This window comes from Streptomyces sp. NPDC046831, from assembly GCF_040645305.1.
GTDB lineage: Bacteria > Actinomycetota > Actinomycetes > Streptomycetales > Streptomycetaceae > Streptomyces.
This window is the reverse complement of the sequence record NZ_JBEYXZ010000002.1, coordinates 226,663-339,337: the sequence shown is the minus strand read 5'-3', so window position 1 is coordinate 339,337 and position 112,675 is coordinate 226,663. Positions and strand designations below refer to the sequence as shown.

Here is a 112,675-nt window from a genome sequence, read left to right as displayed (position 1 = left end):
GCCGGCGCCCGCGCCGTGGTCACCCTGGGCCCGGAGTCCGTCGAGGGCGCGCACGCCCTGCTCATGGACCACCGGGCCGTCGGCCACTGCGCCGGCGCCCACCTGTACGACCGCGGCCGCCGCCGCATCGGCGTGGTCGTGCCCGAGGAGCGCGGCCTGGAGGCGTTCTCCGCTCCGCGCCTCGACGGCGTCCGCCGCGCCCTGCGGGACACCGACGCCACCGTGACCCCGCTGCCCCTGGCCTACTCGGAGCAGGACGCCGCCCGGCTCGCCGCGCGCTGGCGCGGCCTCGCGCTGGACGCGGTGTTCGCCTACAACGACGAGTACGCGATGCTGCTGATGCGCGCCCTGCAGGACGAGGGGATCGGGGTGCCCGGGGAGACGGCCGTGATCGGCGCCGACGACCTCATGCTGGGCCGGCTGCTGCGGCCCCGGCTGAGCACGGTGCGCATCGAGCTGCCGTCCGGCCGCGACCTCGCCGAGCTGGTCGACCGCGCCGTACGCGACCCCGGCGCCCCGCCCGGGACCCACCCGGTGCTGGGCGCCACCGTCATCCACCGCGAGTCCAGCTGACGCGGCGGACACAGAAGAACGGTGGGCTCCCTCCTCCTCCGGAGGGAGCCCACCGTTCGTCCCGGCGGCCGCTGTGGGACGGCGTCGTCCAGGCCCTCACTGTCCGTCCTGCTCCACCTGCGACTGCTGCTCGGCGACGGCCTTGCGGACCTCGTCCATGTCGAGATCGCGCGCCTGCCCGATGACGTCCGTCAGCGCGGACTCCGGCAGCGCCCCGGGCTGCGCGAACACGGCCACCTGGTCCCGGACGATCATCAGCGTCGGGATCGACTGGATGCCGAAGGCCGCGGCCAGCTCCGGCTGCGCCTCGGTGTCCACCTTGCCGAACACCAGGTCGGGGTTGTCCTGAGCGGCCTTCTCGTAGACGGGGGCGAACTGACGGCACGGCCCGCACCAGTCCGCCCAGAAGTCGATGAGGACGAAGTCGTTCTCCGTGACCGTCTGGTCGAAGTTGTCCTTGGTGAGCTCCACGGTGCTGCTCATGGCGATTCCCTCTTCCTGGTAGGGCTTCCCGGTGCGGGACGAAACCGTCGGCACAACGCGGCCGACCTGCGGCGTATTCCGCGCACGTACCCGTGTGGCCGACACGCACACCACCCACCAGACTGACCCCATGACGGAAACGGAAACCATCGCGTACGACGTCGTGGTGCTCGGGGCCGGGCCCGTGGGGGAGAACGTCGCCGACCGCACCCGCGCGGCCGGACTGGCCACCGCGGTCGTGGAGAGCGAGCTGGTCGGCGGCGAGTGCTCCTACTGGGCCTGCATGCCCAGCAAGGCCCTGCTGCGCCCGGTCATCGCCCGCGCCGACGCCCGCCGCCTGCCGGGCCTGAGCCAGGCCGTGCGGGGCCCCCTCGACACGGGCGCGGTCCTCGCCCGCCGGGACGAGTTCACCTCCCACTGGCACGACGACGGCCAGGTCGGCTGGCTCGACGGCATCGGCGCCGACCTCCATCGCGGGCACGGCCGCCTCGCCGGCCCGCGCACGGTGACGGTCACCGGCGCCGACGGCACGCGGAAGGTGCTGACCGCGCGGCACGCGGTCGCCGTGTGCACGGGCAGCCGCGCCCAGCTGCCCGACCTGCCCGGCCTCGCCGGCGTCGAACCGTGGACCAGCCGCGAGGCGACCAGCGCCAAGGAGGCGCCGGGCCGGCTGATCGTGGTCGGCGGAGGTGTGGTCGCCACCGAGATGGCCACCGCCTGGCAGGCGCTCGGCTCGCAGGTCACCGTCCTGGTGCGCGGCAAGGGGCTGCTGCCCCGGATGGAGCCCTTCGCCGGCGAGCTGGTCGCCGAGGCGCTCGCCGAGGCCGGCGCGGACCTCCGCCTCGGCACGTCGGTGGAGTCGGTGACCCGTGAGAACGGCACCGTGGTGGCTGTCACCGGCGCCGGCGACCGCCTCGAGGCCGACGAGATCCTCTTCGCCACCGGACGCGCCCCGCGCACCGACGACATCGGCCTCGACACCGTCGGCCTCGAACCGGGTTCCTGGCTGCCGGTCGACGACACCCTGCGGGTCACCGGCACCGACTGGCTCTACGCGGTCGGCGACGTCAACCACCGCGCCCTGCTCACCCACCAGGGCAAGTACCAGGCCCGCATCGCGGGGGACACCATCGGCGCCCGCGCCGCCGGCGTGCCGCTCCTGGAGACCGACCCGTGGAGCGCCCACGCCGCCACCGCCGACCACCACGCCGTACCGCAGGTCGTCTTCACCGACCCGGAGGCCGGCTCCGTGGGCCTGTCCCTGGCGGAGGCCGAACAGGCCGGGTACCGCGTCCGGGCCGTCGACGTGGACCTCTCCTCGGTCGCCGGCGCGGGCCTGTACGCCGAGGGCTATCGGGGCCGCGCCCGCATGGTCGTGGACCTGGACGAGGGCTTCCTGCGCGGCGTCACCTTCGTCGGCCCCGGCGTCGGCGAGCTGGTCCACTCGGCGAGCATCGCCGTCGCCGGCCGGGTCCCGGTCGACCGGCTGTGGCACGCGGTGCCCTCGTACCCCACCATCAGCGAGGTGTGGCTGCGGCTGCTGGAGGCGTACCGGGGCTGACCGGCCCTGCGGCGCGGCGCCGGGCCCGACCGCGCCGGTCGCCGGCGCAGGCGTCCGGCTCGTGCGGCGGGCACCGGATCCCAGTCGGCGCCGGTCCCGGCCACGTCGGGGACGGCGAGCGGCGGGCGTGGGTCCGCCGCCGGGGGAGTCGCCCGGTTCATGCGGAGGGACGCCGGGCCGCACTCGGCGCCGGTCTCGACGAGGTCGAGGACGGCGAGTGGCGAGCGCCGGTCCGCCGCCGGGGGAGTGGTTCGGTCGCACGGCGGGGCGGCATGCCCCGCTGCGCACCGGTTGCCGGGAGGAGTGGTCCGGCGTGCCGCGCGGCCCCGGACTCGACCGGGCGCCGGTCGCCGAGGGCGGTGGCGGGCCGGTCCGTGCGGAGGCCCGCTTCCGGTGCGGTGGCGCCCGCACGGACCGGCGCGACGTCCGGCCCCGGCGTCACGGCAGGGTGAAGCCCAGGGCCTGCGCGGCCTTCGCCGGCGTCGGCTGCGCCCAGCGCTGCGCCGCCGCCTCGTTCGAGGACAGGGAGCGCAGCTCGGCCCGGTCCAGGTAGAGGGTGCCGTCGAGGTGGTCCGTCTCGTGCTGCACGATCCGCGCGGGCCAGCCGGAGACCGGCTCGTCCACCGCGTGCCCGTGCTCGTCCGACGCCCGCAGGCGCACGCCGGCGTGCCGTGCCACCACCGCCTGCCAGCCCGGCACGCTCAGGCAGCCCTCGAAGAACGCCGCACGGGCGGTGCCGACCGGCTCGTACGACGGATTGACCAGCACCCGGAACGGCAGCGGCACCCGCCCGCGCGCCAGCCGCACCTCGTCCGGCACCGTCGCCGGGTCCTCGACGACCGCGATCCGCAGCGGCACGCCGACCTGCGGTGCCGCGAGGCCCACGCCCGGCGCCGCGCGCATGGTGACGCGCAGTGCCTCGACGAACCGGGCCAGCAGCGCGGGGTCCAACTGCCCGTCGAACGGCTCGGCGGCGTTCCGCAGCACGGGGTCACCGGCCGCGACGATGGGCAACGGGCCACCAGGGGCAAGGAGTTGCTCGACGCGCTCGGCAAGGGGCATGCGCTCAAGGGGGGATGCCATCGCGCCAGCATGCCACGACCCACTCTCATCCTCGGCACACTCGACGGCGCCCGCTCGCCGGGGACGACGTACACGGCGATGTGGGCGCCGACCTGGCGCTGTCGCGCGGCGCCGAGGCCCGGGACGTCTTCGCGGCCATCCACAAGCCCCCGGGGATGGTCGTTGCCGTCAAACGCCGCAAGGGCTTGTTCGAGCAGCGCGGCCTCCGCCGTACGCACGGCGAAGTGGAGATCGCCCAGCGGCTGGGCACCAACCCTCACATCATGCGGTCGACAGGCGGACCGGAAGGTGGAAGGAGCGACTGCGGTGAGCCGAGCGAAGCACCGCGCCTGGAGCGACATGGAGCGCCCGCAGACTGAGGAGCTGTTCGGCGGTTGCGTCGTCCGGCGGCGGCACTGAGCACACGACTTCCCCCCTCCGCGGCCGTGGCACGCAGCCTCTCTCAGGGCATGACCGGCAGTTCCAGCCGATGAAGCACGAGGCGGAGGGGAGAGGTGACGGTCAGCCGACCTTGAGAAGGCCGGTTTCGACGACGGCGCGGCCGAAGGGGCTCGCGAGATCGGCGAGCCGCTCACAGTCGGCTTCACCCAGTGCGGCGTAGGCGGGAAGGGCCAGGCGGTCGGTGCGGTCCTCGATGTGTCGGCGCAGGGTCGCGCCTTCCGGGCTGAGGGAGTCGCCGTCCAGGAGACCCCGCTCGCGCAGGCGCTCCTCGGCGGCGGTCCACTCCTCCTCGGGCCATGCGCGGCTGGCTTTGAGGAACTCGACGGGTACGTCACCGGTGGCGGCGTGCAGGATCAGGGCTTCCAAGCCGCCGACGCCCTCGCTCAGCAGGCAGGCCACGTGGCCGTCTCCGCGGAACTCCCGGAGCAGTGTCTGGGCGTGCCACAGCTGCAGCACCGGCTCCTGCGGCCAAGGCAGTGCGGCATGCGCGGCGAACAGCGGGCGGCCCTGCGCGTGTTCGCGGGCCGCCTCGGCCGCCCGGCGGGTCAGCGCCAGGACCTCGCTCAGGTAGGGCAGTTCGTGGACTTTCGCCCGCCGCAGAGCCTCGCCCGCCGCGGCGTACCGCGCGTCCAGCACCTGCTGCGGCGTCGCCGTCTCCCAGACCCCGTCGACCGCCTGCCGTACGGCCTCGGGGTTGAAGTTGTAGAAGGTGGAGATGACCAGTTCGGCGGAGGCCCGGCCGAAGGCGGCGCTGCGGAAGGCGAAGTAGCCGGCGCGTCCGCTCAGGCCGAGCTCCGCGTACCGTCGCCTTGCCTCAGGGGCGAAGTAGATCATGGCGTGTACGGGCTCGAGGCGGCGCCAGGCTGCACGCGCAGTCTCCATGGGGGTCACCCTTTCTGAGGGACGACGACAGCGTTTTCGCTGCGGTTCGAGTACTCGCCGTGCGCTCGGAGATGGTCGAGCAGCAGGTGGCTCAGCGGCTCGGGCGCTTCCTCGGGGATCCAGTGGCTGACGCCTTGGAGGATCTCGAATCGGTACGGCCCGCTGACCCATCGCTCGGTCTCCTGCGCGGCTGCCGGGCCGAACGCGCTGTCGTCCGTGCTCCAGACGTACAGCGTGGGAACGTCGATGACGCCGATCGCGCCGTCGGGGCGGCCGGCGCGGTACCAGTTCAGCGCAGCGGTGAGAGCGCCAGGCTGGGACAGGCGACGCACATAGGCGTCCGCACTGTCTTGCGGGACCTTTCCGGCGTAGAAAGCGCGAAGCTCCTGGGCGTCGTGGGCCAGCATGCGCTCTTCGGTCGTGGGCGTTTCGCGCCAGTAGATCATGTAGTGCGAGCGACTGCGCTGGTCCTCATCCGTGCGCAGGGTGGTGGCCAGGGCGCCGGGGTGCGGGGTCGAGACGACCGTGAGAGTGCGCACGCGGCCGGGGTGGGCGTCAGCCGTCCACCAGGCCACCGCGCCGCCCCAGTCGTGGCCGACCAGGTCGAACGTCGCCCAGCCCAGTTCCTCCGTGATCGCCACGACGTCGTCGACGAGATGGCTGATCCGATAGTCCTCGGGCCGCTGGGGGCGGGCCCCCGGGGAGTACCCACGCTGGTCGGGTGCCACCACCCGGTAGCCCTGCGCGGCCAACGCCTCGATCTGCCGCCGCCACGCCACCCCCGTCTGCGGGAATCCGTGCAGCAAGAGCACCGGGCGGCCCCCGGCGGGACCGGCCGCGATCGTGTCGAACACGCCCGCAGGCGTGGAGATGCTCAGCCGAGTCACGATCCACCCCTTCGTACCGACTGGTCGGTACCCTTGCGGTAAGGGGAGGGGCTGTCAAGAGCGCGGGGCGGTTGAACCTGACGTCGAATTCAAATATAACCGGTCGGAAGGCCGATACCCGTCACCCCTGCGGCCATGACATGTCCTCGGATCACCCGAGGAGACGGTCACGAGCCATACCGGCACGGCAGTCGGCGTACGGCACCGTCTATCGGCAACCGAGCCCGGCTCACGGAGGTCGGAGTTTCGACCCCGGAGTCCCCGGACGAACCGGACCGACAGGAAACAGCGAGGCGACATGAGGGAAGCAGTCATCGTTTCGACGGCACGGACGCCGATCGGAAAGGCCTACCGCGGCGCGTTCAACGACACCCAGGCGCAGGAACTCGCCGCCCACGCCCTTTCGCACGCGGTGCGGCGCGCCGGTCTCGAGGGAGGCGAGGTCGAGGACGTCATCTTCGGCTGCGCCGTACAGCAAGGGTCCTCCGGTTTCAACGTGGCGCGTCAGGCCGCTCTGCGGGCCGGACTTCCGGACACCGTGTCGGGGATGTCGATCGACCGGCAGTGCTCGTCGGGTCTGATGGCCATGGCGACGGCCGCCAAGCAGATCGTCACGGACGGCATGCAGGTCGCCGTCGGCGGCGGTGTCGAGTCGATCTCCCTGGTCCAGAACGACCACATGAACACCCACCGCATGACGGATCCCTGGCTGGTCGAGCACAAGCCGGCCATCTACCTGCCGATGCTGCAGACGGCGGAGATCGTCGCCGAGCGCTACGGCGTGAGCCGGGAGCGCCAGGACGAGTTCGCGCTGCTGTCACAGCAGCGCACCGCGGCGGCGCAGGACGCCGGCCGGTTCGACCAGGAGATCGTCGCGCTCAGCAGCGTCAAGAAGGTCCTCGACCAGCAATCCGGGGAAGTACGGGACGAGGAGGTCACCCTGGCCCGGGACGAGGGCAACCGCGCGTCGACCACCCTGGCCGGCCTGGCCGGCCTGGCGCCGGTGCTGCCCGACGGTCAGGTGAGCGCGCACTCCAGCGTGACGGCGGGCAACTCCTCGCAGCTGTCGGACGGGGCGTCGGCCTCGGTGCTGATGGAGGCGAAGGAGGCCGAGCGCCGCGGCCTGGAACCGCTGGGCGTCTACCGGGGTATGACCGTCGCCGGGTGCGCGCCGGACGAGATGGGCATCGGCCCGGTCTTCGCCATCCCGAAGCTGCTGAAGCAGCACAACCTCACCATCGACGACATCGGCCTGTGGGAACTCAACGAGGCCTTCGCCTCCCAGGCGCTGTACTGCCGCGACGAACTGCGCATCGACCCGGAGCGGTTCAACGTCAACGGCGGCGCGATCTCGGTCGGCCACCCGTACGGCATGACCGGCGCCCGACTGGTGGGGCATGCCCTCATCGAGGGCAAGCGCCGCGGCGTTCGGTATGTGGTGATCTCCATGTGCGTCGGCGGCGGAATGGGCGCAGCCGGACTGTTCGAGGTCGCCTGAGCATGGACACGTTGTCGAACGCGGTGGAAAAGACCCGAAACGCGGTCCTGGTGGACTTCGGCGGTGTCATCACCTCCAGTGTGCTGCGGGCCTTCACCGAATTCGGCGCCTCGCTCGGCGGCGACCCGCGCCTTCCGCTGGACCTCCTGAGCCGGGACCAGCCCTCACGCACCCTGCTGGCCGACCACGAGTGCGGCCGTGTCGACGCCGCAGCCTTCGAGCGGGGATTCGCCGAACGCCTCCGTGCCCATGGCGCGGAGGTGTCGGCCGAGGGGCTCACGGCCCGGATGCAAGCGGGAATGTCGATCGACCGGGACATGCTCGCGCTGCTCGGTGAGGTGCGAGCCGCCGGTCATCCTGTTGCGCTGGTGTCCAATTCGTTCGGCACCGGGACCTACGACGGCGTCGACCTCGCGGCTGTCGCCGATGTGGTCGTCATTTCGTCCGAGGTCGGCATCCGCAAGCCTTCCCGGCGGATCTACGCGATCGCGTGTGAACGCCTCGGCATCGACCCCGAGGAGGCGGTCATGATCGACGATCTGCAGCAGAACCTCGACGGAGCGGCACGGCTCGGAATCGGAGGCGTACTGCACACCAGCGCCGCCGACACCCGCCGCCAACTCGCCGAACGCTTCGGGATCACTGCCTGACCGATGCCCATCGACTGGCCGGCTGGACGCACTGAGGTCGGTCATCCGGCCACACCGCCCGAGGACTTGATGTCGAAGCCGGGCAGAGTCACCTCGTCGGCGAGGGTGCCACCCGCACCATCACCTGCTCACATCCCGGAAGGCACCGCTCCATGACCAGCGTTTTCGATCCTGTGTGCCACGTTGCCGCCCGCCGCCCCTGAACCCCCGGCAAACCAGGACATCAGCCTGCTCCGTCTGCCCTGTGGGATTTATGACTATGGCGTCGGATTCAAGTAAAGTCGCGAGGATGGACACCACTGCGCCCGAGGAGACCGACAGCGAGCAGGCGCCACCCGTGGCGCCCTTCTCGCAGCTTCGCGAGCCGCCCACGACCCAGCGCGGAGCGCGGACCCGGGCCGCTCTGGTGAAGGCCGCGCGCAAGGTGTTCGAACGGGACGGTTACCTCGACACCCGCCTGACCGACATCACCAAAGAGGCCCGGTGCGCGGCGGGATCCTTCTACACCTACTTCGCCAACAAGGAAGAGGTGCTTGCCGCCGTCCTCCTGGAGGCGCAGGAGGACATGATGCACCCCGGCATGGGCCGGGTGCAGGGCACCGACGATCCCTATGCGGTACTCGAGGCGAGCAACCGCGCCTATCTCGCGGCGTACAAGCGGAACGCGAAGCTGATGGCACTGCTCGAGCAGGTCGCCCAAGTGGAGCCGGAGTTCCGTGAGTTCCGAAGGCGGCGCGGGGACGCGTTCATCCGCCGCAACGCCCGCGGTGTCGCCGACCTGCAGGCGCGGGGTGTCGCAGACCGTGAGGTCGATCCGATGATGGCGTCCCGTGCGCTGTCCGGCATGGTCAGTGTCATGGCTTACAACGCCTTCGTGCGCAGTGAAGAGCAAGAGGAAGACACGCCGGTGGACTTCGAGGAACTCGTGTCCACGGTCACCCGCCTGTGGGCGAACGCCCTGCGGTTCCCCGGCCACCGCTGATCCGCCCGCCTCGCAGCCGCTCATACCCCTGGGGTTGGGCGGCTTTCTTCATTGGTTCCGCGCGGACAGCTATTGAACTTGACGTCGGATTCAATTATACAGGTCGGACGCATCGCACGCCCCGTCGACGGAGAGGGTTGCCGTGAACCTTGCAGAAAGAGTCGCCATCGTCACCGGTGGGGGCGGCGGCATCGGCAGCGCGCTGGTCGCACGGCTCGCTCGCGAGGGCGCCCGGGTCGTCGTCGCGGACCTCGACGCGGAGGCCGCGCGGGCGGTGTCGGAGACAGTCAACGCCGGCCATCGGGGCACCACCGTCAGCGCCGGCGCGGACGTGTCGGACACCGCGCAGATCCAGCAGTTGATCGACCTGGCGGAGAGCGCCTTCGGCCCGGTCGACTTCTACTTCGCGAACGCGGGCATCGGCGGCGCGCTCGGTCTGGACGTGAGCGAGCAGGACTGGGATCGCTCGATCGACGTCAACCTGCGAGCCCACATCCGTGCGGCAGGGCTGCTGGTACCCCGGTGGCTCGAGCGCGGTGAGGGCTACTTCGTCAGCACGGCCTCGGCGGCCGGACTGCTCACCCAGATCGGCTCCGCCACGTACGCCGTCACCAAGCACGCGGCCGTCGCCTTCGCCGAGTGGCTGAGTGTCACCTACGGCGACCGCGGGGTTCGGGTCAGCTGTCTGTGCCCGATGGGCGTGAACACCAGGATGCTGACCGCCGGGGAGGACTCCGGGGACGCGCTGGGAAGAGCCGCGACGCGGGCCGTCACCTCCGCTGGTGACGTCCTGGAGCCGGCCGAAGTCGCCGACGCCGTCCTGGCCGCCATCGAGGACGAGCGCTTCCTCGTCCTGCCGCACGAAGACGTTCTCGAGATGTACCGGCAGAAGGGCTCGGACTACGACCGCTGGGTGCGCGGGATGCGCCGCTACCAGAGCTCCCTGCTGGCGCAGGCATGACCGGCGCGCCGGGCGAGCTCGTCCTCGCCGAACGCCGAGGGCAGGTGCTGCTGGTCACGTTCAACCGGCCCGCCAAGCTGAACGCCTGGACCGACGAACTCGAGGACCGCTATGTCGCGCTGCTCGACGCCGCCGAGGACGATCCGGACGTACGTGCCGTCGTGGTCACCGGCGCGGGACGCGGATTCTGCGCCGGAGCCGACCTGCAACGGCTGCGGGCGGTCGGCGAGGTCTCCGAGGCGGGCCGGGCCCGGCGCCGTCCCCGGGACCTTCCGCGGACCCTGCGCAAGCCGCTGATCGGAGCGGTCAACGGAGTGGCCGCCGGCCTCGGCATGGTGGAGGCGCTCTACTGCGACCTTCGCTTCGGCTCGTCCGCGGCCCGGTTCACCACGGCGTTCGCGCACCGCGGGCTGATCGCCGAGTACGGGATCTCCTGGCTGTTGCCCCGGCTGGTCGGGCACAGCCGAGCAGCGGATCTGCTGCTGTCGAGTCGCATGGTGGATGCCGAGGAGGCCTTCCGTATCGGACTCCTCGACCACCTGGTCCCCACCGGCAGCGTGGTCGATGCCGCTGTCGCGTACGCCGCCGATCTGGCGGAGCGCTGCTCTCCGGCATCCATGGCCACCATCAAGAGCCAGCTGAGCAACGACGCGGACGGCACCTACGCCGAATCCGTGACCCGGGCGGAGGGCCTGATGCTCCAGGCCTTCGGCGGGTCCGACGTCGTCGAAGGCGTGGCCAGTCACCTGGACAAGCGCTTGCCCGACTTTCCCTCCCTACCCGTAAGGAGTTCGGATGTCCCTGTTTGAGATGTCGGACCGTGCCAAGAAGTACCGGGCGGATCTGCTCGCGTTCATGGATGAGCACATCTACCCCGCCGAGGCGGTGTACGACGAGCAGATGCGCGCGTCGGGCGACCCGCACTTCCACCCGCCGATCCTCGAGGAGCTCAAGGCGGAGGCGCGCAGGCGCGGACTGTGGAACCTGTTCCACCCGCACCCGGAGTGGGGCCCCGGCCTGACGAACCTCGAGTACGCGCCGCTGGCGGAGATCATGGGCCGCAGTCACATCGCCTCCGAGGCGTGCAACTGCAACGCGCCCGACACCGGCAACATGGAGGTGCTCACCCTCTTCGGCACCGACGAGCACAAGGAGAAGTACCTCAAGCCGCTGCTCGACGGGACGATGGCCTCGGCCTTCGCGATGACCGAGCCGCGTGTCGCCAGCTCCGATGCCACCAACATCGAGCTCCGGATGGAGCGCGACGGCGACGAGTACGTGCTCAACGGCCGCAAGTGGTTCGCCTCGAACGCGATGCACAAGAACTGCAAGGTGCTCATCGTGATGGGCAAGACCGACCCCACGGCGGCCCCGCATCGCCAGCAGTCGATGATGGTCGTACCCGTGGACGCCCCCGGCGTCACCGTGGTCCGCAACCTCCCGGTGTTCGGGTACGCGGACCGCGAGGGCCATGCGGAGATCATCTTCGAGAACGTCCGGGTGCCGGCCAAGGACCTCCTCAAGGGCGAGGGCGAGGGTTTCGCCATCAGCCAGGCCCGGCTCGGGCCCGGCCGCATACACCACTGCATGCGGGCCATCGGCGCGGCCGAGCGGGCACTGGAACTGATGTGCCAGCGCGCACAGTCACGGGTGACCTTCGGCAGCCCGGTCGCCGAACGGTCGAACATCCAGGACTGGATCGCGGAAGCGCGGATCGACATCGAGATGATCCGCCTGCTCACGCTCAAGGCCGCGTATCTGATGGACACGGTCGGGAACAAGGAAGCGCGCACCGAGATCGCCGCCATCAAGGTGGCCGCCCCGAACATCGCGTTGAAGATCATCGACCGCGCGATCCAGGTGCACGGGGGAGCCGGAGTGACCGACGACTTCCCCTTGGCGATGATGTACGCCCATCTGCGGACGCTGCGGCTGGCGGACGGTCCCGACGAGGTTCACAAGCGGGCCATCGCCAAGCAGGAACTGCGGCAGTACCGCGACGCGGCGGCGGTGAACTGAGATGGCAGGACTCGACCTCACCGGTCGTACAGCCGTCGTCACCGGGGCCTCGCGCGGTATCGGGCTGGCGATAGCCCGATCCATCGCCGAGGCCGGCGGAAACGTCGTCCTCACCTCCCGGACGCAAGAGGCGGCGGAGGCCGCCGCGGCCCAGGTCAAGGGCACAGCGGTCGGCGTGGGAGCGCATGCGGTCGACGAAGCGGCGGCCCAGCGCTGTGTGGATCTGACGCTCGAGCGCTTCGGCAGTCTGGACATCCTCGTCAACAACGCGGGGACCAACCCGGCCTTCGGGCCGGTCATCGACCAGGACCACGGCCGGTTCGCGAAGACCTTCGACGTGAACCTGTGGGCGCCCGTCCTGTGGACGGGTCTGGCCACGCGGGCCTGGATGGGGGAGCACGGCGGGGCGGTCGTCAACACCGCGTCGGTGGGCGGCATGACCTCCGAGGCGAACATCGGGCTTTACAACGCCTCGAAGGCCGCGCTGATCCATCTCACCAGGCAACTGGCCCTGGAACTCTCGCCGAAGGTCCGCGTCAACGCCGTGGCACCGGGGGTGGTGCGCACAAAGCTGGCCGAGGCTCTGTGGAAGGAGCACGAGGAGGAGGTGTCCGCCTCGGTGGCGCTGGGCCGCATCGGGGAGCCTGCCGACATCGCGTCCGCGGTCGCCTTCCTCGTCTCGGACGCCGCGAGTTGGATCACCGGCGAGACGATGGTGATCGACGGCGGCCAACTGCTCGGTGAGGCGTCCCCGTTCAGGCAAGGAGCCGGAATCGGTGTCTAGCGCGGACATCGTCGGAATCGACGCCGGGGCGGTGGGCCGCTGGTTCGCCTCCCTCGGCGTCGACTGCGCCGGACCCTTGGCCTTCGAGCGGATCGGGCTGGGCCAGTCGAACCTGACGTATCTCGTAAAGGATCAGGACGGCCACAGATGGGTGCTGAGGCGCCCACCGCTGGGTCACCTGCTGGCGTCGGCGCACGACGTGGCCCGCGAGGCGCGGATTCTGACCGCCCTGGAGAGCACCGTCGTCCCGACTCCGCGGGTGCTCGGGCTGACCGACGATCCCGCCGTGACCGACGTCCCGCTGCTGCTCATGGAGTTCGTGGACGGCCAGGTCGTCGACACGATGACCATCGCGCGGTCGTTGACGCCCGAGCGTCGCCGGGCGATCGGGATGTCGTTGCCGCGGACTCTGGCGAAGATCCACGCGGTGGATCTCCAGGTGACCGGGCTGACCGGTCTCGCCAGCCACAAGCCGTATGCGCAGCGTCAGCTCAAGCGGTGGTCGGCCCAGTGGGAGAGGTCCAGGACCCGCGAGCTGCCCGCCCTGGAGGACCTCACCCGGCGCCTCGTCGCGGCCGTCCCCGAGCAGCGCGGACTGACCCTCGTGCACGGCGACTTCCATCTGCGCAACGTCATCACCTCCTACGACACCGGGGAGGTGACCGCGGTGCTCGACTGGGAACTGTCGACGCTGGGGGATCCGCTCGCGGACCTGGGCAGCATGCTGGCCTACTGGCCGGCCAAGGGCGAGAACACCTCGGGCGACTTCGCCGCGACCGCTCTCGACGGCTTCCCGAGCCGTGAGGAACTCGTGGCGGCCTACTCGGCGGCGTCGGGACGCGACCTGACGGCGCTGGGCTACTGGCATGCGTTGGGACTGTGGAAGGTCGCGATCATCGGGGAGGGCGTCCTGCGCCGCGCGATGGACGAACCGCGGAACAAGGCCGCCTCCGGGACCCCGACCGCGGAGCGCATCGACGCACTGGTGGCGAAGGCCCACGAAGTCGCGGACACGGCAGGTGTATGAACCGATCGCCTGCACACGGGACTTTGCAAGATCCTGCGCCGCGAACTGCGCGGGAAGACGTCCGCGTGACGAGTGAGAGGAGCCGAAGCATGGCCGGCCTGCCAGAGGTCCTGGCCCTCGACGAGACCGGGCCGGACCGGTTCCGGTCAGGCCCGATCCCCAGCGAGTGGGCGCGGACGTTCGGGGGCCAGATCGCCGCCCAGTCGCTGATGGCAGCGGCGCGCACCCTCGACCGGTCGTACTCGGCCCACTCGCTGCACGGGTACTTCCTGCGGCCCGGCCGCCCGCACGAGCCGACCGGCCATCTGGTCGAGCGGCTCCGCGACGGCGGCAGCTTCTGCACCCGCCGGGTGACCGCGGTCCAGGAGGGGGAGGCGATCTTCACGGTGACGGCGTCGTTCCATCGCGGGGACGAAGGATTCTCCCACCAGGTGGACATGCCGGCGGTGCCGGCGCCGGACGACATCCCGGAGTCCGACCGCATCAACGGCTGGGGCATGCCACGGCCCGCGGAGTGGAGCCACTGGGAGATGCGATGGGTGCCGGGGGGCGAGAGGGGCCACGTCCCGGGGGTGCCGGCCTGCCAGCGGGTGTGGATCCGGTACGGACACCCGCTGCCGGACGACGGTGCCGTCCACGCCTGCGCACTGACCTATCTCAGCGACATGGCGCTGCTGGGCTCCGCGCGGCTGCCGCATCCCCCAACCGCCGTACAGGGTGCGTCGTTGGACCATTCGCTGTGGTTCCTGCGTCCCTTCCGCGCGGACGAGTGGCTGCTGTACGACCAGGTCTCCCCTTCGGCCGAGTACGGCCGGGCGCTCACCCGCGGAAGGCTGTTCGATACGGGCGGGCGTCTGGTGGCCGCCGTCGCGCAGGAGGGACTCATGCGCTTCGACCGGCCGCGCCCGACGGAGGGCGGTGACCGGGAAACCTCCCTGTCACCCCCCGCTTCAGCTGTCCCCGACCCGCGTTGACCACCGATTCGTCAAGCAAGTGGTGTCACCCATGTCCACCCGATCCAGCGTCATCGGACGCACAGCGATCCTCCGCCTCGACAACCGCCGGTCAACGGGCTCGGCCACGCGACACGGCAGGGCATCGTGCAAGGTCTGCACCGTGCCCTTGACTCACGCGGTTCAGCAGGGAGGTGCCGACAGATGGATCAGGATGCCGCACACCTCGTCGACGATCTCCTGGGCCTCCGTCTCGTCGCCGCAGTCGCCCAGCTCGCGTGCCGCCCCGCCGATCACGGTGGTGAGCACTCTCACCCGCACCCGGCCGGCGCGTCGCTTCTCGTCCACCTCCAGCAGCCGGGCGTTGCGCCGTACCCACGCGCGGTCCCACTGGCGGCGCAGCGCGTCGAAGCCCGTGGGGCCGTCATCCTCCACGAGGAGTCTGCCGAACCGCCGGTTGTCCCAGGCGCCCTCCAGGTACGCCCTGGCTCCCGCCACGAAAAGGGCGATGGGGTCGTCCACGCCACGGCCCCGCTCGGCGGTCAGCGTGGCCGCGGTCCGACGCTCCTGTGCCTCCCGGAATTCCTCCCAGAGAGCGAGGTAGAGCCCTCGCTTTCCGCCGTAGTGCTGGAAGAGGCTGCCCACCGGGATGCCGGAGCGCGCCGCGATCTCGGCGAGACCGGCGTCGGCGTAACCGCGCTCGGTGAACACCTCCAGCGCGGCGTCCAGAAGCGCACTTCGGACCGTTCGGTTCTGCCCGGTGGATACCTCCTCGATCCCCGCGGACTCCACGATGCCGCTCACTGGTGATCCCCACCTTCCCCGGCCCCGTCGCGGATGGCGAGGGCGACCAGCAGTTCCAGGAGGTCGGCGATCCGGCGCGGATTGCGCCCAGTGCGTTCCTCGATCCGGCGCAACCGGTAGTGCGCCGTGTTGTGGTGTATCCGCAGCCGGTCGGCGGCCAGCCGCAGGTTGAGGTCGGCCTCCGCGAAGGCCCGTACGGTGGCCGCCAGCGTGTCGCCACGTCTGCGGTCGTCCTCCAGCAGCGCACGCACGCGGGGATCGACCAGCTGGCGGGCGAGGTCGTCGGCGCGCAGGGCCAGGTAGTCGAAGGGGGACAGGCGCGGCAGTGCCGCCACCCCGCCCCCGCTCGGTACGAGGTCGAGGGCGGCGCGTGCCTCCTCGTAGGCGCGTGGCAGTTCGCCGGCGCCCTCGGCGACCGTGCTGATGCCCATGGAGAGCATGGTTCCCTCGCGCGCGAGCCGCCGCTGCACCGCCTCGAAGTGGCTGCAGATGTCCTCCGCGTCCATGCCGGTGCGGACCACCGGCACGGCCACCACCTGGCCGTGGCGCACGACCACCAGGGTCCGGCCGGCCCAGGGCCCGGCGATGCCGATGGACGCGCTGGTCGCGTAGCCGTGCTCGGCCGAGGTGAGGTCGCCGGTGCGGGTGTCGTCGACGCACACCGCCACGACCGCCATCATCGGCGAGTGCGGCCCTATGCCGTACGCCTGCGCCGCGGCGAGCAGCGGACCGCGCGCCGGTGCCGCGCCGGCCAGGAGCTGGTCCAGCAGGTCCCGGCGCTCCCGGTCCGCGTCGGCGACCACGTGCTGCTGGTACTCGACATAGGCCTGCGCGGCGTGCGTGCTGGCGAAGTCGACGTACCGCATCAGCGGTGTGACGAGGGACAGCGCGGCCTGCTGTGCCTCGGCGGACGTGCCCGCGCAGTCCAGCAGCACGTCCCACAACACCTGCCGGCCGACCCGGAAGGCACTGATCCAGTCCTCGAGGGCGAACCCCGCGCGTGCTCTGCGCATGGCCGCCGCGCGGCTGAAGACCAGGTCTTCGGGGGCGATGTCCCGGCCGCCGGCCAGTGCCGCCAGCTGCATCCGGTAGTGCGTGAGGACCTGGTCCCGTACGTCGTCGAAGAACCGCTCGTCCTGCAGCGCGTACGACGGGATCTCCGTGCGCATGACCGCGACAGCGGTCCTCGCCACGTCCTCGAGCCGGTCCTGGACGGCGTGCAGGATCCGGTGCCGCTCCCGGCTGAGCGGGTCGGAGAGTGCGGGGGCGCCCAGGGCGGGTCCGCGAGACATGGCGCCGATCGTCGCTGCCCTCCTCGTGTCCCGTCAACAGGCCCGGCGGACGACGTACCGGGGGAGCTGGGCGCGGCGCACAAGTCGGCGGCCACGAACTTGGGTGCTCGCACCCAATGTGTGCTCGGAAGGCCCTCACCTACTGTGACGCTCGCCCACCCCCCAGCACCTCGGAAGGGGCGTCACTCATGCTCGCGGTCGACGGTATCAGCGTGCGCTTCGGCGGGATCACGGCACTGGACGGTGTCGCGTTCACCGTCGAGCCGGGCACCGCCGTGGGGCTCATCGGACCGAACGGAGCCGGCAAGACCACCTTGTTCAACTGCCTCACCAGGCGCTGCACTCCTGATGCGGGGACGGTGCGGTTCGAGGACGAGGACCTGCTCGCCCTCCCGCCGCACTCCGTGGCCGGGCGCGGCATCGCCCGCACCTTCCAGAACCTGGGTCTGTTCCCGCTGCTCACGGTCCGGGAGAACGTCATGGTCGGCGCCCACGGCCGGGGGCGCACGGGACACCTCGCCGCGGCGCTCCGGCTGCCCCGCGTCCGGCGGGAGGAGAGGGAACTACGTGACCAGGCGGACGACTTGCTACGGCGTCTCGGCCTGGCGGAGGTCGCCGACCACCCCGCCTCCGGGCTGCCGTTCGGCACGCTCAAACGCGTCGAACTCGCCCGGGCGCTCGCGGTACGGCCCCGGCTGCTGTTGCTCGACGAACCCGTCAACGGGCTCAGCCACGGCGAGGTGGACCAGTTCGCGGATCTGGTCCGCTCGGTGCGCGAGGACTTCGACCTGACGCTCCTGGTGGTCGAGCACCACATGGGGTTCGTGATGGGCCTGTGCGACAAGGTGGTCTGCCTCGACTTCGGGCGCAAGATCGCCGAGGGCTCACCGGAGGAGATCCAGCGCGACCCGGCGGTCATCGAGGCGTACCTGGGGGTGGCGGCATGACGGAACCCACCACCGACAGCACCGAAGCCGGACAGGTGAACGCGGAGCCGGACTTCCTGAAGGTCGCCGGGCTGCATGCCGGATACGGTCAGGCCCGCGTGCTCCAGGGGCTCGACTTCTCCGTCGCACGCGGCGAGGTGTGCGCGATCCTCGGGCCCAACGGCGCGGGCAAGACAACGACACTGCGGGCCCTGTGCGGCATGGTCCGCGGACGCGGCTCGGTGACGTTGAAGGGCACGGAGCTGCTGGGCCGCTCGCCCGAGCAGACCGCCCGTCTCGGCGTGGCGCACGTGCCCGAGGGCCGGGGCACCTTCAACGACCTGACCGTCGAGGAGAACCTGCGCATCGGCGCCCACGTGCGCACCGGGCGGTGGCGGCGGGGCAGCGCCGAACGCGTGGCCGTGGCGGCCGACCTGGAACGGATCTACGACTACTTCCCCAAGCTGCGCCAGCGGTCCCGCCAGTCCGCCGGCAGCCTCAGCGGCGGCGAACAGCAGATGCTCGCCATCGGCAGGGCGCTGATGCTGCGGCCCGCCCTGCTGCTCCTGGACGAGCCGTCGCTGGGGCTCGCGCCGCTGGTCACGCGCGAGCTGTTCGAGATCGTCCGTGCCGTCAACGAGGAGGAACGCACCACCGTGGTCGTCGTCGAACAGAACGCCCAGCTCGCGCTGGATGTCGCGCACCGGGCGCACGTCCTGGAGGCCGGCCGCCTGGTGCTGTCCGGGCCGTCCCGGGAGATCCGCGAGGACGGGCAGGTCGCCGAGGTCTACCTCGGTGTCTCCGTCCGCTCCGCAAAGGACGGGGGAGCGCCGTGACCGAACTGCTCCAGCAAGTGGTGGAAGGGGTCGGCTCCGGCGCTGTCTATGCCAGCCTGGCGCTGGCCCTGGTGCTGATCCACCGGTTCACCGGCATCGTGAACTTCGCCCAGGGCGAGCTCGCCATGATCTCCACGTACGTGGCGTGGCAGCTCGTGGCGTCCGGGATGTCCTTCTGGCTCGCGCTGCCGGTCACCCTGGCGGTGTCGTTCGCCGGCGGCATGCTGGTCGAGCGGATCGTCATCCGTCCCGTGCAGAAAGCGCCCGAGCTGACGACGGTCATCGTCACCGTGGGCCTGTTCATCTTCGTCAACGCGATGGCCGGTCTCATCTGGTCGTTCACCGTGAAGGACTTCCCGCAGCCGTTCCCCGACGGCGGGATCGACCTGGCCGGGGTAAGCGTGGACTGGTCGACACTCGGGATCATCGCGGTGGTGGCCATCGTGATGGGGCTGCTGTACCTGCTGTTCCAGCACACCTCCAGCGGCCTGGTGATGCGGGCGGTCGCCTGCAACCCCGCCTCCGCCCGGCTGTCGGGCATCAGGGTGGGCCGGGTGCTGATGCTCGGCTGGGGGCTGGCCGCGACAGTCGGCGCCGTGTCGGGCGTGCTCGTCGCCCCGCTGCTCTTCCTCGAGCCCAACATGATGGGCGGGGTGCTGATCTACGCGTTCGCCGCGGCCACCCTCGGAGGCTTCGACAGCCCGGTCGGCGCGGTCGTCGGCGGCCTGTGCGTGGGCGTCGCCGAGACGCTGGCCGGGGCGTACGTGGACGTCGTCGGCGCCGATCTGAAGGTGGGCGTACCCCTGGTGATCATCCTGGCGGTGCTGTTGGTGCGGCCCCAGGGCCTGTTCGGACGGGCGGCGGTGGAACGCGCATGAGCACGAGCGTCGCAACACTCGGCACCGACCGCGCCCGGCGTCTGCGGGCCGCGCTCACCGCGCTGCTCGTGGCGGCCGTCGCCGTCAGCGCACCGTTCTACTTCGCCCCCTTCCAGGTCTTCCAGCTGACCATGGTGCTGCTGTACGCGGTGGCGCTGGCCGGACTGAACCTGCTGGTCGGATTCGGCGGGCAGATCTCGCTCGGGCACGGCGCGTTCTTCGCGGCAGGGGCCTACACGGCGGCGGTCATGCTCGACCGGTACGACACCGGTCACCTGGCCACGCTGCCGGTCGCGGCCGCCGGATGCTTCCTGCTGGGCCTCGGTTTCGGCGTGCCCGCCCTGCGACTGCGCGGACTGTACCTGGCCCTCGTCACCCTCGCGTTCGCGGTGTTCCTGCCGCCGCTGCTCAAACGGCTCGAACCGGTGACGGGCGGCTCCATGGGCCTGACCGTGGACAAGCTGCGACCGCCCGCGTGGAGCGGGATGGCCGAGGACCAGTGGACGTACTTCGTCGTCCTCGCGGTCACCGCGGTGTCCCTGCTGCTCGCACGCAACCTGCTGCGGTCCCGGGTCGGCCGGGCACTGCTCGCCGTGCGGGACAACGAGAGCGCCGCGGAGGTCATGGGTGTACGGCTGTCGCTGCACAAGACCCTCGCCTTCGCATGGAGCGCGCTGTTCGCGGGTGTCTCCGGGTGCGTCTACACCTGGGTGATCGGCTTCGTCTCACCCGACTCGTTCAGCTTCGTCCTGTCCATCACCCTGCTGGCCGGCCTGGTGGTCGGAGGGCTCGCCTCGTTGTACGGACCGCTGCTGGGAGCGGCCTTCGTGATGTACGTGCCGAGCGTCGCCCAGGACATCAGCGAGGCGGCGCCCGGTGTGGTGTTCGGCCTGCTGATCATCGCGGTGATGTTCGTGGCGCCGACGGGACTGGCCGGTCTGGCGGGCCGTGTCCGGGGCACCGCCGCCCGTCGACTCATCCGCACCACCACCCCCGCCGCCGCCGACGACGACCGGACGTCCGGCTCTGCACCCTCCGCGCCCCCCACCTCGGCGGATTCCGCCCCTGTCGATGCCGAACCCGTGGGCGCACCGCCCCGCCCGGAAAAGGAATGAATCACATGCGCAAGAAGACCACTCTGCGGGCGGCCGCGGCCGCTTCCGCCGCCCTGCTCCTCACCACCGCCTGCAACAGCCAGCGCGGGCAGGACGACAAGGACGCGGCCGCCGACGGCGCGTGCCAGGGCCAGCAGACCACCGGCATCACCGACAAGACCATCAAGCTGGGCGGCATCTACCCGCTCTCGGGACCGGCCTCCGCGTACGGCACGATCAGCAAGGGCGTGAGCGCCTACTTCAAGCACGTCAACGACGAGGGCGGCATCGACGGCCGCACGGTCGAGTTCGTCGTCCGCGACGACGGCTACCAGCCTCCCAAGGCGGTCGAGGAGGCCCGCAGACTCGTCGAGCAGGAGAAGGTCTTCGCCGTCTTCCAGACCCTGGGCACGCCCTCCACGGCCGCCGTGTGGGACTACCTGGACAAGAGGAAGGTGCCGCAGCCTTTCGTCGCCACCGGCGCCTCCGTGTGGGGTACGGACGACAACCACCCGTGGACCACCGGCTGGCAGCCCAACTACGTCGCCGAGGCACGCGTGTACGCCAAATACCTCAAGGAGGAGAAGCCGAAGGCCAAGGTCGCCGTCCTCTACCAGAACGACGACTTCGGCAAGGATCTGCTCGGCGGGTTCGAGGCGGCCGTGGGCGGCAGCGGCATCAAGGTGGTCGCCGAGGAGAGCTACGAGGTCACCGACCCCTCGGTCTCGGCGCAGATGACGAGCCTCGCCCGGTCCAAGGCGGATGTGCTGCTCAACATCACCACCCCGAAGTTCGGCAGCCAGGCCCTCGCCGCCGATGCCAAGAACACCAAGTGGAACCCACTGCACATCGTGAACAACGTGTCCTCGTCCGCCACCGTGCTGAAGCCCGTCGGGTTCAGGAACGTCCAGGGCGTGGTCTCGGCGACCTACTTCAAGGACCCCGCCGACCCGAAGTGGGCGGACGACGCGGAGATGAAGACGTACCGGGAAGCGCTGAGCAAGTACATTCCCGGCTCCGACCCGGCCAACCAGTTCAACGCCTACGGCTGGGCCGCCGCCTCCAGCCTGCACAAGGCCCTGGACGCCATGAAGTGCCCGACCAGGGAGGGGCTGCGGGACGCGGTGCGCAACCTCAAGGACGTCAAGGTGGACATGCTGCTCCCCGGTGTCACCCTCTCCACCGGGCCCGATGACGCCTTCCCGATCGAGACGATGCAGCTGATGCGGTTCAAGGGCGAGCGGTGGCAGCTGTTCGGCGAGCCGGTGGACACCCGCAAGGAGTTCGGCCCGCCGGCGAAGTGAGCCTGTGGGGCCGGTCCCCAGGGGTCGGTGCCCCAGACCCCTGGGGACCGGCCCCGCTCAGTCCGTCGTCACCCTCCTGCCCGCCGTGTCGCGCGCCGGACAGGGCCGCGGCCTCTGCCGGGTTTCAATAGGCTTACCGGGTCAGCAGGAGACATCGGCGACCGAGTACGCGGTGGTGTCCAGCGGTGGAGAAGCCGATGACGGAGCTCAGCGAAAGCCACGACGATCCGTTCGCCGCGCACCTCGCTGCCTTGGTGGTGCTCGACGACCGGGGAGTGGTGGTCGGATGGAACCGGCGGGCTCAGGAGCTGCTCGGCCATTCGGACACAGCCGTGATCGGTCGTCCGGCGTTGGAGGTGCTGGTCGATCCTCCTGATCTGCCGGCTGTCACCGAGGCCGCGGCGAAGTGCAGGAGAGCCGGTGGCTGGTTCGGCGTGGTCACCCTGCGCCACCGCGACGGGCAGCTCGTGGAGCTGGGGCTCAGGGCCCATGAGCTGTCACGCGGTGACCGGGGACGAGAGTGGTTTCTCGCGGGGGCACCCGCGGGTGACGTACTCGAATGGCAGAGGGACCGGGCGGTCCTCGACGGGTTGTACCGCCAGTGCCCGATCGGCTTGGTCGTCCACGGCCCCGACCAGAGGATCCTCCGGGTCAACCGGGCCATCGAACGGTTCAGCGGCGTCCCGGCAGCGGACTTCCGGGGGCTGTCCACCGGCCGGATGCTCCTCGCCGACGACGCGCGCAAGGCTGTGGACCGTGTGCGCCAGGTGATGCAGACCGGAAGACCCCTGGTCTACTCCGAGCAGTTCGTCCGCCTGGAGCAGGATCCGACACGAGAGCGGGTCGCGTTGGTCTCGTCCTTCCGGATGGAGGATCCCTCCGGCCGTGTCCTGGGTGTGGCCGAGATGATCGAGGACATCACCGAACGCCATCGGGCCCAGCGTCGGCTCGCGCTCCTCGACCAGGTGGGCAGCCGTATCGGAACCACGCTCGACGTGGCCGAGACCGCCCGGGAACTGGCCGAAGTGATGGTGCCCCACCTCGCCGACCATGCGTCGGTGGACCTGCTTCAGGCGGTGACGCGCGGTGAGGAACCGACGCGCGCCGCGGCAGGGCCTGTGGTCCGACTGGGGACCTGCAGCGTTGGTGCACAGCAACCCGGCCCGCCCCACCCCGAGGGCCACCCCGTGGAGTTCGGGCCGGATACACCACAGGCCGGATGTCTGGCCGAGGGACGGCCCGTGCTGGAGCCGGTTCTGCCGCCCGACCGGGTTTCGGCGGCAGGCCGTCAGGGGGCCGAGGCTCCGGACCTGGGCGCCCACTCCCTGATTGTGGTACCTCTTGCCGCGCGCGGCCTGGTGCTCGGTGTGATGACCCTGTGGCGCTCGCGCCGCCCCGATGCCTTCGAGACGGACGATCTCACCCTCGCTCAGGAACTCGCCTCGCGCGCCGCCGTCGCCATCGACAACGCCCGGCGCTTCACCCAGCAGCAGCAGACCGCGTTCACCCTGCAGAGCAGCCTTCTGCCCCGGACGGTTCCGGACCAGTCGGCCGTCGAGGTGGCCCTGCGGTACCTGCCGGCCAGCGCAGGCCCGGGCCTGGGCGGCGACTGGTTCGACGTCATTCCCCTGTCCGGGGCCCGGGTCGCCCTCGTCGTCGGCGACGTGGTGGGACGCGGCATTCATGCTGCCGCCACCATGGGCCGGCTCCGCACCGCCGTCCATACGCTCGCCAGCCTCGACCTGGAACCGGACGAGGTCCTCTCCCGCCTCGACGACCTGGTCGACCTGCTGGCGGCCGAACACGAAGCAGTCGGCGAGCGGCCCGTGGGTGAGCAGGTCGTCGGCGCCACGTGCCTGTACGCCGTCTACGACCCGGTCTCCGGACGCTGCTCCGTGGCCCGTGCCGGTCATCCGCCGCCGGTGGTGACCGCTCCGGATGGACAGGTGGCGCTCCTCGACCTGCCGGCCGGCCCACCGCTCGGCCTGGGCGGTCTGCCGTTCGAGACCCGGGACATCGAACTGGCCGAGGGAAGCCTGCTGTCTCTGTACACCAACGGGATCATCGGCGAGCGCCACGTCGATGCCGATGCCGGCCTGACGAAGCTGTGCGCAGCGCTCGCCCGCCCTGCGGGCGCGCTGGAACGCACCTGCCAAGCGGTGATCGACGCGCTTGTGCCCTCGCGCCCCCGCGACGACGTCGTACTGCTGATCGCCCGCACCCGCATGCTGCCACGGGCCGACGTCGCCTCCTGGCGTCTGCCGCCAGAGCCTGCCAGCGCCGGCCGGGCCAGGGCGTTGACCTCGGCCAAGCTGACCGAGTGGGGTCTGGAGCACTTGGCGTTCACCACGGAGCTGATCGCCAGCGAACTGGTCACCAACGTCTATCGCTACGCCGGCGGCCCTGCGACCCTGCGGCTGATCCGTGAGCAGTGTCTGGTGTGCGAGGTCAGCGACACCAGCCACACCTCACCGCACCTGCGCCACGCCCGTGCGACCGACGAGGGCGGGCGCGGCCTGTTCCTGGTGGCCCAGATGACCGAACGCTGGGGTACCCGCTACACCCGCGAGGGCAAGACCGTGTGGACCGAACAACCGCTGACCGGCACGCCCGTCTGACCGTCTCGGGCCGCGGCGCGGGAGGCCGCCTGAAGTCGGCCCGCCCGCGCCGCGGTGGTCATTCGGCTGCGGCGAGAAGCCGTGCCTCGCTCTCCTCGTAGAGGCGCCGCTGCTCACGGCTGTCGGCGGCACGGCGACGGTGGTCCAGACGGCTGCCCAGCCAGCCCGCGAGGTAGCCGAACGGGATGGAGACCAGCCCGGTGGACTGCATGGGGAACAGGTCGAAGTCGGCATGCGGGAAGACGGCGGACGGCGTGCCCGAAACGGCCTTGGAGAAGACCATGAGCAGCAACGCGCAAGTCCCGCCCCCGTAGAGGGCGGCGAGCAGGCCGGTGCGCGTGAACCCGCGCCAGAACAGGGAGTAGGTGAGCGCGGGTGCCACCGCTGATGCCCCTATGCACATGGCCAGAGTGGTCAGCACGCCGACGTCCCAGTTCTGCACCATGGTGGCGAGCCCGATGGCGATGATCCCGACGGCCACGCTCGTCCACGCCGCCACCGTCATCTCGGTACGGGGCTCGGCCTGTCCCCGCCGCACCGCGTGGGCGAACAGGTCGTGGGCGAGTGACGAAGCCGCGGCCAGGGTCATCCCCGCGACCGACGACAGCAGGGTGATGAACACCATGCCCGCCACGGCCGAGTACAGGATCGCCGCGCCCGCGGAGCCGGGGGCGCCGCCGAGCACCTGGGACAGCATGAGCACCGACGTCCTGCCGTGCGGGTCTGCCGCGGTGATGTGCTGCGATCCCACCAGGGCCGCCGCGCCCGTACCCATGATGATCACGAGCAGGCAGAACGTGGTGACTGTGCCGACCGCCCATGACATGGAGCGACGCACGGCCGGTACGTCCTGCGCGGAGTACAGGCGCATCGTGATGTGCGGCAGGCAGGCCGCGCCGAGGATGACGGTGATCTGGAAACTGACGAAGTCCAGCCGGCCACCGGTGGACGTGCCGAGCTGCAGGCCCTGCTGAAGGTAGGCGGGGCCCGCGCCGCTGCCGTGCTGGGCTGCCCTGAGGATGTCGCCGGGGCTCCAGTCGAAGCGGTTGAGGACGAGAGCGGTGACGACGATGCTGGTGCCGAGCAGGAGCACGATCTTGATCATCTGCATGAGCGCGGTGCCCCGCATACCGCCGATCGCCGCGTAGATGATCATCAGAGCGCCGACGACGACGATGCACGCCGTCCTGGCGCCCGCAGCGTACGGAATGTCCAGGATGAAGGTGAGCAGCGACCCGGCTCCGGAGAGCTGGACGACCAGGAAGGGCAGGGTCGCCGAGAGTGTCACCACGCAGGCGGCGATCCGCACGGCCCGTCCGGACATGTTGCGGGCCAGGACGTCGCCCATGGTGAACCTGCCGGCGTTGCGCAGGGGTTCGGCCAGCAGGAACATCAGCAGCACCAGGGACAGGGCGGTGCTGACCGCAAGGACGTAGCCGTCGTATCCGGTGAGCGCGATGATGCCGGTGGTGCTCAGCACCGTGGCGGCGGAGATGTAGTCGCCCGCGATCGCCAGGCCGTTCTTGAGCGGGGTGAGCGACAGGTAGCCGGTGTAGAAGTTCGCCAGGTCGTCGCGGTCCGGTCCCGCCATGACGCACATCAGCAGCGTGACGGTGACCAGCGTGGTGAACAGAACCAGGATGATGGCCTGCGTCCCGGAGCTGAAGTCGTTCATCTCGCCATCCCCGCGTTCCGGCCGGTCGGGACCGCCCGCTCCCGGACGGCGCGGGCCAACGGATCCACGGAGCGTTGTGCGCTGCGCCCGTACCAGAAGACCGCCGCGAAGGTGACGACGAGTTGGAGGATGCCCAAGGCCATGCCCAGGCTCAGCTCTCCGGTGACCTTGGATCCCATCAGACCGGGGGCGTAGCAGGACAGCACCACATACACCACGAAGGAGCCGAGCGCGGTGAGCGTGGAGATCCGGCGGAGCAGGCGGTAGGCCGAGCGGAGGGCGGTGAGGTCGGCGCCGTCTCCGTGGGTCTCCTGCGCGTAGGGGGCGTCCCAGGGGGCTTGCCGACCGTACGAGTCGTATCGCGCGGCGTCGTGCCCGTACGACTCCGGCCACGGGTTCTGTCCGTACGTCTCGTGTCGAGGGGGGATCCTGTAGGACTGTGCTGAGGGCGGGTACCGGTTCTCGTCGGCGTATGTCATCGCCTGGCCTTCCACTGCGGCTCGGATCCGTGCGGTAAACGGGAGAGAGTGCTTCAGGCGGCGCACCATACCGACTGGTTGGAATGCCTGTAAGTCCGCCGTAGGTCACGTTTCGATGTTGATGTGGTCCCCTGGACGCGGAAGCATGGGATACCTCACAGTCAGTTATGTTGTGCACAATTTAATTGCTGGCTAGCGTCTGAGGTCAGGAGCACCAACACATGGAGGCAGCACCATGGATCCCGTCCGCTACGAGCACTACCGTCCCGTCGAACGTCCGACCTATCAGGAAGAGTTGGACGCCGTGGTCGCGCAGGTGGCGCAGCGCACCGGCGCCTCGGTCGAGCGTGAGGCCGTCGGCCGCGCCGTCCGCACCGCCCACGGAAAGACCTACGGCCTGCTGAAGGCCACCGTCACGGTCGGTGACAACCGCGGCTTCCACGGGCAGGGCATCTTCGCCCGGCCCACCGAGTACGACGCCGTCGTCCGCTACTCCAACGGTCTGGGCCACCAGCGTCCCGACCATCAGCTGGGCGCGGCGTGCGGGATGGGCATCAAGCTGTTCGGGGTCCCCGGACCCTCACTGCTGGCCGACGAACCCGACACCGGTACCTTCGACCTCAACCTGATCAACAACGACGTCTTCTTCGCGAACACGGCCTACGACTACATGGTCATCGAGGATCTGTTCGCGGAGCTGCCCGAGGCCCTGGTGAACCCCGCCCGCCGCAAGACCTGGATGGCGGAGTTCCTGACCCGCCGGGGCACGCTCACCGACCCGGACGGCTGGCTGTGGGACGAACTGTTCGCCATGCTCTCGTTCACCACCGTCCCGCGCAGAAACCTGCTGTCGTACACCTACAACAGCATGGGTGCCTTCCGGTACGGCGATCACATCGCCAAGATCCGCACCGTGCCGACGGCCGAGTCCCTGGCCGCTCTCACGCACCAGATCGTGGACGTGCGCGCGGACAACGAGGCGTTTCGCCGCACCCTGGTTGCCGAGGCCGCGGAACGGGACCACTCCTTCGAGCTCCAAGTGCAGCTGAACACCGATCTGACTCGTATGCCGGTGGACAACACCTCCGTGAAGTGGTCCGACGAGTTGTCCCCCTGGGTGACCGTCGCCCGTGTGGACCTCCCGCGTCAGGACATCGGCGGGGACGACAACGTGACGGCGGCCGACGCCACGTCGATCACACCGTGGCGCTCACGAGAGGAGCACCGGCCCATCGGCGAGATCCAGCGGGTGCGGCACGAGGTCTACCGGCGCTCGTCCATCGAGCGGCACCGCATCAATGGACAGCAGCGGCGCGAACCGGTCAGCAGCGCGCAGGTGCTCGGCTGAGCCGACCGAGCCGCGTCCCGTCACCCGCGCCGACCGTGCTCGGAGACCGTCCTGCCTCTGCTCGTGAACGGCCATCTCGCCCAGGAGCGACCAGTCGTCCTGCGGAACGTTCGCGTTCACGCTGCAGGGGTCTCGATCAGATGGGGCGGCAGGGCCTTGCTGCGCGGCTCTGAAGTGCGCCGACCGCACGTGAGCAGCGCCTGCTTTGTCATCGCGGAAGGCCTCGACCAGGACGTACGCCGTGGGGTCCGTCAGGCTTCGCGACCAGTCGAACCAGAGGCAGCCGGGCTCTCGGCGCGTGGCTTCAATGAAGTCGGCGGCGGTCCGGACACCGGTCGGCAGGCTCGGGACGCGCGCGCGGTGGTCTTCGCAGGCTCGGTGGCGGCCGGATGACACTAGGTCGTCCGCAGCATGAGGGCGTGTCGAGTGTTGTCCCCGTAGACGCCGGTCTCGTCTCCATGGATGCCGTATGCGTTCTGGAATCGGGCCACTGCCTGCCGGACCCCCGCGTCGAAACGGCCGTTGACGGCGCCACCGTCATACACGTGAGGGATCTGGAGCAGACGGACCTGCAACTCGTAAACACCGTGGCCGGTGTCGCCTTGGCGCAGTAGCCCGGTGCCCGGGATCTCGGGAAGCGGGGCGTCGCCGGGAGCCGGCCGGTTCGGTTGCCCGGTCGGTGGGGACGGGACTGCGGGTGCCGGATCTTCAGGAAACGGCCGGTCCGGTTGCTCCAAGGACGCAGGCGGAGTCGCCGGTGCGGAGTCGCCGTTGCCGAGCAGCGAGGAGGCAAGGAACAATCCGCTCACGGCGCCCAGGCCGAAGACTCCGGCGAGCCGGCTGTGCCGCCGCTCGGTGAAGCGCCGATGTCCTCGGCTTCCCCTGGGCTCAGGCGGGCGGACCGGTTCCGGCCGCAGTGGCGCCCGGGAGGGCGGGGCGACGAAGCGGTTCGGCTGCGCGGCCTGCGATCGGCAGGGGGAGTCCTCAGCCGAGTCGGTCCTTCGGCGCGCACGGTCCTGCAGAGCGCCCGGGGGCGGCGGGAAAGCTGCCGGCGGTTCGGCCTGCGCCGGGTCCCCGCCGCTCGCAGTGGGTGGCTGTCCCGCCTCCCGCGGTGCGACCGCCCCGGGGGGCGGGACCGCCTCCTGCCGCACACCGCGCGACCACAGCGGCTCGACCACGGCGCTCCCGGCGGCCGGCCGGTCCCGAACGGGTTGAGGCGGGTCGGCAGACGACAGGAGGCCTTCCGGACGGACCGGAACCAGTTCGGGCCGGGATCCCCCGTCCTGTGTCCCTGGGTACGGTGGCGACGGGGACGGGTCGGGACGGGTGGAGCTGCCGTATCCGGCTGTTGCGCTGGGGTGGTCCAAGGACGGTGACGGGCTTCCGGACCGTTGCTGCTCCTCCATCGCGTAAAGATCGGCGCGAGCGGCATCCAGGGCGTCCAGGACTGCCTGAAACGAATCGTGGATCTCTTGCGCGGGCTCGCGCCCCCGGTCGAGGGCCCGGAGCGGTTCGGCCTCGTCACATCCCAACGGTAGTCCTCCTCGACGAACCAGGTCCGGCGCGCGGCGCCACCACGGCCCGCACAGCGCTCCGTGCAATCCGTGCCGGTCACACCAGTGATCTGCTGAACTGGCCCGTCAACGCGGGAGATCGGGCCGATATCGTCTGCTGGTGAGCCGGACAGCAGAGGTGTGCCTCCGGTCTCCTTGCCAAGCGATACGCACTCGGCGTGGCGTTGTCTCAATCCTTCGGCAGGCGATAGCCGTATCTCTCGGTCCGAGGCGTCCGAGCCGCCAGGACCTGGGTTGGGTTGGCCCGTGGGGGAGAAGGAGCGGTCCGGACAGGTGGCTGCGTCCGGCCGCCCACCGCGACCAGGGCTTGCTGTGGCTCTCGGAGATCAAAGACCGCGGATCAAGTCTGCGCCCTTCTCCGCGATCATGATCGTCGGGGCGTTGGTGTTGCCCCGTACCACGGTGGGCATCACCGAGGCGTCCACCACCCGCAGGCCGCTCACGCCGTGCACCCTGAGCCGGGAATCCACGACGGGGCCGATGGAGCAGGTGCTCGTCGGATGGTAAAGAGTCTGCAACTGGCGCCGGGCGAAGGCGAGCAGGCCGGTGTCGTCCGCGGAGCGCGGTACGCGGAAGTCGGCACGCCGGTGTTCGGCCAGACTGGGCTGAGCGGCGATGCCGAGCAACATCCGCAGTGCCCGGATCATCGTGGCGCGATCCTCCTCGGTGGTCAGGTAGTTGTGCAGAACGCGCGGTTTGGCGCTGGGCAGGGCCGACCGCAGGGAGACCTTGCCCCGGCTCGTGGGGGCGAGGACGACCGCGCCGAGCATGAAGGCGTGGTCGGTCACGGGGCTGATGCCCTCCTCGTGGAACATCACCGGGGCGGCGTGCACCTGGATGTCGGGGGCGTCCAGACCCTCACGGGTGCGGTGGAACCCGCCGGCCTCGCCGACGTTCGAGGTGAGGGGCCCGCGCCCCTCGGTCTCCAGCAGGCGGACGTTCTCCGGTGTCTCGGCGGTGAACAACGACTCGGTCCCGGTGAGACAGCACAGACCGACATGCGGATGGTCCTGCAGGTTTTCCCCCACGGGGAGGTCGACGCGGGGCGCGATGCCGTGGGAAGCGAGTTCGCTGCCCGGGCCGATGCCGGAGAGCAGGAGCAGCTGCGGCGAGTTGTAGGCGCCGGCCGACAGCACGACCTCCCGTTCGGCGCGCAGGCACAGCAGTTCGCCGTCCCGTTCCACCTCGACACCGGTCGCACGGTCGCCGTCCAGGAGTACGCGGGTGCACAGGACGCCGGTCAGCACCTCGAGATTGGGCCGGGACAGGGCCGGCCGCAGATAGGCGTCGGCCGCGCTCCAGCGCAGACCGTCGCGCTGGGTGAGGTGGTAATAGCCGACGCCGTCCTGCTCGGGGCCGTTGAAGTCGCTCGTGTAGCGGTAGCCCGCCTCCTGCGCTGCCGTGACATAGGCGTCCGCCAACGGATGCCGGGAACGGCCCTCGCTGACCGTGAGAGGCCCGCCGGTGGAGTGCCAGGGCGACGGGGCGCCCCTGAAGTCCTCGGCGCGAAGGAAGTAGGGCAGGACATCCTGCCAGCTCCACCCGTCGGCGCCGCCGGCCGCCCAGGCGTCGTAGTCACGGCGATTGCCACGTATGTAGATCATCGCGTTCATGGACGAGCAGCCGCCGAGCATCCGGCCGCGGGGCAGATAGCGACGGCGGCCGTCCAGTCCCGGTTCGCACTCGGTGAGGTAACTCCAGTCGTACTTGGTCTGGAAGAGCTTGCTGAACGCCGCCGGAATGTGGATCTCAGGGGCGTCGTCCACGGGCCCCGCCTCGATGAGCAGAACGCGTGTGCTCTCGTCCTCGCTGAGCCGGTGCGCCAGCACGCACCCCGCCGACCCGGCACCCACGATGATGTAGTCGTACACCTGTCCCCCTCGCCCGACACGGCTACTCGACCCCTTCACCTAAGCCGCATCGGAGGGCGGAACACACCGTGCTACCGGCCAATTGCCCGAGCAGGTCGGCCTCTTGCCGAGAACCGACCCCGCACCTCCCGTCACAACGGCGCATGGTGGCGCGGAGGCCGCTTCGCCCCCAGGGGGTCAACGAGCCTCGTGCAGGGAGCTGACGGCCTGGACCAGGGCGTCGGGGTCCTCCCAGTTCACCATGTGTCCGGCGTCCGGCACGGTGATCAGTCGTGCGCCCGGTATGCCGGCGGCGAGGCGTCGGGCGTGGCTGGGCGGTGTGCTGCGATCGGCCGAGCCGACCATGACGACGGTGGGGACCGCGATCTCGGCCAGGCGTGGATAACGGTCTTCGCGGGCGAACGCCCGCACGATCGGCACAAGGGGGGCATGGGCCTGCTGGAGGAAGACCTCGAGGAAAACTTCGATCATCGCGGGAGAGGGGCGTTTGCCGCACTGGGCGGCTCCGAAGAGGATTCCGCCCGTGCGGGTGCGGGCCAGCCGCTGGAGGATGCCCGTCTCCAGCAACGGGATCTGCAGCCGATTGTGCGGCGCTCCGTCGTAGATGCGGCCCGCCCAGGTCGCGAACAGCACCAGACCGCGCAGCCGCCGGGCGACGCCGGGATGGTCGAGCACGGCACGAAGCGCGAGGAAGCCGCCCATGGAATGGCCGACGAGCACTGCGTCGTGTACGTCGAAGTGCTCCAGGACCGCCAGGTAGTCCTGCGCCATGGGGCCGGAGCCGATGCCGTCCGCACCCGGCGTCGACCCTCCGTGGCCGCGCTGGTCGAAGACGATGACACGGTGCCCGCTTGCCACCAGGGTGGCCTGCACCAGATTCCACTCCAGGAGCGAGGCACCGTACCCGTGGGCCAGTACCACCGGTGGGCCTTCACCCGCGACGATGGTGCGCAGCACCGTCCCGTCGGGGCGGGGGAGGAACGCTTCCTCGCCCTCTGGTTCGCGGCGGAGCCGTTCGGAGGGGACGGGATCGGGCTGGCGTTCGATCCAGCTGGCCGCTGCCCGCGCCGCGATGGCGGCGACGGCCGCCGCAGCGGCACCCCAGAGCAGCGGCACCTTCATCGAGAGCCTCCGAAATCCGCCCCTGTGTGGTGTCAGACCGGGTCGAAGCGAGCTGACAGCGCTCATTATGCATCTCAACGGACCGCGGTCCGCCAAGGATGGGGCGGATTGGCTCAGATGCAGATGCAGATGCCGATGCCGCTGTCCGCAGTCGGCGGGGAAGCTCCCGAGGTACGGCAGCGCTCCACTTCGGCCTTTTCTCTGTCGGTGCGTAGACACGGACGGCGCTGAATGGAACGCTCCCTACAGAGACGCGGACCTGTTCTCCCGCTCCGCCGGTTCTTCTTCGCTCGTCGGTCGGCGTCGCCGCTCCAGCGCGACCACGCGCCGTTGTCCGTATGAGCCGCGCATCTCCGCCAGCGCCCAGTTCCCGCAGTCACCGATTCCTCGTACGCCCAGATTCCTCGCCGGGAGGAGTTCGCCGCATGAGAGTCCGAGTCACCCCTGCGACACTTGCCGTCACCGTCCTCGCCATCACGGCGCCACTCGCCGCCACCGCCGCAGCGGCCCCGGCCGCCGACCCCGCGGAGTTCGTCGTGGACACCACCTCCGACGCGGTGGACGCCGACCCGTCGGACGGCCGGTGCCGCACCGCGTCGGGCGCGTGCAGCCTGCGTGCCGCCGTGATGGCCGCCAACGCCCGGCCGGGCAGTACGGTCACACTGCCCCCCGGCCATTACCGGCTCACGATCCCGCCCGACCCCCGGCTGATCATCGGCGACCATCCCGACCCGACCACGGGGGACCTGAACGTCGACGCACCCACCACGATCCAGGGCGCCGGCGCGCGGAGCACCGTCATCGACGCCGACCACCTGGACCGGGTCTTCCGCCTGCGGGCGGACACCCGCATGTCCGATGTGACCATCACCGGGGGAAGGGCCAAGCAGCGCGAACTGCCTTTCACCGACACCGGTGGCGGTGGCATCGCCAACGCAGGGCACCTGACGCTGCGCCGGGTCGCCGTGACCGGTAACTCCGCCGGCTACGGCGGCGGCGTCTTCAACATCCCGGACTCCCACCTGGATCTCGTCGACAGCACGGTCAGCCAGAACGCCGCCGGAGAGGCAGGCGGCATCAGATTCGACGACAGCGGCTCCGTGACGAACTCGACGATCGCCGACAACCGTGTGACGAACCCCGGCGACCGCCCCGGCAGCCTCGGTGGCTACGGCGGGGGCATCGACATCCGCGGCCTGGGAGCCGTACAGATCCTCAACTCGACCATCACGGGGAACAGTTCCAGCGATGGCGGAGGCGGAATCAACATCGCGCCGGCCTACCTGGACAGCCTGCCCGCGCCTCTCCCCGACATCGTCGATCTGCCACTGGGGCGCATGACCCTGCGCAACTCCGTCATCGCGGGCAACACCGTCGACGGCGGGGCCGCCGACTGCGAGAAGGCCTTCGCCACCATCACGTCGCTGGGCCACAACATCGACGGCGACGGCAACTGCCGGCTCTCGGCCGCGGGCGATCTGCCCAGTCGTGAGCCGCTGGTCGGACCGCTGGCGAACCACGGCGGCCCCACGGACACCGTGGCGCTGCTGCCGGGCAGTCCCGCCCTGGACGCGGCCGAGGGCTGCCCGGCCACCGATCAGCGCGGCGTCGCTCGCCCGCAGGGCGCCGCCTGTGACATCGGCGCGTACGAGCACACGCCGTGACCCCCCAACCCCGACACCGGCATTGGAGCGAGGGATGAGAGCCCCGAGCCTGTTCCCCACTTTGGCCCGCGCCACAGCCGCCGTCGCGGCCCTGCTCCTGTCACTGACCGTTCCTCCGCCCACTGCCCGCGCCGCTTCCGGCCCCGACCCCCTGGTCGTGCGCACCGACCGGGGCTGGGTGCGGGGTGAGGCCGTCCACGACGGCGGGCGGGTCTTCCAGGGGATCCCGTTCGCCGCCCCGCCGACCGGTGAGCTGCGCTGGCGTCCGCCGCGCCCTGCGCCGCGATGGTCAGGCGTACGGAACGCCGCCGCACCCGCCCACCCCTGCCCCCAGTCACCGCTGACGCTGCTCCCCGACGGCGGCCCCGTCCTGCCCGGCGAGTCCAACCGCACGGGCAGCACCGTGGAGGACTGCCTGTACCTCAATGTCCGGACACCCGCCCGCACCGGCAACCGCCCCCTCCCGGTCCTGGTGTGGCTGCACGGCGGAGGCAACGTCTACGGCGCGGGCAGCGACTACGACGGCTCCGCCCTGGCCGCGCGGGGTGTGGTCGTGGTGACCGTCAACTACCGCCTCGGGGCACTGGGGTTCCTGGCCCATCCCGCCCTGTCGGCCGAGAGCCCGGACCACGCCTCGGGCGACTACGGCCTGATGGACCAGCAGGCCGCCCTGCGCTGGGTGCGGCGCAACATCGGTGCCTTCGGTGGCGACCGGAACCGGGTGACGCTCGGCGGCCAGTCCGCCGGATCGGCGGACACCTGCCTCCACATCGCCTCGCCGACCGCGAAAGGCCTGTTCCACCGGGCGATCCAGCAGAGCGGAGCCTGCGCCGCGGACGGCGGTCTGACACCCCTCCCGCTCGACGCGGCCGAGCGAAAGGGAAGCGGCTTCGCGGCCTCGGTCGGCTGCACCGACCCGACGACCGCGGCGGGCTGCCTGCGTGCCGTGCCCACCACTGAGCTCATCCGCGCCACCGGGACGGGGGCCGCCTCCCTGTGGGCCCCGAACATCGGCCCCCGTGTCCTCCCCCGCCTTCCGCACACGGCGTGGGCCGAGGGACAAGTGAACGCGGTCCCGACGCTGAGCGGCACCACCCATGACGAACACCGCTACTTCACCGCGCTGTACGTGGACCTGCTCGGCGGCGGCCCTCTGACCCCCGAGTCGTACGCCGGCCTCGTCCGGCTCCAGCACGGCAACCGCGCGGCCGCGGTCCTGGACACCTACCCGGTCTCGGCCCATCCGTCCGCCAACCTGGCCTACTCCGCCATCGGCACCGACCAGCGGTTCGCCTGCCCGGCACGGGCCGACAACCGGCTGTACGGCAGCCGGGCACCCGTCTACGCCTACGAGTTCCACGACCCCCAGGCACCGCCGTTCCTCCCGGCACCGCACACGCCGCAGGGTGCCTTCCACGCCTCCGAACTGGCCTATCTGTTCCCCATGGACTCGGTAGCGCCCCTGACGCCCGCCCAGCGGCGGCTGTCCGCCACGATGACCGCCTACTGGGCCCGCTTCGCGGCCACCGGCGACCCCAACGCGCCGGGGACCGAGCCCTGGCCGCGCTACACGGCCGGCGGGGACCACGTCCAGGTGCTGGCCCCGGACCGGGTCGGACCCACCACCGGGTTCGCGGCCGACCACCACTGCGCCTTCTGGCAGCCCGCTCCCGTTCCCGGAGGGGCCGTGCGATGACGTCGACGCTCGCCCTGATCCGAGACGGGCGCCGGACGCTGCGGCAGGGCCCGGACGCCCTGGCGCGCCGGCAGCGCGAACGGCTGGCCTCGATGATCGACTTCGCCCGCACCCACTCCCCGTACTACCGCGAGCTGTACCGGGCGCTTCCCGAACGCGTCGAGGATCCCGCCCTGCTGCCGGTCACGCGCAAGCAGGACCTGATGGCGCGTTTCGACGACTGGGTCACCGATCCCGAGGTGACCATCGACCGCGTACGGGCCTTCGTCGCGGATCCCCGGCGGGCCGGCGAGCGCTTCCTGGGCCGATACCTGGTCACCACCACCTCCGGAACCACCGGCCACCGGGGCCTGTTCCTGCTCGACGACCGCGCGGCGGCGGTGGTCAGGGCCCTGTCGCTGCGGGCCGCCCGGCGTACCCTCCCGCCCGTGGTGACGGCCCGGTTGCTCGTCCGCCGCATGCGGTCGGCGCACATCGTGGCCACCGGCGGTCATCTGGCGGCGTACACCGTCATCGTTCGCTCCCGCGCGGCCGGTCGGCTGCCCGCCCGGGGCAGCCGGGTGCTGTCGGTGCACAGCCCGCTGCCCGAGCTGGTGGACCAGCTCAACCAGTACCGCCCGGTGTTCCTGGCCGGCTACGCCACTGTGATCGCGCTGCTCGCCGGCGAGCAGCTGGCCGGTCGGCTGCGCATCGCCCCGGCCGTGGTGTCCCTGCTGGCCGAGGGCGTCAGTGACCACGACCACCGCAGGATCCGCGCTGCATTCGGGTCGCACCTGGTCGACACCTACGGCTGCAACGAGAGCCTCGCCCTGGCCTACGGCTGCCCGTCGGGGTGGCTCCACGTCCACAGCGACTGGCTGATCCTGGAGCCCGTCGGCCCCGACCTCCGCCCCACCCCGCCGGGCCAGGAGTCCTTCACCGTGCTCCTGACCAGCTTGTGCCGATGGGCACAGCCGATCCTGCGCTACGACCTCGGCGACAGCGTTCTGCTGCGTCCTGACGCGTGCCCGTGCGGAGATCCGCTCCCCGCGATCAGAGTACGCGGCCGCGCGGCCGACCTGCTGACTTTCCCGCGCCGGGACGGCGGCACCGCGCACATCGTGCCCATGGCCTTCGAGACCCTCCTGGAAAGCATCCCGGGCATCGACCTGTTCCAGATCGTCCAGACGGCGCCCACCCGCGTCCGCGTGCGGATCCTGTCCGCCGCCGCAGTCGATCGGGAGCGGCTGTGGACGGCGGTGCGAAAGGAGATGGTCGCCCTGCTCACCGCCCACGGCGCGGGCCAGGTGAGCGTCGAACGCGCCCACGAGCCACCCGAGCAGTCTGCGGGCGGCAAGTACCGGGTCGTCATTCCCTGGCCGTGACGCCGGGCGACGGGGCGTCCCCGCCAGGGACGCCCCGCACCGGAACGCCGTGGTGGGCCGCCAGCGCCAGCAACGCCACGCGCAGTGGTCCGGTCTCCAGGACGGTATCCGGCTCGAACCAGCGGGCCACGGCGGTTCCGCTCGCCATCCTCAGTGTGAAGCGCGCCAATTCGTCCGCCGCCTCGGGGCGGTCACGCAGCGCGAAGACGGAGCTCACCGCATCCCGGGCCCAGGCCACCAGCGCGTCGCGGTAGTGACGCACCTCGGCCGCGGCCGCCGCACTGGCGTCCTGCCGCACCATGCTCAGCCCCAACAGCAGCTTCACACCTCGCGGGTGGCGCTGGAAGGCGTCCCCGACCTCCGTGAGGAAGGTGTCCAGACGCTGCGCGACGTCGGCGCCCGGCACCTCGGCCGGGGGCAGAGCCGCCAGCAGCGCGGTCCTGGCGCGCTCCAGCACCGCGACGTAGATCCCCTCCTTGCTGCCGAAGTGCCAGTAGATCGAGCTGACCGGCAGACCGCATGCGGCGGAGATCATCGAGATGGACGTGGCGGCGTAGCCGTGGCGCGACATCAGGTCGGTGGCGGTGTCGAGTATCGCGTCACGGGACCGCGCGCCGCGGTCCGGGGCCGGTGCCTCCGTCATACGGCGACTCTAGTGCCCCGGCAGGCAACGTTCGCCCCGTCGCGACGCCCGGCACGCGCCCCCGTCCCTCGAACCGGCTTCGCGCGGCTCGGACGGGGGGACCCCCTCGCCGCACCGCCCGAAAGCCCAAGTACGTCCAGTACGAGGGCGTCCGGCCGACACGCCGAGAGTACGCACCGGACGCCGCGCGGCCGCCCTTCGGGCGACGACGCGCATTGTCGGACAGGGCCCCTGGAGGAAGCACAGGCGGTACCGGTCGATCCGGCGTGCGCCGCTGGACGCCGCGCCGGAGGTGTCCACCGAGCGTGGTCGCACGACGCCGGCGTCGTGTGCCAGGGCGCTGTGGCGAGGCCGAGGGCGGCCGCCGCTCGCCTCCGCAGACTGCTCACCCCGACCGACGTGTACCCCGAAAACCACCCCGTCCGGGCACTGCCCGGCAGGACCTTCGGGAGTCACACAGCCCTTTGACCTGCGCCGGCGTGGCTGATCCGGACGGACGCGCGGCCGGCCGCGCCGTCCGCCCCGGTGGGCTCCGGTCGTCGGGCCCCTCCGGCGCGCGGAGCCGCCGGGGGGAGGGTGTACTGGGACCGGGCGGGCCGACGGTCCGTGGCGGGTGAGGGTTCGAGCAGGAGGGGCGTGGTGCGGGCGACGTTCGTTCTGGGCCGGATCGCCGGCGTCCGGGTCGGCGTGCACTGGAGCGTGCTGTTCATCTTCGGCATCATCGCGTTCGGCCTGGCCCGGGGCCGCCTCCCGCAGACGTATCCGGGGCGTGCCTGGGCGGTGTACTGGGCGGCGGGCGTGTGCACCGCTGTGGTCTTCTTCGCCTCCCTGCTCGCCCATGAGCTGGCGCACGCCGTCGTGGCCCGGCGCAACGGGGTCGAGGTGGACGACATCGTGCTGTGGCTGCTGGGCGGAGCGGCCCGGCTCAAGTCCGAGGCGTCCAGCCCCGGCAGGGAGCTGAGGATCGCCGGTGTCGGCCCCCTCGTCAGCCTCCTGCTGGGCGGACTGTTCACACTCGCCACCTGGCTGCTCGAACTGGCATCCGTCTCCGTGATCGTGCGGGAGATGGCCGCCTGGCTCGCGGGGATCAACGTGCTGCTCGCCGTCTTCAACGCGCTGCCCGCCGCCCCGCTCGACGGCGGCAGGCTGCTGCGCGCGTTCCTGTGGTGGCGCACGGGAGACCGGCTGCGGGCGACCGCCGGCGCCACCGCGGCGGGACGGGTCCTCGGCTGGCTGCTGGTGGTCGTCGGGCTGGTCGCGTTCGTGAGGACCAACTCGTTCGGCGGTCTGTGGCTCGCGCTGATCGGCTGGTTCCTCATCACGGCCGCCACCGCCGAGGGACGGCAGGCCCAGCTGCGCAGCGCGCTCGCCGGCGTCCCCGTGCGGGACGCCATGACGCCCGGACCCCTCACGGTTCCCGCGGACACCACGGTCGCGGGCTTCCTCACCGATGTGCGGTACCGCTACCGCCACTCGGCCTTCCCGGTGACCGAGGACGGGGCCACGGTCGGGCTGGTGACGCTCGACAGCGCCCGCAAGGTACCGGAGGCCGGGGCCCGTTCCACGACCGTGGCGGACGTCATGGTGCCGCTGTCGCGGACCACCGTGGTCGAGCCGGACAGCCCGCTGGCGGATCTGCTGCCGCGTATGGAGCCGGGGGCCGAGCACCGGGTCCTGGTCGTGGACCACGGCAGGCTCGTCGGGATCGTCTCGCTCTCGGACGTCAGCCGCAGGGTGACCTGGCTGATGAACGCCCCCGGGCGGCGCGGTGGCCCGTGACCGCGGCCCGGCGTCCCTGGGCGATGGCCCGTGACCGCGGCCCGGCGTCCCCGGGCGCGCCTTGGCCGCCCCGTTCCCTGAAGTCGTCCACCCGGCCGATCGCCCGGCGTGGTCCGGGCGATGAATTGCCGTCACCCCCCGACTCATGACAACTACGCGCGTGGACTCTAGGCTGCCGCCATTCGCATGTTGGTTGATCAGGTCACGTCAGAGGGGAACCATGTCACCGACGCAGTCACGCCGCCCGGCTCCGCGAAGAGCCGCCGTCGCGGCCCTCGCCGGCGCCGCCGCGCTCGCGACCCTGGGGGCTCTCGCCACGGCCGGCCCCGCCGAGGCCCGGCCCGGCGCCGGCCACCCGGGCCACACCACCGACCTCCAGCTCCTCGCGGTCAACGACTTCCACGGCAACCTGGAGCCGCCGGCCGGCTCCTCCGGCCGGGTCGCCGAGCTGCAGCCCGACGGCACGACGAAGAACGTGGACGCCGGCGGCGCCGAGTACCTGGCGAGCAGCCTGCGCACCGCGCGTCAGGGGCACGCCCGCTCGCTGACGGTCGCGGCCGGTGACATCGTCGGCGCCAGCCCGCTGCTGTCCGGCCTCTTCCACGACGAGCCCACCGTCGAGGCCATGAACCGGCTCGGCCTGGACGTCACCGGGGTCGGCAACCACGAGTTCGACGAGGGCAAGGACGAGCTGCTGCGCCTGCAGAACGGCGGCTGCCACCCCGTCGACGGCTGCTACGAGACCGGGCGCACCTTCGAGGGGGCGGACTACCCGATCCTGTCGGCCAACGTGGTCGACGACAAGACCGGCAAGCCGCTCCTCCAGCCCTACGTCGTGAAGAACGTCAAGGGCGCGAAGGTCGGGTTCATCGGCGTCACCCTCGAGGGCACGCCCGACATCGTCTCGGCCGAGGGCGTCAAGGGCCTGAAGTTCCTCGACGAGGCCGAGACGATCAACCGGTACTCGAAGGTCCTGGAACGCCGGGGCGTGCACGCGATCGTCGCGCTGATCCACGAGGGCGGCTTCCCGAGCTCCTCCGCCTACAACTACGACTGCGACGCGGGCGGCAGCGGTGCCGGCCTGAGCGGCCCGATCGTCGACATCGCCAAGAAGGTGTCCCCGGCCGTCGACACGCTCGTCACCGCCCACACCCACAACGCGTACGTCTGCACGATCCCCGACCCCGCGGGCCGTCCGCGCCTGGTGACCAGCGCCGCCTCCTACGGCCGGCTGTTCACCGAACTGGACATGAAGTACGACTGGCGCACCCGCGACATCGTCCGCGCCACGGTCAAGGGCTCGAACCACGTCGTCGACCGCACCCAGAGCAAGGCGGCGGACCTGACGCGGCTCATCGGCCACTGGCAGACGCTCGCAGCCCCGGTCGCCGACAAGCCGATCGGCTTCATCGCCGGGGACGTCACGCGCACCTCCGCCAACAACGCCGAGTCGCCGCTCGGCGACCTCATCGCCGACGCGCAGCTGGAGTACGGCAAGGGCCTCGACAGCGGCACCGACCTCGCGCTCATGAACCCCGGCGGCATCCGCGCGGACCTGGTCCACGCGGCCTCCGGCAGCGAGGGCGACGGTGTGGTGACCTACGGCGAGGGCTTCGCCGTGCAGCCGTTCAGCAACACGGTCAACCTCAAGGACCTGACCGGCGCCCAGCTGATCACCGTGCTGAAGCAGCAGGTCAGCGGCAGCAACGCCGCCGCTCCGAAGATCCTGCAGATCTCCGCGGGCCTCACCTACACCCTGGACCTGACCCGGACCGGCGCCGACCGCGTCGTCACGGACTCCATCAGGCTCAACGGCTCGCCGATCGACCCGGCCGCCACCTACCGCGTCGCCATGAACTCCTTCCTGGCGGGCGGCGGCGACGGCTTCACCGAGCTGGCGAACGGCACCAACCAGCGGGTCGGCGACGACGACCTGGCGGCCCTGGTGGACTACCTCACGGCCCACTCGTCCGCCTCCGCGCCCTACCGGCCGACGGCCGCGGACCGGATCACGGTCGTGCGGTAACCACGGCGGAGCACATCCGGCGAGACGGACGAGGGCGGCCCACCGGGGCCGCCCTCGTCCCGCTTCGGCCGCCCGTGTGCCGGACCGTGTGTCGCCCGGCCCCGGCGAGGGGAGTCGGCCCGGTGTCCCGGCGCGGGCCGCGGGCGTGAACCGAAGCGCGTCCGCCCGTTGACTCCGGAGGTGCGTACGGTGGTGCGAACACGACACCTGCGAACGATGAGCGGGCCGCCTTGAGGACGCTCCCGTTGCCGAGCCGCGGCCGGGGCTGCCGAGAGACCGCACCCGGCGCGCGGCCGACGACTGTGTGCGGCCGTCGCCCGTGCCCGTCCTCCCCGGCCGGCCGTCACCCGGACGGGGCGGGCGGGCCTGCGCACGGCTACGGTTTGCGCCGCCGGCCCGATCCCCGGGGCAGGACCTCGGCTCCGCCGCGGCAACCGCCGGTCGGCACCTCCGGCGCTTCCGGCTCCTCGGAGACCGCCGGGACCGCCGGTACCTCTCCCGGTTCGAGGACGTCGTCGCCGTACAGGTCCTGCAGCCAGGTCGTCTGGTAGATGGTGTCGAGGTAGCGCTCGCCGAGGTCGGGCGCGACGGCCACCGCCGTCAGGTCGCGCGTGCCGTGCCGGGCCAGCCAGTCCATCGCGCCGCTGACCACCGTGCCGGTGGAGCCGCCGAACAGGAACCCGCGCCGGGCCAGCCGGTGGCAGGCGCGGATGGTGTCCGCCTCCTCGACCTGCACCACCTCGTCTACCAAGGACTCGTCCAGCAGCGGCGGGCGCATGCTCATGCCCAGGCCGGGGATCATCCGGCGGGCCGGCTTGCCGCCGAAGGACACCGATCCCACGGTGTCCACGGCGACGATCCGCACCGGCCGGTGCCATTCGCGGAAGTAGCGCGCGCAGCCCATCAGGGTGCCGGTGGTGCCCGCCCCGACGAACAGCACGTCCAGGCGGGGGAACTGGCCGGCGATCTCCGGCGCGGTCTTCCGGTGGTGGGCGCGCCAGTTGCCCGCGTTGGTGTACTGGCTGAGCCACACGTACCGCTCGTCGGAGGCGCACAGCGCGCGTACGTAGTCGATCCGCGCGCCGAGGAACCCGCCGTTGGCGTCCAGGTCGGAGATGACGTGCACCTGGCTGCCCAGTGCCTCCATCAGCAGCCGGGCCGACAGGTTGCAGCGGCTGTCCGTCACGCACAGGAAGCGGTACCCCTTGCTCGCGGCGATCATGCTGAGCGCCACGCCCATGTTCCCGGAGGAGGACTCGACCAGTACGGAGCCCGGGGTCAGGATCCCGTCCCGTTCGGCGGTCTCCACCATCTCTATCGCGGCCTTCAGCTTGATCGATCCGGCGAAGTTGAACCCTTCGCACTTCAGGTACAGCGAGCGACCGAAGATCGGCTGGAGGTCGATGTAGAGCTGGCTCTCGTTGAAGGCGTGGGGAGCGGAGATGACGGGCACGCTGGCCTCCTGGTGCCAGGGCTGGGCGGACGCCGAATCAGCCGTACCTGCGCAGCTCGTGGAAGAAGTCGTCGATGAGGTGGAGGTCGTCGGTGCGGGCCACTTCCTCGTAGACGTAGGCGCCGACGGCGAGGTCGAGGACGCCGAGCCCGAACGGCGAGAAGACCACCGTCCGGTCGGCGGGCGGGGTCACCCGCCCGGTCATGACGTCGTCGAGGGTGCCGTCGAGGAAGTCGCGGCCGCCGGTGAGCTGCTCGGTCAGGTGGGGGGAGGTGTCGGCCTTCAGGCAGTGCTCGACGTCGTCGACGTAGTTGGCCGAGGCGAGCAGGACCGCGGGGTCCAGGTCCCGCAGGGACACGTGCAGGACCACGGGGTGGTGGGAGAACCACGCCGGGTCGGTGACGTGCGGCCGGCCGGCGACGGTGGCGAACACCACCAGGTCGCTGGAGCGGATCAGCTCCTCGGCGCTGTCGTGGACGACGACCCGCGCCGCGGTGTCCGTCTGCCGCAGGTAGCCGCGGAAGCCGGCGGCGCTCTCGGCGGACACGTCGTGCACGCCGACGGTGTCGAACGACCAGCCGGTGCCGGCCAGGAAGCCGTGGATGTACCGGGCGATCAGGCCGGTGCCGAGGAACCCGGCCCGGGTGGGACGCGACCGGGTGCGGGTGAGCCAGTCCGCGGCCAGCGCGGCCGACGCGGCGGTCCTGGTGGCGCTGATGATGGAACTCTCCAGGCAGGCGAACGGGTAACCGGTGCGCCGGTCGTTGAGGATGAGCACCGCCGAGGCCCGTGGCAGGCCGGCCGGTACGTTGTCGGGGAAGCTGGAGATCCACTTCAGCCCGTCGACGCCGACCGATCCGCCGACGGAGGCGGGCAGCGCGATGATCCGGGCGGTGGGACGGTCGGGGAAGCGCAGGAAGTACGACGGGGGATTGACCGTGTCGCCGGCGCCGTGCAGCCGGTAGGTCGCCTCGACCAGCTCCACGATCTCCTTCTCGCGCCCGGCGAGCGCCCGCTGCACCTGGGCGCCGGGGATCACCGCGAAGGCCGGTGCGGTGGACGGGCGGGACGCGGCGTGCCGGCCGGCGGGGGAGGACGTCGGGCTCATCACCGGCTCACCCCCGCGGCGGCCGCGGCGGAGCCGGCCGGGCGCTGCGGCTCGGCGAGGGCCACCAGCACCTCCCGCTCACCGGAGAAGGCCTCCCGGCTGTGCGCGGTGCGGATGTTGTCGACCAGCATCATGTCCCCGGACTGCCACGGCTCGCGCAGCGTGTGCTCCTCGTAGGTGGAGTTGAGCAGCCGGACGACGTCCTCGCCGATCGGGGAGCCGTCCCCGAAGCGGGTGTTGAAGGGCAGGCCGTCCTCCCCGTAGACGTCCACCAGGTACTCCCGCACCTCCGGGGACAGCGTCCACTGGTTGAGGAAGGCGATCTGGTTGAACCAGCAGCGCCGGCCGGTGAGCGGGTGGCGCACCACGGCGCTGCGGCGCTGGCGGGTCCTGAGGGACCCGTCGGGCTGCCAGGCGAAGTCGATGGCCTGGGCGCGGCAGTAGCGTTCGATCGCCGCCGGGTCGTCGGTGCCGAAGGACTCCTCCAGGGAAGCGCCGATCTCGTCGTTGTAACTGCGGGTCAGCAGCCAGCCCTCACGTTCGAACCGTTCGGTCAGCGCGGCGGGCAGGGCCCGCAGCACGGCCTCCGCGTCGGCCACCGCGGTGGCCCCGCCCTGCGCGGGCGCGGTCAGGCACGCGAAGAGCAGCAGACCCGGCACGTCGAGCGCGTAGCTCAGTTCGTGGTGCATGCACATCGGCTGGTTGGCGGGCCAGGCGGCGGAGGAGTACAGGCCCCGGCCGCGGACCTGCCGGGGCGCGAAAGCCTCCCGCTCCGTCATCAGGTCGCCGGCCAGGGCTGCGAAGACGGCACCGACCTGGTCGGCGCCGCGCAGCCCCAGACCGCGGACGAGGACCGCACCGTGCTCGGCGATCTGCGTGCGCAGGGCGTCGCGGTGCTCGGCCGCCCAGCTCGCCGGGTCACCGGCGGCCTCGGCCCGCACGATCGGTGGTCTGCCCGGCTGCGACTCCGCTGCAAGCGCTGACGCCAGGGATGAGGACGACATCTCGGGTTCCTTTCGGTTGCTCGGCGAGCGGCTTCACACGGCCCGGGACGGGACCGGTGCGACGGCGTCCAGGACGGCCCGGGCCGCCCCGGCCGGCCGGGTCCGCAGGAAGTAGTGGCCTCCGTCGGGCAGTTCGTGCAGCTCGACGTGGCCGGCGAGGCGCTCCCAGTCGCGGTACCGCGCGGCGGACCCGGCCGTGACCGGGTCGTCGGCGGCGACGACCACGGTGACCGGCGCGGACAGCCGCACCGCCGGCGGGGCTTCCAGGGCGGCGGCGAAGTAGCGGTGCGCGCTGACGCAGTCGTGCCGGTAGGCGGCGGCCACCCGCTCGGCGTGCCGTGCGTTCAGCTCACCGAGCTCGGTGTGGCCGCCGTCCGCGCTCAGCCGCGCGGCGATCTCGGCGTCGCCGAGTTCCGCCAGTTCGGCCGCCGCGGCGCGCCGGGCGCCGGCCGTGCCGGGCAGCTGCGCGGCGACGAAGACCCGCTCCACCTCCACCCCGCGCTCCTGGAGGACCCGTGCCGTCTCCACGGCGAACGCGGCGCCCGAGGAGTGGCCCCACAGCATGACCCTGCCCAGGCCGCGCCGGGTGATTTCGCCGGCGACCCGCCGCACCACCCGCGGCAGCGGCGCGAAGGGCTCCGCGCGGGCGGCAGGGTCGTGACCGGGCAGGTCGACGGCGTACACGGCGATGCCGCCGCCCGCCAGAGCGGCGGCCATCGGCCGGAAGGTGACGGCGTTGCCGCCCGCGTAGGGGAAGCACACCAGGGCGGACGCCGGCGCCCCGTCCTCCTCCGACAGCGGCTGGAGCAGCTCGCCGGGCGGCAGGGCCGCGCCGTCGAGGAGCGCGGCCAGGTCGGCGAGGACCGGATGGCGGGTGATGTCCTTCAGGGACACCGCGCGGTCCAGGGCGATGGTCAGCTTCACCGCCGTGAGCGAGGTGCCGCCCGAGTCGAAGAAGTGGTCGCGGCGCCCCACCTGGTGCGCGGGGACGCCCAGCAACTCGGCCCAGGCGGCGGCCAGCCGCCGCTCGGCCGCGGTGCGCGGGGCGCGGTCGTCCTGCCCGGCGGTGCCCGCCCGCGGGGCCGGCGCGCCGGGCTCGGCGCGGGCGGCCTGTGCGGCCAGGGCGGTGAGCGCCTTGCGGTCGGTCTTGCCGTTGGCCGTCAGCGGCAGGCCGTCCCGCCAGTGGAACGCCGTCGGCACCATGTAGGCGGGCAGCACCGCCCCCAGCGCCTCGCGCAGGACCCCGTCCGCGAGGCGCCGTCCGGTGTAGAAGGCGATCAGGTGCGTGCTGTGCCCGGCGAGCTCGGCGGTGACCACGGCCCCGTCCCGCACTCCGTCCACGCGCAGCAGGGTGTTCTCGATCTCGCCGATCTCGATGCGGAAACCGCGGATCTTCACCTGGTTGTCGCGGCGGCCGAGGAACTCCAGCTTGCCGTCGGGGTGCCAGCGGCCCCAGTCACCGCCCAGGTAGAGCCGCTCGCCCGGCCGGTACGGATCCTCCAGGTAGCACTCCCTGGTGCGTTCGGGATCGTTGACGTACCCGCGGCCCACGCACACCCCGGAGAACGCGATCAGCCCGGGCGCGCCCAGCGGGACCAGCGACAGGTGCTCGTCGACGACGTGGACGCGCACGTTGTTGACCGCCCGTCCCAGCAGCACCCGCTCGGGGACCGCGCTCAGCAGTTCGTGGTTGGTGTCGTCGGACGTCTCGGTCAGGCCGTAGGCGTTCAGCAGGCGGATCCCCGGCTGGATCGCGAACCAGCGCTGGACCAGCTCCCGCTTCAGCGCCTCGCCGGTCACCGACACGCACGTCAGGTCCGGCAGGGCCCGGGGGTGGCGCTCCAGGTAGGACACGACCACCTCCAGGTACGACGGCACGACCTGGACCACGCCGACCCGTCCACGGACGAGCGTGTCGACGAACCGCTCCACGTCGACGACGGCCTCCTGCTCGACGAGCAGGGTCCGCCCGCCCACCAGCAGGCCCGCCAGCAGCTGCCACAGCGAGATGTCGAAGCACTGCGGAGCGGTCTGCGCCACCACGCGCCCCTCGCCGATGCCCAGATCGTCGATCTTGGCGAAGAGATGGTTGAGCATGCCCGCGTGCTCGCACATGGCCCCCTTCGGCTCCCCGGTCGAGCCGGAGGTGAAGTAGATGTAGGCGAGCTGGCCGGGCGCGACCTCCACGCCGAGGTCGCCGTCGGCGTGGTCCTCCGCGTACGCCGTCTCCACCAGCAGGCGGTCCACTCCCGGGACCGCCGCCAGCGCCTCGTCGAGGGTGTCCGTACTGCCGGACTCGGTCAGCGCCAGCCGGCAGCCGGAGCGCGCCAGCGTCGCCCGGATGCGGCCGGCCGGGAAGTGCGGCTCGATCGGCAGGTACACGCACCCGGCCTTGAACACCGCGAGCACCGCGGCCAGCCAGTCGAGGTCGCGCTCGGTGACCACCGCCACCACGTCCTCGCGGCCCAGGCCCCGGCTCAGCAGGGCCCGCGCCAGCCGGTTCGCGCGCGCGTCGAGCTCGCCGTACGTCCACGCCTGCGTGCCCCGCACCACGGCGACCGCGTCGGGATGCGCCCGCGCCCGCTGCTCGAACAGCTCGTGGGCCCGCGCCTCGGGCAGGGGCCGGTGCGGACCGGCCAGGCCCTCCAGCTGGTGGCGCACCTCCTGGGACGACAGCAGGCTCTGCCGTGCGTGTTCGGCGTCCGCGTCGGCCGCCGTCAGCGCCAGCGCGGCCAGGTGGTAGCCGGCGACGCGGTGCGCGCTCTCGGCGTCCAGCGCGTCCGTGCGGTAGCGCAGCCGCACCGTCAGGCGACCGCCGCCGTCGCGGCAGCCCACGGCCAGCACCACGTCCCCGGCCGGCCCGCCCGCCTCGCCCTCGTGGTCCTCAGGGCCCTCGTCGCTCTCGAAGGCGAACACCACCTCGTACGACGGCCCCGCCACCCCCAGCTCCCGCCGCAGCTCGTCCACCGGGAAGTCGCGGTGCGCCATCAGTTCCGCCTCGGCGCGGTGCGCCTCCGACGCCAGCAGGCGCCAGGACGCGGGGGCCACGGACAGCCGGCACGGCAGCTCAGCGCGCCCCGCCCCGGCGACGTAGCCCGTCACCACCTCCCGCTCACCCGACAGGTCGGCCAGCACCCTGGCGTGGGCGGCCAGCAGGACCGCGCTCAGCGGCACCCCCCACTCCGCCGCCCGCTTGCGCAGCGCCCGGGCCACGTCGTCGGGCACCTCCGCCTCGAACACGGCGGCGCCCGCCGCCGGCTGCCGGGTCCACCGGGGAACCGCGGTGGCGCCGCCGGCGGTCAGCACACCGCTCCAGTACTCCCGGTCTGCCTGCACCTGGGCCTCCATCGCATGGCCTTCCTCAACTCGACGTCGCCGCGGCGCCGTTCGCCGAGGCCGGATCAGTCCCCGTCGCCGCGCCGGCGCCACGGGGCACCCCGGCGGCGTCCGGCATCTCCGCGGCGGGGTTGCCTCCCCACCGCGCGTGCGGGGGCACCTCCTCGCCCTTCATGAGGAAGGAGTCGGGTGCCAGCACGGCCCCGTCGCCCATCGTCACGCCGTAGTGCACGTGGGCGGCGACCCCGAGGGTGCAGCCCGCGCCGAGCCTGCTGTGGTCGGACTTGAAGGTGCCGTCCTCCTGCGAGTGGCACTGGATCTTGGACCCGACGTTCAGCGTGCAGCCGTCGCCGATCGTGGTGAGCGTCCGCTCCGTCACGTAGCAGCCGTCGTCGAAGACCCCGCGCCCGATGCGCACGCCGAGCAGACGCCACACCAGGGACTTGAAGGGGGTCCCGTTGAACACGCTGAGGTGCTCGTCCGGCACCTTCCACAGCCGCTCGTGCCGCCAGAAGTCGGGGTCGTAGATGGAGCACAGCCGGGGGGTGAGCGGACGGAACGACGTCAGGACGCGTTCGACGACGACGTAGTAGACCGTGGTGAAGGCGAGGGTGAGCGCGACGTACCCGGCGATCACCACATGCCCGAGCGCGCCGTACAGGCCGGCGGAGAAGAGGGCGAGCGCCGTGAGCGCGAAGGTCAGCAGCCACCGCAGGGACAGGTGGAGAGCCATCGAGCGGAGGTTGTAGCGGTTCTTCGCGGCGAGGTTGCGGCGCAGTGCTTCTCCCTCGCGCAGATGATCGAACCGCAGGTCGCGCTCCACCGACCGGGGGATCTCGAAGCACGGCGAGCCGAGCAGCCCCACGCCCTCGCGGACCGCGCCGTCGAGGGGAACCATCACCTTGGTGGCGAGCAGGCAGTTGTCCCCCGTCCTGGCGCCGGCGGGGTAGGCGATGTTGTTGCCGAGGAAGTTGCGCGCCCCGATGGCCGCCCGGGACACCTTGAACGACGTGCTCGAGTAGTCCGCGTTGATGATGGACAGCCCGTCGGCCACCATCGTGCCGGAGCCGACGGCCGCCAGGAACGGGGTGTCCTGCCGGACCTCCGTACCGAAGTTGGACCCGGTCTGCTCGACCCGGGACAGGTCGTAGCCGAGGCCCGTCAGGTAGGGGACGATGTAGGAGCTGTCACCGAAGAGCCAGGCGAAGAACTTGATGTTGGTGATGGCGGCGATCGCCCGGTGCACCGCGTAGTGGAATCCGTAGAGCGGGTACACCCGGTCCGGCCGGATCGCCAGGTTCAGCAGCCGCGGCACGGTGAACAGGGCGGCCAGGCCCACGACGACGAAGCCGAGGAACAGCACCAGGGACACGGCCAGGGCCTCGAGGAGGAGTTCCGGCGCCGTCGTCGACGCCGTCTTCGGACCGAGCCGCTCGCCGAGCGCCGGGACCTCGGCCAACACCATGTACACGCCGCCGACGGCCACAGGGATGTGGAGGAGGAACAGCTGCAGCACGGTGCCGACGCCGAACAGGGCCCGGCGGGCCGTGCCGCACCGGGCCGGCGCCACCCGCACGTAGTCGGTGCGGGTGGGCTGGGCCGGGGAACCGTGCCGGCGCTCGCCGTCCGGCACGCGCTGGCCCCGGTACAGGGCGGAGGAGTGGCCCAGTTGCGCCCCGTCGCCCATCGACGTGTCGATGTCGAGCACCGTCCTGGAACCGACGTACACGTCCCGGCCCAGGGTGATCCGGCCGGTCTGGATGTGCCCGTCGTGGGCCCGGTAGCCCAGGAAGAACGCGTCCGCGCGGATCACCGTCCCGTCCCCGACCGTCAGCAGGTCGGTGCAGACCGGAACGGAACGGGAGAGGATCGTGACCCCTTTGCCGATCCGCGCGCCGAGGGCCCGCAGATACAGCACGTACAGCGGGTTGCCGACGAAAAGAATGACGGGATTGGCGTGCAGCAGCGCCTTCACCGTCCAAAAACGCAGGTACGTCAGACTCCACACCGGGAATTCGGTGGGTTTCCAGCGGCCGACCAGAATCCATTTGGCCGCGACGGGAAACGCGCACACGGCGGTGAAGGCGGTGCCGCCGAACAACAGGGACCGCACATACACCTCGGCGATGGACGAACCGGCGGCCACCCATTCGTACCCTTTCGCGGCGGACCACCCCGCGGCGAGCGAATACCCGAGGAAAATCAGCGCCTGTAACGTGCCGCACAGGACGTGACCCGGTGTGCGGGCCGGCTTCCGCACCGCCGGGGCCGGCACGGGAGCGGGGGCCGGTGCGGCGGCGGGCATGGGGGCGGCGTCGGCCAGTGCCGCCGCCAGGCCCCGCACGGTGGGGTTGCGGTAGACGTCCCTCATGGACACGGACGGCAGATCCGGCCGCTTGCGCACCCGCGCGCAGAACTGTGCCATGACCAGGGAGTTGGCGCCCAGGTCGGCGAAGAAGTCGCTGTCGGCCGCGACGTGGTCGACGCGCACGACGTCCGCCAGCACCTCGGCGAGCTTGCTCTCGACGCCGGCCGTCGCCGGACCGGCACCGCCGGCCGCGGCGGTGCCGGATCCGTCCGGCCCGGACATCAGGACGTCGGCGGGCTTCTCCACCATTCAGGCTCCTTGAGGAAATGTCGTGAACCGCCGGCCACCGGCCGGCGCCCTCGTGCCCGGCGCTTTCCTGACCGGGCCCTCGGGAGGCGAGCGTCCATGCGCTGCCTGATCACGACGGCATGTGCCTCAGTTTCGTGCGGAGATCGCCGGGTTGCCACTCGGGACTGTCCGCCGACGGCGCGACAGCAGGGCGCGAAATGCCCTCGATTCGTTGTCACCGCACCCCCGGAGCGAACCCGGCATCACCCGTTCGGAGGTTCCCCCCGGAGGAAGCGTCAGGGGCCCGGAAGGAGAGGAGCACGGAAGGAGAGGAGCACGGAAAGGCGGCGGGCGGAACCGGCGCCCGCAAGCCGCGGCGGGGAGGTGCTCGGCGGCCCCCACGAGCGCACTGGCGGTGGCGGTTCGTCACGATGAGCGAGTCGCCCGGGTACGCGTCATACTCAGTCATGTGCCTCGACCGGAGGCACAGATGGGAGCGGACGTTCGACACGCGGCACACCGCCGACCCGGCGGGTGCCCGGTGCTGCAGGTACAGCAGTACCAGGTGGCCGGTGTCCGTGAGCCGTCCCCGCCTCGCCCGGCCGTCGCGGTGAAGCGGAGGTCATCACATTCGGATACTCAGGCCCGGACGGGTGGCTTCGGGCCGCCCCGGTGCGCGGACGGACCGGCGCACGGGGCCGTCCGAGGGAGGGACGGCCGACGGCCGAGCCCGCCATCCGCCGGACCGTTCGTTGAGGGGGCCGACATGGCCGTGCAAATCCCGCCCCTCGTCAAACCCTCCCGGCTCAGGCGCCGCGGGGGCCTGTGGGGTGAATGTCTCGCAGAGTTCCTGGGGACCTTCGTCCTCATCTCGTTCGGCTGCGGCGTGGGCGCCATGGCGGTCGCGGCGCTGCCCGGCTCGGGCCGCACGGAGGGCCCCACGACGATCTTCCTCGGCGTCGGCGACTGGCTGCTCATCGGCTGGGGCTGGGCGCTGGCCGTGACCTTCGGCGTCTATGTGGCCGGAGGCGTCAGCGGAGCGCACATCAACCCGGCGGTGACCCTGGCGTTCGCCGTGCGGCGCGGGTTCCCCTGGGTCAAGGTGGTCCCGTACTGGATCTCCCAGCTGCTGGGCGCGTTCACCGGCGCGGCGCTGGTGTACGCCGTGTACCACGACGCCATCAGGGTCTTCGACGCCGCCATGCAGGGGCCGAAGACCAACGGGCACACGCTCGCCTCCTTCTCGATCTTCGGCACCTTCCCCGCCCCGTACTTCGGCGGGAGCGACTGGGGGCCGCTCCTGGACCAGATCGTCGGCACGGCGTTCCTGGTCATGTTCGTCATGGCGCTCGTCGACCTGCGCAACACGGCCCCGAAGGCGAACATGGGCCCCCTGCTGATCGGCCTCGCCGTCGCCGCCATCGGCATCTCGTACGGGGCGAACGCCGGATACGCCATCAACCCCGCCCGCGACTTCGGCCCGCGCCTGTTCACCTGGGTCGCCGGCTGGGGCGAGCTGGCGTTCCCGGGCTCCCTGGCCGGAGCGTTCAGCGACTACTGGTGGATCCCGATCGTCGGGCCCCTGGTCGGCGGGGTGATCGGGGTGCTGGTGTACGACCTGTTCATCGGGGACGTGCTGCACCTGCGGGCCCAGGGCCCGGAGATCGGACGCACACGCCCGACCACCGGGGACGAGGAATGACCACCGGGGGCGAGAAACGGGGAGCCGGCCGTCGCGCCCGCGGCGGCCGGCTCCCCGCGGCCGCGTCCACCGGCCCGGGACGCCGCACGGGGGTGGCGTGCGCACCGCCGGCGATCCGCGCCGCGGGGGTGCCCCGCCGGGGTGACCGCGCCGCGGGTAGTACTCCGCCGGAGTGACCGCGGCGGCCTACTGGCCCGGGCGGCCGGTCTCGCCGGCCGGGGACGCGGGGCGGTCAGAACCTGGGCATCGGGGCCTGGCTCTCCACCAGCCGGGCGGCCTCCTCCGGCGTCGCCACGGACGGCGGGGAGCCCGCCAGCGGACGGCGCGCCGTCTCCTTCATGCACGCCACCGCGACCACGCCGACGAGGGCCGCCGCCATGGCGTAGTAGGCGGGCATCAGCTTGCTGCCGGTGACGGAGATCAGCGCGGTGATCACCAGGGGGGTCGTCCCGCCGAAGAGGGAGGCGGAGACGTTGTAGCCGATGGACAGGGAGCCGTAGCGCACCGGGGTCGGGAAGAGCGCGGGCAGCGCCGCCGACATCGTTCCGAGCAGGCAGACCAGGGACAGCCCGAGCATCAGCATGCCCGCGGCCACCGCCGCGAGGCTGCCCTGCTGGACCAGCAGGAACGAGGGGAGCGACAGCACGAGGAAACCGAGCATGCCGCCCATCAGGAGCGGCTTGCGGCCCACTCGGTCCGAGAGCCTGCCCACGGTGTTGACCAGCAGCATCAGGACGACCATGGTGACGATCAGGATCAGCAGGCCGTGCGTCTCGGAGTACCCCATCTCGTCCGAGAGGTAGGTCGGCATGTACGACAGCAGCATGTAGTCGGTGATGTTGTAGGCGCCGACCAGGCAGACGCACAGGACGAGGGTCGGCCAGTAGTCGCGGAAGATCCTCGCCACGTCGCCCTTGGCGGTCGTCTCCACGCCGGACGCCGCCTCGGACGCCCGGTGGGTGGACCCCTCCTCCAGCTTCCTGAACGCGGGCGTCTCGTCCAGCCGCAGCCGCAGGTACAGGCCGACCAGCCCGATGGGCCCGGCCACCAGGAACGGGACCCGCCACCCCCAGGACTCCATCCCGTCGTCGCCGAGCGCGGCGGTCAGGAGGGTCACCAGGCCCGCCGCTCCGACATAGCCGGCCAGGGTGCCGAGCTCCAGGAAGCTGCCGTAGAAACCGCGCCGCCGGTCGGGCGCGTACTCGGCGATGAAGGTGGACGCGCCGCCGTACTCGCCGCCCGTGGAGAAGCCCTGCACCAGCCGGAACAGGATCAGCAGCGCCGGGGCCCAGAACCCGATCGTGGCGTACGACGGGATCAGGCCGATGGCGAACGTGCCGATCGCCATCATGATCATGGTCAGGGCGAGGACCTTCTTGCGGCCGATCTTGTCCCCCATGGGGCCGAAGACCAGGCCGCCCAGCGGACGCACGAGGAACGACACCGCGAAGGTCGCGAAGGACGACAGCAGCTGCACGGTGTCGTCGCCGGACGGGAAGAACACCTGCCCGATGGTGACCGCCAGGTAGCTGTAGATGCCGAAGTCGAACCACTCCATGGCGTTGCCGAGCGAGGCCGCCTTCACCGCCCGCTTGACCGCCGCCTCGTCGGTGACGGTGATGTCGGTCCGCCGCAACGGGGGGTTGCGCCGCCGTCTGACCGCCCGGAACAGGGTGGGGTGCCGTTTGAGTGCTTCGGGATCCGCGTCGATCTCCACAGGACCGGCCTCGCTGCCCGCCATCGAAAGCTCCTCTCTGCCGGCGCACGAACGTCCGGGGGCCGCGTGCTCACTCGTGGCTCCAGCAAACGTCCTGCTCGCCGGGAGGGAATCTTCGTCACCCTCCGTCCGCCGGGTGCGCGGGGCCGGGCGCGCCTGTCACACGCCGGCGCGGCGTACCGCGCCGGTGGGCCGCGCCCGGGGGCGGGCGCCGGTGCCCATGCCGCCGTGGCGAGGCCCGACGCTGCCCGCTCCGCCCGGGCGCGACGGCCGAGGGAGCCGCCGGCGGTCCGGCGGCCCGGTCGGCCCGGTTGCTCGGTGCCCGCGCCGGGTACCCGGCGGAACCGGTCGCAGGCGGACCGGTTCATGGCGGCTCGGCTCGCGCGGAATCGTCGCGGAGGCAAAGCGGAGCTATCGCTTCCTGATGGTGGGCGCGTCCGGCGCACCCGGGTGACGAACCGTCCAGAGGTAAGGACTTGCGCACCTCTTGCGGCCTGCGGCCGTCCGGGGCAGCTCGACCACCTCCGTCACACCGGCAGCAGCCGGGAGACCAGGGCGCCGAGCTGGCGGGCGTTGCGGCATTCGTGCATCTCGACCAGATCGGCGTAGGCGGGCGCGGCGGAGTCGCCCGTGCCCCACTGGGCCCGCGGCTCCGGGTTGAGCCAGTACACGCGGCGGGCCCGCCGGGCGATCTCCCGGACGGCCGGGAGGTTCGGGTCGCTCATGTTGGTGCGGGCGTCCCCGAGGACGAACACGGTCGAACGCGGGCCGAGCGCGTCCCCGTAGGCTTCCGCGAACTCGCCGAGCGCGACGCCGTAGTCGCTGCTGCCGTGCCATCCGGTGAGGCGGGCCTCCGCCTGGATCCGCGTCCCCAGGCCCTCCGGGTCGGCCGCGCCGTGCCGCAGCAGCCCGGTCACCTCGTCGACCCGGTTGACGAAGGCGAACACCCGCACCCGCGTGAACTGGTCGTGCAGCGCCTGCACCAGGAGCATCGTGAAGTCGGAGAAGCCCGCCACCGAGCCGGACACGTCGCACAGCAGCACCAGTTCGGGGCGCGCCGGACGGCGCCGGCGCAGGACCGGCCGCACCGGCACACCGCCCGTCGACAGCGAGCCGCGCAGGGTGCGGCGCAGGTCGACCGTGCCACGGGCGGCACGGCGGCGGCGGGCGGCCAGCCGGGTGGCGAGCTTGCGGGCCAGCGGCTGCACGGTCCGGCGCAGCTCCGCGAGCCGGTCGCGGCCCGCGTAGAGGAAGTCGACCCGGTCCGCGCTCGGCGCCACCGCCCGCCGGGCGGTCTCCTCCCGGCCGCGCCGCTCGGCCACCCGCCGTCGCGCCTCCGCGGCCACCTGCCGGCGGAAGACGTCGATCCGCTGCCGGATCTCGTCGTCGAGGAGCCGGTCGGCGAACCCGTCCCCGCCGCCGCCCGCCCCGGCGCCGGCCCGGATGCTCGCGCGCACCCGGGCCAGCAGCGTCTGCGGACGCAGCCGCTGAAGCGTCTGGTACGCCGACCAGCCGTCCGACACCCCCGACGCCCCGTATCCGCCTAGGCCGTCGACCGCCTCGGCCGCCAGCCGCTCCATCAGGGCGGTGTCACCCGCGGCGAGGGCGTCCGCGAGCCGGTCCCGCAGGTCCTCCCGATCCGCCGGCCGGCTCCCGGGCGCGCCGACCGCGCGCGGGAAGTACAGGTCGAAGACCGGGTCGAACACGGCGCGCTGGCCGCTGCCGTGCAGCAGCGTGGCGGCCAGGCCCTCGCGCAGCAGCTCGCGGTCCGCCAGCCCGAGCGCCTCGACCGCGCGGGCCGCGTCCACGGTCTCGCCGGTGCCGATCCGGACGCCGTGCGCGCGCAGCGCCGCGACGAGCCCGGTGAGCCGGTCCGCCACCCCGGCCGGCGCGGTGCCGCTCACACCGCGTCCAGGTCGAGCTTGGCGGACGCCTTCAGCACGTCCTCCTGGTGCTTGAGGAGGACACCGAGGCTGTCGCGCACGACCCGCTCGTCCAGGCCCGGCGCCGAGCGCGAGCAGCGTGCGCGCCCAGTCGATCGTCTCGGCGACCGACGGCACCTTGCGCAGGTCCATGGCCCGCAGCGCGCCGACGACCCGCACCACCGAGGCGGCCAGGGCCTCGTCGAGCCCCGGCACCTTCAGCCGCACGATCCGGCGCTCCAGCTCCTCGTCCGGGAACCCGATGTGCAGGAACAGGCAGCGGCGGCGCAGCGCCTCCGACAGTTCCCGGGTCGCGTTGGAGGTGAGCACGACGAAGGGGCGGCGCGTCGCGGTGATGGTGCCCAGCTCGGGCACGGTGACCTGGAAGTCGCCGAGCAGTTCCAGGAGCAGTCCCTCCACCTCGACGTCGGCCTTGTCGGTCTCGTCGATCAGCAGGACCTTGGGGTCGTCGCCGCGGATCGCCGTCAGCAGCGGGCGCGCCAGCAGGAACTCCTCGCTGAAGATGTCCGTGCGCGCCTCGTCCCACGTCTCGCCGCGCCCGGCGCTGATCCGCAGGAGCTGCTTGGCGTGGTTCCACTCGTACAGCGCCCGGGCCTCGTCGACGCCCTCGTAGCACTGCAGCCGGACCAGGCGGGCCCCGGCGACCTCGGCCACGGCCTTGGCGAGCTCGGTCTTGCCGACCCCGGCGGGGCCCTCGACCAGCAGCGGCTTGCCGAGGCGGTCGGCGAGGAAGACGGTCGTGGCGACGGCGGGCGAGGCCAGGTAGCCGGTCTCGGCCAGGCGGGCGGAGACATCGTCGACGGACGTGAACAACAGGGCCTCCAGCGGCGCGGGCGAACGGCGTTCAGGGAAGATATCTAAGCGCTTGTTCACGCTGTCTGTCATCAGGTGTACGCGACGGGACCGGCCGTACACCGATCGGTTTCCCCGTGCGCTCCGGCGCGGTGGCCTCGGGCCTCTGTCCACTCCCCGCGCGGCGTCCACCACCGGCAAGGCATCCCCGCGGGACCGGCTGCTCGACGCGGGGGCCCACCTCTTCTACCGTGACGGCGTCTCCATCGGCGTGGAAGCGCTGTGCCGGGCGGCCGGCGTCTCCAAGCGGTCGATGTACCAGCTCTTCGGCAGCAAGGACGAGGTCCTGGCGGCGAGCCTGGAGCGCCGCCTGCCCGGATACGAGGCCCGGCTCGTCGTGCCGGACCCGCGGGACGCCGCCGCGCCCCGCGAGCGGATCCTGCACGTCTTCGAGCGCCTGGCACAGGCCGCGGCGGAACCCGGCTACCGGGGCTGCCCCTACCTCGCCGCGCTGGTCGAGCTGAAGGACCCCGGGCACGAGGCGAGCAGGGTGGCCCAGGGCGCCAAGGAACGGCTGGGGGAGTGGTTCCGCGCGCAGGCGGAGCACGGCGGCGCGGCCGACCCCGTCAGGCTCGCCCGGCAGCTGATGCCGGTCTTCGACGGGGCCGCCGCCCGCAGCGGGGCGCGGCTCGACACACTCTCCGACGGTCTCGCCGCGGCGACGGCGGCGACACTGCTGGACGCGGCGGGCGTGCGGTGACGTAGCCGCCGGGGGACGGCGCGGGAGGCGCGGAGCGATCGCGCCCCGGGACGCGGGCGCCCCTGCGGCGCCCGTGCCGCCGACGCCGTCCCCGCCCACCACACGCCGGCGGCGCCGGGGGTCACTCGCTCATCAGCACCACTTCCAGCGTGCGCGGCCCGTGCACCCCCTCCACCCGGTCCAGCTCGATGTCACTGGTCGCCGACGGGCCGGAGATCCAGGTCAGCGGGCGCGCCGGGTCCAGCCGCTCCAGAGCCTCGGGCACGGAGGCGACGACCTGGCCGGGCACGCGGACGACGCAGACATGGTGGTCCGGTACGAGCGTGATGCGGCGACGGCCCTGGTCCGGCGAGCCGTCCAGGACGATCGTGCCGGTCTCGGCGACGGCCACCGCGCACCCGGTGACCACGGCGGCGACCCGGTCCAGCTCGTGCGGCGTGCTCCGGGCGTCGTCGGCGACGCGGGCCGCCTCCGTCGCCGTCAGCCAGCCCTCGTCCAGCCCGGCCGGGACGAGAACGGACGCCGCGCCCCGGTCGGCCAGCAGCCGGGCGATCAGGGCGGGCAGCCCGGCGGCGTCGGTGCGGTGCACGACGGCCCGGTAGTCCGCGAGGTTCTCCGCCAGCAGCTCCACCGTCTCCTCGACGGTGCGCTCGCCGTGCCGGCGCAGGTAGGCGCGGGAGACGGCCTGCTCGTACGGCGTGTCGTCGCGGGGTACGTCGGCCAGTGCGCGCCGTACGCGGCCCAGGATCCGGTCCCTGCTGCTCACTGCGCCCGCCCCTTCCGGCCGGTGCCGCCGTTCTCGTCCTTCTCGTTCCGCGCGCCGTACGCGCCCTTCGCACCGTTCCCGGGGCCTGCGCCGTGCGTGCGCCGCCACCAGTCGCGGAACGGCTCCGCGGGTACCGGCGGCAGGTCCCGGGTGCCGCTCCAGGCCCGGCCGGGACCCGGCAGGGTGCGCGGGTGGAGGCGGCGGGTGCGGGAGGCCAGCCGCTGGCCGGTGCGCAGGACGCCGGGGTGGCTGAGCGCCCAGCGGGCGCCGCGCATGGCCGCCCGCTCGGCGGCGTGGCCCTTCGCCGGCCTGAGCACCACCTTGTTGCCCTGCCGGGTCACCGGGCCGCCCTCGGCGACCCGCTCCCGCAGGTGCACCAGCACCTCGGGGATGTCGATGGCGACCGGGCACACGTCGTAACACGCGCCGCACAGCGACGATGCGTAGGGCAGCGAGGCGTCGATCTCGCTGCCGGTGCCGCGCAGTTGGGGGCTGAGGATGGCGCCGATGGGGCCGGGGTACACCGAGCCGTAGGCGTGACCGCCCGCCCGCTCGTACACCGGGCACACGTTGAGGCAGGCCGAGCAGCGGATGCAACGCAGGGCCTGGCGGCCCACCTCGTCGGCCAGCGTGTCGGTGCGGCCGTTGTCCAGCAGCACCAGGTGGAACTCCCGCGGCCCGTCGGCCGTGTCGGCGTCCGACGTCCCCGTCCACATGGACGTGTACGGGTTCATGCGCTCGGCCGTGGAGGAGCGGGGGAGGGTCTGCAGGAACACCTCCAGGTCCCGCCAGGTCGGCACGACCTTCTCGATGCCGACGACCGAGATCAGCGTCTCGGGCAGGGTCAGGCACATCCGGCCGTTGCCCTCGGACTCCACGACGACCAGCGTGCCGGTCTCGGCGACCATGAAGTTGGCACCGGAGATGCCGACCCTGGCGCGCAGGAACTTCTCCCGCAGGTGCAGGCGGGCCGCCTCGGCGAGTTCGGCGGGGGAGTCCGACAGGTTCTCGGGGGCCGGGCGCCCCCACCGCGCCATCTCGGAGCGGAAGATGTCCCGGATCTCGCCGCGGTTGCGGTGGATCGCCGGGACCAGGATGTGCGACGGCCGGTCACCGCCGAGCTGCACGATCAGCTCGGCGAGGTCGGTCTCGTAGGCCCGGATGCCCTCCGCCTCCAGCGCCTCGTTGAGCCCGGTCTCCTGGGTGGCCATCGACTTGACCTTGACGACCTCCGACTCACCGGTCGCCTTCACCAGGCCGGCCACGATCCGGTTGGCCTCCTCGGCGTCGGCCGCCCAGTGCACCGTGCCGCCCGCCGCCGTGACCGCCTGCTCCAACTGCTCCAGATGGCGGTCGAGATGGCGCAGGGTGTGGTCCTTGATCTGCCGGCCCGCCTCGCGCAGCGCCGCCCAGTCGGACACCTCCGCCACCGCCCTGGCCCGCTTGGCGCGGATCGTGTGGGTGGCGTGGCGCAGATTGCCGCGCAGCGTGGTGTCGCGCACGGCCTCGCGGGCGGCCTCGGGGAAGGACGGGGGGAGCGCGGGCATCCCCAGGTACGTTCCGCTCATGCCGCCGGGTCCTCCTCCGTGCTCGCCAGGATCTCCGCGATGTGCACCGGCCGCAGGTCCGTCCGCAGCCGGGCCATGGTGCCGCCGATGTGCATCAGGCAGGAATTGTCGGCCGCGCACAGCACCTCGGCGCCCGTCGACTCGGCGTTCCGCACCTTGTCGGCGCCCATCGCGGCGGACACGTCGGCGTTCTTCACGGCGAAGGTGCCGCCGAATCCGCAGCACTCGTCCGCTCCGGGCAGCTCGGCCAGTTCGAGTCCCTTCACGGCCCGCAGCAGCCGGAGGGGGCGGTCGCCGAGCCGCAGGGCGCGCAGTCCGTGGCAGGTCGGGTGGTACGTCACGCGATGCGGGTAGAAGGCGCCGACGTCCGTCACTCCCAGCACGTCCACCAGGAACTCCGTCAGCTCGTACGTCTTCGGGACCACGGGCGCCAGGGTCGCGGCGAGCGCGCCCCCGCGTCCCTCGGCACGGGCGCGCTCGCCCATGCGCGGATACAGCTCACGCACCATCGCGCCGCACGACCCGGACGGCGTCACGATCGCGTCGTAGTCCCGGAAGACGCCGGCGAAACGGCGGGCGAGCGGCTCGGCGTCGTGCCGGTACCCGGTGTTGTAGTGGGCCTGCCCGCAGCAGGTCTGGTCCTCCGGGAAGTCGACGTCGACCCCCAGCCTGGTCAGCAGCTTCACCACCGCGCGGCCGGTGCCGGGATAGAGCGCGTCGTTGACACAGGTCAGGAACAGAGCGACACGCATCGCGGCTCCCTTGATCGCTCATCGGGTGACTGCAGGGTAGTCAGGCGGGCGGCACGGGCGGAACCCCGGCTTCACCCGGCGGCGGACCGCGTCGCGGCCGCCTGCCGGAGCGCCTGCCGGAGCATCGCCCGCGCGGGGGCTTTGCCTACCGGAGCGCCGACGGCCGGAGCGCTGCCCGTCGGAGCGCTGTGGGCCGGAGTGCTGCGGGCCGGAGCGGCGCCGGGGCGCCGGAGCTGACCTGCCGGCGCCTGTCGGCCGCCGCAGGACCGGTGCGCCCGCTGACCCGCCCGACACCTGCCGGCCGCCGTACGGCCGCCGGTGCGCCCGCTGACTCGTCCGGCACCTGCCGGCCGGCGTGCCCGCTGCCCCCGGCACCTGTCGGCCGCCGTACGGCCGGTGCGCCCGCTGACTCGTCCGCCGCCTGCCGGCCGGCGTGCCCGCTGCCCCCCGGCACCTGTCGGCCGCCGTACGGCCGGTGCGCCCGCTGACTCGTCCGCCGCCTGCCGGCCGGCGTGCCCGCTGCCCCCCCGGCACCTGTCGGCCGCCGTACGGCCGGTGCGCCCGCTGACTCGTCCGCCGCCTGCCGGCCGGTGCGCCCGCTGACCCGCCCGGCACCTGTCGGCCGCCGCAGAGCCGGTGCGCCGCCCGCTGACCCGCCGTTCAGCAGGATGTCGTGATCTCGGCGTCCGGCGGCGGACGGACGTGTGCTGGACTGGCACCCGGCCGCAATACCTTTCGTCCGTCCCGGGAGTCACCGTTGTCCGTCACCTACCGCCAGCCCGGTGTCGTCCTCACCGACCATCACTTCACCGTGCCCCTCGACCACGACGACCCGGCCGGGGAGTCGATCGGGCTCTACGGCCGTGAGGTCGTCGCGAGCGACAAGGCCGGGCAGGACCTGCCGTGGCTGCTCTACCTCCAGGGCGGCCCCGGCTTCGGGGCGCACCGTTTCGTCGGCAGGCAGGCCTGGCTCGCCCGCGCCCTCGAGGACCACCGCGTCCTGCTCCTCGACCAGCGCGGCACCGGCCACTCCACGCCCGCGAACCGCCAGACCCTCCCGCTGCGCGGCGGCCCCGCCGAGCAGGCCGACTACCTCACGCACTTCCGCGCGGACTCGATCGTCCGCGACTGCGAGGCCATCCGCCCCGTGGTGACGGGCGGCGCGCCCTGGACCGTGCTCGGTCAGAGCTTCGGCGGCTTCTGCACGGTCGCCTACCTCTCCACGCACCCGGAGGGGCTCGCCGCCGCCGTCGTCACCGGCGGCCTGCCGTCCCTGCACGCCCACGCCGACGACGTCTACCGGGCCGCCTACCCGCGCATCGAGCGCAAGGTCGCCGCGCATTACGCCCGCTACCCGCAGGACGTCGAACGCGCCCGCCGCGTCGCCGACCACCTCCTGACCCACGACGTGGTCCTGCCGAACGGTTACCGGTGCACCGTCGAGGCCTTCCAGTCCCTCGGCATCGTGCTCGGCGGCAGCGAGGGCAGCCACCGCCTGCACTTCCTGCTGGAGCACGCCTTCGTCCCCACCGCGCAGGGGCCGGCGCTGTCCGACGCGTTCCTGGAGGAGGCGCAGGGGCTGCTGTCGTACGCGGGCCACCCGCTGTACGCCGTCCTCCACGAGGCGGTCTACGCCCAGGACGACCGCCCCACGGCCTGGTCGGCCGAACGCGTCCGCGCCGAGTTCCCGCAGTTCGACGCCGCGAAGGCGCTCGCCGGCGACGGGCCGCTGCTGTTCACCGGCGAGTCCGTGCACCCCTGGATGTTCGGCAGCGACCCGGCGTTGCGCCCGCTGCGCGAGACCGCCGACCTGCTCGCCGCCCGCACCGACTGGCGGCCGCTGTACGACCCCGCCCGCCTCGCCGACAACGAGGTCCCCGTCGCCGCTGCCGTCTACCACGACGACATGTACGTCGACGCGCAGCACTCCCTGGAGACCGCCCGGGCCGTACGCGGCCTGCGCACCTGGGTGACCGACGAGTTCGAGCACGACGGCGTCCGGGCCGGTGGCCCCCGCGTACTGGACCGGCTGCTCGCGCTCACGCGGGACGAGGTCTGACGGCGGCCGCAGCGGCGGAAGCGGTCCGCGGTCGTCCCGGGCGTCCGGGTCGGCGGTTCGTGGTCCACGGGGCGTCCGGGGCCGCCCGCGCGGGTCGATAGGGTGCCGCCATGGCAGAACACACGGACGACCGGTCCGACCTGCGCGGAGACTGCGCCCGCTGCTTCGGGCTGTGCTGTGTCGCCCTGCCCTTCGCCGCCTCCGCGGACTTCGCCCTCGACAAGCCCGCAGGGAAGCCCTGCCCGCACCTCGGGGACGACCACCGGTGCGGCATCCACGCCCGGCTGCGGCAGCGGGGCTTCACCGGCTGCACGGTCTACGACTGCTTCGGCGCCGGGCAGAAGGTGTCCCGGGTCACCTTCGGCGGGCGGGACTGGCGCACCGGACCGGCGGAGCGCGCCCGGCTCATGTTCGACGTGTTCCCGGTCGTGAGGCAGCTGCACGAACTGCTGTGGTACCTGACCGAGGCGCTCGCCCTGCCCGCGGCCGGCCCCGTCCGGTCCGGGCTGCGCCGGGCCCTGGAGGAGACCGAGCGGCTCACCCTCGGCACGCCCGGCGAACTCGCCGCGCTCGACGTCGGCGCGCACCGGCGGAAGGTCGACGTGCTGCTGCTGCGCACCAGCGAACTGGCCCGCGCCGGGGTGCGCGGCAGGAAGAAGGACCGGCGCGGCGCGGACCTCGCCGGCGCCCGGCTCAAGGGGGCCGACCTGCGGGGCGCGAACCTGCGCGGCGCCTGCCTCATCGCGGCCGACCTCACCGGCGCCGATCTGCGCGGCGCGGACCTGATCGGCGCCGACCTGCGCGACGCCGACCTCACGGACGCGGACCTGACGGGCGCGTTCTTCGTGACCCAGCCGCAGGCCGACGCGGCCCGGGGCAGCGCCGGCACCCGCCTGCCGGGGTCAGTCGCCCGTCCCGCGCACTGGACCGCGCGGGTCTGAGCCGGCCTGGTCCGGGACCCGTGCCGGCGCCGCGGGGGCGCCGGCCGTGCGGCGCTCCAGGCGGAGCCGCAGGCCCTCGGGCATCAGCGTCAGCCGCTCGGTCACCGTCAGCCGGTAGTCGGGTTCGGGGACCAGCTCGTAGCGGCGCAGCAGCAGTCCGAGGACCAGCGTCGCCTCGTGCAGCGCGAACTGCCGGCCGATGCAGGCCCGCGCGCCCGTGCCGAACGGCTTGAACACGTGCGGGGGACGGGCCCGCACGGCTCGCGCGTCGAAGCGGTCCGGATCGAAGCGCTCGGGGTCGGCGCCCCACACCTCGGGGTCCCGGTGCAGCATCGGCGTCAGCACCAGCGCCCACGCGCCCCGGCGCATCGGGTGCTCGCCGGCCAGCACCGTGTCCCGCAGGGCCTCGCGGGCGAAGGCCGGCGCGGTGGGCCACAGCCGCAGGGACTCGTCGAGCACCCGGCGGACGTAGCGCAGCTTGGCGACCTGCTCGTAGCCGGGCCTCGCCTCCCGGCCCCAGACCCGGTCCACCTCGGCGCGGGCACGGGCGGCGACCTCCGGGTGCCGGGCGAGGTAGTACAGGGCGAAGGACAGGGCCCCCGAGGTGGTCTCGTGGCCGGCGACCAGGAAGGTGATCACCTGGCGGCGCACGTTCTCCGGGGACAGCCGCTCGCCGGTCACGGGGTGGGCCGTCGCCAGCATCCGGTCCAGCAGGTCCCCGTCGCCGCTCGCCGTGCGGCGGGCGCGCACCAGGTCGTCGACCGTGCGGTTGAGCCGGGCGATGTCGGCGGCGTTGCGGCGGCTCGCGCCGCGCATCAGGAGCGGGGCGAGCCCCAGGGGGACGGTGTTCAGCCGCTGGGCGTGGCTCAGGGTGCCGACCATCGCGGTGACGAACGGGTGCGGACGGGAGCGTTCGAAGGAGCGGAAGTCGTGCCCGAACCCGGTGCGCGCGATCGTCTCCAGGGTCAGTTTGGTCATGTCGCCGGGGACGTCCACCGTGCGGCCGGCGGCCAGCGCGCGGTCCCAGTGACCGGTGAGCCGTCCGGCGACGTCCAGCATCATCGTGTGGTAGCCGGCCATGGCCTCCCGGCTGAAGCCGGGGGCGAGGACGTCGTGCGCGAGCTGCCAGTTGGGCTCGTGGTTGTACGCGGTGAACAGGCCGTCGCCCGCCACCGGCCGGAGGTTGGCGACGCCCAGCCCGACGTGCTTGGCGAACCGCGTCTCGTCCGCCAGGTCGGCCACCAGCCGTCCGCCCCACACGAGCACGAACTCGCGGCCGAAGGCCCGCCGCCGGAAGATCGGCCCCGACTGCCGCGCCTGGCGCAGGGTGTCCTGGACCGGGGTCCGCGGGTTCACGCCGAGGACGTCGCCGAGCAGGGGCAGGCGGCGCGGCGGGTGCGGGATGCGGTGCAGCTCGGGCCAGCCCTGCTCGGCGCCGCGGAAGCCCTTGGGCAGCGCGGTCGCGGTCGTCGTCTCCGCCATGAAGCGATCTCCCTTGATCCAGCGCGTCGTTGACCGTGGGATGCGGCCTGTTGTACATGGGTTCAGTAACGCGGTCAGTCTCGACCCGTTGTTGAATACACGTCAAGTAGAGTGCGGGCATGGCCGCGAACCAGAGGGAGCGCACGCGCCGCCGGCTCACCACCACCGAGCGCAGGGAGCAGCTGCTGACGGTCGGGGCGCGGCTGTTCTCCGACCGGCCGTACGACGACGTGTGGATCGAGCAGGTCGCCGAGATCGCGGGAGTCTCCCGGGGGCTGCTGTACCACTACTTCCCGACCAAGCGGGACTTCTTCGCGGCGGTCGTCGAACGCGAGAGCGAGCGGATGCTGCGCATGACGGCGGCGGTGCCCGGGGTGCCGGTGCGCGAACAGCTCACGGCGGGCCTCGACGCGTACCTGGAGTACGTCGAGGCCCACGCGCACGGCTACCGGGCCTTCCACCGCGCCGACGCGGCCGGAGACCAGGCCGTGCGCCGGGTGTACCGGCGGGCCCTGGCCGCCCAGGAGCGCCAGATCCTCGCCGCCCTCGCCGCCGACCCGGAGTTCGGTGCCGCGGCCGGACGGCGCGCCGACCTGGAACTGGCGGTCCGCGGCTGGCTGGCGTTCACCACCGCCGTCTGCCTGGAGTGGCTGCGCGGCCCGGACCTGACCCGGGGCCAGGTGCGCGATCTGTGCGCACGGGCCCTGCTGGGCGTCCTCGCGGCCTGAGCGGCGATGTCGCCAGGGCCCGCGCGCCGCGCCGGCCGGGCCCGACTCGCTCCTGGTGCTTCCGCTGTCCGGAAGGGCCTGGTTGGCGGACGCCCCGATCTCCGCTAGGTTAGGCAAGGCTTACCTAAGGAGGTACGGGATGGGTGACACGTGGGCGGCCGTGCCCGGCTCGGCGGAGCGCGCCCGGTCGGTGCTCGCGGCGGCGTGGTCCTGCGCGGTGACCGCACACGGCGTCCGGGAGGAGTACGTCGGCGCGCACACCGTGGACGGCGACGGCCGCGTGCTCCTGCACGTGCCCGAGGACAGCGTCCTGCACGCCGCCGCGATCTGCGCGCCGCGCGGAGAGCCGCCCGCCGTGCTGGAACTCGCCGACGTCTCACCGGTCCCCGTACGCGACCGCGTCCGCGCCCGGCTGTGGCTCGCGGGACGCTTCGTCCCGGAGGACGGCCGGTCGGCCTTCGTGCCCTCGCGCGTGGTCCTGCGGCAGCCGTCCGGCGCCGTCCTGGTCGGCCTCGACGAGTTCGCCGCCGCCCGGCCCGACCCGCTCGCGGCGGCGGAGGCCGCGCTGCTCACCCACCTCGCCGACGCCCACGCCGAGGCCGTCCAGCGGCTCACCCGCCTCGTGGGACCCGACAGCCTGTACGGCGCGGTGCGCGTCCAGCCGCTCGCCGTCGACCGGCACGGACTGACCCTGCGCATCGAGCGCGCCCGCGGCCACGGCGACGTGCGCCTGCCCTTCCACGCGCCCGCCGACGACGTCGCCCAGCTCACCGAGCGCATGCACGTCCTGCTGGCCCGGGCGGGCGCCGCCGGCTGCCCCCGTGCCCTACAGCGGCAGCGCGCAGACCGCGACCGGTGAGGCGAACGGCTCACCCGCCGGCCGCAGCGCGCCGCTCGCCCGGTCCACGTGGAAGACGCTGACCGTGCCCGACCTCTGATTCGCCGCGAACAGCAGCCCGCCGTCCGGCGAGAACGCGATCTGCCGGGGGAAGTCACCGCCGACCGGCACGGTGTCCAGGAGCCGGAGCCGGGCCCCGCCGCCCTCGACGGCGTAGCGGGCGAGACTGTTGTGCCCGCGGTTGGCGAGGTAGGCGTGGGCGCCGTCGGCCGTCACCAGCATCTGCGCCGGGTAGTTCGTGCCTCCGGCCGAGCCCGTGGACTGGGGCGCGCCGACGTCCAGCCGGCCGGTGGCCGGATCGTAGGAGCAGACGGCGACGGTGTCGTCCACCTCGTTGGCGAGGTAGGCGTACCGCCCGCCGGGGTGGAAGGCGAGATGGCGGGGACCGGCGCCCGGCCGGGTGTGCGCCCGGGCGACCTCGGTGAGCCGGCCGGCACGGGTGTCCAGGCGGTAGGTGTAGACCGTGTCGGTGCCGAGGTCGACCGCGAGGACGTGACCGCCGTCCGGGGCGGTGACGATCTGGTGCGCGTGCGGGCCCTGCTGTCCCGGCCCGGGCGGCGGACTGGAGTGCGTCACCAGGTCGATGCGCTCGCCGAGGGCGCCGGAGGCGGCGATCGGGTGCACGGCCACGCTGCCGGACCGGTAGTTCGCGCTGAGCAGCCACCGCCCGCCGGGATGCACGGACAGGTGGCAGGGGCCGGCTCCGCCGGTGCCGCGGGTGCCGAGCACCCTGCCGTCCGCGCGGCGCACCGCGGTCACCCCGCCGTCCTCGCGCTCGTCGACGGCGTAGAGCGTGCGGCCGTCCGGGTGCGCCGCCAGGTACGACGGGTCGCCGACGCCGGCAATCGTGCCCCGACCGGTCACGGCGCCCGTCACCGGGTCGTACACGGCCACGCCGACACCGGCGCCGCCGCCCTCGGCGGAGGTGTAGGTCCCCAGGTACAGCGGGCGGGGACCGCCCGGCTCGCCCGCCGGGCGCCCGGCGCCCGCGGCAGGCCCGGGCGCGGGCGGGGCGGCTGCCGGCGGCCCGGCCGCCGCCTCGCCGGTTCCGGAACCGGGGGCCGCCGGTGCCGGAACCGCCGCCACGGCGGCCGCTCCCGTCAGGGCGCCGACGAACCGGCGCCTGCTCCAGCCGCCGCGCGACGCCTCCGCATCCCTGCCCATGCCCGCACCCCAGGTGGTCGACTGCCTCGGTCGTGACAGCCACCTTGGCGTGCACGCGACCTGCCGGGCAAGTGCGGCACCGGGCGCCGTTCCGTGGCCGAGTGCCGGGCGGGGCTACCAGTCCCCGTCCGTCACCGGCTTGCCGGACGCGTCCTTCAGCGGCGTCACCTGGTGGGGCGACGGCTGCTGCCACGGCTCGTGGTCGTCGCCGATCCAGTCGCCGACCGGCTTGACGGTCTCCAGGGCGTCGGCCGGGGCCAGGTCCTGGGCGTCCTCGTCGTAGTAGTCGAACCACGGCAGCCCCGCCCGGGTGTACGCCGCCCGGTCCACGGGCGACGGCGGGGGAGCCTCACCGGTGATGCGGCGCCACTCCGGCGGCGTCACCAGGTGCACGAACACACGCCCGGCCGGCTCCTCGGCCCAGTCGGTCAGGGGCCGGTCGTCGCGGTAGACCTCCTGCCGCATCGAGCCGCCGGCCCCGAGCCCCATGGCCGCGGCCGCCCGGGGCCGGGCAGCGCGCGGTGCGGCGGCCGGCGCCGCCGCACCGGGCCCGCCCGTGAAGGCCGGGGGCCCGCCCGGCGCCGGCGGGGCCGCCATCGGCCCCGCGCCGCCGAACGGCTGCACGGACGCCCGCTCCCGCTCCGCCCGGCGCCGCCGCTCCTCCTCCCGCCACCTGGCCAGTGGCCCGTCCTTGAGCGGGAAGGACTGCAGCTGGACGCCGCCCCAGACCTCCTCGCCGGTGACCTGGCCCTCGACCGTGGCCCCGAGCCCCAGCGGCACGGCCACGAACTGGCGGACCGTCCCCTTGCCCGAGTTGATGCCGTCCAGCCAGGGCTGGCGCGGCAGCACCAGGTAGTTCTGCGGGTCGCGGGAGAGCCGGCCGCTCCACGGCCGGCCCGAGACCGCGCAGACCTTGCCCACCCCGACCTGCAGCGCGGCCGGCTTCGCCGTCCCCGTGAAACTCAGCCACATGGCCTCGCGCAGGTACACCGGCAGCATCACCCCGCCGCGGGCCCGCCACTCCCCGGGCACCGTGTCCGGGTGGTCCGCCACCCGCCGCACGGGGAACTCGCCGAGCCCCGGCGGCAGCGGATGGGTGCCCTGCTCCGGCAGCCGCAGGGTGCGCACGAACCGCACCGCCACGCCGCCCGGCAGCCGCAAGGTGTTCCCGTCGATCCGCACGCTCGTGTCCGTCATGCGTCCGCTCCCCTCCCTCGTCGCCTCCTGGTCGCCGGACGGGCGGATACCCGTCCCCTGGGGAGGCCCTGGCACCGTAGCCGCGCCCGGTGCCCTCGTCACAGGGAACGCCGCGCGGCGTCCTCGCGGTTCCGCCGCAGCCGGACCGGCACCCCCAGCCGGTCCCGGAGCCGGGTCAGACGCGGCATGCGCTCGCGCCGCGCCCGGGTGTGGCGGTTCAGCTCCTCCATCAGCCGGCGTGAGCGGTGCACGGTGTCCATCTCGTCGAGGATGCGGTTGACCTCGGTCAGCACCGCGCCGAGCAGGTGCCAGTGCCCGGCGTCGCGCTGTACCTCCTCCAGCAGCAGCTGGGCCAGTTTGTCCCGCGTGGCCCCGGCCTGCCGCAGCTCGCTGGTGAGCCGGGACTCCGCCGACTCGGCGCTGACGCTGACGTCGGTGGTGACCAGGACCGCGAAGCTGACCACGGCGTCCCCGACCTCGCACATCAGCTGCTGCACCACGGCGCCCGTCTGACGGGAGAACAGGGGTTCCGGCTGCCGCTCCTTCGCCAGGTCGGTGAAGGTGCGGGCGAGCACCCGCAGGACGACCGTGCAGATCTCCAGCGTGTCCAGGCCGGTGCGCAGCACCACCCGGTACAGCAGGCCCTCCCGCACGCGCGGGTTGAACCGGAGGCTGTCCTCGGCCTGCCGCAGCGCGGCGTCGACCTCGGTGATCTCGTGGTCGAGCCGGCGTGCCTCGTGCAGCCGGGCCGCCGCGCGCTCCACGGGCACCCCGTCGGCCGCCTCCTCGCCCAGGCGCCGCATCAGCTGCCGCACCCGCCGCGCCAGGCCCTCGATCGACTCGCCCGCGTGTTCGGTCCACACGGGCGGGGCGAGCAGCAGGTTGCAGGCCATGCCGACCGACGCGCCGATGAGGGTCTCCAGGACCCGGATCCAGGCCGTGCTGCCGACGGTGGTGACACCGAGCACCAGCATGGCGCTGATCGCCACCTCGACCACGAACTCGTCGGCCCGGACCAGATGCCCGACGGCCAGCGAGGCCATGATCACCAGGGCGAGGCTCCACCAGGTCAGGCCCACCAGCAGGGAGAAGGCGATCGCGACGAGCACGCCCGCCACCACGGAGTTGACCCGGCGGACGGCGGTGGTCACGGTGGAGTAGAGGGTCACCTGGACGACGAGCAGCGCGGTCAGCGGGGCGGTCAGCGGCGCCGGCTCGGGGCTGAGCCACTTGGCGATGACGTAGGCGATGGTCGCCGCGGTCGTCGACCGCAGAGCCTGCACGACCACGGGGTCCCGATGGCGCTTGACGACACGTACGACCGACGATGTCCATTCACGTACACCTTGCATCCCTTGCGCTGTTCCCCTTTCGCGTACGCTCGAACGTGCACGTCAGGGAACCTCTCGGCCCGCTCGCGCTCGTCCCGCGCCACGAGGGCTGCTGGGCGCGGGAGTTGTCAGGAGGCGAGCTTGTCCAGGAAGGCGAAGAGGTTCCCCGTCGTCCGGGCGATCTGCTCCTCCAGCGTGAGGCTCTCCTCGAAGCGTGCCCCGGAGTCGGGGACCTTCCTGCCGCGCACGTACAGCGAGCAGGCGAGGTCGGTGCACATGTACACGCCGACCGAGTTGCCCTCGCGGCCCGCCGCGCCCGCCTTGCGTGCCGTCATCAGGGACACGCCGCCGCCCCGGTGCGTCGTCAGGCACAGCGAGCACATGCTGCGGTGCAGGAAGCCCCGCTGGGAGGAGGGGAACCGGAGGGCCACGCCGACCAGCCGTCCCTCCCGCTCGGTGACCAGATAACTGCGGTCGGGCGCGCCGGGGTCCCGCCAGCCCAGGAAGTCGAGGTCGTCCCAGGGCCGTTCGGCGAGGTCGCGGGGGAGGGTCAAGCGTTTCGCCTCGCCCTTGGAGCAGTTGACGAACGAGCCGCGGATGTCCTGCTCGGTGAGTGATCTCATGGGAGGGCTCCTGAGATGACCGGGAACGACACCCGAGGGAGTCGAAACCTAGAGGGGTTAGGTACCTGCCGAGGGTAAACAGGCGCGGTGCGGAACATCCAACGGTTTTCCGGTGGCGTCCGCCGCCGCGACGTCCGCGCGCGCGGAGGCGGACGGCCTGATGGCGTGGTCCGCCCGTGACGGCCCACGAGCCGGCCCGGTGGTGCGCGTGCGGGCCCCACCCGTACGCGTGCCCGTCCGGGTGGGCGCGGACCGGACCGTCCGTGACCGTCCCGCTCCTGCCCGGCCGGGACGGATGATCGCATCAGGTCTTAATTTATTGCCTGGACGAAGGGCTCGCGGAAGTCGCGCCAGGACGGCTTCCGACGGTATGTTGCAGCTCGGGCCGGGTTGTGAACAGGGTTCGAAGGGGGCCACATGGCGGGGCGGAACGGGCGCACGGTGCGCGATCTGAGACGGGGCAACCGCACGGCCGTGCTCCAGCGGCTGTACTTCGACGGCCCGCTCAGCCGCTTCGAACTGGGCCCGGCGACCGGCCTGAGCTCCGGCTCCGTCAGCAACGTCGTCGCCGACCTCGTCGCCGACGGCCTGGTCGAGGAGGCCGGCAGCGTCGACTCCGACGGTGGCCGCCCGCGCACCCTGCTGCGCGTGGCCCCGGCCAGCGGCCACATGATCGGCGTGGACGTCGGCGAGACCCGGGTGCGGATCGAGCTGTTCGACCTCACCCTCACCGAGCTGGCCCGCACCGAGCGCCCCCTGGAGCCGCAGCGCTACGACGTCGACGTCATCACGGGCCACATCCGTGACGGCATCGCCGAGGTCCTGGCCGCCGCGGACCTGCCGCCCGAGCGGCTGATCGGCGTCGGCATCGGCGTCCCCGGCATCGTCGAGCGCACCCCGGACCGCGGCGCCGTCGTGCACGGGCAGACGATCGGCTGGAACGCGGTGCCGCTGGAGGCCCTGCTCCGGACCGGCTCGCTGCTCCCGGACGGCGTCCCCTACCTCATCGACAACGGGGCCAGGACCCTCGGCCAGGCCGAGATGTGGTTCGGCGCCGGGCGCGGTGCCCGCAACGCGCTCGTGGTGCTCTTCGGCTCCGGTGTCGGCGCCTGCCTCGTCACCCCCGACGTCGACCACGGCCGGGCGGTCGAGTGGGGACACCTCACCGTACGGGTGCGGGGCCGCCGCTGCCGGTGCGGCGCGCTCGGCTGCCTGGAGGCCTACGCCGGAGCCGAGTCGCTGCTGGCCCGCTGGCGGGAGGAGGGCGGGCACCCGCCGCGGGACACCGACGAGGAGACCGCGCTGACCGCGATGCTGTCGGCCGCCTACCCGGCCGAGGGCACCGCCGCGGACCCCGTGGCGCTCGCCGTGCTGGAGGAGACCGCGGAGTACCTGGGCGCCGGGCTGTCCGACCTGATCAACCTCTTCCAGCCCGAGCGGATCCTCATCGGTGGCTGGGCCGGCCTCCAGCTCGGCTCCCGCTTCCTGCCCGCGGTGCGCCACCACGCGACGGCGTATGCCCTGCGCCACCCCGCCGAGAAGGTCACGATCGAGCTCGGCCGGCTCGGTCCCGACGCGGTCACCGTCGGCGCCGCGATCCTGCCGCTCGCCGACTTCTTCGCCGACGGCGGCCGCCGCACGGAGCCGGCGCCGCAGGCCCGGCTCCCGGCCTGGCGGACCGCGCTGGAGGAACGCACCTCCTGAGCGGAACGGCCCGCCGGGGGCGGCGGGGCGGGGGCACCTGCGGTGGAGCGCGGCCCGGTAGGAGTCCCGCGGGGCGCGGTCCCTGTCGAGCCGGGGGAGCGGCGCGGTCGGGCGGGGGCTCGCCTCACAGCCGGGTCTGGTGATGACGGGGCTCGCCTTGCGGCCGGGTTTGGTGGCGGCGGGGCTCGCCTTGCGGCCGGGTTTGGTGGCGGCGGGGCTCGCCTTGCGGCCGGGTCTGGTGGCGGCGGGGCTCGCCTTGCGGCCGGGTTTGGTGGCGGCGGGGCCCGCCTTGCGGCCGGGTCTGGTGGCGGCGGGGCTCGCCTTGCGGCCGGGTCTGGTGATGACGGGGCTCGCCTTGCGGCCGGGTTTGGTGGCGGCGGGGCCCGCCCGACAGCCGGGCCTCGTGTCGGCCGCCCCCTGACACTGGGCCTCGTGAGGCGGGACCCGTCGACGCACCGGCCGGACCTCCCGCGGGGCCGGCCGCGGTGGCGTGGCCCGCGACCGTCCGGCGGCGCGCGGTGGAGTCGCGCCGTCCGGGCGCGCCGGGCGGCAGGGGCGGCCGCCCGGCGCGGCGCCAGCGGTGGGGTGCCGGGCCGGGGCGCGTCCCGGCCGGGGAGAACGGGTCCCGGCGTCCCGTCGTCCGGACCGGCGGGGATCATGGTCGCCGACAGACACCGCGCCGTCCGAAGGAGCCTTCCCGTGAGCCACGACATCGCCGGCGTCCGTGCGCAGTTCCCCGCCCTGGCGGCGGGGTGGGCCCACTTCGACGGTCCGGGCGGCAGCCAGACGCCGCAGCCCGTGATCGAGGCCGTCGCGCAGGCCCTCGCCGCCCCGCTGGCCAACCGCGGAGCGGTCACCCTGGGCGAGCGCAACGCCGAGGACCTGGTCGCCGGCGCCCGGCAGGCCATGGCCGACCTGCTCGGCGCGGACCCGGGCGGCATCGTCTTCGGGCGCAGCGCCACCCAGCTGACCTACGACTTCGCGCGGACCCTGGCCCGCACCTGGTCACCCGGAGACGAGGTCGTCGTGACGCGGCTGGACCACGACGCCAACATCCGGCCCTGGGTGCAGGCGGCCCGGGCCGTGGGAGCCGTCGTGCGCTGGGCCGACTTCGACCCGGCCACCGGCGACCTGACCCCCGAGCACGTCGCCGCCCAGCTGTCCGACCGCACCCGGCTGGTCGCCGTCACCGCCGGCTCCAACCTGATCGGCACCCGGCCGGACGTTCCGGCGATCGCCCGCCTCGCCCACGACCGGGGCGCTCTCGTCCACGTCGACGGCGTGCACGCGACGGCGCACAGCCCCGTCGACCTCGCCGGGCTCGGCGCGGACTTCCACGTCTGCTCCCCGTACAAGTTCCTCGGCCCCCACCTCGGCGTCCTGGCCGCCGCCCCCGACCTGCTGCGGACCCTGCACCCGGACAAGCTGCTGCCCTCCACCGACGCGGTGCCCGAGCGCTTCGAACTGGGAACGCTGCCCTACGAACTGCTGGCCGGCACCCGTGCCGCCGTCGACTTCCTCGCCGGCATGGACCCCCAGGCCCGCGGCACGCGGCGGGAACGGCTGCTGGCCTCGATGACCGCGCTGGAGGAGCACGAGAGCGTCCTGAGCCGCCGGATCGAGGCGGGACTCGCCGCGCTGCCGGAGATCACCGTGCACGGCCGGGCGCCCCGGCGCACACCCACCCTGCTGCTCACGATCGAGGGCCGCAGCACCGCCGACGCCCACCGTCACCTGGCCGGGCGCGCCGTCGCCGCGCCGTCCGGTTCCTTCTACGCCCTCGAGGCCTCCCGGCACCTGGGGCTCGGGGACACCGGCGGCCTGCGCGTGGGCCTCGCCCCGTACAGCTGTGAGGAGGACGTCGACCGGCTGCTCCAGGGGCTGGGGGACTTCCTGCGCACGGCGCCCTGACTCCCGGGGGACGCGGTGCACGGCGCCCCTGACCGGCCCGCCGGCCGCCCGGGGCGGCACCGGAGCGACTCAGGGCTTGCGGGCCACGCCGCCGTAGATGTCGGTGGGCTCGGGCGCGGTGCCGGGCTCGGGGCGCCACAGCGGGCAGGACACGATGCCCGGCTCCAGCAGTTCCAGGCCCTCGTAGTAGGCGGCGAGCCGGTCCGGACTGCGCAGCACGTACGGGACGGCGCCGGTGTCGTCGTACCCCTGCTGGGCCTTCTGGAGCGCCTCGTCGGTGTTCGTGCTGTCGTAGTGCACGAAGTAGCTGCCCGGCGGCAGGGCCGCCTGGAGGCGGCGGACGATCGACGTCGCCTCCTCGTCGTCCTGGACGTGGCCGAGGATGCCCATCAGCATCAGGGCGACCGGCCGGCGGAAGTCCAGGACGCGCCGCGCCCGTTCGACGATCTCCTCCGGCCGGTGCAGGTCCGCGTCGATGTACTCGGTGACGCCCTCCGGGGTGCTGGTGAGCAGGGCCTGGGCGTGGCGCAGCACCAGGGGGTCGTTGTCGACGTAGACGACGCGCGACGAGGGGGCGATGCGCTGGGCCACCTGGTGGGTGTTGTCGTAGGTGGGCAGCCCGGTGCCGATGTCGAGGAACTGCCGGACGCCGAACTCGCCGGCCACCAGCGTCACGGCGCGGATCAGGTACTGGCGGGAGGCGCGGGCCATCGTCTCGATGGTGGGCGCGATCTTGCGGTAGGCGTCGCCCGCGACCCGGTCGACCTCGTAGTTGTCCCTGCCGCCCATCCAGTAGTTCCAGATGCGGGCCGAATGCGGCACCGTCGTGTCTATCTTCGACAACGCGTCCTGGTTCGGGCGGCCGTCTGCCATGGGAGATCTCCTGCCGTGCGTCAGGGGGGTCTGCCCTCCAACCTAGCGACAACGGGTGTTGCAGGTGGGCGAGTTGACGATCCGGCGGGCCGGATGCGGTGGGTGGCGGACGGCGGTCAGGCGACCAGGAAGTCCGCCAGGCCGGCCTTGGCACCCGCGAGGAAGGCGATCATCTCCTCGCGGGTGTAGACGAGGGCGGGCCCCTCGGGGTCCGTGGACTGCCGGAAGGCGACCCTGCCGTCGGGCAGGCGCTTGGCCTCGACGCAGGAGCCGCCGTTGGTGCCGCTCCAGGGTTTCTCCCAGCCCTCGGTGCCCAGCGCGCCGGCGGGCACGCTGCTGCTCAGCGGGTCCTTCGATCCCATGGTCACAACTCCTTACGCAGTTCGGCCAGGATGTCCCTGGTCCGGGTGACCGGCTCCGCCTGCACGGACATCCGGTCGAGCACCTCGAGGTAGGTCACGACGTCGTCGGGACGGTCGTAGTAGACCGAGCCGGCCAGGTTCTCGGTGTAGACGACGTCGGGCAGCTCGGAGAATCCGAAGCGGAAGTGGTGGAAGGGCCCGAAGGCGCCCGGGTGGGCCCCGGCGGACAGGCGCATGACCTGGATCCGCACCTTCGGCATCTCCAGGACCTCGGCGAGCCGGTCGAGCTGGGCCCGCATCACCTCCACGCCGCCGACCGGGCGGCGCAGCACCGTCTCCTCCAGGATGGCCCAGACGGCCGGGGCGTCCGGCTTGGCGAGCAGATCCTGGCGCCTCAGGCGCAGCGCCACACGACGCTCGATCTCCTCCGCGGACTCGTTGGGGAAACCGGTGCGCATCAGGGCGGTGGCGTACTCGTGCGTCTGCAACAGGCCGGGGACGTAGTGGGGTTCGTAGAGGCGGATGACGCTCGCCTCGCTCTCCAGGCTGACGTACGCGCTGAACCAGTCCGGCAGCACGTCGCGGTACTTGTACCACCACCCCGGCTTGTTGGCCTCCCTCGCCAGCGTGAGGAAGCCGTCGATCTCCGCCGCCGGGACCCCGTAGGCGCGCAGCAGTTCCCTCACGTACGGGATGCGCAGCCCGACCTCGGCCTTCTCGATCCGGCGGACGGTCAGCGCCGTCACCTCGATGGCCCGTGCCGCCTCGTCGAAGGACACCCCGGCCCGCTCCCGCAGGTGACGCAGACGCTTGCCGAGGACCATCCGCAGCACGGTGGGCGCACTGCCGCCGGAGCGGTTCTCGCTCACGTGCCACCTCCCGGAAGGGCCGTCACAGCGTGCAGTGTGCCATGGCGCCGACGACAGAGACAGGTTGGTGCCGCTCGTTCTGAAATTATCAGGATGCAGGTTGCGGGTGCGTGTGCCGCAGACCATAGTGATCCGGGAGAGCTGCCGCCCGCAGACCCGCTCCTCGGCGGTCGACCGGGCCCGGTGGCACCGGAACTGACGTCCCGGCAGGTGCGGCCCCGGCCGTACCCGACCACGAGGCGAGACCTGGATGGCCACGGTGACCGACGGACAGCTGAGGAGTCCCGGCGAGGGCCCCGTCGGCGGCGGCAGGGCGGCGGCCGCCGCCGTCACGGACGCGCCGCTGTCCGGCGCCTCCCCGCGGACGACGGCCGGCCGGCCCACGGCCGGCGGGGCCCGGCGGCCCGGCGGCACGGGCGGCGGGGAACCGGTCGGCCTGTGTTCCACCGTGCCCGCCGACCCCTGCTGGGCGTCGGCCGTGCGGCGCATGGTCACCCGCCACCTGGTCTGGCTGCGGCTGCCGGCGGACCAGATCGACAGTGCCGTCCTGGCGACGGACGAGCTGTTCGCCAACGCGGTCGAACATGCCGGGAGGGGTCCCCGGGACACGGTCACCGTCACCCTCGAGTGCCGCGCGCACACCCTGCGGGTGACCGTGGCCGACCCGTCGCCGGCCCGGCCGCGGCGGCGGACGGCGGACGCGGCCGCCGAGTCGGGGCGCGGGCTCGCCATCGTGGCCGCCCTCGCCGACGACTGGGGCACGGCGCCGCCCGAGCCGGGACGCCCGGGCAAGCGGGTGTGGTTCACGCTGCGACCGCGGGCTGCCACGCCGTGAGGAGACCCGAGTACGTGGCGGAGGCCGTGACCGGCGGGGCGCCGGCCGGGGAGACCGGTGCGGGGACGCCGCCCGCGCCCGCCCCGGCGCCGGGGCCCGGGACGGGCTCGGCCACGGAGGTCGCAGCGGGCCCGGCCCTGGCGGCCGAACTCGTGCGCCGGGCCGACGAGTCCCGGGAGCTGATGCGGCTGGCCGGTGCCGATCCCGGCCCGGACCGCCGCCGCCGCGTCGCCGAGTGCCGGCGGGCCAACGGCGAGGCCCTGGAGGCGATCGTCCGGCGGTACGGCTGGCCGGCCGCCGACCTGGTCGGCCTGGAAGCGTCGACGGCGGCCCTGATGATCCTGCTGCACGCCCCCGAGCTGCGCTTCCGGCTCCTCTGCCGCGATCTGATCGCCCAGGCGACGGCCGACGGCCGCTGCCCGGCCGTCCACCTCGCCTACATCGCCGACCACTGCGCCGTGGAACTGGGCGAGCCGCAGTTCTACGGCACGAGGGTCAACCCGGTGACGCTCCGCCCCTACCCGGTCCGCCGTCCCGGCACGGTCGACGAGCGCCGCCGGGACGTGGGCCTGGCCCCGCTGGAGGAGCAGATGCGGACGCTGCGAGGGCAGCACGGCTGACGGCGGGGCCGTCCCGGCACCGCCCGCACGCCCTCGCCGCGCCGACGGCCCACCGGCTCCCCGGCCCGCGGCCGGCGCGGACCGCACACCCCCCGGCGCCGCCTGGCCGGCAGGAGGTTTCGCAGGTCACCTCGTTGGTACTCGCGTCGGGTTCGACGAACGTGAAGGGAGAACGCCGTGGCCGATCACCGCCACGAGGCCCCCGGTGAGAACGGCACTCCCGTTCCCCGGGACATGCCGGACCAGCAGGCCGGCGCCGACGAGGACCGCTGGGAGGTCGCCCCGGACCGTGAGGGCGGCGACGAGCGGCAGGAGGGCCGAGAGGCCGAACCCGCGACCGACGTCCCCGACACGGACGTGGCGGGCACCGGACGGCGAGGCGACACCCGGGCGGACACGGCACACACCGACCACCCCACCCCGGACGAGCCCTCCGACTGACAAGCGGCGAAGCCGCCCCGACAACCGGCACCGGCGACCCGGCGACCGACGAGCCACCGGTGCCCGCGCTGAGAGGTGACGGATCGTTCGGCTCTGGTCGCCACGAATGGACAGCGCATCGACATCACTCCCTCGACATCACTTGGGAAACACGAGGCCGGCTCGACAGGGGTGGGCACTCGGACGCTGTGTGGTTGCCGTGTTCGTGTGCGACCAGGAATTCAGGATCGAGGAGGTGAGGCTGATGACCGCGCTCAGGGCCACTGTGCGCAGCGTTCGGGTCTCCCTCACGTCCCTGGCCGGGGCCTGACCCTCGTACCTGCCCGCTGAGAGCGTGAGCTCGCGGGACAACCACACGAACAGCTCCTGGCAGGGATTCCTGGCCGTCACGGCCGACACCTGGATCACGCGCGCCGAAACGCGCGCCGACATCCCCGCCGTCCGCGACATCTGCCTCGCCGCCTTCCCCACCGCTCTGGAGGCCGACCTCGTCGACGTCCTGCGCGCCGAACCGATCGCCTGGATCGACGGCTTTTCCCTCGTCGGGCGGACGGGACCGGCCGCCCGTTGGGCCACGCCCTGCTGACCCGCTGCCACATCGACACCACACCGGCCCTGTGCCTGGCGCCCTGCGCCGTTCACCCGGAACGGCAGCGGACCGGTGCGGGCAGCGCGGCCGTCCGCGCGGCTCTGACCGCAGCAAGGTCACTGGGCGAACACCATGTCGTCGTCCTCGGGTACCCGTCGTATCCCCGGTTCGGGTTCACCCGTGCCTCGGACCACGGCATCGGCGTGACCATCGACGTTCCGGATGACGCCTCGATGGCACTCGGTCTCGACGCCGGCCATCCGCTTCCCAGTGGAATCGTCCGCTACGCCGCTGCGTTCGGCATCTGACCGGGCCTGTCACCATTCGTCGTGGTCGCCGAGCACCCGGAAGCTGCCCACGACGCCGTCGTCACCGAACAGGGCCCCTTCGACGGTACGGGTGACGACGCCGTTGGTGGCGCCATGGGGACCCACGGTGGCGACCGGAGCGCCGTTGTCGCAGGTGAAGCCGCGGTAGACCTCGACGGTCCGCCAACTGTCGTTGTAGATGTTGAAGCTGTTGGAGCCCAGTCCGCTGGCCGCGGTGACGCAGCCCTCGGTGGACGCGGAATAGGAACGTTCGTTGAAGTGGATCCACCCTCCTTGCCTGCGGTCGTCGTCGCGTCCGCCGCCTTCGCGGTCGCGGTCCTCGCCCTTCTCCCCGCTTGCCGGAGCCGCGGCAGGGGCGGCTCGCTGCTCGGACTGGGGCGCCCGTTGGGCGGGCTGGGCCGCCCGTTGGGCGGGTGCGGCCGGCTGGTGGGCAGGTGCGGCCGGCTGGTGGACGGACCGGGACGCCGGCTCTCCGAGGGCGGCGGCATAGGTGATACCGGTGGCTGCGATGACCGCCGTGCCTACGCCGGCAGCGGCCACCGCAAAGGTGCGCGTGGGCATGTCACTTCTCTCTGTCTCACGGACGTCGGCCGGGCGACCGACCTGCGACGAACGTAACGACAGGCCGTGGGACCGGCATGTCGGACAGGTCCCAGGCGTGACATCGTGAGTCCAGCCAGGGGAAAATGCGGCGCTCACCGCATACCGGTGGCACCTCCGCGCGCCGGACCTCTGCGCGGTGGCGTCAGCCGACCCGGCCCGCGTGCAGGGGAGCCGTGTCCGCGCCCGCGCCGGACTGCATGCCCTGCAGGAACTCCTGGAGGGTCTCGGTCGCCGTCCGTTCCGGTTGCCAGTCCAGCTCCGTGCGGGCGCGCGTGGAGTCCATCAGCGGCAGGCGCAGGACGGCGTCGAAGAGGTGCGGGGAGGCGGGGAGCAGGTGCAGCCCCCAGGCGGCGGCGATCGCCGAGCGGGCCGCCGTGCGGGGGAGGCGCACGGGCTTTGCGCCCAGCATGTCGCCCAGCACCTTGGCGTCCACCGGCGGGTCGGCGGCCAGGTTGAAGGCGCCGCGGACCTCGCGGCGCAGCGCCTGCCGGTACGCCCTCGCGGCGTCGTCCGTGTGCAGCGCCTGCACCCGCAGGCCGGGGATGTCCGGCAGGAACTTCAGCAGCTCGGGCCGGGCCAGCGCACCCGGCAGGTACCGGCCGCCGAAGATGCGGCGCTGCTCGCTCGCCGACTCCCGTTTGAACAGGAACGCCGGACGCATCCGGACCACCCGCATGTCGGGGTGCTCACGTTCGAAGGCGTCGAGGGTCCGTTCCAGGTAGGCCTTCTCCCGGCAGTAGGCGGCGTCCGGCCACCCGTGCGTGGGCCACGACTCGTCCACCGCGCGGTCCTTCGGGCCCGGGGAGTACGCGCCGACCGACGAGGCGTGCACGAGCACCGGCACCCGCGCGGCGGCCGCCGCCTCGTAGACCCGGATGCTGCCGAGCACGTTGGTGCGCCAGGTCGTCGCCGGATCGTGCGTCGGCTGGAACGCCCACGCCAGGTGGATGACGGCGTCGGCGCCCTCGAACTCCCCGGCGAGGGGAGCCTGCTCCGACGCGATGTCGACCGCGGACCACTCCGTCTTCGGCGGTGACCACTCGGGGATCCGGCGGGCCAGGCCCCGAACCGACCCGATCTCGGGGTCCTCGGAGAGAAGGCGGACGACACTCGTGCCGACGTTGCCGGTGGCGCCCGTGACCACGACCCTGCTGCCCGAAGCGCTGCTCACCATCGGCTCCTCTCACGGCTGGGACTGCGGACGGCCCGAGTACCCGGACCCGGCCGAGCCGATGCACACGAGCGCGCGGCGGCGTCCCGGCGCGGCCACCGCGCGGCCACCGCACGGCTGTGCCGCCGGCTGCGGGACCGGCCGGGGACACCGCGCCGGCGGGCATGACCTCGCGGGTAATCGACGCCCCGCACGCCGTCCGGAACCATCGAGGACGTACCACTCACCGCCCTTCACCGCATCCCGGGAGGTCCTCACATGCCGTACTTCGCGAGCCCCGTCGACGGCACCCGGCTCCACTACACCGACCACGGACCGGCCGACGGGCCCGTGGTGGTCTTCGTCGCCGGCTCCTACCTCGGCGGCGAGATGTGGGAGTACCAGACGCTCCCGCTGGCGGAGGAGGGGCACCGCTGCGTGACGCTGGACCGGCGCGGACACGGGCGCTCCGACGACGTATGGCACGGCTACGACCTCGACACCCTCGCCGACGACCTGCACGGCCTGCTGGAGCACCTGGACCTGCGCGGGGTCTGCCTGGTCGGGCACTCGCTGGGCAGTGCGGAGGCGGTGCGCTGCCTGACCCGCCACGGCACGGGGCGCGTCGCCCGGTTCGTCGCCGTCGCCGGCATCGTGCCGGGTGTTGCGCGCTCGGCGGACAACCCGGACGGCGCCGATCCGGCCGTCATGCGGGCGGTCAACCGGACGTACCGGCGGGACCGGGCGGCGTTCTTCACGGACGGAGCGGACGCGTTCTTCTCACTGGACCGGCCCGGCAACGAGGTGTCCCAGGCGTACGTCCACCACCTCATCGGCCGCTGCATGGAGGCCACCCCGCGCGCGGCGAGCGCCGTGCAGGAGCTCATGGTCACCCTGGACGTGGCGGGTGAACTGCCCAAGCTGGACCTGCCGGTGCTGGTCGTGCACGGGACGCACGACACGTCGGCCGTGCTGGAGACCACCGGCCGCCGCACGGCCCGCCTGGTGCCCGACGGCACGCTGAAGGTCTATGAGGACGCGGGCCACGGCCTGTTCGCCACCCACGCGGACCGGCTCACGGACGACCTGCGCGCGTTCGTCTCAGGCGGCTCCGGCAACTGACCGCATGGGCGGGTCCTTCCGCGCCTGAAGGGGGGAGGGGCCTTCCGGTACCGCCCGTGGTCCGCGCGTCCTGCGGCCGCCTCGCCCCGGTGTGCGCAGCGGGCGTCAGCCCTGGTGGTCGATGCCGGTGACCGTGGTGGGGCCGAGCGGGGCGTCGTCCTCGGCGAGACCCACCTCGCGCAGCGCGGCCGCGGCCGCCTGCTTGGCCGTCCGCTCCGCCGCGCCGCGGTCGTCGGCCGTCACTTCCAGACGGATGCTGAACGTGTTGTCGTCGTTGACGGTGAGCAGGTCGAGGTCCTCCTGCCGCCCCAGGGACGTGCGGTGCGGATCGGCCCGCCGCAGCCTGTGGGTGAGACCGTCCCGCTGATCGGCGCTCAGTCCGCGCAGGAACGTACCCGGGATGGTGATGACGTAGGTGCTCACGTGACGCTCCTCCTTGGACTCCGGCCGGCTCCTGCCGTGAACCTGCCCATGCGCCTGCCCCGCCGCCGGGTCGCCCAACCGGCAACGGCGCGGAAGCACCCGGGTGGCCCGCGGCACCGCGCGCCGATCCGGCCCCGGCTGGACAACGATCCGGCTCCGCCTACGGGCGCGGCCCCGGCCGGAGCACGGCCGGATCGCCCCGCTCCGGCGACGCCGCCTCAGCTCGCGAACGGCACCAGCGACGAGGGGGTCTCCTGCCCGCCGGACGGGTGCCGCCACAGGCCCCGCGCGGCGAGCCGCGGCAGCACCCCCTCACCGAACCAGTAGGCCTCCTCCAGGTGCGGGTACCCGGACAGCACGAACTCGTCGATGCCGAGGGCGTGGTACTCCTCGATCCGGTCGGCGACCTCGTCGTGGCTGCCGACCAGGGCCGTCCCCGCCCCGCCGCGCACCAGGCCGATCCCGGCCCACAGGTTGGGATGGATCTCCAGCCCCTCCCGCCCGCCGCCGTGCAGGGCGAGCATCCGCTGCTGGCCCTCGGACTCGCTGCGGGCGAGCCCGGCCTGGACACTCCTGACGGTCTCCGCGTCGAAGCCGGCCAGGAGGCGGTGCGCCTCGGCCCACGCCTGCTCGGCGGTGTCGCGCGTGATGACGTGCAGCCGGATGCCGAAACGGAGGGTGCGGCCCTCCTCCGCCGCCAGCGCCCTGACCCGGGCGAGCTTCTCGGCGACCTGCCCGGGCGGTTCGCCCCAGGTGAGGTAGACGTCGGCGTGCCGGGCGGCGACCCGCCCCGCCGCCGCCGAGGAGCCGCCGAAGTAGACCGCCGGTACCGGATCGGGCAGCCGGGCCAGCCTCGCGTCCTCGACCCGGAGGTACTCGCCGTCCAGGTCGACGCTGCGGCCCTCCCACAGCTGCCGGACGATGTGCAGGAACTCGCCGGTGCGGCGGTAGCGGGCGTCCTTGTCCAGGAAGTCGCCGTAGGCGCGCTGCTCGTGGCTCTCGCCGCCGGTGACGACGTTCAGCAGGAGCCGGCCGCCGGTCTGCCGCTGGAAGGTGGAGGCCATCTGCGCGGCCAGCGTCGGGGAGACCGAACCGGGCCGGAAGGCGACCAGGAACTTCAGGCGCTCGCTCTCCCGGCTGACCAGGGCCGTGGTCAGCCAGGCGTCCTCGCACCAGGCGCCGGTCGGGGTGAGCGCGCCGGTGAAGCCGAGCGACTCGGCGGCGCGGGCGATCTGGCTCAGATAGGCGACCGTCGGCGGCCGGTCCCGTCCGGAGGCGGTGGCGGGGGTGCCGTGGCCGCCGCCGACCACGTGACGGCTGTCGCCGTTGGTGGGCAGGAACCAGTGGAAGGTCAGGGACACGTCGTTCTCCGATCGTGAGTCGCCGGTCAGAGCAGCCCGTGGCGGGGCGGTCTGGTGCCGTTCAGCGCGTACCGGCCGATGTGCTGGATCTTCCAGCGCGTGGGGTCGTGCAGGGTGTGGGTGCGGGCGTCGCGCCAGTGCCGGTGCAGGTTCAGGGAGTCGAGCGCCGAGCGGGTGCCGGACACCTCGAACAGGGCGCCCGCGACCTCCACCGCCGCCCGGGCCGCCGCCACCTTGGCCGCGGCGACGGCGATCGACGCCTCGGCCGCCGAGTCGTCGGTCAGACGGGCGCGAGACGCCTCCACGGTGCGGGCGGCCTCCCGCAGCAGCGCCTCGGCCGTACGGACCTCCAGGGCCAGCTCGCCGAACCGCTGGATCAGCAGCGGGTCCTCGGCCGCGGACTCGGTGCCGCTCTCGAACCAGGGCCGGCTGCTGGTCCGCACGAAGCGGGCGGCCTCGTCCAGCGCGCCCGCCGCGATGCCGGTGTCGATGGCCGCGTGCAGCAACTGGGCCACCGCCCCGTGCAACTGGGGGCCCTGGAAGGTCAGGTGGTGCGGGACGACCCGGTCGGCGGGCACGGGCACGTCCACCAGGCGGACGGTGCCGCTGGCGGTCGTGCGCTGGCCCATGCCGTCCCAGTCGTCGGCCACGGTCACCCCCGGGGCGTCCCGGGGCACGTAGGCGACGTGCGGGGTGCCGTCCCCGGCGCGGGCCAGTACGGGGATCCAGTCGGCGAACAGGGCGCCGGTGCAGTAGTGCTTGACGCCGTTCAGCAGGTGGGAGCCGTCGGGCCGCGGTTCCAGGCGGGTGCGGATGTCCTGCACGTGCCGGGTGCCCGCCTCCGACTGGGCGTTGCCGAACCGGCGCCCGGCGAGGACCTCGGCGAAGAAGAACTTCTGCTGGTCCGGCGTGCCCTGACGGCGGATCACCTGGACGTAGACGAAGTGGCTCTGCGGGATCTGGGCGAGGCTGCCGTCGGCCGAGCCGAGCAGCCGGAAGATCTCCGCCAGGGTCTGCGCGCCGACGTCCGCACCGCCGTGCTCGGCGGGCACGGTCACGGCGAGCAGCCCGGAGGCGGACAGCCGCTCCACCTCCTCGCGCGGCAGCCTCCGGGCGGCGTCGCGCTCACCGGCGCCCGCCCGGAACACGTCGGCCAGCGCGGCGGCGACCGCCACGGCCTCGGCGTCGTCCGCGATCACATGGGCGGCTGTCATGCCGCCCGGCCCGCCGCGGCCGGCAGGGACACCGGGCCGAGGGCCGCGGAGAACTGGTCGAGCACCCGGCCGAGCGCCTCGTTCGCGGCGGGCGCCACCGTGAGTGAGCCGTCGTCGTGCACGGTGATGTCCGTGTCGAGGGTGAACCAGCCCGGCACGACGTGCGCGGCGCCCATCGAGGTGAGGACGGGCCGCAGGGCGTAGTCGATGGCCAGCACGTGCGCGGTGGTCCCGCCGGTGGCGAGCGGCAGCACCGTCTTGCCGGTGAGGGCGTACTGGGGGAGCAGGTCCAGCAGCGCCTTGAGGACACCGGAGTAGGAGGCCTTGTAGACGGGGGTGCCGACGACGACGCCGTCGGCACGGGCGACCAGCTCGGTGGCCTCGACGATCGCCGGGTGGCGGAAGTCCGCGCCGAGCAGCGCCTCGGCGGGCACGGTGCGCACGTCGAGCGGGATCACCTCGTGGCCCTGCCCGGCCAGGCGCTGGTCCAGGTGGCGGAGCAGGCGGTTGGTGCGGGAGGAGACGGAGGGGCTGCCGGAGAGGGACAGGACGGTGGCCATGGGGCTTCTTTCCGAAAGGGGGCGCCCCGGGGAGGGCGCCCCGTCGGGCGGGTGGTCAGGAGTACCAGGTGGGTTCGGGCAGTTCGCCCGCGAGGACCCAGCGGCCGACCTCGCGCCGCTTGTAGGCGACCGGGTCGTGCAGGGTGTGCGTGCGGACGTTGCGCCAGAAGCGGTCCAGGCCCTCGGCGGTGGCGGTGGAGCGGGCGCCGGTGGCCTCGAAGATGCGGCTGGTGACTTCCAGGGCGACGTCGGTGGCGCGGGCCTTGACCGCGGCCACCCGCACCTCGAACTCGCCGCGTGCCTGCTCGGTGACGGCGTCCGGGTCGTCGTGGAGCCTCTGCCCCTCGGCGGCGACCGCGTCGGCGAGCGCCTCGGCCGCCCAGAGCTTGGCGGTGAGGTCGCCGTAGAGGTCGATGACGTACGGCTCGTCGACGGCGCGCTCGTGGCCGCCGTGCAGCCAGGACCGCGACCTGGTGCGGGTGTAGGCGGCCGCCGTCTCCAGCGCGCCGGCGGCGATGCCGAGGTAGAAGTTGACGAAGACCAGCTGGATCGTGGGGACGTTGAGGGTGTTGTCGACGCGCGGCTGGAACTCCTTGCCGACGTGGCCCGCCGCCGACGACCACGGGGTGCGCACCCCGTCGAGGGTGACGCCGCCGCTCTCGGTGAGCCGCTGGCCGATGTTGTCCCAGTCGTCGTGGAAGGTCAGGCCCTCGGAGTCCGACGGCACGATGGCGAAGACGTGCCGGTCGGTGCCCTCGAAGACGCCCTCCAGGACGGTGACGTCGGAGACCTTGCTGCCGGTGGAGAAGGACTTGCGGCCGGTGAAGACGAGGTCGTCGCCGTCCTCGGTGACGACGACGTCCTCGTCGCGCGGGTTGACCGCGCCGCCGAAGAACCAGCGGCCCCGTGCGGCCTCGGCCTCGACGTGCTCCCACTGCTCGCGGGTGCCCACGAGGCGGGCGGCCCAGTTCCACAGGTAGTGGTAGCCGAGGAGCTGCCCGATGGAGCCGTCGGCCTTGGCGACCTCCCGGACGACGCGGTAGGCGGTGGTCCAGTCCTGGCCCCCGCCGCCGTGCTCCACCGGGCCGAGGAGGGTGACCAGGCCGGAGTCCTTCAGCAGCCGGACCTCGGCGTACGGGGTGGCGCCGGCGCGGTCGCGTGCGGCGGCGTCGGTGGCGAGGACGGCCGCGACCTCGGCGGCGCGGGCGATCCACTCCCGCGCGGTCCGCGGGGCGGGGCGGGTCTGCCAGTCGGTGGGCGTGGCGGTGCTCATGATGGAGTGACCTCTCTCGCGGTACGGGTGGGGTAGGGGGGACGGTCAGGCGGAGACGGGGACGGACCCCGCCTCGGCGCCGGCGTCGGGGAGCTGGGCCTCCAGTTCCCGGACGAGGGGCAGCACGCGCCGGCCGAAGTACTCCACCTCCTCGTGGTAGTGCAGGAAGCCCAGCAGGAAGAGGTCGACGCCGAGCCTCTTGTAGGCGACGATGCGCTCGGCGATCTGCTCGGGCGTGCCGATCAGGCCCGTGCGGAAGCCGTCGTTGTACTGGACGAGGTCCTCGAAGGCGGAGTCCTGCCACATGCCCTTGCCGTCTGCGGTGGACTGGCCGGCCTGCCTGACGGCCGCGCCGAATCCCTCGACGGCCTCCGTGTCGGCCCGGGCGACGATGTCACGCAGGGTCTGCCGGGCCTCCGCCTCGGTGTCGCGGGCGATGAGGAAGCCGTTGAGACCGAACCGGGGCGCGCCGCGCCCCGCCTCGGCGGCCGACTTCCGCACGTCCTGGAGCTGTTCGACGACCCCGTCGAAGTCCTTGCCGTTGGAGAAGTACCAGTCGGAGACCCGGCCCGCCATCCGCCGGGCGGCGGTGGAGTTGCCTCCCTGGAAGATCTCCGGGTGCGGGCGGGCGGGGGAGCGCAGCGGCTTGGGCTTGAGGGTGAAGTCGCGCACCCGGTAGAAGTCCCCGGCGAGTTCGGCGTGGTCCTCGGTCCAGATGGCGCGCAGGGCGCGGATGAACTCCTCGGCGCGGCGGTACCGCTCGTCGTGCTCCAGCCAGGGCTCGCCGAGTGCGGTGAACTCGTCCTTGAACCAGCCGGAGACCACGTTGACGGCGAAGCGCCCGTCCGACAGGTGGTCGGCGGTGGCACCGAACTTGGCGAGCACGCCGGGATGCCACAGGCCCGGGTGGACGGCGGCGATCACCTTCAGGCGCTCGGTGGCCAGCAGCAGGGCGAGGCTGAAACCGGTCGACTCGTGCTGGAACTCGGCGCCGTAGCTGGCCATGTAGCGGACCTGCGTGAGCGCGTATTCAAAACCGTTGTTCTCGGCGAGCACGGCGAGTTTGCGGTTGTAGTCGTACCCCCAGTCGGTGCGCTGCTCGATCCTGCTGGTGACGAGCCCCCCGCTGACATTGGGGACCCAGTAGGCGAATTTCAGGGGCTGTGCGGGCATGCGGAACTCCTGTTGCGGAAAGCCCGGGAATTTCGGGCGCGCCGAATGAAGGGCCGGGAAGAACTCGACGGAACGCCGTGGTGCGGCCGGCGGGGCGAGCGGGGACGCGGCAGCCGGCGCCGGACAGGCGGGTGCGGCGTGGAAGGGAGAGAAGGCGGCGGATCCGGAGGATCAGGCCGCGGCGCAACAGGAGGCGCTGGAGACGCGCGCGAGGTCGACGTGGCGTCGCCGCGTGAGGTCCAGTCGCTTCTTCATGGCGTCGATCGTGGCAGCAGCCGGTGAGGACCGTCAAGGAGAACCCGACCGGTCTCGTATCGCGGACCATGGAATTTCACGAAGGCGTGACAGGGAAACCCTTGAACGCGGCGTCGGAATCACCGCATTCTGCGGACGTGCGAACGGAACAGCTGGAATACATCGCCGCCGTCACCCGGTTCGGCTCTCTGCGCCGGGCCGCGGAGGAACTGCGCCTGTCCCAGCCCGCCCTGAGCGAGACCGTGCGCAATCTGGAACGGGAGCTCGGCGTCGACCTGCTGGAGCGCAAGCGGTCCGGTGCCACGATGAGCGCGGCGGGGCGGGAACTGCTGCCGCACATGGCCGGCGTGCTGGAGGCGGTGGACCGGCTGCGGGCCGCGGCGGGCGAGCAGCACCGCGTCAGCCGCATGGTGCGCGTCGGCACCGTCAACGCGGCGACCGTGCCGCTGCTGGTGCCCGCGGTCCGGGCCTTCCGCGCCGATCACCCCGTCACCCAGGTGGAGGTCGTCGGCGCCCAGCAGGCGGACATCCACCGGGCGTTGTCCGAGGGCGGTCTGGACCTGGGCCTGGTCAACCACCTGGAGGGGGACGACATGCCGGCCGGCTTCGAGTCGACGCCACTGCTGAGCGGACGGCCCGTGCTGTGCGTGCGGCCCGGCAGCCGGCTCGCCGGGCGCTCCGCGGTGACGGTGGACGACCTGCTCGGCGAGCCGCTGATCGCCATGCGCTCCGGCTATGTGATGCACCGCTACGTGCACCGGCTGCTCGGCGGCCGGGCCGCGTCCTTCGCGTACTCCACCGACGGCGCCGAGATGGGCAAGCTGATGGTCGCCGAGGGGCTCGGGGCGACCGTCCTGCCGGACTTCAGCGTCGTCGGGGACCCGCTGGAACGGCAGGGGCTGATCACCTGCCGCCCGATCGCCGACGACGGCACCCGGGTGCTGCTGGTGCTGCGGCGCCGCCGGGCGGAGTCCGTACCGCGGGCGGCACGCGATCTGCACGACGTCTTCGTGCGCACCGCGCGGGAGCTCGGCGGGACCTCACCCGGCGGCGCCTGACCGGGACGGCGGGCCCCGGTCAGCCGGCGCCGCGGTGCGCGAACGCGTCCACGCCCGTCAGCTCCGCCGACAACTCCCACAGGCGGGCCGGCTGCTCGGGGTCGGTCACCCAGTCCTTGACGCCGGTGCGTTCACCGTCCGCGGGCGCGGACCCGGCGATGTCGCAGTCCGCGCCAGGTAGACGCCGCCCAGGCCGTCCAGCCGGGGCGAGGGCGCCGCCCAGACCTGTGCGGCCGCCCCTGCTGCGGGGTCTTGAAGCCCTCCGGGTCCAGCGACCGGCCGTTGCCGTCGGTCCAGCCGGGCGCGACCATCAAGTCAAGCGCCCGGCGCGGGCGGCGTGCCGGGTCGGCGGCGCCTGCGCGCTGCGCGAGGGCATGAGAAAGCCCCGACCGGACGGGGGGATCGCGGTCGGGGCGTCGAGGTGTGGGCACGCATGGCGGTCGCCTCGCGGCGAGACGCTCCACAGGGCTTCAGCCGAACGATCGTCCCTGTGGGCCATAGGTGAGGCCCGGGGACACTGTCCCATCCGCACCCACGGACGGTTCAACGGGAAACCACCCGCTGGTGTTCCGCCGCACGCCCTTCGCCGCGGTGACCTGCGTCACCCTCGTGGAGCGCCGGGGTGACGACCTCCGCCCAGAGGTTCTCCGCCTGCAGCAGCAGGGACCCGAGGACCGTCGTGCGGGCCGCCTCCCGCTCCACCGGCTCACGCAGCCCGGACTCCAGCCGCCCGTGCAGCTCCCACATCGCCGTCTCCGTCCCGTCCTGCGGGTCGTGGGTGTCCGCGCCGTGCAGCAGACGGCCGCTCTCCGCGTGGCAGGCGTTCGCGATCAGCCCCAGCAGGTCCGCGTACGTCCGCAGCTCCGCGGCGCCGGGCGGCTGCGGCGACCGGCCGTCGTCGGCCGCCACCTCCAGGGTCCGGGTCAGGGCCCTGATGTGGCCGGTCACGCGGCTCCACCGCTCGTCCTCCGCCTCCGGCGGCACCCCGGTGGGCAGGCGCCGCAGCGCGCGCAGCGGCCGGTGCGTCAGCCGCAGGCTCTCCCGGCTCCAGCGGCGGGCCGAGTGCACGGCCTGAAGGCGGTGCTCGATCACCGACGAGCGGCGCGACCAGTCCGTCGCCGTCTCCGCGTCCCAGTCCTCCGCCCGCAGGCCGTCCGCGATCGCGCACAGCACGTCCCCGGCCTCCCGCGCCAGCGCCGCGAGGTTCTCCCTGACGTCCCGCAGGTGGATCGGCGGCAGGACGAACGCGTTCACCGCCACGCCGATCACCGCGCCCAGCGCCGCCTGGCCCACCCGGTGGCCCACCGCGGCCGCCGTCACACTGCCCGAGGCCAGGGTGAACACCGCCGTCGTCGCACCGTAGATGCCCTGGTCGCCGAAGCGGGACCAGTTCGACAGCAGCATCAGCACGGGCAGGCACACGGCCAGGGCCACCAGGGTGTCGCCCGTGGCGGCCTGTGCCGCGGACGCGAGCAGCGTCCCGGCGCAGATCGCCCCGAGCTGCTGCACCGCCTGCCGCAGCGAGCTGTACACCGTGGCCTGGACGAGGACCAGCGCCACCCAGGGCGCCATCAGGGCCATCGGGTCGTCCAGCCAGACCCGCGCGACGAGCCACGCGAGCAGCGCCGCGGCGGCGGCCTTCAGCGACTGCACCAGCAGGTCCCGCTCCCGGCCCGGTCCGCGCCACGCCGAGCGGACCGCCCGGCCGACCGCCTGCGCCTCCCGGCGCACCGCCCCCACCGGGCTCCTGCCGCCCGTCACGGCACCGTCGTCCACGTCCTGGCGCACAGCCTTGCTCACACGCGTCATGCCGTGCCGGGTATCCCGGGGCCCGGGGGGTCCAAGCGGGTGACCTGCGGCACGTTCACGCCAGCGGGCTGTCCGCCAGGGACGCCAGCAGGTGCGCGGGGTCGTCGTAGACCGCCTGCGCGCCCGCCTTCTGCAGGTCCTCGCGCGGGATGCCGCCGCACAGCACACCCACGCAGCGCACCCCCGCACGGCTGCCGGCCAGCATGTCCCAGACGGTGTCGCCCACGAACACGGCCCGCTCGGCGGGGACCCCGACGAGCTCCAGGGCGTGCTCGACCGGCTCGGGCGCCGGCTTGCCCTCCTCGACGTCGTCGGCGCTCGCGGTGGCGGCGATGACGTCGTCCGCGTCGATGGCGCGGCGCAGCGCGCTCAGTTCCGGACCGCTCGCCGAGGTGGCCAGCACCACCTTCCAGCCGTCGCGGTGCAACTGCCGCAGCAGCCGGCCCGCGTCCGGCAGGGCGGGCAGCCGGTCGAAGTACTGGCCGTACAGCGCCTTGTGCGCGGCGCTCAGCTCGGCGTCCTGGTCCGTGTCGCGGTCGTCACCCAGCAGATGGGCGATCAGGTCGGTGGAGCCCAGGCCGACGGAGCGGTGCACGGCGTGCATGGGCACCCGGTGCCCCGCCTGCCGGAACGCCTCCCACCAGCTGACGACGTGGAGGTGATTGGTGTCGACGAGGGTTCCGTCGACGTCGAACACGGCGGCACGGTCCATCCGGGGTCCTTCCTCTCTTCCCTGGGTGTTCCCGGGTACCACGTCAGGTGCTCGCCACTCCGGACGGCGTCCTGCGCTCCCGGGTCCAGGCCAGCAGGTCCTCCTGGGACCAGGTGGTGACCACGCGCTCCGCGGGCACCCCGCACTCCTCCGCCCGCGCGCAGCCGTGGATCTGCCAGTCGAGCTGGCCCGGCGCGTGCGCGTCGGTGTCGACGGAGAACAGCACCCCCGCCCCGACGGCCTGGCGCAGCAGCCGCCGGGGCGGGTCCAGGCGCTCGGGGCGGCTGTTGATCTCCAGGGCCGTTCCCGTCTCGGCGCAGGCGGCGAACACCTCGCCGGCGTCGAACCGCGACTCGGGCCGGCCCCGCCCGGTGAGCAGCCGGCCCGTGCAGTGGCCGAGGACGTCGGAGTGCGGACTGCGGACGGCGGCCACCATGCGGCGGGTCATCGCGTCGGCGTCCATCCGCAGCTTGGAGTGCACCGACACGACGACGACGTCGAGCTGTTCGAGCAGCCCGGGTTCCTGGTCGAGGGAGCCGTCGTCGAGGATGTCGCACTCGATGCCGGTCAGCAGGCGGAAGGGTGCCCACGTCTTGTTCAGCTCCGCCACCACGGCGAGCTGCTCGCGCAGCCGTTCGGGGGACAGGCCACGCGCCACCGTCAGACGGGGGGAGTGGTCCGTCAGCACCGCCCACTCGTGGCCGAGGGCGGCCGCCGTCCGGCCCATCTCCTCGATCGGGCTGCCGCCGTCGGACCAGTCGGAGTGCAGATGGCAGTCGCCGCGGATGAGCGAGCGCAGGGCCTCCCCGCCCCGGGCGAGCGGTTCCCCGGCCTCGTCCTGGAGCTTTTGCAGGTAGCCGGGCACCTGCCCGGCCAGTGCCTCCCGGACGACCTGCGCGGTCTTCGGGCCGACCCCCTTGAGCGACTCCAGGCGCCCGGAGGACGCGCGCGCGGCCACTTCGCCGGCGGGCAGCTCCGCCAGCGTCCGGGACGCCGTGCGGAAGGCGCGCACGCGGTACGTGGGCGCCAGGGACCGCTCCAGCAGAAAGGCGATCCGGTCCAGTGCCTCGACGGGGTCCATCGCCACCTCCGCATCAAGAGTTCCCCACCCGGCGTCCCGTCGCACGGCGGTACCGGCCTGCGGGCCGGGCGTGCCTCGCGAGCCGTCCCGGCGCGGCACGCCGGAGCCGCCGGGCCGCAGCCGGGCCCGCCGGCGGGCGGACGCCGGACAGGAGTCCTGGTTTGCCCGGGACGCACCCGGGTACTGGCGAGGCCGTCCGCAAGCGGTCTCCCCTCAGGAGGTCTCCCATGTCCGCCCCCGCCCCCTCCGCATCCCGGGTGGCCGTGATCACCGGCGCCGACTCCGGCATCGGGCGTGCCACCGCCGTCCGCCTGGCCGAGGCGGGGATGGACGTCGGCATCACCTGGCACAGCGACGAGAAGGGCGCCGAGGAGACCGCCGCGGAGGTCCGCGCCAAGGGACGCAGGGCCGCCGTCGCCCGGATGGACCTCACCCGGCTGCCCGCGGCGGCGGACACCGTCGACGCCCTGTGCGAGGAGCTCGGCCGCATCGACGTCCTGGTCAACAACGCCGGCACGGGCACCGCCACGCCCTTCCTCGACCTGGGGCTGGACGACATGCGCCAAGTCCTCGACGTCGACCTCGTCGGCCCGTTCCTGTGCTCCCAGAAGGCGGCCCGGCGGATGATCTCCCAGGGCGACGGCGGCCGCATCGTCAACGTGACGTCCGTGCACGAGCACCAGCCGCGCGTCGGCGCCGGCCCGTACTGCGCGGCCAAGGGCGCTCTCGGACTGCTCACCCAGGTCATGGCCCTGGAACTGGCCGAGCACGGCATCACCGTCAACGCGGTCGCTCCCGGCGAGATCGCCACCCCGATGACCGGTCAGGAGGACACGGACGTCCACACCGAGCACCGCCCCGGCATCCCGCTCGGCCGTCCCGGCGACGCCCGCGAGGTCGCGGCCGTCATCGCCTTCCTCGCCGGTCCCGACTCCTCCTACGTCACCGGCGCCTCCTGGAGCGTCGACGGCGGCATGCTGCGGATGGGCCCGATGGCGGGGTCGCACCTGACCAGCGACGACTGGCGCCGTCCCTGAGTGGGCCACGGATGAGGCTGCGCACCAGTTCCTGCGACCGCCCCGGCTTCACCCGCGTCCGGTGCGGCCGCGGCTTCCGCTACCTTGACACCCGCGGCGAACCGCTCACGGACCCCGGGCAGCTCGACCGGATCCGGGCCCTGACCATTCCGCCCGCCTGGCGCGAGGTGTGGATATGCCCCTGGCCCAACGGGCACCTCCAGGCCGTCGGCACGGACGACGCCGGACGCCGCCAGTACCTGTACCACGAGGCCTTCCGGGCTCAGCAGGACCAGGCCAAGCACGAGCACGTGCGGCAGGTCGCCCGGGCCCTGCCCGAGCTGCGGTCGCGGGTGGCGGCCGGCCTCGCGGGCCGGGGCCTGAGCCGGGACCGCGTCACCGCGTGCGCCGTGCGCCTGCTCGACCTCGGCTTCTTCCGCATCGGCAGCGACCGGCACACCGAGAAGAGCGAGACCTACGGCCTGACCACGATCCTGCGCGAGCACGTCACCTGCGGCCGCGGTGAGATCGCGTTCTCCTTCCCGGCCAAGGGCGGCATCTCGCTCGTACGGGCGCTGGTGGACGAGGAGGCGCACGCCGTCGTGCGGTCCCTGCTGCGGCGCCGGCACGGCGGGGAGCGGCTGCTCGTGTACTGGGACCGGGGCGCCTGGCACGACCTGCGCGGACACGACCTGAACGACGCGCTGCGCACGCTCGCGGGCACCGAGATCACCGCCAAGGACTTCCGCACCTGGCACGCCACCGTGCTCGCGGCCGTGGCGGTCTCCGTCACCACCGAGGAGGCCCGCGCGACGGCCGCGGCCCGGCGCCGGCAGATCAGCCGGGCGGTCCGCGAGGTCAGCCGCTACCTGGGCAACACGCCCGCCGTGTGCCGCTCCTCCTACATCGATCCGAAGGTGTTCGAGCGGTTCGAGGAGGGCGACACGATCGCCCCCGTGCTGACCCGGCTCGGCGAGCACGGGGACTTCGGCCGGCCGGCCACCCAGGGGGCCGTCGAGGCGGCCGTCCTGGATCTCCTGGAGCGCTGACGTCGAAGATTTCGTACCGATGTGTCCCGTTCTAGGCTTGATGGCATGACCGAAGTCGCGAGCCCGTACATGTCCCGCCCACGGATCCTGGTGCTCGGGGTGCAGCCGGGCAACCCGCCGTTCCGGATCGTGGAGATCGACGGTCAGGTGGTCGGGGAGGCGAAGACCGTCACCGACGTCCTGGAGGCCGCCGCCGCGTTCGGGATCACCGTGCACGACCTGGACGATCCGGATGTCGTCCGCTGGGTCGGCGGTGACAAGTTCACCTGGACCCGGCGCTGACGGGGTCCTCCCGAGGCGCCCGGAGCCGTGCTGCGGCCCCGCGACGGACACGGCGGTCCGCCCGAACACCTCGGGCGGACCGCCGTGCCGTCACGGGAGCACCGGCCGGGCGGGACTCAGCCGACCGTCCACTTCTGGTTCGCGGCGCCGGTGCAGGTCCAGATCTGCAGCCGGGTCCCGTTGGCGGAGGAGCCGCCCGTCACGTCCAGGCACTTGTCGGCCTGCGGGTTGACGATGTCGTGCGCCGCGCTGACGGCCCACTTCTGGTTGGGGCCGCCCGTGCAGTCCCACAACTGCACGGTGGAGCCGTCCGCGGTGCGGTTGTCCGTGACGTCCAGGCACTTGCCGAGCGCGCGGAGCGTGCCGTCCGAGCCGACCGTCCACCGCTGGGCCGCCGTGCCGTTGCAGTCGTAGAGCTGGACGGGCGTGCCGTTGGCCGAGCCGGCCCCGGCCACGTCCACGCACTTGCCGGCCAGGCCCCGGATCGCCCCGCCGGCCGGCGCGGAGTCGCCCGTCGTGACCGACACCGAGTCCACCACCAGCTGCTGCGGGAAGACGGTCGAGCCGTCCGGGTCGCCGGGCCAGTAACCGCCGACGGCCAGGTTCAGGATGAGGAAGAACGGCTTGTTGAACACCCACGTCCGGCCGCCCAGGTCGGCGGGCGTGCGGCGCTGGTAGACGTTGCCGTCCACCGACCAGGTGATCGAGTCCGGTGCCCAGTCGACGGCGAACGTGTGGAAGGCGTCCGCGAAGGCCTGGCCGTTCGGCAGCGTGTAGCCGGCGCCGATGCCGCCGGAGCCCGAGTAGCCCGGTCCGTGGATGGTGCCGTGCACGGTCGACGGCTCGAAGCCGACGTTCTCCATGATGTCGATCTCGCCCGAGTCGGGCCAGTCGACCGGGGTGCCGAGCATCCAGAACGCGGGCCACATGCCCTGCCCGCGCGGGATCTTCATCCGGGCCTCGACGTGCCCGTACTGCGCGGTGAACTTGCCCGAGGTGTTCAGCCGGGCCGAGGTGTACTGGCAGGTTCCGTACCAGCACTGGTAGTTGGCGGGGTTCTCCCGGCGGGCGGTGATCACCAGGTGGCCCTGGCCGTCGAGGGCCGCGTTCCTGGTGCCCGAGGTGTAGTACTGCCGTTCGTGGTTGTTGACGTTGTCGCCGGTCTCCAGCTGCCACTTGTTCGGGTCGACGGCCGAACCGGCGGGCCCGTCGAAGGTGTCGGAGAAGGTCACGGCGGCGGCGGACGTGCCGCCCGCGGTGTCCGCCTGGGCCGGCCCGACCGCCAGGGTGCCCAGCAGGGCGGCGGACAGGGCGGCGAGGAGACATCTGCGGAGCAGGCGGGGGGAGGCCACAGGTCTTCCCTTCTGTACGGCGGCCCGCCGGAGCGGGCGCGCCGACCGAGGTGGGGGCAAGGGGTGTCGCCTCTTGATTCAAGGAGTGAACTAAGGGGTCGTCAATACTCTGGTCCGTACCTGCCGTCCACTCGTCACGTGCGTACCCGGCGCGCGTGAACGGCCCGGCCGAGCCGGCGTCCCAGCAGCAGGTAACCCACCAGCGCCCCGGCCGTGTTGAGGATGACGTCGTCGATGTCGAAGGCCCGCCCGGTGATGAGCGCGCCCTGGGCGAACTCCACCATGAGCATCACGATCGCGGTCAGCAGGAGCACCCGCAGCAGACCGCGCGCCTTGGGCGCGACCACCGGCACCAGCACGCCGAAGGGGATGCCCAGCACCACGTTGCCGCCGATCTGCTTGACCGTGTCCCGCAGGGCCGGCCGGCTCATGTAGGCCCGCAGCGAGTCGCCCGGGTGCAGATTGGTGTGCGTCAGTGACTCCGACGCGGGCGAGGGCTGCAGGGTGAGCTTGGCCAGCACGACCGCGAACGCCACCATGAAGAGGAAGGCGCACAGCACCGCCAGCAGACGCAGCGGCAGCGGCAGCGGCCGGCGCTCGTCCGGGTCCGGGGCCGGCTCCCGGTCGGCCTTGGGGGTGCGCAGCCGTAGGGCCATACGGGCCATGAGGTCCTCCAGTGCTCAACTAGTGTGGGGGAAAGTGAGCCGGCTCGGGGAACTGGTGCCCCGTCAGAAACGGGTCACGCCCGCCGGTCAGGGCCCGTACGAGACGTGCACCTCCTGGAAGCCGAGGGACTTCAGCAGCCCCTGGAGCATTCCGGTGGTGTTGGTCTCGGCGCGTGCGGTCAGCCCGCTCTCCTTGGCGGCGTCCGCGATGTGCCGCACGGCCAGCTGCTGCACGGCGCGCTCGCCGTTGGGATTGCCGGAGAACAGGTCGCCCAGCCGGTCGAGCAGGCCGCGTTGCTTGGAGACCGCGTACGAGTGGTCGGGGTCGAGGGCCGGCTTGCCGAGGCGCGCGTGCGGCAGCCGGAGCGTGGCCGACGTGCGGTCGTCGTCGACCGTCACGTCGTCGTCGCCGACCTCGCCGAGGTCGACGTAGGCGTCGACGGTGCCCGCGCCGACGTACAGCGTCCGGGTGCCGCGGATGGCGTCGGGCAGGTACTTGGTGTCCTTCTCCAGGTCGACGACGACCTGGAAGTTCCCCGAGGCGGCGTCGTAGCGGCTGAGGTCCTGGATGGACTCCAGCAGCGCGGGGCCCGAGCGGTCGTGCGTTTCCGTGCCGAACAGGTCCCTGATGCCCGGCAGCACACTCAGCCGGATCCCGGCGAACAGCACGACGAGCACCACGACCACGGCGCTCACCGCCTTCGCCCAGCCCGGCATGCGCCGGGGCGGCTGACTGATGGACGTCGTCATGCGGCGGCCCTCCTTCCTCCAGACCGCTTTCCCCTCAAACCCGTTGGCAGACAGGTCCGTTGACACATCTGCCGACGCGCTCAGAACGTCCTCACAGGGAGCCGGAGGTGGCCGGGGGCCGGGCCAGCGCCGCGTCCAGCGTCGGATGCGGCGGCAGCAGCCGGGTCAGGCCGGTGACCTTCAATACCCGAAGGGTCAGCGCGTGCGTGCACACCAGGCGCAGTTCCCCGTCCCGGCCGAGCACCCGGTGCCGCGCCCGATACAGCAGGCGCAGTCCGGAGCAGTCGAAGAAGTCGACCTGACGCAGGTCCACCACGATCCGGGCACCCGGACGGGCCGTCAGCCGGTCCAGGTACGGGCCGATCTCGGCGGCCGCGGCGATGTCGATCTCACCGCGGAACTCCACCACGGTGTGGCCACGGTGCCGGTGGACCCGCAGGTGACGGGAGAGCGGTGCCGGTTCCTGCTGCACGACGACATCGCCTCCAACCGGCGGGGTCCGCGGACCGCGACGGGCCAACACCCGTCCCCCTCCTGCAAGTTACCCCCGTTGGAGTGAATTCCAGCATGTTCGATTGACATATGTCGCCGAATCGCGGCCGTACCGCCCACATCGAACCTGCGCACGCGCGGCCGCTCCAGGCGAGCGGACGATCCACCCGGGCGCGGCCGCCCGTGAACGGAAGAGGTCGTGTCGGGGGGTGCCCGCCCGCAGCGTCCGGCGCGTCCGCACCGATTCCCTGGTGAGACACCGATTCCGCGCCGGTCCGAGGACGGGCACCCCCGGCGGGGCCCCGACCCACCCACGCACCGCAGGTGGGACGCGCCCGCCCACGCACGCCACGCGGGACGCCCAACGCAGCGCACGCTGGGACACAACCCCCGCGCACCGCACGCTGGAACGCAACCGTGACCCACCCACCCACGCACGCGGAACGCGCCCCTCAGGTACCACACACGCGCGGACGCGCCAGGAGGCAGGTCGCCGACCTGCCTCCCAACGCGTCCGCGCGGCGGCACCCTTCACCGGTCGACGTCAGTCGACGACGAGCACCAGCTTGCCCGTAGTGCGACCCGTCTCGCCCAGCTCATGGGCCTTCGCGGCCTCGGCGAGCGGAAACGTCCGGGCGATCGTGGCCCGCAGCCGCCCCGACTCGACGAGCTCCGCGATCCTTGTCATCCCGTAGTGGTCGGCGTCCACCAGCATCCTGACCGCACGGACACCGAGCCGTTCGGCCTCCTGATAGAACTCGTCCCCGCCGAACGGCACGATGGACACCACGATCCCGCCCGGACGCAGCACCCGCAGCGAACGCATGCCGGTCTCCCCGCCGATCGTGTCCAGCACGACGTCGACGTCCCGCACGGCCTCGGCGAAGTCCGTCGTGCGGTAGTCGATCGGCTCGTCCACCCCGATCTCGCGCAGGAAGTCGTGCTTGCCCGCGCTCGCCGTGCCGATGACGTACGCGCCGTGCGCCTTCGCGATCTGCACGGCCACGTGCCCGACCCCGCCGGCCGCCGCGTGGATCAGCACCCGCTGCCCCGCCCGCAGCCCGGCCCGCTCCACCAGCGCCTGCCAGGCCGTCAGCGAGACCAGCGGCAGCGCGCCCGCCTGGACGTGGTCGACACCGGCCGGCTTCAGCGCGAAGGTACGGGCCGGCGCGGTCACGTACTCGGCGTGCGAGCCGTGCCCGAACGGGTACGACAGCATGCCGAACACCTCGTCCCCCGGCTGGAACATGGCGACCCCGACGCCCGTCTCCTCGACGACCCCGGAGACGTCCCAGCCGAGGACGAACGGGGGCTGACCGAGGAAGCCGCCGGTGGCGCGGTGCTTCCAGTCGGTCGGGTTCACCCCGGCCGCCCGGACCCGGACCAGCACCTCATTGGGCCGCGGGGCGGGCCGTTCGAGCCGGACCTCCTTGAGAACCTCGGGACCGCCGAGGACGTCCTGACTGATCGCTCGCATCGTTGTCACATCACTCATGGTGACCCAGCATGCCCGGGCGCGCCCGTCGGCGACATGGCAGAAAGGTCAACCTCCCATACGATCGCGCCACGTCGCGTGCCGAACGTGTCGTCGTCCTCGCCCTCGACGGGGTCTACCGTTCGAGCTGGGCATCCCCAGCCGTGTCCTCGGCGCGGCCGACGGCCGGTACGAGGTGCTGACCTGCACCGTCGACGGCCGGCCGGTGCGCACCGACGCGGACTTCACCGTCACGCCCGAGCACGGCTCCGAGATGCTGGCCACCGCAGACACCGCAGACACCGCAGACACCGCAGACACCGCAGACACCGCAGACACCGCAGACACCGCAGACACGCAGACACCGCAGACACCGTGGTCGTCGCGGCCGTCGCGCCGTCCCACGTCACCGACGAGCTGCCGCGGGAGGTCGCCGCGGCGCTCGCGCTGATCCCCCCGGACGCGCGTCTCGTGTCCCTCTGCACTGGCGCGTTCGTGCTCGCCGCGGCCGGCTTCCTGGACGGCCGCAGGGCCACCACGCACTGGCACCTGGCGGACCGCTTCCGGCGCACGTTCCCGCGCGTCACCCTCGACCCGGACGTGCTCTTCGTCGACGACGGCCGCGTCCTGACCTCCGCGGGGGCCGCCTCGGGCGTGGACGTCTGCCTGCACCCAAGGCCGAGGCGAAGGCGAAGCCGAGGCCGGCGCGAAACCGAGGCGAAGACGGGCCGAGGCCGGCGCGGAAGCCGAGGCGAGGACGAGACCGAGGCAAGCGCGCAAGCCCGAGGCGGACGCGAACGCCGAGGGAAGCATGGAAGCCGAGGCGAACGCATCCGCAAGGCAAGGGAGTTGACCGTGCACGCCACGAGTCCGGCGGCCGACTGATTCCACGAGGGCGGGATATCCGCACCGTAGGGGCGGCGGGGTGCCCGCCGCCGAAACCCTTCGGAGGAGACATGCCACTGGTGACAGCGGGCGTCGTGGTGCTCGACTGCGCGGAGCCCGAGAAGCTCGCCCTGTTCTACAAGCTGCTGCTGGAGGCGGAGGACACGGACGCGACCGCCAACCTGGTGGAGATCAGGGCCGCCGACGGCTTCCGCATGGCGTTCCGCCGCGACATGAACGCGACCCCGCCGAGCTGGCCGCGCCCGGAGAACTCCCTCCAGGCCCATCTCGACTTCCTGGTGGAGGACCTGGACGCGGCCGAACGCCGGGTCGTGGAGCTGGGCGGGCGCCCGCTGGAGGCGAAGGACGTGCCCGGCCCCTACGAGGAGCGGATGTGCTCCGACCCGGCCGGGCACTCCTTCACGCTGCGCCGCGGCCGGCAGGCCGCGCCGAAGCAGGGTTGAGGCCGGTCAGTCGCGACCGCCCTTGCCCTTGGCGGGCCACACGCCGGTCGAGCGCGCGATGGCCTTCGCGCCGGTGCGGTCCACGGCGCTGCGCACGACGGCGAAGATGGCGCCCTGGACCGCCGCGGCCAGCAGGATCTCGCCCCAGCCGCGGTCCGGGTCGAGCGCGTCGGGAGCGTCGTCCTCGTGCCGGATGGCCTTCCACGTCGCACGGAAGGCCTTCCCGGCCAGCGCACCGCCCGCCCAGCCCAGCACGAAACCGACGGGCTGGTAGGCGAGCGGGAGCTTGTTCTTCTTCTTGGCCACCTGGATCTCCTTGGTGAGTCGTGTGAGCGGATGAGTCGTTGGATCGCTCACGGGTGGCCGGCCGATCGGCGTGTGTGCCGGGGCCGGCCGGGTCGGGGGAGCGGGGGTCAGGGCCGGCCCGCCGGCGGGACCTCCTCGCCGGGGTGCACCGGTCCGGGCGCGGTGCCGTCCCCGAAGGGGCGGCCGCCGAGTTCCTCCCGGTGGTGCGGGGTCAGCCAGCCGGACAGGTCCGGCCCGAGGGGCACGATGCCCGACGGATTGATGCCGGTGTGCACCTGGTAGTAGTGCCGCTTGATGTGGTCGAAGTCGACCGTGTCGCCGAAGCCGGGCGTCTGGAACAGGTCGCGGGCGTACGCCCAAAGGACCGGGTTCTCCGCGAGCTTGTACCGGTTGCACTTGAAGTGGCCGTGATAGACGGCGTCGAAACGGACCAGGGTGGTGAACAGCCGGATGTCCGCCTCGGTGATCGTGTCGCCGACCAGGTAGCGCTGCCGGGCCAGGCGGTCCGTCAGCGCGTCCAGGCGCCGGAAGACGTCCGTGCACGCGGCCTCGTACGTCTCCTGCGTGTGGGCGAAACCGGCACGGTACACGCCGTTGTTGACGTCCTCGTACACGTCCGCCATCACCGCGTCGATCTCCTCGCGCAGCGACCGCGGGTACAGGTCCGGGGCGCCGGGACGGTGCAGGGCGGTCCACTCGGTGGCCAGGTCGAGCGTGAGCTGCTGGTAGTCGTTGGTGACCAGCTCGCCGCTGGTCACGTCGACGACCGCGGGCACGCTCACCCCGCCCGGATAGCCGGTCTCCCGCTTGTCGTAGGCCTCGCTCAGGAAGCGGATGCCGAGGACCGGGTCGCGGCCGTCGGGATCGAGGGTGAAACGCCAGCTGCGGTCGTCCTGGATCGGGTCGACGACGGCCAGCGACAGCGAGTCCTCCAGTCCGAGCAGCCGCCGGGAGATCACCGCCCGGCTCGCCCACGGGCAGGCGCGGCTGGCCACGAGGCGGTAGCGTCCGGCCTTCACCGGGAAGCCGTCCCGGCCGTCCGCGGTGATGCGGTCCGCGAAGTGGCTACGGGACCGCTTGAAGACCTTGCGGCCATAGGCGCTGTTGCCCTCGGGCCCGTCGCTCATGTGTCCTCCTGGGTGTGCGTGTCCCCTGGTGAACACGTTCCCCGAATTCCGCCTCCGGCACGGTGTGATCCTTCGCGGCGTGGGGCAGGCGGCGAACGTGAGCGGGACAACCGCGGAGCAGGTGACGAATTACGCGGCGGTCGAGGCGGCGGACAAGGGGGCGGGTCGGACGGTGGACGGAACGACGCAGGACGTGAGTGAGTCGGCGGCCGACCGCAGGACACGTGTCACCGTGCTGGTCGCGCTCGCGGCCAATCTGGTCATCGCGGTCGCCAAGGCCGTCGGCGGTCTCCTGGCGCACTCGCCCGCGCTGCTGTCGGAGGCGGCCCACTCCGTCGCCGACAGCCTCAACGAGGTCTTCCTGCTGGCCGCCCTGCGCCGCAGCCGCCGCCCCGCCGACCGGCGGCACCCGTTCGGGTACGGCAAGGAGCGGTTCTTCTGGTCGCTCCTGGCCGCCGTCGGGATCTTCGTCATGGGCGGCTGCTTCTCGGTCTTCCAGGGCGTGGAGGCGCTGCGCAACGGCGCGGAGGAGAGCTTCGGCGGCTATGTGGCGGGCCTGGTCGTCCTGGGCGTCGCGCTGCTCGCCGAGGGGGCCTCCCTGGTCCGCGCGCTGCACCAGGTCCGCGGGCAGGGCGGCCCCGGGAAGGGCCTGCGCGACCCGGCCCTGCGCACGGTCGTCGCCGAGGACGGCACGGCGGTGCTCGGCGTCAGCCTCGCCATCATCGGCATGGCGCTGCACATGGTCACCGGCCAGGTCGTCTGGGAGGCCTCCGCCTCGCTCGCGATCGGCGTCCTGCTCGTCTACGTCGCCTACCGGCTGGGCCGGGAGGCGCGCGACCAGCTCATCGGCGAGGCCGCGGACCCGGAGCTGAGCGGCCGGATCATGCGTGTGCTGGAGGCGCAGCCCGAGATTGACAGCGTGGAGGCGCTGTTCACCATGAAGATGGGCCTGGACTCCACGCTCGTCGCCGCCCGGATCGACCTCGCGCCCGGCCTGGACAGCGAGGCCGTGGAGGAGGTCGCCGTCCGCATCAAGCGCTCCCTCGCCCACACCGTCCCCGAGGCGGACCAGATCTTCCTCGACGTGACCGACCGGCTGGCTCAGGAGACAGACGGAAGCCCCGCCGCGACGGGGGAGCGCGGCGGGGCCTGAACCACGGGTGCCCCGGCCGGTGCGCGTCCATGCGCCGGCCGCGGGACCGCCCGGGCCGGGAGCCTCTTCCGGCCCGAGCCCTCGGCCGGGGCAACCTCCTCGGCCCGCTTGCGGCCCGAGCCCTCGCAGAGCTTCCGGCCCGAGCCCTCGGCCGGGGCAACCCCGTCGGCCCGCTTGCGGCCCGAGCCCTCGCAGAGCTTCTGGACCGAGCCCTCGGCCCGGACAATCCCTCGGCCCGGTTCCGCTCCGAGCCCTCGGCCCGCTTCTGGCCGAGCCCTCGTACCGTCCCCGGCCCGGGGGTGGGCCCGGGGACGGGCACGGGCCGTACCCGGCTCCCCGGCTGCCGGTCGCGCTCCGCCCCGGCGGCCGTCGGTCTCAGTGCCCGTCGGCCGGCTCCAGGACGAAGACCGGGATCTCCCGCGCCGTCTTCTCCTGGTACTCGGCGTACGGCGGGAACGCGGCCACGGCCCGCTCCCACCACTCGGCCCTCTCCGCGCCGGTGACCTCACGCGCCGTCATGTCCTGCTTGACGGGCCCGTCCTGAAGTTCGACCCGGGGGTCGGCCTTCAGGTTGAAGTACCAGAACGGGTGCTTCGGGGCACCGCCCTGGGAGGCCACCACCGCGTACCGCCCGTCGTGCTCCACCCGCATCAGCGGCGTCTTGCGGATCCTGCCGCTCCGGGCACCGCGCATGGTCAGCAGGATGACGGGCAGGCCGGTGTCCAGCAGGGTCGTGCCCTTCGTGCCGCCGGAGCTCTCGTACAGCTCCACCTGCTCACGCACCCACTGGGCCGGGCTGGGTTCGTACTCGCCCTCAAGAGGCATGGACCGGGTCCTCTCATCGTGTTCCGTGACGGTCGCGCACGGCATGCGTCGAACATCTTCACCCGTGCGCTTCATCCCTACCGCGTTCCGCTTCGGCCACGCCCGGCGGCGGCCACCTGCCCGGGTCCGCCGCGCCGGACGCGTCCGGCCGTACCGTCCGGGACGGCCACCTCGTGCGCCGTCCCGTGTGCGCCGTGCGCCGTGCCGTGGACGAGGAGAGGACGGCCCGGACGGCCGCCGGGCCGTCGCGGCGCGCGCGGGACGCGTCCGCACGACTCCGCGCGCCCGGGGTCCCGCGTCACGGCGACACGGTCATCCGCACCGCCAGCGCGGTGATCACCCCGCTGGAGACGAGCGCTGTCACGAGCCGGCCCCGCCGGCCCGTCAGGGCCCGGCCGAGCAGCGCGCCGCTCCCGGCGAGCAGCAGCTGCCAGCTCGCGGACGCGGCGAAGGCGGCCGACACGAACACCGCCTGCTCCAGGGGCCGCACGTCCTGCCCGGTGCGGGTGCCGAGCACCAGGGCGGCGAAGTAGACCACGGTCGCGGGGTTGAGCAGGGTGACCCCGAGCAGCCCGGCGTACGCGCGGGCCGGGGAGGGGGCGGACGGCTCGGCAGGGGCGGTCTGCCGGTGCTCGCGGTACCGTCGCAGCGCGGTCATCGCCCCGTGGGCGGCCAGCGCGGCCAGCACCAGCGCCGACGCCCAGCGCAGCGGCGTCAGCGCGGGCCGCAGCAGCCCGGCCAGGGCCGAGCCGCCGAGCACGGCCAGCAGGGCGTAGAGGCCGTCGGCGGTGGCGATCCCGAGCGCGGCGCAGGCCCCGGTCCGCAGCGTGCTGCGGGCGGTGAGGGACACCAGGTAGGTCCCGACGGCGCCGACGGGCACGGCGATGCCGTAGCCCGCCACCAGCCCCGCGACGAGGGCGCCCGTCACGACGGCGCCGGGCCGGGCCGTCCGCGGGGACCGGACCGCTGCCGGCCCCGCGGGGAGCAGCCGGCGCGGGGCGACGGCGGCGGGAGCGTGTGGATCGTGGGCATGGCCGGATCCTGGCGACCGCTCGCCCCGGCGGCAACGGGATTTACGATGAGGAAGGACCGGACCGCTTCCGGCCAGATTCCGCGGGGAGCTCATCTGGCCGAACTTCACGTCGCCCCTTAGATGCCTCGGGCATCTAATGAAGATCGGCACGACGCTCCCATCGTCTGCGAGGTCTTTCATGACGGACTTGACGGAACTGTCGCAACCCGTCGCCTTCCCCCAGGACCGCACCTGCCCCTACCACCCGCCCGCCGGGTACGACCCGCTGCGCGGCGCCCGGCCGCTCGCCCGCGTCACCCTCTACGACGGCCGCCCCGTCTGGCTCGTCACCGGCCACGCCGTGGCCCGCCGGCTGCTCGTGGACCCGCGCCTGTCCACGGACCGCACCCGGCCCGGCTTCCCGATGACCACTGCCCGCTTCGCCGCGGTCCGCACCCGCACGCCCGCGCTCCTGGGCGTCGACGACCCCGAGCACCACACCCAGCGGCGGAAGCTCGTCCCGAACTTCACCCTCAAGCGCGCCGCCGAGCTGAGGCCGCGCATCCGGCGGATCGTCGACGGGCTGCTGGACGCGATGGTCGCGCAGGGACCGCCGGCCGAGCTGGTCGGCGCCTTCGCGCTGCCCGTCCCGTCCATGGTGATCTGCGAGCTGCTCGGCGTCCCGTACGCCGACCACGAGTTCTTCGAGGAGCAGTCCCGGCGCCTGCTGCGCGGTCCGACGACCGCCGACACCGAGGACGCGCGGGACCGGCTGGAGGGGTACCTCGGCGAGCTGATCGACCGCAAGCGGACGGACCGGGGCGACGGCGTGCTGGACGACCTGGTGCAGCAGCAGCTCCGGGACGGCGTGCCCGAGCGCGACGAGCTGATCTCCCTGGCGCTCATCCTGCTGGTCGCGGGACACGAGACGACCGCCAACATGATCTCCCTGGGCACCTACACGCTGCTCCAGCACCCCGAGCGGCTCGCCGAGCTGCGGGCCGACCCCTCGCTGCTGCCCGCCGCGGTGGAGGAACTGATGCGGACGCTGTCCATCGCGGACGGGCTGCTGCGGGTGGCCACCGAGGACGTCGACGTGGACGGGACGACCATCCGCGCCGGCGACGGCGTCGTCTTCTCGACCTCCGTGATCAACCGGGACGCGGACGTCTACCCGGCCCCGGACGCCCTGGACTGGCACCGTCCGGCCCGCCACCACATCGCCTTCGGCTTCGGCATCCACCAGTGCCTCGGGCAGAACCTCGCCCGGGCCGAGCTGGAGATCGCCCTGGGCGCGCTCATCGAGCGGTTGCCCACCCTCCGGCCGGCCGCCGAGCCGCAGGAAATCCCCCACAAGCCCGGCGACACGATCCAGGGGATGCTGGAACTCCCCGTGACCTGGTAAGAGGCAGCCGCCATGCGCATCGACATCGACAAGGACCGGTGCATCGGCGCGGGCCAGTGCGCGCTGGCCGCTCCGCGCGTGTTCACCCAGGACGACGACGGCTTCAGCACCGTCCTGCCCGGTCAGGAGGACGGGGGCGGGGACCCGATGGTCCGGGAGGCCGCCCGGGCCTGCCCCGTCGGCGCGATCGCGGTGTCCGCCGCGTCCGACTGAGCCTTCTTCAGGTCCGGCTGATTCCGGCGCGGCCCTTTCCCGGGCGGCGCGGCCCCTTCCCCGGGCGGCCGCCGGCCCGGGGAAGGGGCCGTGCCGGCCACCGCCGTGCCGGCCACGCCGGCTGTGCCCGCCGCGGGGCCAGGGGCCCGCGGGCCCGCCGGGAAGGGGCGCTGGACCGCACGGGTGAGGCTTCGTTCAGTAAGGTGCCCCGATGACCGAACAGGCCGAGAAACCCTTCCTCTACGTGGTCGTCTGCGGCGCGGGTGTCGCCGCGGGCGTCGGTGAGCTGATCACCGCCGCCCAGGAGCGGAACTGGGAGGTCGGCGTCATCGCGACGCCGGTCGCCATGGGAGGCTTCTTCGACGCCGCCGCCGTCGAGGCGCAGACCGGCCGCCCCGTCCGCTCCGCCTGGCGCACCCCGGCCGACCCGCGCCCCTTCCCGCCGCCCGACGCCGTCGTCGTCGCGCCGGCCACGTTCAACACCCTCAACAAGTGGGCCGCCGGCATCGCCGACACCCTCGCCGTGGCCACCCTGTGCGAGGCCCACGGGCTCGGCGTGCCCGTGGCCGTCCTGCCGTGCGTGGCCGACACGCTCGCCGCCCACCCCGCGTACGGCAGCAGTCTGGAACGGCTGCGCGGGATGGGCGTCCGGTTCGCGGATCCGTACACCGGCGCGGCCGCGGGGGAGGGCGGCCGGCCGGAGTTCCGCTGGGAGCGCGCGCTGGACCTGCTCGGCAGCAGCCGGGGCGCCGGTCAGGAGTGCGTCGGATAGGCGGCCCTGCCGTCGCCCGCCGAGCCGCGTGCCGGAGCCGGCCCGGGCGCGGTCAGGGTCAGGGTGGTGCGGACCGTGCCGGTCAGGTCCACGCCCGCGGGCGCGGACCGCACGCGCACGGTGGCCGTGATCTCGTAGGTGCCCGGGCCGGGGTGCCCGGCGGATCCGGGCAGGGCCCCGGAGGCCACCGTCGCGCCGTCCCGGGCGGCGGTCCACGTGCCCCGGGTCCGGCAGGCGTAGCGCAGCTTCGTCGCCGGCCGGCCGCACGTCGCCGCGGGCAGGACCGCCAGGAGCGGGCTGCCGGTGTCCGCGCACAGGACGACCGCGGCCCACTGGCGGTCCGCGCTGCGCAGCGTGCCCGCCGGGGCGCACAGCGTGGCCGGGGCCTCGGCGGCGGAAGCCGCAGGCGGCGGGCCGGGCCGCCCCCAGGCGGGTGACACCAGGGCGAGCGGCAGCACGGCCGCCGCCACGAGGAGCCTGAGCGAGGTGGGACGTGCAGGCACCGCGTACCTCCCGGAGGGCCGCGACCGGCCCGGCGCCGGTCACCCGCACCGAGGATGCGGCCCGCGGCGCCCGCCCCGCCGTTCCCACGCCGGGCCGTCACCTGCGGGTGCCGCCGTGGTGACCCGGTCGGCCCCGCGGTCTCCGGCACGGCGGCATACGCTTCCCCTGAAGAGGCGTCCCGAAGGCAGGAGCAGCAACGATGCAGTATGTGAAGCTCGGTTCGACCGGCCTGGACGTGTCCCGGATCTGTCTGGGCTGCATGACCTACGGCGAGCCCGACCGCGGCGCGCACGAGTGGACCCTGGACGAGGAGGCGTCGCGCCCGCTGATCCGGCAGGCCCTGGAGGCGGGGATCACCTTCTTCGACACGGCCAACGTCTACTCGGACGGCACCAGCGAGGAGATCGTCGGCAGGGCGCTCAAGGACTTCGCCCGCCGGGACGAGATCGTGCTCGCGACCAAGGTGCACGGCCGTATGCGGCCCGGCCCCAACGGAGGGGGCCTGTCCCGCAAGGCGATCATGAGCGAGATCGACCACAGCCTGCGCCGCCTCGGCACCGACTACGTCGACCTCTACCAGATCCACCGCTGGGACCCGTACACCCCGGTCGAGGAGACCATGGAGGCGCTGCACGACGTGGTCAAGGCGGGCAAGGCCCGGTACATCGGGGCGAGTTCGATGTACGCCTGGCAGTTCTCCAAGGCCCAGTACACGGCGCGGCTGGGCGGCTGGACCCGGTTCGTCTCCATGCAGAACCACTACAACCTCCTCTACCGCGAGGAGGAGCGGGAGATGCTCCCGCTGTGCCGGGACCTGGGTGTCGGGGTGCTGCCGTGGAGCCCGCTCGCCCGCGGCCGCCTCACCCGCGACTGGGGGACCAGCACCGGCCGCAGTGCCACCGACGACTTCGGCAGCCGGCTCTACGAGGAGGGCGACCGCACCATCGTCGAGGCCGTCACCCGCATCGCGAACGACCGCGGCGTCCCGCGCGCCCAGGTGGCTCTCGCCTGGCTGCTGCACCAGGAGCCGGTCGCGGCGCCGATTGTCGGCGCGTCCAAGCCGCACCACCTCGAGGACGCGGTGGCCGCCGTCGACCTGAAGCTGAGCGACAAGGAGATCGAGGAACTCCAGCGGCCCTACACCCCGCACGCCATCAGCGGCCACTGAGGCGGCCACTGAGCGGCCCGGGCGGCGAGGCTCCGCCGGGCGCAACCGTCGGACGGCCGGGACCCGGAAAAGGGACGGAAGCCGGGCGCGTCCCCCGCGCAATTGCCCGCCGTTCGGGAGGGCATCGTTAAAGCGCGTACTTATTGACGGGGCGTCGACGCTACTATTGACGGGACGTCAAACCCGCTCGTCGGCAAGGCAATCCGCAGGATCGCGAGGTCTCTTGTTCAGTCGCGTCCGCCTGTGCAAGGGTGTGGGGTGTATCGGCGTGCGGACCACGAACGTTTTCTCCTGCGTGTCGAGGCCGCTCCGTACGCCCCCCACGCTTCACAAGAGCTGCCGCCGGCCTGTGTCCGAGCCCCGACGCCCCCTGGTACGGACTTATTCCGCGGTGCTCATGGAGGAATGCAGCCGTGAATGAGGCAGGCATGTCGAATTCCCCCGAGCCGGTACGTCTGTTCGAGACAACGGACGAACAGTTGAGCGCCGAACTGAGGAAGTGGACCGGGGCGTCACCGGCCCTCAACCCCGTCGGTGAACTGCTGGACCGGCACTGGGAATCCGCGTTCGCCTACGCGCGGCTGTGCACCGACGGCGCGCGGGCCGCCGGCATGCTCACCACTACGGCGTTCACCCGGCTGTTCGGCCAGTCGCTGCGGCAGAGCGGTCCCACGGCGGCGTGGCGCCCCCAGATACTCGTCACCGTGCGCCGCATAGCGGCGGAGTGGAGCGCCGACCACCGCCGCGCGATGCTCCACCCCGACCTGAGCGCCGCGGCCGCCGGCCCCGAAGGCGTCGCCGCGCATCTGCTGCCCCCGGCCGGCCGGCGCCTGCTGTCCCGGGCGTTCCAGCGGCTGCCCCAGTCGGCCCGCGCCCTGCTGTGGCACACCGAGGTCGAGGCAGAACCCCTCGCCGTCCCGGCGGCGTTGCTCGGCCTGAACGAGGAGGGCGCGCGCATCGAGCTGCGGCGAGCCCGGGAACGGCTGCGTGAGGAGTGCCTCCAGGTCCACCGCGAACTCGCCCCGGAGCAGATCTGCCTGCGCTACGCGCGCCTGCTCGACGTCACCTCCCGGCGCGGCGGCGCCGCCGTCGACCCGGACCTGCGGGAGCACCTGGCCGGGTGCACGCACTGCCGCCACACCGCCGACCAGCTGGGTCAGTTCGGCACGGACCTCGGCACCGCCCTGGCCGAAGGGGTGCTCGGTTGGGGCGCGCGGGCCTACCGGGCGTCCCGTGCGGGCGGCGAGGAGCCCGCGGTGGACGAGCCGGCCGCCCCGCCGGCCCCGGCGCCCACCGCACCGTTCGCGCCGTCCGCGCCCACCGGAGGCGCGCCGTTTTTGCCCGCCGCGACGGACGGTGTGTTCCCCGGGGCCGAGCCGCTGACGACGCCGCCGCAGGGCGGGATCCCGGGCGGTGAGCCGTTCGACTCCACGGCGGCCCGCGTGCCCGTGGGGGGCGAGTCCGCCGACGCCGCGCCGGGTGTTCCGGCTGCCGCCGGGGAGTCCTTCGGGACCCCGCCGGGTGTGCCGCCCGGGGTGGGTGGGGCCTCGGTGTCCGGGCCGGGTGCCGTGTCCGCCGGGGACGGGGGGTTCGCGTCCGGGCCGGGCGTGCCGCCGGTGGTGGGGGAGTCCTTCGGGTTCCCGCCGGGTGTGCCGCCCGGGGTGGGTGGGGCCTCGGTGTCCGGGCCGGGTGCCGTGTCCGCCGGGGACGGGGGGTTCGCGTCCGGGCCGGGCGTGC

At 73.0% G+C, this 112,675-nt stretch carries 97 protein-coding genes and 6 pseudogenes (1 of these 103 cut by a window edge); 48 read left to right on the top strand and 55 right to left on the bottom strand.

What is annotated here, in order from left to right; translation table 11 throughout:
• Window positions 1–573, top strand: the 3' portion of a protein-coding gene (locus ABZ920_RS03450; protein WP_361498295.1) for a LacI family DNA-binding transcriptional regulator. Its footprint begins 492 nt before the window's first position; only the last 573 of its 1,065 coding nucleotides appear in the window; the start codon falls outside the window, past its left edge; it ends in the stop codon at window positions 571–573.
• Window positions 574–669: 96 nt separating this feature from the next.
• Here the strand turns inward: ABZ920_RS03450 and trxA are convergent, their stop codons facing one another.
• On the bottom strand, window positions 670–1,056 hold the full coding sequence (gene trxA / locus ABZ920_RS03445; RefSeq protein WP_361498293.1) for a thioredoxin: 387 nt from the start codon (window positions 1,054–1,056) through the stop codon (window positions 670–672).
• A gap of 130 nt (window positions 1,057–1,186) precedes the next feature.
• On the opposite strand from trxA, the gene ABZ920_RS03440 reads away from it, so the two are divergent.
• The gene (locus ABZ920_RS03440; protein ID WP_361498291.1) at window positions 1,187–2,617 is read left to right on the top strand and encodes an NAD(P)/FAD-dependent oxidoreductase; all 1,431 of its coding nucleotides are present in this window, start codon (window positions 1,187–1,189) and stop codon (window positions 2,615–2,617) included.
• Window positions 2,618–3,055: 438 nt separating this feature from the next.
• Here ABZ920_RS03440 and ABZ920_RS03435 read toward each other — a convergent pair whose 3' ends face one another.
• The 3 genes from ABZ920_RS03435 to ABZ920_RS03425 form a co-directional block, all read right to left on the bottom strand.
• Window positions 3,056–3,700, bottom strand: coding sequence for a peptide deformylase (locus tag ABZ920_RS03435; RefSeq protein ID WP_361498289.1), 645 nt, complete (start codon window positions 3,698–3,700; stop codon window positions 3,056–3,058).
• Window positions 3,701–4,201: 501 nt separating this feature from the next.
• Complete coding sequence (locus ABZ920_RS03430) at window positions 4,202–5,023, bottom strand: hypothetical protein (RefSeq protein ID WP_361498287.1); 822 nt, start codon at window positions 5,021–5,023, stop codon at window positions 4,202–4,204.
• A gap of 5 nt (window positions 5,024–5,028) precedes the next feature.
• Window positions 5,029–5,910: an alpha/beta hydrolase gene (locus ABZ920_RS03425; RefSeq protein ID WP_361498285.1), complete on the bottom strand. Its 882-nt coding sequence runs from the start codon at window positions 5,908–5,910 to the stop codon at window positions 5,029–5,031.
• Window positions 5,911–6,208: 298 nt separating this feature from the next.
• On the opposite strand from ABZ920_RS03425, the gene ABZ920_RS03420 reads away from it, so the two are divergent.
• From ABZ920_RS03420 to ABZ920_RS03380, 9 genes are all read left to right on the top strand, one after another.
• Window positions 6,209–7,408, top strand: a complete 1,200-nt coding sequence (locus ABZ920_RS03420; protein WP_361498283.1) for an acetyl-CoA C-acyltransferase — start codon at window positions 6,209–6,211, stop codon at window positions 7,406–7,408.
• A gap of 2 nt (window positions 7,409–7,410) precedes the next feature.
• On the top strand, window positions 7,411–8,058 hold the full coding sequence (locus tag ABZ920_RS03415; protein WP_361498281.1) for an HAD family phosphatase: 648 nt from the start codon (window positions 7,411–7,413) through the stop codon (window positions 8,056–8,058).
• 289 nt (window positions 8,059–8,347) lie between these two features.
• Window positions 8,348–9,040, top strand: a complete 693-nt coding sequence (locus ABZ920_RS03410; RefSeq protein ID WP_361498279.1) for a TetR/AcrR family transcriptional regulator — start codon at window positions 8,348–8,350, stop codon at window positions 9,038–9,040.
• A 142-nt stretch (window positions 9,041–9,182) separates the two neighbouring features.
• Window positions 9,183–10,001, top strand: coding sequence for an SDR family oxidoreductase (locus ABZ920_RS03405; protein WP_361498277.1), 819 nt, complete (start codon window positions 9,183–9,185; stop codon window positions 9,999–10,001).
• A complete protein-coding gene (locus ABZ920_RS03400) occupies window positions 9,998–10,810 on the top strand; it encodes an enoyl-CoA hydratase-related protein (RefSeq protein WP_361498275.1) in 813 nt (270 codons plus the stop codon). Before ABZ920_RS03405 ends, ABZ920_RS03400 begins: the two co-directional genes overlap by 4 nt.
• Window positions 10,797–12,020, top strand: a complete 1,224-nt coding sequence (locus ABZ920_RS03395) for an acyl-CoA dehydrogenase family protein (protein WP_361498273.1) — start codon at window positions 10,797–10,799, stop codon at window positions 12,018–12,020. Before ABZ920_RS03400 ends, ABZ920_RS03395 begins: the two co-directional genes overlap by 14 nt.
• Before the next feature lies 1 nt (window position 12,021).
• Window positions 12,022–12,804, top strand: coding sequence for an SDR family oxidoreductase (locus ABZ920_RS03390; protein ID WP_361498271.1), 783 nt, complete (start codon window positions 12,022–12,024; stop codon window positions 12,802–12,804).
• Window positions 12,797–13,831 (top strand): phosphotransferase family protein, encoded by a 1,035-nt coding sequence (locus ABZ920_RS03385; RefSeq protein ID WP_361498269.1) that lies wholly within the window; start codon window positions 12,797–12,799, stop codon window positions 13,829–13,831. The genes ABZ920_RS03390 and ABZ920_RS03385 overlap by 8 nt, the downstream gene beginning before the upstream one ends.
• A gap of 89 nt (window positions 13,832–13,920) precedes the next feature.
• The gene (locus ABZ920_RS03380; protein ID WP_361498267.1) at window positions 13,921–14,805 is read left to right on the top strand and encodes an acyl-CoA thioesterase II; all 885 of its coding nucleotides are present in this window, start codon (window positions 13,921–13,923) and stop codon (window positions 14,803–14,805) included.
• A 162-nt stretch (window positions 14,806–14,967) separates the two neighbouring features.
• On the opposite strand, the gene ABZ920_RS03375 is transcribed toward ABZ920_RS03380, so the two are convergent.
• Window positions 14,968–15,588, bottom strand: a complete 621-nt coding sequence (locus ABZ920_RS03375) for a TetR/AcrR family transcriptional regulator (RefSeq protein ID WP_361498265.1) — start codon at window positions 15,586–15,588, stop codon at window positions 14,968–14,970.
• A complete protein-coding gene (locus ABZ920_RS03370; protein WP_361498263.1) occupies window positions 15,585–16,880 on the bottom strand; it encodes a helix-turn-helix domain-containing protein in 1,296 nt (431 codons plus the stop codon). Before ABZ920_RS03370 ends, ABZ920_RS03375 begins: the two co-directional genes overlap by 4 nt.
• Before the next feature lie 188 nt (window positions 16,881–17,068).
• Between ABZ920_RS03370 and ABZ920_RS03365 the strand changes: the two genes are divergently transcribed.
• The 6 genes from ABZ920_RS03365 to ABZ920_RS03340 all read left to right on the top strand — a co-directional run bounded on the left by ABZ920_RS03365 (window position 17,069) and on the right by ABZ920_RS03340 (window position 24,536).
• Window positions 17,069–17,827, top strand: coding sequence for an ABC transporter ATP-binding protein (locus ABZ920_RS03365; protein ID WP_361498261.1), 759 nt, complete (start codon window positions 17,069–17,071; stop codon window positions 17,825–17,827).
• Window positions 17,824–18,642 carry an ABC transporter ATP-binding protein gene (locus ABZ920_RS03360; RefSeq protein WP_361498259.1) on the top strand — a complete coding sequence of 273 codons (819 nt, stop codon included), beginning with the start codon at window positions 17,824–17,826 and terminating at the stop codon, window positions 18,640–18,642. Before ABZ920_RS03365 ends, ABZ920_RS03360 begins: the two co-directional genes overlap by 4 nt.
• The gene (locus ABZ920_RS03355; RefSeq protein WP_361498257.1) at window positions 18,639–19,520 is read left to right on the top strand and encodes a branched-chain amino acid ABC transporter permease; all 882 of its coding nucleotides are present in this window, start codon (window positions 18,639–18,641) and stop codon (window positions 19,518–19,520) included. Before ABZ920_RS03360 ends, ABZ920_RS03355 begins: the two co-directional genes overlap by 4 nt.
• Window positions 19,517–20,635 (top strand): branched-chain amino acid ABC transporter permease, encoded by a 1,119-nt coding sequence (locus tag ABZ920_RS03350; RefSeq protein WP_361498255.1) that lies wholly within the window; start codon window positions 19,517–19,519, stop codon window positions 20,633–20,635. The genes ABZ920_RS03355 and ABZ920_RS03350 overlap by 4 nt, the downstream gene beginning before the upstream one ends.
• Before the next feature lie 5 nt (window positions 20,636–20,640).
• Window positions 20,641–21,918 (top strand): ABC transporter substrate-binding protein, encoded by a 1,278-nt coding sequence (locus tag ABZ920_RS03345; protein ID WP_361498253.1) that lies wholly within the window; start codon window positions 20,641–20,643, stop codon window positions 21,916–21,918.
• 197 nt (window positions 21,919–22,115) lie between these two features.
• Window positions 22,116–24,536 (top strand): SpoIIE family protein phosphatase, encoded by a 2,421-nt coding sequence (locus tag ABZ920_RS03340; protein ID WP_361498251.1) that lies wholly within the window; start codon window positions 22,116–22,118, stop codon window positions 24,534–24,536.
• A gap of 58 nt (window positions 24,537–24,594) precedes the next feature.
• On the opposite strand, the gene ABZ920_RS03335 is transcribed toward ABZ920_RS03340, so the two are convergent.
• Together ABZ920_RS03335 and ABZ920_RS03330 are read right to left on the bottom strand one after the other, a co-directional pair.
• Complete coding sequence (locus ABZ920_RS03335; RefSeq protein ID WP_361498249.1) at window positions 24,595–26,211, bottom strand: cation acetate symporter; 1,617 nt, start codon at window positions 26,209–26,211, stop codon at window positions 24,595–24,597.
• Complete coding sequence (locus ABZ920_RS03330; protein ID WP_361498247.1) at window positions 26,208–26,690, bottom strand: DUF485 domain-containing protein; 483 nt, start codon at window positions 26,688–26,690, stop codon at window positions 26,208–26,210. Before ABZ920_RS03330 ends, ABZ920_RS03335 begins: the two co-directional genes overlap by 4 nt.
• 235 nt (window positions 26,691–26,925) lie before the next feature.
• Here ABZ920_RS03330 and ABZ920_RS03325 point away from each other — a divergent pair, with 235 nt between their 5' ends.
• Complete coding sequence (locus ABZ920_RS03325; RefSeq protein WP_361498245.1) at window positions 26,926–28,038, top strand: catalase family protein; 1,113 nt, start codon at window positions 26,926–26,928, stop codon at window positions 28,036–28,038.
• Window positions 28,039–28,104: 66 nt separating this feature from the next.
• Here ABZ920_RS03325 and ABZ920_RS03320 read toward each other — a convergent pair.
• The 4 genes and pseudogenes from ABZ920_RS03320 to ABZ920_RS03305 all read right to left on the bottom strand — a co-directional run.
• Window positions 28,105–28,356 (bottom strand): annotated as a pseudogene (locus ABZ920_RS03320) (putative quinol monooxygenase); the annotation flags it as partial.
• A gap of 77 nt (window positions 28,357–28,433) precedes the next feature.
• Window positions 28,434–29,444, bottom strand: coding sequence for a peptidoglycan-binding protein (locus ABZ920_RS03315; protein ID WP_361498375.1), 1,011 nt, complete (start codon window positions 29,442–29,444; stop codon window positions 28,434–28,436).
• 494 nt (window positions 29,445–29,938) lie between these two features.
• A complete protein-coding gene (locus ABZ920_RS03310) occupies window positions 29,939–31,483 on the bottom strand; it encodes a GMC family oxidoreductase N-terminal domain-containing protein (protein ID WP_361498243.1) in 1,545 nt (514 codons plus the stop codon).
• A gap of 177 nt (window positions 31,484–31,660) precedes the next feature.
• On the bottom strand, window positions 31,661–32,605 hold the full coding sequence (locus ABZ920_RS03305) for an alpha/beta fold hydrolase (RefSeq protein ID WP_361498241.1): 945 nt from the start codon (window positions 32,603–32,605) through the stop codon (window positions 31,661–31,663).
• 425 nt (window positions 32,606–33,030) lie between these two features.
• On the opposite strand from ABZ920_RS03305, the gene ABZ920_RS03300 reads away from it, so the two are divergent.
• From ABZ920_RS03300 to ABZ920_RS03290, 3 genes are read left to right on the top strand one after another with little or no spacing between them, the layout of a single operon-like run.
• A complete protein-coding gene (locus tag ABZ920_RS03300) occupies window positions 33,031–34,269 on the top strand; it encodes a choice-of-anchor Q domain-containing protein (RefSeq protein ID WP_361498239.1) in 1,239 nt (412 codons plus the stop codon).
• Window positions 34,270–34,303: 34 nt separating this feature from the next.
• Window positions 34,304–35,965 carry a carboxylesterase family protein gene (locus ABZ920_RS03295; RefSeq protein WP_361498237.1) on the top strand — a complete coding sequence of 554 codons (1,662 nt, stop codon included), beginning with the start codon at window positions 34,304–34,306 and terminating at the stop codon, window positions 35,963–35,965.
• Window positions 35,962–37,329: a phenylacetate--CoA ligase family protein gene (locus ABZ920_RS03290; protein ID WP_361498235.1), complete on the top strand. Its 1,368-nt coding sequence runs from the start codon at window positions 35,962–35,964 to the stop codon at window positions 37,327–37,329. The genes ABZ920_RS03295 and ABZ920_RS03290 overlap by 4 nt, the downstream gene beginning before the upstream one ends.
• Here ABZ920_RS03290 and ABZ920_RS03285 read toward each other — a convergent pair.
• Window positions 37,313–37,972 carry a TetR/AcrR family transcriptional regulator gene (locus ABZ920_RS03285; protein WP_361498233.1) on the bottom strand — a complete coding sequence of 220 codons (660 nt, stop codon included), beginning with the start codon at window positions 37,970–37,972 and terminating at the stop codon, window positions 37,313–37,315. The two genes, ABZ920_RS03290 and ABZ920_RS03285, sit on opposite strands and share 17 nt — an antisense overlap.
• 639 nt (window positions 37,973–38,611) lie before the next feature.
• Between ABZ920_RS03285 and ABZ920_RS03280 the strand changes: the two genes are divergently transcribed.
• Together ABZ920_RS03280 and ABZ920_RS03275 are read left to right on the top strand one after the other, a co-directional pair.
• Window positions 38,612–39,751 carry a site-2 protease family protein gene (locus tag ABZ920_RS03280; RefSeq protein ID WP_361498231.1) on the top strand — a complete coding sequence of 380 codons (1,140 nt, stop codon included), beginning with the start codon at window positions 38,612–38,614 and terminating at the stop codon, window positions 39,749–39,751.
• 220 nt (window positions 39,752–39,971) lie between these two features.
• Window positions 39,972–41,777, top strand: a complete 1,806-nt coding sequence (locus tag ABZ920_RS03275; RefSeq protein ID WP_361498229.1) for a bifunctional metallophosphatase/5'-nucleotidase — start codon at window positions 39,972–39,974, stop codon at window positions 41,775–41,777.
• Between the two features lie 376 nt (window positions 41,778–42,153).
• Here ABZ920_RS03275 and sbnA read toward each other — a convergent pair whose 3' ends face one another.
• The 5 genes from sbnA to ABZ920_RS03250 are packed head-to-tail and all read right to left on the bottom strand — an operon-like array spanning window position 42,154 to window position 51,295.
• The gene (sbnA, locus tag ABZ920_RS03270; protein ID WP_361498227.1) at window positions 42,154–43,230 is read right to left on the bottom strand and encodes a 2,3-diaminopropionate biosynthesis protein SbnA; all 1,077 of its coding nucleotides are present in this window, start codon (window positions 43,228–43,230) and stop codon (window positions 42,154–42,156) included.
• 37 nt (window positions 43,231–43,267) lie between these two features.
• Window positions 43,268–44,338 carry a 2,3-diaminopropionate biosynthesis protein SbnB gene (sbnB, locus tag ABZ920_RS03265; RefSeq protein ID WP_361498225.1) on the bottom strand — a complete coding sequence of 357 codons (1,071 nt, stop codon included), beginning with the start codon at window positions 44,336–44,338 and terminating at the stop codon, window positions 43,268–43,270.
• Window positions 44,338–45,342 (bottom strand): TauD/TfdA family dioxygenase, encoded by a 1,005-nt coding sequence (locus tag ABZ920_RS03260; RefSeq protein WP_361498223.1) that lies wholly within the window; start codon window positions 45,340–45,342, stop codon window positions 44,338–44,340. Before ABZ920_RS03260 ends, sbnB begins: the two co-directional genes overlap by 1 nt.
• 33 nt (window positions 45,343–45,375) lie before the next feature.
• The gene (locus ABZ920_RS03255) at window positions 45,376–48,690 is read right to left on the bottom strand and encodes an amino acid adenylation domain-containing protein (protein WP_361498221.1); all 3,315 of its coding nucleotides are present in this window, start codon (window positions 48,688–48,690) and stop codon (window positions 45,376–45,378) included.
• Window positions 48,691–48,703: 13 nt separating this feature from the next.
• Entirely contained in the window at window positions 48,704–51,295 is a 2,592-nt protein-coding gene (locus ABZ920_RS03250; RefSeq protein ID WP_361498219.1) for a Pls/PosA family non-ribosomal peptide synthetase, read from the bottom strand.
• 745 nt (window positions 51,296–52,040) lie between these two features.
• Between ABZ920_RS03250 and ABZ920_RS03245 the strand changes: the two genes are divergently transcribed.
• A complete protein-coding gene (locus ABZ920_RS03245) occupies window positions 52,041–52,976 on the top strand; it encodes an MIP/aquaporin family protein (RefSeq protein WP_361498217.1) in 936 nt (311 codons plus the stop codon).
• A 232-nt stretch (window positions 52,977–53,208) separates the two neighbouring features.
• Here the strand turns inward: ABZ920_RS03245 and proP are convergent, their stop codons facing one another.
• The 3 genes and pseudogenes from proP to ABZ920_RS03230 all read right to left on the bottom strand — a co-directional run bounded on the left by proP (window position 53,209) and on the right by ABZ920_RS03230 (window position 57,449).
• On the bottom strand, window positions 53,209–54,717 hold the full coding sequence (proP, locus tag ABZ920_RS03240; protein ID WP_361498215.1) for a glycine betaine/L-proline transporter ProP: 1,509 nt from the start codon (window positions 54,715–54,717) through the stop codon (window positions 53,209–53,211).
• A gap of 503 nt (window positions 54,718–55,220) precedes the next feature.
• The gene (locus tag ABZ920_RS03235) at window positions 55,221–56,597 is read right to left on the bottom strand and encodes a VWA domain-containing protein (protein ID WP_361498213.1); all 1,377 of its coding nucleotides are present in this window, start codon (window positions 56,595–56,597) and stop codon (window positions 55,221–55,223) included.
• Window positions 56,594–57,449 (bottom strand): annotated as a pseudogene (locus ABZ920_RS03230) (MoxR family ATPase). The gene ABZ920_RS03235 and the pseudogene ABZ920_RS03230 overlap by 4 nt, the downstream one beginning before the upstream one ends.
• A gap of 145 nt (window positions 57,450–57,594) precedes the next feature.
• On the opposite strand from ABZ920_RS03230, the gene ABZ920_RS03225 reads away from it, so the two are divergent.
• Window positions 57,595–58,188, top strand: a complete 594-nt coding sequence (locus tag ABZ920_RS03225) for a TetR/AcrR family transcriptional regulator (RefSeq protein ID WP_361498373.1) — start codon at window positions 57,595–57,597, stop codon at window positions 58,186–58,188.
• 121 nt (window positions 58,189–58,309) lie between these two features.
• On the opposite strand, the gene ABZ920_RS03220 is transcribed toward ABZ920_RS03225, so the two are convergent.
• From ABZ920_RS03220 to ABZ920_RS03210, 3 genes are read right to left on the bottom strand one after another with little or no spacing between them, the layout of a single operon-like run.
• Window positions 58,310–58,954: an LUD domain-containing protein gene (locus ABZ920_RS03220; RefSeq protein WP_361498211.1), complete on the bottom strand. Its 645-nt coding sequence runs from the start codon at window positions 58,952–58,954 to the stop codon at window positions 58,310–58,312.
• Complete coding sequence (locus ABZ920_RS03215; RefSeq protein ID WP_361498209.1) at window positions 58,951–60,522, bottom strand: LutB/LldF family L-lactate oxidation iron-sulfur protein; 1,572 nt, start codon at window positions 60,520–60,522, stop codon at window positions 58,951–58,953. Before ABZ920_RS03215 ends, ABZ920_RS03220 begins: the two co-directional genes overlap by 4 nt.
• The gene (locus ABZ920_RS03210; RefSeq protein ID WP_361498207.1) at window positions 60,519–61,274 is read right to left on the bottom strand and encodes a (Fe-S)-binding protein; all 756 of its coding nucleotides are present in this window, start codon (window positions 61,272–61,274) and stop codon (window positions 60,519–60,521) included. Before ABZ920_RS03210 ends, ABZ920_RS03215 begins: the two co-directional genes overlap by 4 nt.
• Window positions 61,275–62,031: 757 nt before the next feature.
• Between ABZ920_RS03210 and ABZ920_RS03205 the strand changes: the two genes are divergently transcribed.
• Window positions 62,032–63,333 (top strand): alpha/beta fold hydrolase, encoded by a 1,302-nt coding sequence (locus ABZ920_RS03205; RefSeq protein ID WP_361498205.1) that lies wholly within the window; start codon window positions 62,032–62,034, stop codon window positions 63,331–63,333.
• Between the two features lie 110 nt (window positions 63,334–63,443).
• Window positions 63,444–64,274, top strand: a complete 831-nt coding sequence (locus ABZ920_RS03200; RefSeq protein WP_361498203.1) for a pentapeptide repeat-containing protein — start codon at window positions 63,444–63,446, stop codon at window positions 64,272–64,274.
• On the opposite strand, the gene ABZ920_RS03195 is transcribed toward ABZ920_RS03200, so the two are convergent.
• On the bottom strand, window positions 64,236–65,756 hold the full coding sequence (locus ABZ920_RS03195) for a cytochrome P450 (protein WP_361498201.1): 1,521 nt from the start codon (window positions 65,754–65,756) through the stop codon (window positions 64,236–64,238). The two genes, ABZ920_RS03200 and ABZ920_RS03195, sit on opposite strands and share 39 nt — an antisense overlap.
• Before the next feature lie 119 nt (window positions 65,757–65,875).
• On the opposite strand from ABZ920_RS03195, the gene ABZ920_RS03190 reads away from it, so the two are divergent.
• Both ABZ920_RS03190 and ABZ920_RS03185 read left to right on the top strand, forming a co-directional pair.
• Window positions 65,876–66,484: a helix-turn-helix domain-containing protein gene (locus tag ABZ920_RS03190; RefSeq protein ID WP_361498199.1), complete on the top strand. Its 609-nt coding sequence runs from the start codon at window positions 65,876–65,878 to the stop codon at window positions 66,482–66,484.
• A 139-nt stretch (window positions 66,485–66,623) separates the two neighbouring features.
• Complete coding sequence (locus ABZ920_RS03185) at window positions 66,624–67,343, top strand: DUF2470 domain-containing protein (protein ID WP_361498197.1); 720 nt, start codon at window positions 66,624–66,626, stop codon at window positions 67,341–67,343.
• On the opposite strand, the gene ABZ920_RS03180 is transcribed toward ABZ920_RS03185, so the two are convergent.
• The 4 genes from ABZ920_RS03180 to ABZ920_RS03165 all read right to left on the bottom strand — a co-directional run bounded on the left by ABZ920_RS03180 (window position 67,311) and on the right by ABZ920_RS03165 (window position 71,697).
• The gene (locus tag ABZ920_RS03180; protein ID WP_361498195.1) at window positions 67,311–68,546 is read right to left on the bottom strand and encodes a lactonase family protein; all 1,236 of its coding nucleotides are present in this window, start codon (window positions 68,544–68,546) and stop codon (window positions 67,311–67,313) included. The two genes, ABZ920_RS03185 and ABZ920_RS03180, sit on opposite strands and share 33 nt — an antisense overlap.
• Before the next feature lie 114 nt (window positions 68,547–68,660).
• The gene (locus tag ABZ920_RS03175) at window positions 68,661–69,743 is read right to left on the bottom strand and encodes a hypothetical protein (protein ID WP_361498193.1); all 1,083 of its coding nucleotides are present in this window, start codon (window positions 69,741–69,743) and stop codon (window positions 68,661–68,663) included.
• A gap of 98 nt (window positions 69,744–69,841) precedes the next feature.
• Window positions 69,842–71,095, bottom strand: coding sequence for an aromatic acid exporter family protein (locus ABZ920_RS03170; protein WP_361498191.1), 1,254 nt, complete (start codon window positions 71,093–71,095; stop codon window positions 69,842–69,844).
• 107 nt (window positions 71,096–71,202) lie between these two features.
• Window positions 71,203–71,697, bottom strand: coding sequence for an FBP domain-containing protein (locus ABZ920_RS03165; RefSeq protein ID WP_361498189.1), 495 nt, complete (start codon window positions 71,695–71,697; stop codon window positions 71,203–71,205).
• Between the two features lie 417 nt (window positions 71,698–72,114).
• Between ABZ920_RS03165 and ABZ920_RS03160 the strand changes: the two genes are divergently transcribed.
• Together ABZ920_RS03160 and ABZ920_RS03155 are read left to right on the top strand one after the other, a co-directional pair.
• A complete protein-coding gene (locus ABZ920_RS03160) occupies window positions 72,115–73,401 on the top strand; it encodes an ROK family protein (RefSeq protein ID WP_361498187.1) in 1,287 nt (428 codons plus the stop codon).
• Between the two features lie 699 nt (window positions 73,402–74,100).
• Window positions 74,101–75,312 (top strand): cysteine desulfurase-like protein, encoded by a 1,212-nt coding sequence (locus ABZ920_RS03155; protein ID WP_361498185.1) that lies wholly within the window; start codon window positions 74,101–74,103, stop codon window positions 75,310–75,312.
• A gap of 69 nt (window positions 75,313–75,381) precedes the next feature.
• Here the strand turns inward: ABZ920_RS03155 and ABZ920_RS03150 are convergent, their stop codons facing one another.
• The 3 genes from ABZ920_RS03150 to ABZ920_RS03140 all read right to left on the bottom strand — a co-directional run bounded on the left by ABZ920_RS03150 (window position 75,382) and on the right by ABZ920_RS03140 (window position 77,416).
• The gene (locus ABZ920_RS03150) at window positions 75,382–76,185 is read right to left on the bottom strand and encodes an SAM-dependent methyltransferase (RefSeq protein ID WP_361498183.1); all 804 of its coding nucleotides are present in this window, start codon (window positions 76,183–76,185) and stop codon (window positions 75,382–75,384) included.
• A gap of 116 nt (window positions 76,186–76,301) precedes the next feature.
• A complete protein-coding gene (locus tag ABZ920_RS03145; protein ID WP_361498181.1) occupies window positions 76,302–76,547 on the bottom strand; it encodes a DUF397 domain-containing protein in 246 nt (81 codons plus the stop codon).
• 2 nt (window positions 76,548–76,549) lie between these two features.
• The gene (locus ABZ920_RS03140) at window positions 76,550–77,416 is read right to left on the bottom strand and encodes a helix-turn-helix transcriptional regulator (RefSeq protein ID WP_361498179.1); all 867 of its coding nucleotides are present in this window, start codon (window positions 77,414–77,416) and stop codon (window positions 76,550–76,552) included.
• Window positions 77,417–77,666: 250 nt separating this feature from the next.
• Here ABZ920_RS03140 and ABZ920_RS03135 point away from each other — a divergent pair, with 250 nt between their 5' ends.
• The 4 genes and pseudogenes from ABZ920_RS03135 to ABZ920_RS03120 all read left to right on the top strand — a co-directional run bounded on the left by ABZ920_RS03135 (window position 77,667) and on the right by ABZ920_RS03120 (window position 80,209).
• Window positions 77,667–78,251 carry an ATP-binding protein gene (locus ABZ920_RS03135; RefSeq protein WP_361498177.1) on the top strand — a complete coding sequence of 195 codons (585 nt, stop codon included), beginning with the start codon at window positions 77,667–77,669 and terminating at the stop codon, window positions 78,249–78,251.
• A 182-nt stretch (window positions 78,252–78,433) separates the two neighbouring features.
• Window positions 78,434–78,871 carry a DUF6624 domain-containing protein gene (locus tag ABZ920_RS03130; RefSeq protein WP_361498372.1) on the top strand — a complete coding sequence of 146 codons (438 nt, stop codon included), beginning with the start codon at window positions 78,434–78,436 and terminating at the stop codon, window positions 78,869–78,871.
• Between the two features lie 177 nt (window positions 78,872–79,048).
• On the top strand, window positions 79,049–79,312 hold the full coding sequence (locus ABZ920_RS03125) for a hypothetical protein (RefSeq protein ID WP_361498175.1): 264 nt from the start codon (window positions 79,049–79,051) through the stop codon (window positions 79,310–79,312).
• 379 nt (window positions 79,313–79,691) lie between these two features.
• Window positions 79,692–80,209: pseudogene (locus ABZ920_RS03120) on the top strand (N-acetyltransferase).
• Window positions 80,210–80,218: 9 nt separating this feature from the next.
• Here the strand turns inward: ABZ920_RS03120 and ABZ920_RS03115 are convergent.
• Entirely contained in the window at window positions 80,219–80,791 is a 573-nt protein-coding gene (locus ABZ920_RS03115; protein WP_361498173.1) for a hypothetical protein, read from the bottom strand.
• Between the two features lie 184 nt (window positions 80,792–80,975).
• A complete protein-coding gene (locus ABZ920_RS03110; RefSeq protein WP_361498171.1) occupies window positions 80,976–82,004 on the bottom strand; it encodes an SDR family oxidoreductase in 1,029 nt (342 codons plus the stop codon).
• Between the two features lie 258 nt (window positions 82,005–82,262).
• Here ABZ920_RS03110 and ABZ920_RS03105 point away from each other — a divergent pair, with 258 nt between their 5' ends.
• Window positions 82,263–83,105, top strand: coding sequence for an alpha/beta hydrolase (locus ABZ920_RS03105; RefSeq protein ID WP_361498169.1), 843 nt, complete (start codon window positions 82,263–82,265; stop codon window positions 83,103–83,105).
• Window positions 83,106–83,210: 105 nt separating this feature from the next.
• Here ABZ920_RS03105 and ABZ920_RS03100 read toward each other — a convergent pair whose 3' ends face one another.
• From ABZ920_RS03100 to ABZ920_RS03070, 7 genes are all read right to left on the bottom strand, one after another.
• A complete protein-coding gene (locus tag ABZ920_RS03100) occupies window positions 83,211–83,528 on the bottom strand; it encodes a hypothetical protein (RefSeq protein WP_361498167.1) in 318 nt (105 codons plus the stop codon).
• Window positions 83,529–83,746: 218 nt separating this feature from the next.
• Window positions 83,747–84,889 carry an LLM class flavin-dependent oxidoreductase gene (locus ABZ920_RS03095; RefSeq protein WP_361498165.1) on the bottom strand — a complete coding sequence of 381 codons (1,143 nt, stop codon included), beginning with the start codon at window positions 84,887–84,889 and terminating at the stop codon, window positions 83,747–83,749.
• A 26-nt stretch (window positions 84,890–84,915) separates the two neighbouring features.
• Window positions 84,916–86,103 (bottom strand): SfnB family sulfur acquisition oxidoreductase, encoded by a 1,188-nt coding sequence (locus ABZ920_RS03090; protein ID WP_361498163.1) that lies wholly within the window; start codon window positions 86,101–86,103, stop codon window positions 84,916–84,918.
• Window positions 86,100–86,663 (bottom strand): NADPH-dependent FMN reductase, encoded by a 564-nt coding sequence (gene ssuE / locus ABZ920_RS03085; RefSeq protein ID WP_361498161.1) that lies wholly within the window; start codon window positions 86,661–86,663, stop codon window positions 86,100–86,102. The genes ABZ920_RS03090 and ssuE overlap by 4 nt, the downstream gene beginning before the upstream one ends.
• 55 nt (window positions 86,664–86,718) lie before the next feature.
• Window positions 86,719–87,936 (bottom strand): acyl-CoA dehydrogenase family protein, encoded by a 1,218-nt coding sequence (locus ABZ920_RS03080; protein WP_361498159.1) that lies wholly within the window; start codon window positions 87,934–87,936, stop codon window positions 86,719–86,721.
• A 45-nt stretch (window positions 87,937–87,981) separates the two neighbouring features.
• On the bottom strand, window positions 87,982–89,109 hold the full coding sequence (gene sfnG, locus ABZ920_RS03075; RefSeq protein ID WP_361498157.1) for a dimethylsulfone monooxygenase SfnG: 1,128 nt from the start codon (window positions 89,107–89,109) through the stop codon (window positions 87,982–87,984).
• Window positions 89,110–89,280: 171 nt separating this feature from the next.
• Window positions 89,281–89,364, bottom strand: a complete 84-nt coding sequence (locus tag ABZ920_RS03070; RefSeq protein WP_361066375.1) for a putative leader peptide — start codon at window positions 89,362–89,364, stop codon at window positions 89,281–89,283.
• Window positions 89,365–89,501: 137 nt separating this feature from the next.
• Here ABZ920_RS03070 and ABZ920_RS03065 point away from each other — a divergent pair, with 137 nt between their 5' ends.
• Window positions 89,502–90,422, top strand: coding sequence for a LysR family transcriptional regulator (locus ABZ920_RS03065; protein WP_361498155.1), 921 nt, complete (start codon window positions 89,502–89,504; stop codon window positions 90,420–90,422).
• Between the two features lie 19 nt (window positions 90,423–90,441).
• Here ABZ920_RS03065 and ABZ920_RS03060 read toward each other — a convergent pair.
• From ABZ920_RS03060 to ABZ920_RS03045, 4 genes and pseudogenes are all read right to left on the bottom strand, one after another.
• Window positions 90,442–90,730: pseudogene (locus ABZ920_RS03060) on the bottom strand (oxidoreductase); the annotation flags it as partial.
• A gap of 235 nt (window positions 90,731–90,965) precedes the next feature.
• The gene (locus tag ABZ920_RS03055) at window positions 90,966–92,231 is read right to left on the bottom strand and encodes an aromatic acid exporter family protein (protein WP_361498153.1); all 1,266 of its coding nucleotides are present in this window, start codon (window positions 92,229–92,231) and stop codon (window positions 90,966–90,968) included.
• A 55-nt stretch (window positions 92,232–92,286) separates the two neighbouring features.
• Window positions 92,287–92,943: an HAD family hydrolase gene (locus ABZ920_RS03050; protein WP_361498151.1), complete on the bottom strand. Its 657-nt coding sequence runs from the start codon at window positions 92,941–92,943 to the stop codon at window positions 92,287–92,289.
• A gap of 43 nt (window positions 92,944–92,986) precedes the next feature.
• Window positions 92,987–94,024, bottom strand: coding sequence for a PHP domain-containing protein (locus ABZ920_RS03045; protein ID WP_361498149.1), 1,038 nt, complete (start codon window positions 94,022–94,024; stop codon window positions 92,987–92,989).
• Between the two features lie 227 nt (window positions 94,025–94,251).
• Between ABZ920_RS03045 and ABZ920_RS03040 the strand changes: the two genes are divergently transcribed.
• The 3 genes from ABZ920_RS03040 to ABZ920_RS03030 are packed head-to-tail and all read left to right on the top strand — an operon-like array spanning window position 94,252 to window position 96,371.
• Window positions 94,252–95,061 carry an SDR family oxidoreductase gene (locus ABZ920_RS03040; RefSeq protein WP_361498147.1) on the top strand — a complete coding sequence of 270 codons (810 nt, stop codon included), beginning with the start codon at window positions 94,252–94,254 and terminating at the stop codon, window positions 95,059–95,061.
• Window positions 95,062–95,072: 11 nt separating this feature from the next.
• Complete coding sequence (locus ABZ920_RS03035; RefSeq protein ID WP_361498145.1) at window positions 95,073–96,089, top strand: DNA topoisomerase IB; 1,017 nt, start codon at window positions 95,073–95,075, stop codon at window positions 96,087–96,089.
• A 45-nt stretch (window positions 96,090–96,134) separates the two neighbouring features.
• Window positions 96,135–96,371, top strand: coding sequence for a hypothetical protein (locus ABZ920_RS03030; protein WP_361498143.1), 237 nt, complete (start codon window positions 96,135–96,137; stop codon window positions 96,369–96,371).
• 116 nt (window positions 96,372–96,487) lie between these two features.
• On the opposite strand, the gene ABZ920_RS03025 is transcribed toward ABZ920_RS03030, so the two are convergent.
• The 5 genes from ABZ920_RS03025 to ABZ920_RS03005 all read right to left on the bottom strand — a co-directional run bounded on the left by ABZ920_RS03025 (window position 96,488) and on the right by ABZ920_RS03005 (window position 101,125).
• Window positions 96,488–97,723: a lectin gene (locus ABZ920_RS03025; protein ID WP_361498141.1), complete on the bottom strand. Its 1,236-nt coding sequence runs from the start codon at window positions 97,721–97,723 to the stop codon at window positions 96,488–96,490.
• A 134-nt stretch (window positions 97,724–97,857) separates the two neighbouring features.
• The gene (locus ABZ920_RS03020; RefSeq protein ID WP_361498139.1) at window positions 97,858–98,388 is read right to left on the bottom strand and encodes a VanZ family protein; all 531 of its coding nucleotides are present in this window, start codon (window positions 98,386–98,388) and stop codon (window positions 97,858–97,860) included.
• An 87-nt stretch (window positions 98,389–98,475) separates the two neighbouring features.
• Window positions 98,476–99,138, bottom strand: coding sequence for a DUF4230 domain-containing protein (locus tag ABZ920_RS03015; protein ID WP_361498137.1), 663 nt, complete (start codon window positions 99,136–99,138; stop codon window positions 98,476–98,478).
• 91 nt (window positions 99,139–99,229) lie between these two features.
• Window positions 99,230–99,610 carry an anti-sigma factor antagonist gene (locus ABZ920_RS03010; RefSeq protein ID WP_361498135.1) on the bottom strand — a complete coding sequence of 127 codons (381 nt, stop codon included), beginning with the start codon at window positions 99,608–99,610 and terminating at the stop codon, window positions 99,230–99,232.
• Window positions 99,611–100,174: 564 nt separating this feature from the next.
• Entirely contained in the window at window positions 100,175–101,125 is a 951-nt protein-coding gene (locus ABZ920_RS03005) for an NADP-dependent oxidoreductase (RefSeq protein WP_361498133.1), read from the bottom strand.
• An 83-nt stretch (window positions 101,126–101,208) separates the two neighbouring features.
• Between ABZ920_RS03005 and ABZ920_RS03000 the strand changes: the two are divergent.
• A pseudogene (locus tag ABZ920_RS03000) lies at window positions 101,209–101,776 on the top strand (DJ-1/PfpI family protein); the annotation flags it as partial.
• Window positions 101,777–102,060: 284 nt separating this feature from the next.
• Window positions 102,061–102,453 carry a VOC family protein gene (locus ABZ920_RS02995; protein WP_361498131.1) on the top strand — a complete coding sequence of 131 codons (393 nt, stop codon included), beginning with the start codon at window positions 102,061–102,063 and terminating at the stop codon, window positions 102,451–102,453.
• A 6-nt stretch (window positions 102,454–102,459) separates the two neighbouring features.
• Here the strand turns inward: ABZ920_RS02995 and ABZ920_RS02990 are convergent, their stop codons facing one another.
• Together ABZ920_RS02990 and ABZ920_RS02985 are read right to left on the bottom strand one after the other, a co-directional pair.
• The gene (locus tag ABZ920_RS02990; protein WP_361498370.1) at window positions 102,460–102,759 is read right to left on the bottom strand and encodes a DUF4235 domain-containing protein; all 300 of its coding nucleotides are present in this window, start codon (window positions 102,757–102,759) and stop codon (window positions 102,460–102,462) included.
• 107 nt (window positions 102,760–102,866) lie between these two features.
• Window positions 102,867–103,886 carry a glutathione S-transferase C-terminal domain-containing protein gene (locus ABZ920_RS02985; RefSeq protein ID WP_361498129.1) on the bottom strand — a complete coding sequence of 340 codons (1,020 nt, stop codon included), beginning with the start codon at window positions 103,884–103,886 and terminating at the stop codon, window positions 102,867–102,869.
• A gap of 172 nt (window positions 103,887–104,058) precedes the next feature.
• Between ABZ920_RS02985 and ABZ920_RS02980 the strand changes: the two genes are divergently transcribed.
• Window positions 104,059–105,039 (top strand): cation diffusion facilitator family transporter, encoded by a 981-nt coding sequence (locus ABZ920_RS02980; RefSeq protein WP_361498368.1) that lies wholly within the window; start codon window positions 104,059–104,061, stop codon window positions 105,037–105,039.
• A 375-nt stretch (window positions 105,040–105,414) separates the two neighbouring features.
• On the opposite strand, the gene ABZ920_RS02975 is transcribed toward ABZ920_RS02980, so the two are convergent.
• Window positions 105,415–105,864 carry a nitroreductase family deazaflavin-dependent oxidoreductase gene (locus ABZ920_RS02975; RefSeq protein WP_361498127.1) on the bottom strand — a complete coding sequence of 150 codons (450 nt, stop codon included), beginning with the start codon at window positions 105,862–105,864 and terminating at the stop codon, window positions 105,415–105,417.
• Window positions 105,865–106,162: 298 nt separating this feature from the next.
• Window positions 106,163–106,792, bottom strand: coding sequence for a LysE family transporter (locus ABZ920_RS02970; protein WP_361498125.1), 630 nt, complete (start codon window positions 106,790–106,792; stop codon window positions 106,163–106,165).
• Between the two features lie 283 nt (window positions 106,793–107,075).
• Between ABZ920_RS02970 and ABZ920_RS02965 the strand changes: the two genes are divergently transcribed.
• The 3 genes from ABZ920_RS02965 to ABZ920_RS02955 all read left to right on the top strand — a co-directional run bounded on the left by ABZ920_RS02965 (window position 107,076) and on the right by ABZ920_RS02955 (window position 109,266).
• Window positions 107,076–108,281 (top strand): cytochrome P450, encoded by a 1,206-nt coding sequence (locus ABZ920_RS02965; RefSeq protein ID WP_361498123.1) that lies wholly within the window; start codon window positions 107,076–107,078, stop codon window positions 108,279–108,281.
• 12 nt (window positions 108,282–108,293) lie between these two features.
• Window positions 108,294–108,494, top strand: coding sequence for a ferredoxin (locus tag ABZ920_RS02960; RefSeq protein ID WP_361498121.1), 201 nt, complete (start codon window positions 108,294–108,296; stop codon window positions 108,492–108,494).
• A gap of 211 nt (window positions 108,495–108,705) precedes the next feature.
• Window positions 108,706–109,266, top strand: a complete 561-nt coding sequence (locus ABZ920_RS02955; RefSeq protein ID WP_361498119.1) for a flavoprotein — start codon at window positions 108,706–108,708, stop codon at window positions 109,264–109,266.
• Here ABZ920_RS02955 and ABZ920_RS02950 read toward each other — a convergent pair.
• Window positions 109,248–109,769, bottom strand: a complete 522-nt coding sequence (locus ABZ920_RS02950; protein WP_361498117.1) for a hypothetical protein — start codon at window positions 109,767–109,769, stop codon at window positions 109,248–109,250. The two genes, ABZ920_RS02955 and ABZ920_RS02950, sit on opposite strands and share 19 nt — an antisense overlap.
• Window positions 109,770–109,969: 200 nt before the next feature.
• On the opposite strand from ABZ920_RS02950, the gene ABZ920_RS02945 reads away from it, so the two are divergent.
• Both ABZ920_RS02945 and ABZ920_RS02940 read left to right on the top strand, forming a co-directional pair.
• Window positions 109,970–110,938 carry an aldo/keto reductase gene (locus tag ABZ920_RS02945; RefSeq protein WP_361498115.1) on the top strand — a complete coding sequence of 323 codons (969 nt, stop codon included), beginning with the start codon at window positions 109,970–109,972 and terminating at the stop codon, window positions 110,936–110,938.
• A 428-nt stretch (window positions 110,939–111,366) separates the two neighbouring features.
• Window positions 111,367–112,675, top strand: a pseudogene (locus ABZ920_RS02940) (hydrolase); the annotation flags it as partial.

Coding starts and splice junctions, on each gene's coding strand:
- trxA (WP_361498293.1), bottom strand. CDS start 1,056: ATGAGCAGCACCGTGGAGCTCACCAAGGACAACTTCGACCAGACGGTC.
- ABZ920_RS03440 (WP_361498291.1), top strand. CDS start 1,187: ATGACGGAAACGGAAACCATCGCGTACGACGTCGTGGTGCTCGGGGCC.
- ABZ920_RS03435 (WP_361498289.1), bottom strand. CDS start 3,700: ATGGCATCCCCCCTTGAGCGCATGCCCCTTGCCGAGCGCGTCGAGCAA.
- ABZ920_RS03430 (WP_361498287.1), bottom strand. CDS start 5,023: ATGGAGACTGCGCGTGCAGCCTGGCGCCGCCTCGAGCCCGTACACGCC.
- ABZ920_RS03420 (WP_361498283.1), top strand. CDS start 6,209: ATGAGGGAAGCAGTCATCGTTTCGACGGCACGGACGCCGATCGGAAAG.
- ABZ920_RS03415 (WP_361498281.1), top strand. CDS start 7,411: ATGGACACGTTGTCGAACGCGGTGGAAAAGACCCGAAACGCGGTCCTG.
- ABZ920_RS03410 (WP_361498279.1), top strand. CDS start 8,348: ATGGACACCACTGCGCCCGAGGAGACCGACAGCGAGCAGGCGCCACCC.
- ABZ920_RS03400 (WP_361498275.1), top strand. CDS start 9,998: ATGACCGGCGCGCCGGGCGAGCTCGTCCTCGCCGAACGCCGAGGGCAG.
- ABZ920_RS03395 (WP_361498273.1), top strand. CDS start 10,797: ATGTCCCTGTTTGAGATGTCGGACCGTGCCAAGAAGTACCGGGCGGAT.
- ABZ920_RS03390 (WP_361498271.1), top strand. CDS start 12,022: ATGGCAGGACTCGACCTCACCGGTCGTACAGCCGTCGTCACCGGGGCC.
- ABZ920_RS03380 (WP_361498267.1), top strand. CDS start 13,921: ATGGCCGGCCTGCCAGAGGTCCTGGCCCTCGACGAGACCGGGCCGGAC.
- ABZ920_RS03370 (WP_361498263.1), bottom strand. CDS start 16,880: ATGTCTCGCGGACCCGCCCTGGGCGCCCCCGCACTCTCCGACCCGCTC.
- ABZ920_RS03365 (WP_361498261.1), top strand. CDS start 17,069: ATGCTCGCGGTCGACGGTATCAGCGTGCGCTTCGGCGGGATCACGGCA.
- ABZ920_RS03360 (WP_361498259.1), top strand. CDS start 17,824: ATGACGGAACCCACCACCGACAGCACCGAAGCCGGACAGGTGAACGCG.
- ABZ920_RS03350 (WP_361498255.1), top strand. CDS start 19,517: ATGAGCACGAGCGTCGCAACACTCGGCACCGACCGCGCCCGGCGTCTG.
- ABZ920_RS03345 (WP_361498253.1), top strand. CDS start 20,641: ATGCGCAAGAAGACCACTCTGCGGGCGGCCGCGGCCGCTTCCGCCGCC.
- ABZ920_RS03340 (WP_361498251.1), top strand. CDS start 22,116: ATGACGGAGCTCAGCGAAAGCCACGACGATCCGTTCGCCGCGCACCTC.
- ABZ920_RS03335 (WP_361498249.1), bottom strand. CDS start 26,211: ATGAACGACTTCAGCTCCGGGACGCAGGCCATCATCCTGGTTCTGTTC.
- ABZ920_RS03330 (WP_361498247.1), bottom strand. CDS start 26,690: ATGACATACGCCGACGAGAACCGGTACCCGCCCTCAGCACAGTCCTAC.
- ABZ920_RS03325 (WP_361498245.1), top strand. CDS start 26,926: ATGGATCCCGTCCGCTACGAGCACTACCGTCCCGTCGAACGTCCGACC.
- ABZ920_RS03315 (WP_361498375.1), bottom strand. CDS start 29,444: ATGGAGGAGCAGCAACGGTCCGGAAGCCCGTCACCGTCCTTGGACCAC.
- ABZ920_RS03305 (WP_361498241.1), bottom strand. CDS start 32,605: ATGAAGGTGCCGCTGCTCTGGGGTGCCGCTGCGGCGGCCGTCGCCGCC.
- ABZ920_RS03300 (WP_361498239.1), top strand. CDS start 33,031: ATGAGAGTCCGAGTCACCCCTGCGACACTTGCCGTCACCGTCCTCGCC.
- ABZ920_RS03295 (WP_361498237.1), top strand. CDS start 34,304: ATGAGAGCCCCGAGCCTGTTCCCCACTTTGGCCCGCGCCACAGCCGCC.
- ABZ920_RS03290 (WP_361498235.1), top strand. CDS start 35,962: ATGACGTCGACGCTCGCCCTGATCCGAGACGGGCGCCGGACGCTGCGG.
- ABZ920_RS03285 (WP_361498233.1), bottom strand. CDS start 37,972: ATGACGGAGGCACCGGCCCCGGACCGCGGCGCGCGGTCCCGTGACGCG.
- ABZ920_RS03275 (WP_361498229.1), top strand. CDS start 39,972: ATGTCACCGACGCAGTCACGCCGCCCGGCTCCGCGAAGAGCCGCCGTC.
- sbnB (WP_361498225.1), bottom strand. CDS start 44,338: ATGAGCCCGACGTCCTCCCCCGCCGGCCGGCACGCCGCGTCCCGCCCG.
- ABZ920_RS03260 (WP_361498223.1), bottom strand. CDS start 45,342: ATGTCGTCCTCATCCCTGGCGTCAGCGCTTGCAGCGGAGTCGCAGCCG.
- ABZ920_RS03255 (WP_361498221.1), bottom strand. CDS start 48,690: ATGGAGGCCCAGGTGCAGGCAGACCGGGAGTACTGGAGCGGTGTGCTG.
- ABZ920_RS03250 (WP_361498219.1), bottom strand. CDS start 51,295: ATGGTGGAGAAGCCCGCCGACGTCCTGATGTCCGGGCCGGACGGATCC.
- ABZ920_RS03245 (WP_361498217.1), top strand. CDS start 52,041: ATGGCCGTGCAAATCCCGCCCCTCGTCAAACCCTCCCGGCTCAGGCGC.
- proP (WP_361498215.1), bottom strand. CDS start 54,717: ATGGCGGGCAGCGAGGCCGGTCCTGTGGAGATCGACGCGGATCCCGAA.
- ABZ920_RS03215 (WP_361498209.1), bottom strand. CDS start 60,522: ATGAGCGGAACGTACCTGGGGATGCCCGCGCTCCCCCCGTCCTTCCCC.
- ABZ920_RS03210 (WP_361498207.1), bottom strand. CDS start 61,274: ATGCGTGTCGCTCTGTTCCTGACCTGTGTCAACGACGCGCTCTATCCC.
- ABZ920_RS03200 (WP_361498203.1), top strand. CDS start 63,444: ATGGCAGAACACACGGACGACCGGTCCGACCTGCGCGGAGACTGCGCC.
- ABZ920_RS03195 (WP_361498201.1), bottom strand. CDS start 65,756: ATGGCGGAGACGACGACCGCGACCGCGCTGCCCAAGGGCTTCCGCGGC.
- ABZ920_RS03190 (WP_361498199.1), top strand. CDS start 65,876: ATGGCCGCGAACCAGAGGGAGCGCACGCGCCGCCGGCTCACCACCACC.
- ABZ920_RS03185 (WP_361498197.1), top strand. CDS start 66,624: ATGGGTGACACGTGGGCGGCCGTGCCCGGCTCGGCGGAGCGCGCCCGG.
- ABZ920_RS03180 (WP_361498195.1), bottom strand. CDS start 68,546: ATGGGCAGGGATGCGGAGGCGTCGCGCGGCGGCTGGAGCAGGCGCCGG.
- ABZ920_RS03175 (WP_361498193.1), bottom strand. CDS start 69,743: ATGACGGACACGAGCGTGCGGATCGACGGGAACACCTTGCGGCTGCCG.
- ABZ920_RS03170 (WP_361498191.1), bottom strand. CDS start 71,095: ATGCAAGGTGTACGTGAATGGACATCGTCGGTCGTACGTGTCGTCAAG.
- ABZ920_RS03165 (WP_361498189.1), bottom strand. CDS start 71,697: ATGAGATCACTCACCGAGCAGGACATCCGCGGCTCGTTCGTCAACTGC.
- ABZ920_RS03160 (WP_361498187.1), top strand. CDS start 72,115: ATGGCGGGGCGGAACGGGCGCACGGTGCGCGATCTGAGACGGGGCAAC.
- ABZ920_RS03150 (WP_361498183.1), bottom strand. CDS start 76,185: ATGGCAGACGGCCGCCCGAACCAGGACGCGTTGTCGAAGATAGACACG.
- ABZ920_RS03145 (WP_361498181.1), bottom strand. CDS start 76,547: ATGGGATCGAAGGACCCGCTGAGCAGCAGCGTGCCCGCCGGCGCGCTG.
- ABZ920_RS03135 (WP_361498177.1), top strand. CDS start 77,667: ATGGCCACGGTGACCGACGGACAGCTGAGGAGTCCCGGCGAGGGCCCC.
- ABZ920_RS03130 (WP_361498372.1), top strand. CDS start 78,434: ATGCGGCTGGCCGGTGCCGATCCCGGCCCGGACCGCCGCCGCCGCGTC.
- ABZ920_RS03115 (WP_361498173.1), bottom strand. CDS start 80,791: ATGCCCACGCGCACCTTTGCGGTGGCCGCTGCCGGCGTAGGCACGGCG.
- ABZ920_RS03105 (WP_361498169.1), top strand. CDS start 82,263: ATGCCGTACTTCGCGAGCCCCGTCGACGGCACCCGGCTCCACTACACC.
- ABZ920_RS03090 (WP_361498163.1), bottom strand. CDS start 86,103: ATGACAGCCGCCCATGTGATCGCGGACGACGCCGAGGCCGTGGCGGTC.
- ssuE (WP_361498161.1), bottom strand. CDS start 86,663: ATGGCCACCGTCCTGTCCCTCTCCGGCAGCCCCTCCGTCTCCTCCCGC.
- ABZ920_RS03080 (WP_361498159.1), bottom strand. CDS start 87,936: ATGAGCACCGCCACGCCCACCGACTGGCAGACCCGCCCCGCCCCGCGG.
- sfnG (WP_361498157.1), bottom strand. CDS start 89,109: ATGCCCGCACAGCCCCTGAAATTCGCCTACTGGGTCCCCAATGTCAGC.
- ABZ920_RS03070 (WP_361066375.1), bottom strand. CDS start 89,364: ATGAAGAAGCGACTGGACCTCACGCGGCGACGCCACGTCGACCTCGCG.
- ABZ920_RS03055 (WP_361498153.1), bottom strand. CDS start 92,231: ATGACGCGTGTGAGCAAGGCTGTGCGCCAGGACGTGGACGACGGTGCC.
- ABZ920_RS03050 (WP_361498151.1), bottom strand. CDS start 92,943: ATGGACCGTGCCGCCGTGTTCGACGTCGACGGAACCCTCGTCGACACC.
- ABZ920_RS03045 (WP_361498149.1), bottom strand. CDS start 94,024: ATGGACCCCGTCGAGGCACTGGACCGGATCGCCTTTCTGCTGGAGCGG.
- ABZ920_RS03040 (WP_361498147.1), top strand. CDS start 94,252: ATGTCCGCCCCCGCCCCCTCCGCATCCCGGGTGGCCGTGATCACCGGC.
- ABZ920_RS03035 (WP_361498145.1), top strand. CDS start 95,073: ATGAGGCTGCGCACCAGTTCCTGCGACCGCCCCGGCTTCACCCGCGTC.
- ABZ920_RS03030 (WP_361498143.1), top strand. CDS start 96,135: ATGACCGAAGTCGCGAGCCCGTACATGTCCCGCCCACGGATCCTGGTG.
- ABZ920_RS03020 (WP_361498139.1), bottom strand. CDS start 98,388: ATGGCCCGTATGGCCCTACGGCTGCGCACCCCCAAGGCCGACCGGGAG.
- ABZ920_RS03015 (WP_361498137.1), bottom strand. CDS start 99,138: ATGACGACGTCCATCAGTCAGCCGCCCCGGCGCATGCCGGGCTGGGCG.
- ABZ920_RS03005 (WP_361498133.1), bottom strand. CDS start 101,125: ATGAGTGATGTGACAACGATGCGAGCGATCAGTCAGGACGTCCTCGGC.
- ABZ920_RS02995 (WP_361498131.1), top strand. CDS start 102,061: ATGCCACTGGTGACAGCGGGCGTCGTGGTGCTCGACTGCGCGGAGCCC.
- ABZ920_RS02985 (WP_361498129.1), bottom strand. CDS start 103,886: ATGAGCGACGGGCCCGAGGGCAACAGCGCCTATGGCCGCAAGGTCTTC.
- ABZ920_RS02975 (WP_361498127.1), bottom strand. CDS start 105,864: ATGCCTCTTGAGGGCGAGTACGAACCCAGCCCGGCCCAGTGGGTGCGT.
- ABZ920_RS02965 (WP_361498123.1), top strand. CDS start 107,076: ATGACGGACTTGACGGAACTGTCGCAACCCGTCGCCTTCCCCCAGGAC.
- ABZ920_RS02960 (WP_361498121.1), top strand. CDS start 108,294: ATGCGCATCGACATCGACAAGGACCGGTGCATCGGCGCGGGCCAGTGC.
- ABZ920_RS02955 (WP_361498119.1), top strand. CDS start 108,706: ATGACCGAACAGGCCGAGAAACCCTTCCTCTACGTGGTCGTCTGCGGC.
- ABZ920_RS02945 (WP_361498115.1), top strand. CDS start 109,970: ATGCAGTATGTGAAGCTCGGTTCGACCGGCCTGGACGTGTCCCGGATC.